Below are 114,907 nucleotides of genomic sequence, written 5' to 3' on the forward strand. Positions count from 1 at the left end.
CCGCATGCTCCACCTGGCCGAGGAGCCCGACGACGCCTTCCGCACCTACATGAGCCGGTACGCGCTGGAGCAGGCCACCCGGATGCACAGCCCCGACGTGGTGGCCAAGTTGGAGCGCACCTGGGTGAACAGGCGCCCGCCCGCCGCGTCCACGGGCGGGCGGCCCGAGCCCGCCCGGCAAGCGGCCGAACGGGCCTGAACGCCGGCCGCCCCACCGACCCGCACAGAAAGCGAGCCCTCCCGCGATGTCCGTCACCACCGAAGCGTCCGTGAACCGCGCCCGGCCGGCGCCGCACGGCCTGTTGCCGTCGGCCCTCCCGGTGCGGTTCGTCACCGAGGCGGGCACCGCGGCCGACGCACCGTCGGCGTACACCGAACCCTCGGACGAAAGACTGCGCGAGGCGTACCGGCAGATGGTCCTCGCGCGGCGCTTCGACCGGCAGGCGACCACGCTGACCAAGCAGGGGCGGCTCGCCGTCTACCCCTCCAGCCGAGGGCAGGAGGCATGCCAGGTCGCCGGAGTCCTCGCGCTGCGGCCGCAGGACTGGCTGTTCCCCACCTACCGCGACATCGCGGCCGTGGTGGCACGGGGAGTGGACCCCGTGGAGGCGCTGACCCTGATGCGCGGCGACCGGCACTGCGGCTACGACCCTCTGGCGAGCCGGGTGGCGCCGTTGTGCACCCCGCTGGCCACCCAGCTCCCGCACGCCGTCGGCATGGCGGACGCCTTACGACGCAAGGGCGAGGACGCCGTGGCGATGGCCTTCGTGGGTGACGGCGGAACGAGCGAGGGCGACTTCCACGAGGCGCTGAACTTCGCCGCCGTCTACGGCTCGCCGGTCGTCTTCCTCATCCAGAACAACCAGTACGCGATCTCCGTACCGCTCGCCGAGCAGACCGCGGCGGCGGCACTGGCGTACAAGGGCATCGGTTACGGAGTGCCGTCCGAACAGGTCGACGGCAACGACCTGGTGGCCGTGCTGTCGGTGCTGACCGCGGCCGTCGACCACGCCCGCTCCGGGCGCGGCCCCTTCCTCGTGGAGGCCCACACCTACCGCATGGACGGACACACCAACGCCGACGACCCCGGCCGCTACCGGGACGAGGAAGAGGTACGGCGCTGGGCCGCCGCCGACCCGGTCCACCGCCTGGAGGCATGGCTGCGCGGCAAGGGCGCCCTGACGCAGCAGGACGTCGACGCGGCGCACGCCGAGGCCGAGGCCCGCGCCGCGGACCTGCGCGCCCGGATGGGCATCGAGCAGGACCCGGACCCGCGCGAGCTGTTCGACCACGTCTACGCGCAGCCCACGCCCCAACTCCGGGAGCAGCGCGACCTTCTGGAGACCGAACTGAAGAGCGCGGAGGGCTGACATGGGCACGATGACGATGGCGCAGGCTCTCAACACCGCGCTGCGGGACGCCCTGCGGGAGGACGAGCGTGTCCTCGCCTTCGGAGAGGACGTCGGGCGTCTCGGCGGCGTCTTCCGTGTCACCGACGGGCTGCGGGCCGAGTTCGGCGAGCGGCGCTGCTTCGACACGCCGCTCGCCGAGTCGGGCCTGGTGGGGTACGCGGTCGGGCTGGCCATGGGCGGCTTCCGGCCGGTGGTGGAGCTGCAGTTCGACGCGTTCGCCTACCCGGCGTTCGAGCAGATCGCCTCGCACGTCGCGAAGATGCGCAACCGCACCCGGGGCCGGGTGGGGCTGCCGATGGTCATCCGCGTCCCCTACGGCGGCGGCATCGGCGGCGTCGAGCACCACAGCGACTCCAGCGAGGCGTACTACGCCCACACGCCCGGCCTGAAGGTCTTCACGCCGGCCACGGTCGAGGACGCCTACTGGCTGCTGCGCGACGCCGTGCACGACCCGGACCCCGTCGTCCTCCTGGAACCGAAGCGGCTGTACTGGTCCAAGGAATCGGCCGAGTTGGACGTGCGCGGCGCGGCGCTCGCCGGACGCGCGGTGGTCCGGCGCCCCGGGCGGGACGTCACGCTCGTCGCGTACGGCACCGCGGTCGCGGTCGCGCTCGACACGGCGCAGGAGGCGGCGCGGGAGGGCATCGACATCGAGGTGGTGGACCTGCGCACGCTGGTTCCGTTCGACGACGAGACGGTGGCGGCCTCGGTGCGGCGGACGGGGCGCTGTGTGGTCGTACAGGAGGCGCAGGGCTTCGCGAGCGCCGGTGCCGAGATCGCGGCGCGGGTGCAGGAGCGTTGCTTCCACTCGCTGGCGGCCCCGGTGCTGCGGGTCGCCGGATTCGACATCCCCTATCCGCCGCCGCGACTGGAGCACGCCTACCTGCCCGGCGTCGACCGGGTGCTGGACGCGGTCCACCGCCTCCAGTACGACGACGAGCCCGACACCCGCCACCTCGCGCGGGAGGCCTCATGACCGCCCCACCGCAGACCGGCGTCTTCCGGCTGCCCGACCTGGGCGAAGGGCTCACCGAGGCCGAGGTCGTCGCCTGGCGGGTCGCGCCCGGTGACCGCGTCGACACCGATCAGGTGGTCGTCGAGGTCGAGACGGTGAAGGCCGCCGTCGAAGTGCCGGTGCCCTACGCCGGCACCGTGCTGGAACTGCACGCCGACGTGGGCGCGGTGCTGGCAGTGGGCGCTCCGCTGATCTCCGTCGGGCCCACCGCGTCCGACGCGGTCCGCGTGGAGCCGCCGGCGCGGGAACCGTGCCGTACGGAGCGGGAGGAACCGCCGACCGCCGGCGGCAACGTCCTCGTCGGCTACGGAACGGACCGGACCCCCGCCGTACGCCGCCGACGCGGCCGCGAGACGCCGCCCCGTGCGCCGCGGAGCGAAGCCGCGCCGCTGGTGATCTCCCCACTCGTCCGCGCCCTCGCCCGCGAGCACGGCGTGGACCTGACCCGCCTCTCGCCGAGCGGGCCGCACGGAGTCATCCTGCGCCGTGACGTCGAGCAGGCCGTCGCCGCCCTCAACTCATCTGCCGCCAAGGACACTTCACCGCCGACAGCGCCCTCGGCCGAGGAGCGCGTCCCCCTGCGGGGGCTGCGGAGAGCCACGGCCGAGAAGCTGACCCGCAGCGGCGAGATCCCGCACGCCACCACATGGGTCGATGTGGACGCGACCGGCCTGCTCCAGGCCCGGGAGGACCTCCGGGGCGGCCGACTGGCCGCGCCTGTCGGCCTGATGGCGCTCCTGGCCCGCGTCTGTGTCGCCGGGCTGCGCAGGTTCCCGGAGCTCAACTCCACCGTGGACCTTCAGCGGGGCGACATCGTCCGCTACCGCGCCGTCCACCTGGGCTTCGCCGCCCAGACCGAACGCGGCCTGCTCGTCCCCGTCCTCCACGACGCCCACCGGATGACGACGGCCGAACTCGCCGACGGTATCGGCCGGTTGGTCGGGCTGGCGCGCTCCGGGAAGCTGCCGCCGCAAGCGCTGACCGGGGGCACGTTCACGCTCAACAACTACGGCGTGTTCGGTGTCGACGGCGCGAAGCCGCTCGTCAACCACCCCGAGGCCGCCCTCCTCGGCATCGGCCGCATCATCGACAGACCCTGGGTGGTCGACGGCCGGCTCGCTGTCCGAAAAGTGACCCAGCTGTCGCTCACCTTCGACCACCGGGTCTGCGACGGCTCGGTCGCCGGAGGGTTCCTGCGCTATGTCGCCGACCGCGTGGAGCGCCCCTCGCTGCTCCTGGCCGATCTCTGACCCGCCTGCGGCACGACGGCCCACCAGGCCGCTGTCGCCCTCCGGCCTCACACCCAAGAGGCCTTCCGACTAAAGGAGTTGACGATGGCTTCCGCGTTCCCACTGACGCGCACGGCCGATCCGCTGCCCGAGGACGAGCGCGCGGCCTTCATGGAGGCACCCGGATTCGGCCAGTACTTCACCGACCACATGGCCCGCGCGGTCTGGACCCCGGAGGCCGGCTGGCACGACCGCGGCGTGGGCCCCCTAGAACCCTTCTCCCTGCACCCGAGCGCCGCCGTGCTGCACTACGGCCAGGAGATCTTCGAGGGGCTGAAGGCCTACCGGCACGCGGACGGAAGCGTCTGGCTGTTCCGGCCCGAGAGCAACGCGCGCCGCTTCGGACGGTCCGCGGAGCGGTTGGGGCTGCCGCTCCTGCCCGAGGAGGACTTCCTGGCGAGCATCGAGGCACTGGTGCGCGCGGACGAGCCCTGGGTGCCGACGGCCGCGGACGAGAAGAGCCTGTACCTCAGGCCGTTCATGTTCGCCGCCGAGCCGTTCCTCGGGGTGCGTCCGGCGCGACGGGTCCAGTACGCCGTGATCGCCTGCCCGGCGCAGCCGTACTTCGCCTCGGGGGCGGCCGGTGTGACGCTGTGGGTGACCACGTCCTACACGCGCGCGGCGAAGGGCGGCACGGGCGCGGCCAAATGCGGGGGCAACTACGCGGCGACCATGGCCCCGCAGACGGAGGCGGAGCGCCAGGGCTGCGCGCAGGTCCTCTACCTGGACACCGAGGGTGAGCAGGGCTGCATCGCGGAGTCCGGGGCCATGAACCTGTTCCTGGTCACGTCCGGGGGCGAGCTGGTGACACCGGCGCTCGGCACCATCCTGGAAGGCGTCACCCGGGACACGGTCCTCGCGCTGGCGGGCGAGTTCGGCCTGACGCCGGTCGAGCGGGCCGTCACGTTCGAGGAACTGCGCGCCGGCGCGGCCGAGGGAACCGTCACGGAGGTCTTCGCGGCGGGCACGGCGGCCGTGCTCACCCCGGTCACCGGGATCAAGGGCGACGGATATGCGTTCAAGATAGGCACGGGCGAGCCCGGCAAAACGACGCTCGCACTCCGGGAGCGGGTGCTCGACATTCAGTACGGGCGTGTACAGGACCCCTATGGCTGGATGCAGCGGGTCTTGTGAACTACCCATAACCGCGGGAGAAGTTCATACGGCTGATGTGAATTAGATCACGCCTCCTTGATCTTGTTCCGGAGTGGAGGTATCCGCTTGAGTGCTGCGAGCGCTGATGCTGATTGGTGATAACGAACGTCAGTCGGTCAGGGGGGTGCACTTTCCGGCCACAAAGGCCAGTCGGCGTCGCATTTCTCATCGTCCGGAAAGAGCCGACGACCACGTCCCCGGCATCTTGCGCGTCCGGCTCGGTCTCTCCTTCGACATGCGGTTCGGCAACCGGCCTGCCCTTGCGGCAGCCGCATCAGAGAACAGGAAATGACACCGTGTCCAACCCTTTCGAAGACCCCGAAGGCAACTTCCGGGTGCTCGTCAACGACGAGGGCCAGCACTCTCTCTGGCCGGAGTTCGCGACCGTGCCCGAAGGATGGACGGTCGCATTCGGTCTCGCCGATCGAGCGGCCTGTATCGACTACGTGAACACCCACTGGGCCGACATGCGTCCGCGCAGTCTGGTCCGGCAAATGAGCACCCCGGCTGACTAGATCCAGCGGAAATCAGAGGCGCGGGTCGAATTAACTCTCTAAGGAGGAGCGGGTGCGCCCGGTAACGAGAACGGCGCCGCGTCCGGCGGCGGTTCCGATGTCTTTCGCACAAGCGCGTTTCTGGTTTCTCGGACAACTCGACGGGTCGAGCCATACGTACAACCTGCCGTTCGTGTGCCGCCTGCGGGGGAGCCTGGACATCGCGGCTCTGCGGGCCGCGGTGGGAGACGTCGTGGCGCGGCACGAGACGCTGCGGACCGTGCTCCGGGAGGTCGACGGGCAGCCGGTGCAGGTCGCTCTGCCCGCCGGGTCCGTGGTCGTCGACGAGGAGCGCTGCGACGAGGCCGGGTTGTCCGAGGCGCTGGACCGTGCGGTGGAGTACGTCTTCGACCTCGCGGAGGTCGCCCCGCTGCGGGTGCGCGTCGTCTCGGTGGGCGCGGACGACCACGTGCTCGTGATGCTGTTCCACCACGTCGGTTACGACGACTGGTCCGCGCGGCCGCTGACCCGCGATCTGGCCGAGGCGTACGCGGCCCGATCGGTGGGACAGGCGCCGAAGTGGGAGCCGCTGCCGGTGCAGTACGCCGACTACGCGCTGTGGCAGCGCGAGGTGCTGGGCGCGGAGGACGATCCCGAGTCGGTGGGCAGCCGGCAACTGGCCTTCTGGACCAAGTCGCTGGCCGGGCTTCCGGTGGAGCTTGACTACCCGAAGGACCGCCCCCGTCCCGCGGTGGCCTCCGGCCGACGCGACGGCTTCGTGCTCGACCTCGACGCCGAACTGCACGCCGCACTCGCCGAGTTGGCCCGATCGACCGGCACGACCCTGTCGATGGTGGCGCACGCGGCGCTGGCCACGGTCCTGACGCGGCTCGGTGCCGGCACGGACATCCCGATCGGCTCGCAGGTCGCCGGACGCGGCGATCGGGTCCTCGACGATCTCGTGGGCTGCTTCCTCAACACGGTGGTGCTGCGGATCGACACGTCGGGCGGTCCGACGTTCCGTGAGCTGCTGGCGCGGGTGCGGGAGACGAGCCTGGCCGCGTACGCGCACGAGGACGTGCCGTTCGAGCGGGTCGTCGAGGCGGTCAACCCGCCCCGCTCCGCCGGCCGCAACCCGCTCTTCCAGATCCTGCTCCGCGCCGATCACGACACCGCTACGGAACTCCGCCTGGACGGCGTCGAGGTGACGGAGCTCCACCACGGCCCGCAACTGGGCACGTTGGACCTCGCCGTACACCTGCGGGCCACGACCGACGCGCAGGGACGGCCCGGACCGGTGCGTGCCGAAGTGTCCTTCGCCGTCGACCTGTTCGACCCCGCCACGGCCCGCGCACTCGTCGACCGCGTCGTACGGGTACTCCGTGCGGTCGTGGCGGATCCCGGCCGGTCGATCGCCGACATCGGCATACTCGGCGCCGAGGAACGGGTCCGGCTGCTGCGACACGGAACCGGCCCCGAGCCGGACCCCACGGTCTTCGGTGAGCCGTCGCTCCAGGAGGCGTTCCGCCACCAGGCCGCCCGCACGCCGTCCGCCGTCGCCGTGCGCTGCGCCGGACGCAGCCTGACCTTCCGCGAGCTGGACGAGCGGTCCAACCGGCTGGCGAACCGGTTGATCGAGGCGGGCGTGGGACCCGAGAGCCCGGTCGCCACCCTGCTGAGCCGCACCGTGGACCTGGTCGTCGCGCTGCTGGCCATCGTCAAGGCGGGCGGCTTCTACGTCCCGCTGCATCACGCGTCCCCGAAGGACCGGATGGAGTGGGTGCTGGGCGAGTGCGGTGCCGGCGTCGTGCTCACCGACGCGGCCATGACCGCCCGCGGACTGCCCGCCGCCCACCGTGTCATCGCGGTCGACGACCCGGAGCTCGACGCCTGTCCGGCCACCGATCCGATGGTGGCCGGCCACCGGGAACAGCTCGCCTACGTGATGTACACCTCCGGCTCGACGGGCGAGCCGAAGGGCGTCGCCATCACCCACGACGACGTCTTCGAGCTGGTCGGCGACTCCATGTTCACCCCGGGCGACCACGACCGGGTACTGCTGCTCACGCCGTACGAGTTCGACCCGTCGACGTACTCGTTCTGGTTCCCGCTGCTGCACGGCGGGCGAGCCGTCATCGCGCCCGAGGCCGACCTGACGGTGGAACGGCTGGCCCGGGTGATGCAGCAGGAGCGGATCACCGGTGTGGACATCACCGCCGGTCTGTTCCGGGTCATGGCCGAGGAGTACCCGGAGTGCTTCGCCGACGTCCGCGTGGTGCTCACCGGCGGCGACGTCGTCTCCCCGGTCGCGGTCCGCCGGGCGCTCGAACACTGCCCGGGCCTCCTGGTCCGCGTCAACTACGGCCCGACCGAGACCACGCTCTTCGCCACGTCGTGGCCGTGGCGCACCGCCGCCGAGGTGCCCGCGCCCGTGCCCATCGGCATCCCGCTGGACGGCATGTACGCCTATGTCCTGGACGAGCGGCTGGAACTGGTGCCGCCCGGCGTGGTCGGCGACCTCTACCTCGCCGGCACCGGACTGGCCCGGGGCTACTTCCGGCGCGCGGACCTGACCGCCGAGCGCTTCGTCGCCGACCCCCACGGCCCGGCGGGGTCGCGGATGTACCACACCGGTGACCGCGTCCGATGGACCGCCGACGGCCTGCTGGACTTCGTCGGCCGCGCGGACGGGCAGGTCAAGATCCGCGGATTCCGCATCGAACTGCCCGAGATCGAGGCCGTCCTCGGCACCGCACCGGGCGTGCGTCAGGTCGCCGTCGTCGCGCGTGAGGACCAGCCCGGCGACAAGCGACTGGTGGCCTACCTCGTCGCCGACGACGACCTGGACCACGCCGCCGTCGACGAGCATGTCCGGCGAAAGCTGCCGGAGTACATGGTGCCGAGCGCCTTCGTCCTGCTCGAGCGGCTCCCCCTGACGCCGAACAACAAGGTCGACCACCGGGCGCTCCCCGTGCCCGAGATCGCCGGCGGCGGTGAGATCAGCCCGCCCCGGACACCGACCGAGGCCGTCCTGTGCGACCTCTTCACCGAACTGCTCGCGCTCGACCGGGCGGTCGGCATCGACGAGAACCTGTTCGAGCTGGGCGGCCACTCGCTGATGGCGACCCGGCTCGTCTCCCGGATCCGTGCCGCGTTCGGCTGCGAGCTGTCGCTGCGGACCGTGTTCGAGACGCCGACGCCTGCCGGACTCGCGGTGCGCGTCGACCAGGCGCCCGCGGCACGCCCCGCCCTGCTGCCCGCCGAGCGCCCGGAGCGCGTGCCGCTGTCCTCGGCCCAGCTTCGCCTGTGGTTCATCCACCGGCTGGAGTCGACCTCGGCCGCGTACTCGCTGCCGCTCGCCGTCCACCTCACCGGACGGCTGGACGCCGCGGCCCTGGAGGCCGCCCTGCGCGACGTGTTCGCCCGCCACGAGAATCTGCGCACCGTCTTCCCCGAACTCGACGGTCAGCCCTACCAGTTGGTGCTGCCCGTCGAGAAGGCCTTCCCCTCCCTTCCCGTGGAACAGGTCGACGACATCGACTGCGCGCTCCGGACGCACGCGGGCGCCCTCTTCGACCCGACCACCGAAGTGCCCCTGCGCGCCCACCTGCTGCGAGTCGCGCCGACGGAACACGTGCTGCTGCTCACCATGAACCACATCGGCAGCGACGGCTGGTCGATGCGCCCGCTGGCCCGGGACCTGGGGGTGGCGTACGCCGCGCGGCGGGCCGGGCAGGCCCCCGACTGGGAGTCCCTGCCGGTCCAGTACGCCGACTACACCCTCTGGCAACGGACCATGCTGGGAACCCAGGAGGTCCCGACCGCGCTCGCCGCCCGCCAGTTGGACTACTGGCGGCAGACGCTCGACGGCTGCGTGGACGAGCTGGACCTGCCCACGGACAACCCCCGCTCGGCGGTCGCCACCTACCGTGGCGGCCGGCTGCCCCTGGTGATCGACGCGGACACGCACCGGGCGATCGCCGCCCTCGCGCGCGCCACCGACACCACCGTGTTCATGGTGCTGCACGCGGCTCTCGCCACCCTGCTCCACCGGCTCGGCGCCGGCACCGACATCCCCATCGGCACGTCCCTGGCCGGCCGCACCGACGCCGCCCTGGACGATCTGATCGGATTCTTCGTCAACACCCTGGTGCTACGCACCGACCTCGGCGGCGACCCCACGTTCCGCGAACTCCTCGACCGGGTACGGCGGACCGACCTGGCCGCGTACGAGCACCAGGACGTGCCCTTCGAGTACGTCGTCGAGGCGCTGAACCCGAGCCGGTCGCTGGCGCGCAACCCGCTGTTCCAGGTGATGCTGGAAGTCAGCGTCGCGAACGACCGCTACCGCGTCGACCTGCCCGGACTCACCTCGCGGACCGAGGCGCTCGCCACCGAGAGCACCCCGTTCGACCTGCTGTTGACCTTCGACGAGCAGTACGGTGCCGACGGAACCCCGGCCGGCCTCACCGGCGCGGTCGAGTTCTCCGGCGACCTGTTCCACCCGGACACGGCCGGGCTGATCGGCGAGCGGTTCGCCGCCCTGCTGGGGCGTCTCGTCGCCGAGCCCGAGCAGAGCCTGTCCGCGGTCGACCTGTTCGTCGACGGCGAGCGTGAGCGGGTCCTGCGCTCCTGGAACGGCAGCCCCGTGGAGCTCCCGCCGCTGCAACTGCCCGAACTGTACGAACGGCAGGCGGCGCGGACACCGGACGCGCGGGCCGTGAGCGCCCCCGACGGTGAGCTGACGTACGCCGGGCTGAACGAGGAGGCCAACCGGCTCGCGCATCTGCTGCTGGCCCGGGGGATCGGCCCCGGCAGCTCCGTCGCGGTGGCGCTCACGCACAGCGCCCGCCTCATCGTCGCCTTCCTGGCCGTGATCAAGGCCGGGGCCGCGTACCTTCCCATCGACACCACGCACCCCGAGGACCGGATCAGGTTCGTCCTGGAGGACACCCGCCCGACGGTCGTGCTGACGACCGAGGCCGACGCCGGGTCGTACCCGGGAGAGGTGTGGGCGCTGGACGGCACCGGCCTGCGCGCCGAGCTCGACCGCGCGGCCACCCACGATCCGGTCGACGCCGACCGCCCGGCCCCGGTGACCTGGGAGACCCCCAACTACATCGTCTACACCTCGGGTTCGACAGGCCGGCCCAAGGGTGTCGTCCTCCCCTGCCGGGTGCTCATCAACGCCGTCGCTTGGAGCACCACGGTCGTGCCCGCCGAACCCGGCTCCCGGCTCGCCCCGTTCAGCGCGGTCGGTTTCGACATCTCCGAGTACGAGATGCTCGTGGCGCTGCTCACCGGCAAGGCACTCTGGGTCTCGGACGAGAACACCCGCCTCGACCTCGCCCGGTACGCCGCCTGGCTGGACCGGGAGAAGGTCACCGAGCTCAACGCACCCGACCTGGTCATCGCCACCGTCTACGACGAGGCCATCGAGCAGGGCCTGGCGATGGACGCCCTGCGCCATGTGACGCAGGGCGGCGAGGCCCTCCAACTGACGCCCCGGGTCAGGGAGTTCCACGCCACCCGGCCGTGGGTGACCCTGCATAACCACTACGGCCCGTCGGAGACCCATGTCGTCACCGGCCTGGCGCTGCCCGAGCGGGTCGCGGACTGGCCGGCCACGTCCTACCTCGGCGGACCGATCTGGAACACGCAGATCCATGTGCTGGACCCGCAGTTGCGCCCGGTGCCCGTCGGCGTCCCCGGCGAGCTCTACCTGGCCGGCGAGTGCCTGGCGCACGGCTACCACGACCGGCCCGACCTGACCGCGGCCCGCTTCGTCGCCAACCCCTTCGGCGCACCGGGCGCGCGCATGTACCGCAGCGGCGACATCGGCCGGTGGCGTGCCGACGGCAGCCTCGACTACCTCGGACGGGGCGACGACCAGGTCAAGATCCGCGGAATCCGGGTCGAGTTGGGCGAGCTCAACGCGGCGATCGCCGCCCATCCGGCCATCGCGCAGGCCGCGACCGTGCTCCGCGAGGACCGTCCCGGCGACAAGCGGCTCGTCGCCTACGTCATTACGGCACCGGGAGCGACGGCGCCCTCCCCGGCCGAACTGCGCCGGCACGTCGGCATGTCCGTACCCGAGGCCGTCATCCCCTCGGCGTTCGTCCCCCTTGCCTCCCTCCCGCTCAACGCCAACGGCAAACTCGACCGGCACACGCTGCCGGCTCCGGACTACACCGCGGTCACCGCAGAGAGCCGGCAACCGGCCAGTGTGCGCGAGGAGATCCTGTGCGGTCTCTTCGCGGAGGTGCTCGGGGTCGGCGCCGTCGGCGTCGACGACAGCTTCTTCACTCTGGGCGGCCACTCGCTGCTGGTCACCCGGCTCATCTCGCGGATCCGGGCCTCCCTGGGCCTGGAGGTCCCCGTGCGGCTCGTCTTCGAGGCCTCGACCCCGGCGGAGCTGGCCCGCAGGCTCGACAGCGCCGACCGCGCGCTGCCCGCGCTGACCGCGGGTGTGCGACCCGCCCATGTGCCGATGTCGTACGCGCAGCGGCGGCTGTGGTTCCTCAACCAATTGGAGGGGCCGAGCGCCACCTACAACCTGCCGGTGACCTACCGGATCAACGGACCGCTCGACGTGGACGCGCTGCAGGCGGCGCTGAACGATCTCGTGGAGCGCCACGAGAGCCTGCGCACCGTGCTGCGCGAGGTCGACCGGCAGCCGGTTCAGGAGGTGCTGGACGCCGCTCCGGTCGGCATGGAGCGGACCGGGTGCGCCGAGCACGAGCTCGACGAGACGATACGGCGGACCTTCGGGCACGCCTTCGACCTCTCGGGCGAACGGCCGGTCCGGGCCACGCTCATCGCCGTGGACGGCCGCGACGAACATGTACTGATCCTGCTGTTCCACCACGTGGTGGGCGACGGCTGGTCCATGCGACCGCTGGCCCGTGATCTGACCGAGGCGTACGCGGCGCGGTCGGCGGGACAAGCCCCGCAATGGGAGCCGTTGCCGGTGCAGTACGCGGACTACGCGCTGTGGCAGCGCGAGGTGTTGGGGGCGGAGGGCGATCCCGAGTCGGTGGTGAACCGGCAACTGGCCTTCTGGACGGAGAACTTGGCGGGTCTTCCGGCGGAGCTGGACTACCCGAAGGACCGCTCACGCCCCGCGGTCGCCTCCGGCCGGGGCGAGGCGTTCGTGGTCGACCTGGGCGCCGAACTGCACGCGGGGATGACCGAGTTGGCCCGCTCGACCGGCACCACCCTGTCGATGGTGGCGCACGCCGCGCTGGCCACGCTCCTGACCAGGCTCGGCGCCGGCACGGACATCCCGATCGGCACACCCGTCGCCGGACGCGTGGACGAGGCCCTGGACGGCCTCATCGGGTTCTTCTCCAACTCGCTGGTGATGCGGATCGACACGTCGGGAGACCCGACGTTCCGCGAACTGCTGACGCGGGTGCGCGAGACGAGCCTGGCCGCGTACGAGCACCAGCAGGTGCCGTTCGAGCGGGTCGTCGAGGCGCTGAACCCACCGCGCTCCGCGGGCCGCAACCCCCTGTTCCAGATCATGCAGCAGGTCAGCTTCGACGGCGACGCGGTGCCCGAACTGCCCGGCCTCGACGTCGAAGAGCTCTCCGCCCACCTCGACGCCGCACGGTTCGACATCTCGATCATGCTCCAGGCCCACACGGTGGACGGCCGGCCCGGCCCGATGGAGGCCATCGTCCGCTTCGCGGTGGACCTGTTCGACGTGCCGAGCGCCCGGCGGTTCTTCGACCGGCTGATACGGGTGCTGCACTCCGTCGTGGCCGACTCCGCCCGCCCGATCAGCGATGTCCGGATCCAGAGCGACGAGGAGCACGCACGGCTGGTCCGGCAGGGCACCGGTGCCGTACCGGAGACTGACGCGCCGGTGCGGCGCACACTGCCCCAGGCATTCCGGGAGCAGGCCGAGCGCACCCCCTCGGCGGTGGCCGTGCACGCCGCGGGGCGCGACGTGACGTACCGCGAACTGGACGAGCGGGCCAACCGGCTGGCACACCGGCTCATCGCGGCCGGTGCCGGTCCGGGGCAGCCGGTCGCGATGCTGCTGGAGCCGACCGTCGAGGCGGTCGTCGCCGCGCTCGCCATCCTGAAGGCCGGCTCCTCCTGCGTACCGCTGCGCCCGGCCCTGGAACCGGACCACGTGCGGCGGGCACTGAGCCGGTCCGGCGCCCGGGTACTGGTCGCCGACGAGACGACGGCCCCGCGGGCCCCTGAGGCCGTGGACAGCCTGATCCTGACCGATGGCGCCGACCTCACCGGGCTGCCCTCGACCGATCCCGGTATCGCCGTCGATGACGATCAACTCGTCTGCCTCCCCCTGCAGTTGGGCGACGAGTCGACGTACCTCGACGTCACCCATCGCGACGTCGTCAACGTGGTCGGCGACTCACTGTTCACCGAGGCGGAGCCCCGGCGGCTTCTCCTCGTCGCGCCGTACGGCTTCGATCCGGGCGCCCCGGGCCTCTGGTGTCCGTTGCTGCGCGGCGGGACCGTCGTCCTCGCCTGCCCCGAGGACATGGCCGCCGAGCAGCTCGGCTGGCTCGTCGAGGACGAGGAGGCCGACGCCGTCGACCTGCCCACGGGCTTGTTCGCCGCCGTGGCCCAGGACCGACCGGAGGCCCTCGCGGGCGTCGGCGAGGTCCTGGTGCGCGGCCGGACCCCCTCCACCGACGCCGTCCGGCGCGTCCTCGAGAGCTGCCCGGACATCCGGGTGCGGATCTGCTACGAGCCGGGCGGCCGCGCTCCGTTCATGACCTCGTACGCCTGGCATCGTGCGGAGGACGTACCGGACGGAGCGCCGATCGGGCGGCCGCGGGACGGCGTCGCGGCGTACGTCCTCGACGACGCCCTCGGCCTCGTGCCCGAGGGCGTGGTCGGAGACCTGTACCTGTCCGGGCCCCGCCTGCCCCGCGTCGGACTGGACGTCGGCGGCGCGGGCGCGGCCCGGTATGTGCCGGACCCGCGCGACCCGGGCGGCGCGCCGCTGTACCGCACCGGCGACCGAGCCCGCTGGACCCGTGACGGCCTACTGGAATACGTGGGCGGCCCGGGAACGGCGCAGATCGGCGGTCGGCCCGTCGACCTGCGGGAGATCGAGGCCGCGCTGGCGTCCTGCCCGGGCGTGGCCGAGATCGCGGTGACCGTCCACGGTCACCCCGGCGACGCCGAGCGGCTCGTGGCGTACGTCGTCGCCCATGAGGAAGCCGGGAAGGTCGACGAGGCCGCGCTGGAGGACCACGCGAGGCGGCTGCTGCCCGCGTCCCTGGTCCCCGATGCCGTGGTGGGCCTGGACGCGCTGCCGCGTACCGCGGAGGGCACGCTCGATCACGACCGGCTGCCCGCCCCGGCCCGCGCCGAGGCCCAAGCCGCCCGCCGCGCTCCGGCCGGCGCGCGGGAGGAGATCCTCGCCGGTCTCTTCGCCGAGGTCCTCGGGGTCAGCGCCGTCGGCGTCGACGACAACTTCTTCGACCTCGGCGGCCATTCGCTGCTCGCCACCCACCTCGTCTCCCTGATCCGGGCCGCCTTCGACTGCGAGATCGCGGTCGGCACGGTCTTCGAGGCGACCACGCCCGCCGCCCTCGCGCGTCACCTCGACGCCGCGAGCCGGGCCCGCGCGGCGTTGACCGCGCGGGAACGGCCGGCGGCGGTGCCGATGTCGTACGCGCAGCAACGCCTGTGGTTCCTCGACCAGTTCGAGGGGCCGAGCGCCACCTACAACCTGCCGTTCCTCTACCGCCTCGCGGGCCCGCTCGACGCCGACGCGCTCGCACTCGCCTTCACCGACGTCGTGACCCGGCACGAGGTCCTGCGGACCGTGCTGCGCGAGGAGGACGGCCGGCCGGTGCAGGTGGTACTGCCGCCCGTGCCGCAGACCCTGCACCGGTCGCACTGCGTGGAGGCGGAGCTGCCAACGGCCCTGCAACGGGTGGTTGAGCACGTGTTCGACCTGTCGGGTGCGCCGCCGGTCCGGGCCGACCTCATCGCACTCGACGGCACCGACGAGCATGTGCTGACCGTGATGTTCCATCACAGCGCCACGGACGGACTGTCGGCGCGGCCGTTCGGCCGGGACCTGGCCGAGGCCTATGCGGCGCGGTCCGCGGGACAGGCGCCGCGGTGGGAGCCGTTGCCGGTGCAGTACGCGGACTACGCGCTGTGGCAGCGCGAGGTGTTGGGCGCGGAGGGCGATCCCGAGTCGGTGGTGAACCGGCAACTGGCCTTCTGGACAAAGACCCTGGCGGGTCTTCCGGCGGAGCTGGACTACCCGAAGGACCGCCCGCGTCCCGCGGTGGCCTCGCAGCGCGGCGACGGCTTCGTGCTCGACCTGGACGCCGAACTGCACAGCGCAATGGCGGAGTTGGCCCGGTCGACCGGCACCACGCTGTCGATGGTGGCGCACGCGGCGCTGGCCACGGTCCTGACCCGGCTCGGTGCCGGCGCGGACATCCCGATCGGCACCGCGGTAGCCGGACGGGGGGACCAGGTCCTCGACGATCTCGTGGGCTGCTTCCTCAACACGGTGGTGCTGCGGATCGACACGTCGGGCGATCCGACGTTCCGTGAGCTGCTGACGCGGGTGCGGGAGACGAGCCTGGCCGCGTACGCGCACGAGGACGTGCCGTTCGAGCGGGTCGTCGAGGCCGTCAACCCGCCGCGCTCGGCGGGCCGCAATCCGCTCTTCCAGGTCATGCTCCAGGTCCTCTTCCACGGCGCGACCGCCCTGGAGCTGCCCGGGGTGCGGGCGGAACGGGTCACCGCGTTCCAGCAGCGCGAGAAGTTCGACCTGTCGCTGACCCTGTCCGCCGGCTTCACGGCGGACGGACAGCCCGGCCCCATCGAGGCGTTCGTCCGTTTCGCGGCCGACCTGTTCGACGCCGCGACCATCCGCACGCTCTTCGCGCGCATGGTGCGCGTGCTGGAGTCCGCCGCGGCCGACCCGGCCCGGCCCATCAGCGCGATCGACGTCCTCGACGCGGCGGAGCGCCGGCGGATCCTCACCGAATGGAACGACACCGCGACACTGGGCCCCACGCCGGACACCTCGGTGGCGCGGATGTTCGAGGCGCAGGTGGCGCGGACGCCCGACGCCGTGGCCGTCGTCTGCGACGGCGTGGAGCTGTCGTACGCCGAACTGGACGCCCGCGCCAACCGGTTGGCCCGCCGCATCCGCGACGAGGGAGCCGGACCGGAGTCGGTGGTGGGCCTCTGTCTGCCGCGCGGCCCGGAGATGGTGACGGCGATCCTGGCGACCTGGAAGGCGGGGGCCGGATATCTGCCGATCGACCCCGCCTACCCCGCCGAGCGGATCGCGTTCATGCTGGCCGACAGCCGTACGGCCCTGCTGGTCGGCACCCAGGCGGTGCTCGCGGAGCTGCCGACCGGGGGGACACCGGTGCTGGCACTGGACGATCCGGCCACGGCGACCGCCCTGGCGGCGACGGCGGCCGATTCCCCCGGGGTCGCCACGGCATCCGGCGGGCTGGCCTACGTGGTGTACACCTCCGGCTCGACGGGACGCCCCAAGGGCGTGGCGGTCACACACAACTCCCTGGTCAACTACCTCACTTCAGTCCCGGACCGGGTCGGGCTGGGGGAGCCGGGTGCCCGCTACGCGCTGCTGCAGCCACAGGTCACCGACCTGGGCAACACCGTGGTGTTCACCAGCCTCACCACGGGCGGCGCCCTGCACATCCTCGACGCGCACGCGGTCACCGACCCGGCGGCCGTGGCCGGTTATCTGGCCGACCACCGCATCGACCACGTCAAGATCGTCCCCTCTCACCTCGCGGCGCTCGCGGCCGCCTACGGAGTGCAGCCGCTGCTGCCGGCACGCTCGCTGATCCTCGGTGGCGAGGCCGCCGCGCCCGAGCTGGTGGGGACCCTGCTGGAGCCGGCGGGCGACTGCGCGGTGTTCAACCACTACGGCCCGACGGAGACCACGATCGGCGTGGCCACCGCGCGCCTGAGGGCGCAGCCGTCGGCCGGGGGAGCCGCCCCGATCGGCAGCCCGATCGCCCACACGCGCCTGTACGTGCTCGACGACTCCCTCAACCCGGTGCCGCCCGGCGTGACCGGAGAGCTGTACATCGCGGGCGAGGGGCTGGCGCGCGGGTACGTCGGGCGTCCCGACCTGACGGCGGAGCGCTTCGTGGCCTGCCCGTTCGAGACGGGACAGCGGATGTACCGGACCGGAGACCGCGCCTGGGCCATGGCGGACGGGCAGGTGGTCTTCGCCGGCCGTGCCGACGAACAGGTCAAGGTCCGCGGCTTCCGGATCGAGCCGGGGGAGGTGCGCGCCGCGCTGCTGGCCCACCCCGAGGTCGGGCAGGCGGCCGTGGTCGCCCGCGAGGACGCCTCCGGCGAGACCGCGCTGGTCGCCTATGTGGTACCCGACGGCGAGGCCCCGGCCGGCGACGCGGCGCTCGCGCCACTCGTCCGCACGTTCCTCGGCCGACGGCTGCCCGCGCACATGGTGCCGTCCTCCGTCGTCGTACTCGACCGGCTGCCCCTGACGGGCAACGGCAAGCTGGACCAGCGGGCCCTGCCCGATCCGGAGCACGCCACCGGGGCGGACTCCGGAGGCGAACCGGCCACCCTCCAGGAGAAGCTGATCTGCGAGCTGTTCGCCGAGGCCCTCGGCCTCGAACGGGTCGGTCTCGACGACAACTTCTTCGACCGGGGTGGCCACTCACTGCTCGCCACCCGGCTCACGACCCGGATGCGGGCCACCTTCGACACGGCGTTCTCGGTCCGCGCCGTCTTCGAGGCGCCGACGCCCCGGCAGCTCGCGCGCCACCTCGTCACGGACGGTCGCCGGCAGGCCTTCGACGTCGTGTATCCGATGCGGACGGAGGGCTCCGAACCACCCCTGTTCTGCCTGCACTCCGGCGGCGGTCTCAGCTGGGTGTACAGCGGACTGCTGCGCCACCTGGACCCGGAGATCCCGTTGTACGGAATCCAGTCGCCGGCCATGTCGGACACCGGGCGGCGCCCGGCGAGCGTGACCGAGGTGGCCCGGGAGTACGTCACGCACATGCGCACCCTCCAGCCCTCCGGGCCGTACCGGATGATCGGCTGGTCGCTGGGCGGCGTCATGGCGCACGAGGTGGCCGTACAGCTCCAGGAGGCCGGCGAGGAGGTGTCCCTGCTGTCGATCCTCGACACCAACATGGTGCTCGACGAGGACGCCATGGGCACCCCCTTGCCCGAGGAGTACCTGCGCTACGCACCGGGCGATCCGGCCGTCATGGCGCGGGAGATCGAGGAGCTGGCCGAAACCGTACCGACGCTGAAGCTGCTGCACGGCGACGAGCAGCGCCTGGCCCTCAGCGCCTACCGCTACCACCGCCAGATCCGCAGCCGCCATGTGCCGCGGGTCTTCCGGGGAGACGTCCTCTTCTTCCGGGCCACCGCGGACAAGAGCGAGATCATTCCGCCCGAGCGCACGTGGGGTCCGTATGTCGACGGGCGGTTCACGGAGATCCACATCGCGTGTGGGCACTATCAACTGCTGGCCATGGCACCGCTGGTGACGGTCGGCCCGGCCCTGTCCCGGCAGCCGCTGGGCACGATCGGCGAAGCGCTGAACAAGGCGCTCAGGGCGACGTGACGCACGGCCCCGGCCCCGCCCCAACTCCACTCACCAGTCTGGGAGCAGACATGACGCACAGCCCGTTCCACCGGCTCTGGACCGACCTCCGCCAGGACGAACCCGTGGACGTGACCATGGGCAGCCCGCTGCTGCGCCTGCACATGACCTCGGACGTCGACCCCGTTCTGCCCGAACAGATCGCACGGGCCCGAGGCGTGCTGAGGACGCGCGCCGACGTCCTCGACCGCGGCGCCGACCCCGCACCGGTGCACGACGCCCAACGAGAGGTGGTCGAGGCCTTCCTGGAGGGCCGGGCCGGCCACTTCCCCGAGGATCAGCTCCGTCCGCTGGAGGGTGCGGCGGCCTTCGCCGAGGAGGGCCGTGACATCTTCCTCGTCGTCAAGTTCATGGACGAGGCCCCGCACATCGACGCCACCTTCCGGTCGCTGCTGGGCCAGCAGGGCATCGACCTGGGCCGGGTGGTGATCGTCGCCGTCGACAACAACTCCACCGACGGGTCCGACGAGATCGTCAAGGACATCGCGGCGGCGAACGACGGACCGGTACGGATCGTCTACATCAACCAGGACCAGCCGGGCGCCGGCCACGCGGCACGCCTCGGCGTGGACCGCTGCATCGCCACGGTCCGCGCCATGTGCGCGCACGACGGCAGCTGGGAGCGGCTGCAGAACGCCGTCATCGCCGTGTCGGACGGCGACACCGTCTACCACCCCCACGTCCTGCGGGAGTTGGTGCGCGTCTTCGACGAAAGCCCCTCGGTGGACGCCGTCATGCCCTTCCTCACCTACAAACTCACGGCGGCGCTACGCCTGTTCGCCGACCACGTTCCGGTGCGGCCGGAGCTGCTGGAGCCGCACGCCGATCCGACGCGGGCGGTCGAGGTCCCCGTCGACCTCTCCGGGGAGCTGGCGTTCCAGGCCCTGCCCCGTCACGGCAGGCGACTCGTCGGGGACGTCATGCGCGTCCGCGTCGAGAGGGCCGAGGACGTCGATGTCCCGCTGTGCAACACCGACGAGCTCGGGCGGCGGTTCGGGGTGCTGCGCGATCCCGGCGGACGCGTCGCCTACGTGATGGAGGACCGTTCGCTCGTCCTGACCGACGCCCCGGTCTCCGGGGACGACGCCGCCCTGACGTTTCTGGAGAACGGCCTGATCAGGGAGGACGAGAAGTGGCGCTGGCATGCCGTGATCGGGCACGACATCTTCCTGACGTGGCTCTTCGCCGGCATGGGCGCCCCGGAGGAGATGATCTATCCGGACACGAGCGACGCCCTCAAGGCGATCCGGGTCTGGGCCTTCGCCATCGGCGGCCAGCACCAGCTGCGCAGGCCCGGACTGCGCATCGTGACCGGCAGCGACTACCAGTCCGGACGCGTGCTCCAGGCGACCGGCTGCACGGTCCGGCTGGCCTCGGCCGAGGCGTCCGCGCAGACCGAGACGGACCGCCTGATCAAGATGGTCCGGAACCTGCGGAAGAACCAGGCGGTCTTCTACGGCCAGACGCGGGACTCGATGATCGAGCGGGCGAGCGGCCTCTACGTCCACATGACCCGCATCCAGGGCGACATCGAGCACGAGGTGCGCGCCTACGGCGACGACGACTTCCGCCGGAACATCTTCCCCGAGCGCATCCTCTTCCCGCTGCGGTGGATGTTCCAGAACGCGGTCCGCTTCTACGCCCACGACGAGCCCGAGGCTCAGCGCCTCGTCCGTGAGCGCTTCCTGGAGGTGTTCTTCGGGGAGCGCGCGGCCGAGGTCGAGAAGAAGTGGTTCTGCGACGACGTGCTCGGGACCGTCCGGTCGGCGTCGCACGACGAACGCCCGGACCGGGCCGAGCGGGTGGCGGAGCAGATCATCGCGGAGAACTACGCGGACATCCTCTCCTGCTACCAGCGGACGCTGCGTGACTTCTTCCGCCACCAGCGGGTGCCCGAGGAGCGGTACGAGTGGCTGCTCAGCGACGTCGAGCGGTCGCGCAACGCCCTGCGGGAGGCTCCGCCGGAGGTCGACCCGGCGTCGGTGTGGGAGGGACGGGAATTCGTGATCGACGTCAACCGCGGCCAGGTCGTGGAGATGAGGTCGGGCGAGGAGGCGGCCGTATGAGGGTCGATCTCTGGGACGGTTCCGTGCCCCACGCGCTGAGCACGGACGACGTCATGCCCCATCTCGACGTCCATCTGCCGCCGCGCGAACACGCCACCGGCGCCGCGATGCTGGTGTTCCCCGGCGGTGCGTACACGTTCCTGTCCGAGAAGTCGGGTGTGCAGTACGCCCGTTGGCTGGCCACCGAGGGAATCGCCGCCGCCGTCGTGAACTTCCGCCTCGGATCGGCCGGCCATCGCCATCCGGCCCTGCTGGCCGACGCCTGGCAGGCGCTCGCCCTCATGCGGTCCCATGCCGGCGCGTGGGGCATCGACCCGGAGCGGATCGGCGTCATCGGGTCGTCGGCGGGCGCCCATCTCGGCGCGATGATGCTCACCGGATCTCCGCCCGACGGCTCCGCGGGCGCGCGTCCGGCACTGGGAGTGCTCTGCTATCCCGTCATCTCGATGAACGACCCGCTCGCGCACACCGAGACGCGGAAGAACTTCCTCGGGGACCACGCGGACGACGAGGAGTACCGGACACGGTTCTCCGCGGAACACCGCATCGACGAACGGGTGCCACCCTGCTTCGTCTGGCACACGCTCGACGACGAGGAAGTGACCGCGGACAACGCCACCACCTTCGCGCGCGCGATGCACGGTGCCGGAATCAGCTGCGAGCTGCACCTCTACCAGTCCGGCCCGCACGCCATCGGCCTGGCCAGGAACAGGGGCCTGCACTGGACCGCCGACTGCACCCGCTGGCTGCACGACAACGGATTCTGACCCCGCCCGACGGGTCGTCCGCTCACGAGGAACCACCCCTGGCACGCGGAAAGTTGGTTACTGTGGCATTCTCCGATTTCCAGTTCGAGATCTACCGCGACGGCCTGACCGGCCGGAAGCCGTCGCAGCCGGTGGACGTGGCCGGCCTGCAGGAGGCCGTGCGCAGGCGACTCGACGGCACCGCCTACTGGTACGTGGCGGGTTCCGCCGGCACCGGCGACACGGCCCGGGCCAACTGCGACGCGTTCGCCCGCCGGCGCATCGTCCCCAAGATGCTGTGCCCTACGAGCACCCGGGATCTGCGCACCGAGCTCTTCGGGAAGACCTACCCGGCACCGCTCGCGCTGGCCCCGGTCGGCGTCCAGTCCATCGTGCACCCGGAGGGCGACCTCGCCACCGCCCGCGCGGCCGCGTCCCTGGGCATCCCGATGACCCTGAGCACGGCCGGCTCCTACGCGATCGAGGAAGTCGCCAAGGCCGACGGCCCCCGCTGGTACCAGCTGTACTGGCCGCACGACGACGAGGTCACCCTGAGCCTGCTGGACCGGGCGCACAAGCACGGTTACGAAGCGCTCGTCGTCACCCTGGACACCTGGACGCTCGGCTGGCGCCCGCACGATCTGAACCGCGCCTACCTGCCGTTCCTGCGCGGCAACGGCCTCGCCACCCCGTTCTCCGACCCGGTCTTCCGCTCGCGGCTCGCCCGGCCCGTCGAGGACGACATCGAGGCGGCCATCGAGGCCTGGATCCCGATGTTCAACGGCCGGGCCCACACCTGGGACCAACTGTCGCTGCTCCGCGACAACTGGGACGGACCGATCGTGCTCAAGGGCATCCAGCACGTCGACGACGCCCTGCGCGCGGTCGACGCGGGCATGGACGGCGTCGTCGTCTCCAACCACGGCGGGCGTCAGATCGACGGCGCGATAGCGTCGTTGGACGCGCTGCCGGGGATCACGGAGGCGGTCGGCGACCGGCTCACCGTGCTGTTCGACTCCGGAGTGCGCAGCGGATCGGACGTGTTCAAGGCACTCGCCCTCGGGGCCCGTGCCGTGCTGCTCGGCCGCCCTTATCTCTGGGGCCTGGCGAACGGCGGAGAAGCGGGCGTCCGCGACGTGGTGCGCAGTATCCTCGCGGAGCTCGATCTGACCCTCGGCCTCGCGGGTTTCGAAACACCGGCGGAGCTCGACCCGACGGCGCTGGCAGGCGGATGACCATCCGCCCCGGCCCCGCGGCCCGCTGACGTCCGACCAGTACCTCACGCCACCATCCGGCGTCTGATCCACCCTGCAACCGCCGACGGCCACCTGGGTCCGAGGTGTTCCGGAGAGAGGACAACGATTCTGTGAACAGTCCAGTGCCCAGCGGAACCGAGGCTAAGGACGAGGAGGCGCCGAAGGGCCCCTGGCTGGTCCGGCGCGGTCTCGTCCCGAGATCACGCGCACAGCAGGTCCTCGCTCTGGCGACGTTCGTCAACATGATCGGCAGCGGCGTCTACATGGTCAGCGCCGCGCTGTACTTCACCCGCGTCGTCGGCCTGTCGTTGGCCGAGGTCGGCGTGGCCATGGGTGTCGCCGCGGGTGTCGGCCTCTTCTCCGGGGTTCCGGTCGGGCGCCTCGCCGACCGGAGGGGACCGCGTGAGGTCTATCTGTGGATGCTCGTCATCCAGGGCGTGGCCATGGGGCTGCTCGTCCTCGTGCACTCCTACTGGCTCGTGCTGGTGGCCCTGTGCCTGGGTGAGCTCGCGCGGTCCGCGGGCGGCGCCGCACGAGGCCCGCTCGTCCGCGGGATCGGCGGCTCCGAACTCACCCGCTACCGCGCCTACCTCCGCTCGGTGGCGAACCTCGCCGGCAGCTGCGCCGCCATCGCGGCGGGCTTCGCGGTGCAGTTCGACTCCCACTCCGCCTATGTGGCCCTGATCGTGGGCAACGCGCTGAGCTTCGTGGCCAGTGCCGCGATCATCGCCGCGCTTCCCTCGCTGGCGCCCATTCCCTCGCCGCCCAAGGCCAGCCGGTGGGAGGTCCTCAAGGACCGGCCGTTCGTCGCGGTCACGGTGATCGACGGCATCATGTCGATCCATCACCAGGTGCTGCTGTTCGCCCTGCCCCTGTGGATCGTCGGCCACACCGACGCCCCCCGCTGGCTGGTGGGCGCCTCCGCCCTGATCAACACCGCCCTGGTGGTGCTGCTCCAGGTCAGGGCCAGCCGCGAGGTCGACGACAGCGTCTCCGCGGCCCGGGCCATGCGCCGCTCGGGCCTCGCGTTCTTCGCCGGAATGGCGTCGATAGCCCTGGTCGCCGGTCTGCCCACGTGGGTCGCGCTCGTCGGGATCGTCTTCGGTATCTTCGTCCACACCGTCGGCGAACTGTGGCACACGGCGGGCTCGTTGGAGCTGCGGTTCTGCCTCGCTCCGGCGCACGCGCAGGGCCAGTACATGGGACTGTTCGGATTCGGCGCCGGGCTCGCGAACGTGGTCGCGCCGTCCCTCCTCGCCCTCTTCTGCATCACATGGGGAGTGACCGGCTGGCTGGTGCTCGGCGGCGTGTTCGTGGTCACCGGTCTCGTGACCCCGCCCGTCGTGCGGTGGGCGCAGCGGACGCGTCAGTTCGAGGACGTGGAGCAACTGTCGGAAGCGAGCTGACCCTCGCGGGATAGGCCGGGCCGTGCCGGAACCGCTCAGCGGATTCCGGCCGACCCGGCCGCACGCGGACGGCGGCGGTGAGGGGGGTACGGAGTGGGGTTGTGGATACGGCGGTCTCCCGCCGGGGCTCAGGAGCCGGTACGCGTGGTCTGCTTTCCGCACGCGGGCGGAGCCGCAGGCTACTACCACGCCCTTCTCGGGAATTCCCTGGCGGGCAGCGGCATGGCCGCGGTGCAGTATCCGGGCCGGCACGACAGGTTGGCGGAGCCGTGTCCCGGCAGTGTGCGGGAACTGGCGGAAGGCGTCCTTCCGGAGTTGCGTGAGCACGCCGCGGGCCGACCCCTCGTCCTCTTCGGGCACAGCATGGGGGCGCTGGTCGCCTTCGAAGCGGCGCACCTGCTGCGGGAGCAGGGGCTGACACCGGCGGCGCTGGTGGTGTCCGGTCAGCAGGCTCCGCACCATCCGGCATCGGCCGATGCCGAGGGGGTGGACCGGCTGAGCGACGAGGACCTCGTGGCACGGCTCGTACGGCTCGGGGGCACCGCGGCCGACGCGTTCAGCGACCCCGAGATGCTGGACCTCGTCCTGCCCGCGACGCGGGCCGACTTCCGTGCCGCGGCCGGCTACACCTACACGTCCCGGCCGCCGCTCCCGGTCCCCGTCACCGCGATCGTCGGCGACCGCGACTCCGGCGTGAGCGAGGCGGGGGCCGGATCGTGGTCCACCCACACGACGGCCGGCTTCGCGTTGCGTGTGCTGCCCGGTGGTCACTTCTACCTGGCCGAGGCCGCCAATACGCGGCAGGTCGTCGAGGCGATCCGGGCCGCGCTGCCGCCCGAGCCGCGGCGAGCCCCGGCCTCGGCCTGGTTCCGTCACGGGGCGCCGTAGAGGCCGCAGAGGTCGTAGAGCGTCACGGGACCTCGTAGAGGTCGTGCGGAACGAGGAACCTCACCGCGGATCCCTCTCAGCCGACCACCGCGGCGCGTACGCACAGGACGTCCGGCAGGTGGGTGGCCAACTGCCGCCAGCTGTCGCCGTCGTCGGCCGAGGCGAACACCTCGCCGTTGCGGTTGCCGAAGTACACACCCGCCGGGGCACCGCTCTCCGTGTCGTCCGTACAGAGCGCGTCGCGCAGCACCGTGCCGTAGTGGGCCTCGGTCGGCAGGCCCTGCGCCAGCGGCTCCCAGTTCTTGCCCGCGTCGCTCGTACGGAAGACCCGGCAGAGATGGTCGGCGGGTACGCGGTCGATATCGGCGTTGATCGGGAAGACGTACGCCGTGTCGGCGCGGTGCGGATGCGCCGCCGCCCCGAAGCCGAACGTCGACGGCAGACCGTCGCCGATGTCGGTCCAGTGCGCGCCCGCGTCGTCGCTGCGGTACACCCCCCAGTGGTTCTGCAGGTACAGCCGGTCCGGGTCGGCCGCGTCCTGGGCGATCTTGTGCACGCACTGGCCGAACTCCGGGTTCGGCTCCGGCTGGAACACCACCTGCACACCGGAGTTGGACGGCGTCCAGCTCGCGCCTCCGTCGGTGGTGCGGTACACCCCGGCCGCCGAGACGGCGACGGTCACCGCCTGCGGATCGCGCCGGTCGGTGACGATCGTGTGCAGTCCCTCACCGCCGCCGCCCGGAACCCACCGGGAGCGCGTGGGGTGTTCCCACAGCGGCCGGACGAGTTCGAAGCTCTCGCCACGGTCCGTCGAGCGGTACAGCGCGGCCGGTTCCGTGCCCGCGTACACCACGTCCGGTTCGGCGGCGGCCGGGTGCAGCTGCCAGACCCGCTCCAGCGAGGCGCCGGTGTCCTGGGGGAACTTGACCGCCGGCTGGGCCGGTTCGGTCCAGGTGCGGCCCAGGTCGTCGGAGTGGAACACCGACGGGCCCCAATGGGAGCTGTCGCCGCCGGCCAGCAGTCTCGGGGTGCTGCCACGGGTGTCGATGGCGACCGAGTAGATCGCCTGTGCGTTGAAGTAGGGACTCTCGTCGAACTCCCACGCGCCGCCTCGCCGGCGCCCGATGAACAGGCCCTTGCGGGTGCCCACGGCGAGCAGTACCTCGGTCATGCCGATCACCTCCAGGACGTCTTTGTCACAGGTAGTCCTCAGACACGGCCCAGTCTGCACCCCGGCACTGACAGTGCCCTTGAGAGTCGGCGTCGGTGCAGGTCAGCGGGGGCTCTTCGGCCTGTCGCGGCGTGGGTCGGCGATCGCGGCGAGCACGGACGTGAGCAACGAGGGGCCGTCCTTCGTATGAGAGGGCGGGCGGTCCCGCCCGTCCGTGTGCGCGTGAGGAGGATGCCGTTGAGGGCGTTCCGTGGTCCGAAAGTGTGGCTGTGGCGCTGGCGGCGCAACCCGCTCAAGCGCCGTGACGACGCTCTGGAAGCCTGGGTGGTGCTCGGTGCCTGGCTTCTCACCGTCGTGGCCGGGGTGCTCGCCGGTCTGACGGCGGCCCGGTCGGTCGAGCAGGGGCTGGCCCGGGAGCGCCTCACCTGGCGCCCGGTCGTGGCACGCGTCGCCCAGAAGGTGCCGGGTTCCGCCGCCCCCGACTCCATTGCCCCCAGGGGTGAGCGGGTGTGGGCGGAGGTGCGCTGGACCGTGGCCGACGGCTCCTCGCGCACCGGGCAGGTCCGGATCGCCCCCGGCAGCAGGGCCGGCACTCCGGTCACCGTCTGGACCGACCCCCGGGGCCGCCTCGTCAGCAGACCCGCCACCGCCTCGGAGGCCCGGCTCCACTCCGGCCTGGTCGGCGCTCTGGTCGGCGTGTGCGCCGCCGCCGTCCCCCTCGTCACCGGCTGCGCCCTGCGCGAGCGGCTGGAGCACCGCCGTATGGACGCGTGGGACGCGGAGTGGGCCCGGCTGGGGGCTCAAGGGGGCCGCACAGCCGGGTGAAGCGGGGCGACTCGCTCCATCCGTGAAGCGCGGCGGCAGATGACGGAGAGCGGTGCGTCCATGGGCCTATGGGAGGTCGGTGGCGCGTCCCGCCAACGGGACATGGGCCGACGCGCCGCCGACCACTTCACTCGACAGCAAGCGTCACGCCGTCGAGAGGGCCCCGCAACGCGCGAACGGCGGGGCCCGACGGCCGGGGTCAGTTGTGGTCCGGCAGCGCCCGCTCCAGGATCGCGTCGAGGTCGGCCCCGCCCGGCAGCGTGCCGAACGAGTGCCCCCAGTCGCCGCCCAGCCGGGTCGCGCAGAACGCGTCGGCGACCGCGGTCGGCGCGTACCGGACCAGGAGGGAGGCCTGGAGCGTCAGGGCCATCAGCTCCACCAGCCGTCGCGCGCCCGTCTGATCGGCCTCGGTCAACCGGTCCTTCAGCCGCGTCACGGCCGCGTCCAGCCGGGCGTCCGCACCCTGCGCCGCCGCGAGTTCGGCGAACAGGGCCTCCACGGTGGCGGGTTCGCGGCCGAGCGCGCGCAGCACGTCGAGCGCGTTGACGTTCCCCGAGCCCTCCCAGATCGACAGCAGGGGGGCCTCCCGGTAGTGGCGGGGCATGCCCGACTCCTCCACGTAGCCGTTGCCGCCCAGGCATTCCAGGGCCTCCGCGGTGAAGGCGGGGCCTCGCTTGGTGACCCAGTACTTGCCGACGGCGGTGGCGATCCGACGGAAGGTCTGCTCCCCGGCGTCCCCGCGCACCGCCCGGTCCGCAGCTCCGGCCAGTCGCAGCGTGAGCGTGGTGGCGGCCTCCGACTCCAGCGCCAGATCGGCGAGGACGTTGCGCATCAGCGGCTGGTCGACCAACCGGGCCCCGAACGCGCTGCGGTGGCGCGCGTGATGCCCCGCCTCGACGAGCGTCTTGCGCATCAGGGCCGCCGAGGACATCACGCAGTCCAGGCGGGTGCAGTTGACCATCTCGATGATGGTCTTCACACCCCGCCCCTCGGGACCGACCAGCCACGCGACCGTCCCGTCGAACTCCGGTTCGCAGGAGGCGTTGGACCGGTTGCCGAGCTTGTCCTTGAGCCGCTGGATGCGGAAGGTGTTGCGGCTGCCGTCGGGCAGGACGCGCGGCACCAGGAAGCACGACAGGCCGCCCGGGGCCTGGGCCAGTACCAGGAACACGTCGCACATCGGCGCCGACGTGAACCACTTGTGCCCGCGCAGCGTGTACACGCCCGGCTCGGTGGTGGGCGTGGCCGCGGTGGTGTTCGTCCGGACATCGGAGCCGCCCTGCTTCTCGGTCATGCCCATCCCGGCCAGCAGGCCGCGCTTCTCGGTGGGCACCCGCAGCCCGGGGTCGTACTCCCGGCTGGTCAGCAGCGGTTCGTAGACCTTCGCGAGCTCCGGCTGGGCGCGCAGCGCGGGTACGGCCGCGTACGTCATCGACGTCGGACAGCCGTGGCCGGCCTCCGTGTGCCCCCACACCAACCCGCCCGCGCTGCGGGCGACATGGGCGCCGGGACGGTCGTCCGCCCAGGGTGCGCCCGCGAGGCCCTCGGCGACCGCGGTCCGCATCAGGTGGTGCCAGCTCGGGTGGAAGTCGACCTCGTCGATCCGGTTGCCGTACCGGTCGTGGGTGCGCAGCTCCGGCTCGAAGCGGTTGGCCTGCTCGCCCCACTCCTGTGCCTCGGCGCTGCCGGCCCGCAGGCCGAGCCGCCGGATGCCGTCCTCCGCCCAGCCCGCGCCCTCCCGGAGCAGGCCCTCCATCAGGGCGGCGTCGGCCGACGCGTCGTACGGGGCGAGGGGCGGGGCCTGGTTGGTGACGTCGTGCGTGGCGTACTGCGGCTGCGGCTGTTCGGGCGCGGGTGTCGAGACCATACCGCCATGTTGCACTCTTCGTACGGCTGTAGCAATGATGCAACAAGAGGAGATGTGGAGAGCGCACGTACAGTCGTGGCCATGCGGATCAACGTGTCAGAGCAGCGCGGCGAGCTCGATCTGCGGCCGCTGTCCGCGCGGTCCGTCGTGTTGAGCCTGCTGCTGGGCAGCCATCCGCCGGAGCTTCCGGTGAAGGACCTCGTCCGGCTGGTGGAGCCCTTCGGCGTCGGCGGCTCCACCCTGCGGGCCGCGCTCAGCCGCATGGTGGCCGCCGGCGACCTGCGGCGCACGGACGCCGTCTACGGGCTCAGCGAGCGGCTGCTGGCCCGCCAGCGCCGCCAGGACGACGCGGTGCACCCCCGCACACGCGCGTGGGACGGCGACTGGGAGATGGTCGTGATCACGGCTACGGGCCGGGGTCCCGCCGAACGCGCCGAGCTGCGCGCCCGGTTGGCCGCCCTGCGGCTGGCCGAACTCCGCGAGGGCGTCTGGCTGCGGCCCGCCAACCTGAGCCGCCCGCTGCCACGGGACCTGGAACACGTGGCCCAGTCCTACACCGCTCGTCCCGACCGGCCGCCCCGCGAGCTGGCGGCCCACCTGTGGCCGCTGGACGGCTGGGCCGCCGCCGCGCGGTCCCTGCTCGCCCACGTGACCGGCACCGACTGCCCGGCCGACCGCCTCACCGCCTTCGCCGCGGTCGTACGGCACCTGCTCACGGACCCCGTCCTGCCCGCCGCGCTCCTGCCCGCCGACTGGCCGGGCGACGACTTGCGCGCCGCGTACGCCGCCTACCAGCGGGAGCTCACCGGTGCGGCGGGACGGCAGGGGCGGGGCGACTGACGCGGTGCTCGTGCCGCAGCGCCGCCCCGGTACGCCTCCGAGTGTCAGACGGACCGGAGGTACTGGTCCGGCACCCGCACCTCGTCGCCGAGCTCGCGCGCCGCATGGCGGGCCCACGACGGATTGCGCAGCAGCTCGCGCCCGAGCAGCACCGCGTCGGCCTCGCCGTTGGCCACGATCTTCTCCGCCTGCTCCGCGTCGGTGATCATGCCGACGGCGGCGACCGGCATCGGCGTCTCGGCCTTCACACGCGCGGCGAACGGGACCTGGTAGCCCGGGCCGGTCGGGATGCGGACGCCGGAGGCGTTGCCGCCGGTCGAGACGTCGAGGAGGTCGATGCCGCGGGCGTGCAGGTCGCCCGCGAAGCGCACGGTGTCGTCCGGGGTCCAGCCGCCCTCCTCTAGCCAGTCGGTCGCGGAGATGCGGAAGAACAGCGGCTTGTCGTCCGGCCACACCTCCCGTACGGCGTCGACGACCTCCAGGGCGAAGCGGGTGCGGTTCTCGTACGAGCCGCCGTAGGCGTCGGTGCGGTGGTTGGAGTGCGGGGAGAGGAACGAGTTGATCAGATAGCCGTGGGCGCCGTGGATCTCGGCGATCTCGAACCCGGCGTCGAGCGCGCGGCGCGCGGCGGCCACGAACTGGCCGACGATCTCCCGGATCTGATCCACCGTCAGCTCGTCCGGCACCGGGTGGCCGTCGGCGAACGCGACCGGGCTCGGTCCGAGCGGCTGCCAGCCGTGCGCCTCCGGGCCGACGGGCTCGCCGCCCTTCCAGGGGCGCTCGGTCGAGGACTTGCGGCCGCCGTGGGCGAGCTGGATCGCGGGCACCACGCCCTGGGCGACGAGGAAGCGCGTGATCCGGCGGAACGCCTCGACCTGGGTGTCGTTCCAGATGCCCAGGTCGTACGGCGAGATCCGGCCCTCGGGGGAGACCGCGGTGGCCTCGACGATGATCAGGCCGGTGCCGCCGGTCGCGCGCGCCCCGTAGTGGGCGAAGTGCCAGTCGTTCGGAGCGCCGGCCAGCGGGCCCTCCGGGGCGGCCGAGTACTGGCACATCGGAGGCATCCAGACCCGGTTGGGGATGGTCACTTCGCGCAGGTTGTACGGCTCGAAGAGCGCACTCACGGCGGACTCCAATCATCGTCAGGAGGTTCGCCGCCACGCGGCGGCGGTCGACTCGTACGGTAGACGTCGTAGTACGGGAGATGTCAAACTACGAGGAGTCTCGTACAATGGCGAGCCGACGACGAAGGTGAGCCGCCGTGACCAGGACCGCCGTGACCAGCCGCGAGCTTCCGCACCCCGAGCGCGACGAAATCCGCCTCGAGGGTGTGCTGCACGCGCTGTCCGACCCGCTGCGGCTGCAGATCGTGCGCGAGCTCGCCGCCGACGGCGGCGAGCTCTCCTGTTCGTACTTCGACCTGCCGGTCACCAAGTCGACGACCACCCACCACTTCCGGGTGCTGCGCGAGAGCGGGGTGATCCGGCAGGTCTACCGGGGCACGGCAAAGCTGAGCGGCCTGCGCAGGGACGATCTAGACGATCTCTTCCCGGGACTCCTCGACGTCCTCCTCGCCGCCGCCGACCGGCAGCGCGCCCGGCTCGCCGGCCGCGGCTGAACCGACCGTCGAGGCAAGGGGGTTGAACAGCAGGTTCAGCACGATGGCCGTCAGACAGCCCGCGCTGATACCGCTGTTCATCACCGTCTGGAACCAGTCCGGGAACTTCTCGTACACCGTGGGCACACCGACCGGCAGCATGCCGACGGCCACCGAGACGGCCACCACCGTCAGGTTGTTGTTGCCCTTGAAGTCGACCTGGGCCAGCGTCCGCAGTCCGCTCGCCGCGACCGTCCCGAACATCACCAGGCCCGCACCGCCCAGCACCGGCGCCGGAATCGCCGCCACCACCGCGCCCAGCTTGGGCAGCAGACCGAGCAGGACGAGGATGCCGCCGGCCGCGGCGACCACCCAGCGGCTGCGTACCCGGGTCATGCCGACGAGACCCACGTTCTGCGCGTACGCCGTGTACGGGAAGGTGTTGAACACACCGCCGAGGACCGTGGACAGGCCGTCGGCGCGCAGCCCGTCGGCCAAGGAGCGCGGTTCCGTTTTCCGCCCGGTCAGCTCGCCGACCGCGATCAGGTCACCCGTCGTCTCCGTCATGGTCACCAGCGCCACCACCAGCATCGACGCGATCGCCGAGGCGTGGAAGGCGGGCGCGCCGAAGTGGAACGGCGTGCTGATCCCGACCCAGTCGGCGTCCGCGACCCCGCCGAAGTCCGTGAACCCGAAGGGGACGGCCACCGCGAGCCCCACGGCGATGCCCACGAGCACCGCGATCCGGCTCAGGAACGCGGGCGCGAACCGCTGCACCCCGATCACCACCGCGAGCACGAAGGCCGCGAGCGCCAGATTCCGCGGCGCGCCGAAGTCCTTGGCGCCGACGCCGCCCGCCGCCCAGTTGGCCGCGACCGGCAGCAGGGAGACCCCGATGATCAGGATCACCGTGCCGGTGACCAGGGGCGGGAAGAAGCGCAGCAGCTTTCCGAAGACCGGCGCCAGCAGCATGATCGCGAGGCCCGCGACGATCACGGAGCCGTAGATCGCGGGCAGTCCGCCGTCCGTCGTACCGATGAGCACCATCGGGGACACCGCGGCGAACGTACACCCCTGCATGATCGGCAGCCGCGCACCGAACCAACGGCAGCCGACGCACTGGATGAGCGTGGCGACGCCGCACACCAGCAGATCGGCGGTGATCAGATACGCCAGCTGCGCGGGCGACAGCTTCATCGCACTGCCCACGATCAGCGGGACGGCGACGGCGCCTGCGTACATCGCGAGCACGTGCTGCAACCCGAAGACGGCCAACTGCCGGACGGGCGGCACCTCGTCGACGGGATGGACGGGGGCGGTGGTGGTCATGGGCACTCCAGGGGGCGGGGCGACGGCAAGGTCCGAACAGCGCGAGTCCGCAGGGATCACCTGCGCGAGGCTCCAAGGATCGACTGCACAACTGCACGCGACTGTAAGGGTCTTGAAAAACCTGCGAGTCGTCGACCTGTCTCGCTACGGCTTCGTCGTCCGTGCCGCCGTCAGCAGCGAGTCCCAGTCGGCCAGCTTGACCACGCCGCGACCGAGCCGCGCCCCGAGGTCCGCCTCCGCCCGCTCGATCGCCTGCCACCCCGTCCACTCGACCGGCTCGATCCCCGCGGCCCGCAGGGCCGTGACGGGATCCTCCGGTACGTCCTTCCGTGCGAGCTCGCGTGTGTCCTCGAGGAGTGACGTCACCGTCTCCTTGGCGCACGGCCGGTTGCTGCCGATGACGCCCGTCGGACCGCGCTTGATCCACCCGGCCACGTACTCGCCCGGGGACGCCGCACCGTCACGCAGGACGCGGCCCGCCGCGTTCGGCACCGTGCCGCTCGCCGCGTCGAACGGCAGCCCCTCCAGCGGTACGCCGCGATAACCCACCGACCGCAGGACCAACTGCGCCTCGACGTCATGGAATTCACCGGTGCCCGTCACACCGCCGTGTCCGTCCGGCGCCGTCCGCTCGAATCGCACGCCGCCGACCCGCCCGCCCTCGTCGAGGATCTCGACCGGCCGCAGGTAGAAGTCCAGCAGGATCCGGCGCTCCGCGTCGCTGGGCGTCCGGGCCGCCCACTCGCGCAGCACCTCCACGTTCCGGCGCCGGGGCGCGGGCAGCGCGGAGGGGTCGGCGTACGCCGGATCCATCGCCAACTCCGCCGGATCCACGATGACGTCGGTGTCGGGCAGGCTGCCCAGCTCGCGCAGCTCCTTCGTGGTGAAGCGGGCTTGCGAGGGGCCGCGCCGGCCCACCATGTGGACCTCGGACACCCCGCTCTGCGCCATCGCGCTCAGCGCCTCCTGCGGCATGTCGGTCGGACTCAGCTCCGCCGGACCGCGCACCAGCATCCGCGCCACGTCGACCGCGACGTTGCCCATGCCGATGACCACCGCCGACCCGACCCCGCGCAGGAATTTCTCGTCGACGGCATCGGGGTGCGCGCTGTACCAGGACACGAACTCGGTCGCCGACCAGCTGCCCGGAAGATCCTCGCCCGGGATGCCGAGGTGCCGGTCCGTGGCCGCCCCCACGCAGTACACGACCGCGTGGTACATGTCCCGCAGCCGGTCGACGGTCAGCGGACCACCGCCGGCGACCTCGACGCCGCCGAGGAACCGCACCCGGTCGTGCTCCAGGACCGTACGCAGATTCCCCTGGAGCGACTTGATCTTCTCGTGGTCCGGGGCCACGCCGTAACGCACCAGGCCGTACGGGCACGGCAGCCGGTCCAGGACGTCCACGAGCACGTCGGGATCCTGCTGGACCAGGTTCTGGGCGGTGTAGCACCCGCTCGGCCCGGAGCCGACGACGGCGACACGCAGCACGGCGGGACTCCTAACCCTGGGCGATCAGGGGAGGTCGCTGGTAGCTCCAGCATCGCACTGCGAGGGCCCTGCTGACAGGGTCCGGCGGAGTGACGTGGGTGCGTGTCCGCCCGAAGGGGATGTGATGATGCGGTTACGTTCCGTGTGTGCCAGAAGCGTCCTTTCTTGGTCTTTCCGGCCGCCGCGCGGAGGATGCCGCGGTGGTCGTCCGGCCCGCCTGGGAGGTGCGGGAGCTCGAGGGCGGCACGTCCGTCACGTCCTCCTGGTTCCAGGTGCGGCTGGCCTTTCCCGACGGCGCCCGGGTCGTCGCGCTCGCCGTGCTGTCCGAAGGGCGCGTCTCCATCGAGGACGTCAACGCCCGGCCAGCCCTCTCCCTCGCCGATCTGACGGTGCTGGCCGACTGGATCGAGGGACCGCTGTCCGAGGCGTGCGGGGTGCGGGCGGGGAGCGAGGGCGTGGGGGATCGGTGCGAGGTGGTCGGGGACGGCGAGGCAGCCGAGGGCGGCGCGGGACACGCTGACGACGGCGACCGTGATGATGCGCAGGGGTTCGGTGATGCGCAGAGGTGCGACGAAGGCGCCGAGCCCGCCGGGACGAGCCACTCCCGCGCGGCGTGGCCGCGGGGCGCCGAGGGACGGCGGCTCGTCGCGCAGGAGTATCGCGCCGCCCAGGAGGACGGCATCGACCCCGTCCTCGCGGTGATGTGTGCGACCGGATGCAGCCGCCGCAGGTCACTGAGGCTGATCTCCAAGGCGCGCGACGCCGGCTTCCTGGCGCCTCGTCACGCACGCCGGTGACCGGGCGCGCCCGGTGCGCTTGCGCCCACCGTCAGTCCGGACGCTGATCCGATCGCCGATCCGGCCGCCCATCCGTTTCCGGCCGCTCGTTCGTCGCGAAGAACCGCGAGAGGTCCTGCGCGCACGCCTCGTCATGCGTCTCGGAGTCAGGCGGTACGCCCATGTCCCAGTCGAGCCGGTAACGCTTGAACAACTCGGCCCGCAGCACCGGAACCGGCATCGCCACCCCCGGGATGAGCGCCGCGTACACCGCCCCCATCAGCAGCACGCGCAGCACGGGGTAGTCGGCCTCGACGTTCTGCGAGCCGTATCGGGCGACGGTGTCGCCGAGCAGCTCGGACAGGCGCCGCTGCTCCGGGCACTGCACGAAACCCTCGGCCTGGAGGAGCCCGGCCATGTGCTGCCGCATGAGCACGGGCTGGTCCCGGGCCAGCCCCAGGATCGCGTCGATGGCCCGGGCCAGCCGCTCCCTGCCGTCCTCCGTGCGCGGCTCGCGCTCCAGCGCCTCCTCCAGCGTGCGGTGCATCAGCCGGTGCACGGCGGACTGCACCAGCTGGCGCTTGCCGGGGAAGTAGTACGAGACCAGCCCACGCGCCGAACCCGCCCGGTCCGCGATGGCGCCCAGCGTCGTCGCCTCGAATCCACGCTCGCCGACCACCTCGACAGCGGCCTGCAGGAGCCGCTCGCGGGAACGTCGGCGCAACTCTTCATTGACCGAGGCGCTGCGCGGGGACATGCTGGAACTCCTGCGTTGACTGGTTGCCAGCCAACTATACTCAACGCGTCAGGGTCGGCCTTGGGGTCGGCCTGTTCAGAGCTGCCGTTCGTCTGGGGCGGCGCGGGGGAGCGCCTCAGACGAACGGCGTTTCCATGCCCGGAACTTGCGTCACGGCGGGACGTACTCCGTGGCGCGGCAAGCGAATCGAAGCCGGGTCAGCCTACGAGCCCCAGCACCGGCAGCAGCGCGTCCGGCCGTTCGTCCACCGGCAGGTGATCCACGAAGTGCACCCGGCAGCCCAGGGCCGCCGCCCCGCCGTCCGCGGGCCGGCTGTCACCGACCATCAGTACGTCCTTCGGATCGGCGCCGAGCGCCTCGCAGGCGAAGGAGAACAACCGCGGGTCGGGCTTCTGGATGCCGTGCTCGTACGACAGCACATAGGTGTCCACGTAGTCGTCGAGGCCGTGTTCGCGGAACACCGGGCGCAGGTCCCACCCGATGTTGCTCACCACGCCGACGCCGACACCGTGCTCGTGCAGTGTGTGCAGAACCTTGGCGGCATCGGGGTACGGCGACCAGGCCGCCGGGGTCATGTGCCGCTCGTACAGCGCGTCGTGCAGGCCCGGGTCGGGCAGCGGCACGCGGCGGGACAGACCGGTGTATGCCGTCCGGTGCAGCTCGGAGCTCTGGTCGCGCACCGCCCAGGCCTCGGCAAGCTCCTCGGGCACCTCGCTCGGCCACGCCCCGCCCGGCAGTGCCCCGGCCGCGTCCAGCGCCCGTGCCTTCTCGGTCAACTCCGCCTCGGACAAGGAGAGGGAGGTGTCGGCCAGCACGGCGCGCAGCCAGGACTCGGTGGACTCGACGCGGAAGAGCGTCCCGGAGAAGTCGAACAGTACGGCACTCATGCGCGGGACTGTATCGGTGCCGGTGCCCTGCCTCAGCCGGAGCCGCCCGCAGTGCAAGTCGCTTCAGGTGTACGTCATTTCATGCGGCGGTTCGGCGGACAGGTGCGGTCGGCTCAGCTCGCACGCGACAGTCCGTCATCGCGGGTGCGTCCGGTGGGCCAGGGGCGCCGCGCGGCTCAGCCCCCACTCGTACGTCACCACGGCCACCGCCACCACCAGCGCCCCGAGCAGCCACCCGCCGACCACGTCCGACGGCCAGTGCACGCCGAGCCACACCCGGGTCAGGCCGACCCCGGCCACGGAGACCACCGCCACGACGAGGGCCGTACGCCACAGGACGCGCCCGGCGCCCAGGTGGTGCAGGAGCCACAGCAGGAGGCCGCAGACGACCGTGGCGGTCATGGCATGACCCGAGGGGAAGGCGGCGTAGTGGGCGGAGTCGACGGGGTTCGGCCAGACCGGGCGGGGGCGGTCGACCGCGGCCTTGAGCGACTGCTGGAGCAGCGTGCCCAGCGCACAGGTCGCTGCCAGCCATACGGCCGTCCACCAGGCCGACCGGCGCCACACCAGCCACACGGCCGCCGCCGCTGCCACCAGGCGCATCGTCAACGGGTCCCAGACCCAGTCCGTCAGGATGCGGGCCGCATGCGTGAGGCCGTGGTCCTCGACCGCCCAGCGGTGCGTGGTGCCGGCGATGCTGCCGTCCAGGGACAGCAGCGGATGCCATCTGATCGCGACCAGCGTGAGGAGCAGCGCGGAGCACACCGTCAGAACGGCCGCGACGATGGCGGCGGCGCGGTGCTCGGGCGGGCGGGACGGGGCGTCGACGGAGGCGCGGGGCATGCCGTGATCCTCGCCCAACATCGAGGGGCGAGAAACGAAGCGGATACGGCGATTCACGACGACCGGACGCCTATCGCAGGGCTCGCAGCCCCGGCACGCATGCCACCAGCACCGGGATCACGGGCACCAGCGCGGCCGCCGCCGTCAGGCGCAGGCGGTGCATCGCGGGCAGCCGGTCCGGGGGAGTGAGCAAGCGGTGCACACGCTGCGGGACGTGGGCCTGCGGGGTGGGCCCCGGGCCGAACACGCCCCGGTCCTCGTTGAGTTCGACCAGGGCGAGCGCCGTGGTCAGCCGGCCGAAGCGGCGGGAGGCCGTGTCGTCGGCGGCCAACTCGACCAGCCGGTGCATCTCGTCGCGGAACGCGGCGAACACCGGCACCTGAGGGAAGCCGCCCGCCAGCGCCGCCGAGCAGTGCAGCAGCCAATCGTGCCGCGCCCGCGCGTGGCCCTGTTCGTGGGCGAGGAGGGCGTCCAGCCGCCGCCCCTTGAGGCGCTGCAACGCGGCCGTGGTGACGACGAGTTGAGGCGCGGCGCCGGACAGCCACCAGGCGTCCGGCCGCTCGCCCTCCAGTACGACCAGACGGCCGCTTCCGGGCTCCTCACCGGGCAACCGCGGGGCGCGCTCGAGGAGTTCGGCTCGTCGCAGGCGGCGCCGGTTCCGGGCCCGTACGACCTCCCGGACCAGCATCGCCGCGCTCCACAGCCCGCCGCACGCCAGAGCCACCGCGGTCGTCGCCGCCCAGCGGCTGGTCGTACCCAGGCCGTAGGCGTCCACGACCGCGCGCGGCGCCGGACCGAAGACGCGCCCGCGCACCGCCTCCCACGCCGCGGCCGCACTGAGCGTCATCGACAACGCGCAGCACAGCAGCACCGCCGCCACGACGCACTGCCACACCCACAGGGCGACCACGGGTTCCCGGTCCGGCCAGTCGGCCCGCGCGAGCAACCGAGGGGCGACGACAGCGGTCAGGGCGCCGAGCAGCAGCAGTGCCGCGGGGACCATCATGGCCAACACCATATGATCGGCCGCCCGTTCACGGGTACGGGGCGCCCTGCCGATGTGACGAAGCAAACGTTTCAGAGTGTGAGCAGCATGGCCACCATGCCGATCCCCATGGACAGCCGGCAGGCGCGCGCCAGCTCCGGACGGTCACCCCAGCCGAGGCCGGCGGCGCCGTCCGCGACGGCGTCGGGGACGAGACGCACCCCGGTCAGCAGCACATAGCCGGTGAAGTAGAGCAGCAACACCCCCGTCACCAGGGGCACTCCGGCCCCGCCGCCATGGGCGTGGTGACCGGAGCCGGGGGAGACGGCCATCACGACCGCCATGTAGACCATCGCCAAGGTTCCCACCAGGTGGTGCAGATGGTGCGGACTGCGCCGCACGGCCCAGACGGCGCGCAGCGCGGCCGCGCCGAACACGGCCGCATACAGCGGCCACGTCCACGACGGTGGCGTGAACACGGCCGCCGGCACGGCCATCGCGGCCATGCCGAAGCCCATGAGCGCGTCACCGCCGGCGGCGCGCCGCTGCTCCTCGACGCCGCTGCGCATCCGCAGCACGCAGTAGGCGCCGGTCGCCGCGCACAGCGCGACCAACAGCCAGCCGGGCGAAGCCGGTCCGTGCACGCGCATCTCCCCTCTCGACCATCCCGTCGACGGATGCGATGCCCGGGACATACGGCGCGCACACACGCGCAAGGGGGTACACAGGGAGCATTCGGCGGAGCATGGCAGCCTGATCGGCGCATGGTGCCGGTCCGCCCGGCCGCCCCCGGATCCCCTGGATCTTCTAGATCCCCGGCCGGTACCGCAGCGGATGATCGGCCGGGATCTCCACCAGGACGATCCGCGTCCCGTCCGGATCCGCGATCCACAGCTCGACCAGGCCCCACGGCTCCTTCACCGGCGGCCGTACGATCTCGACGCCCTTCGCGGTGAGCTCCTCGTGCGCTGCGGCCGCGTCCTCGACCTGCAGCCACAGCTGAAGGGCCGCGGACGGCGGGACGTCCGACCGCCCGGAGACCTCCAGGAAACCGCCGCCGAGGAAATACACGGTGCCCCGCTCCGGGCCCGTGCCGAACTCGCGGTAGACGGCGAGACCGAGCTGCTCGCCGTAGAAGGCGCGGGAGCGCTCGGGGTCGGTGGGGCGGAGCAGGGACCGGCTGCTGAGAACGTGCACCATGCATCCGCACCCTAGTGGGAGCGTTAACCTCGTCCGTGCCGAGCCGCGCCACAGATCGGAGCCCCCTGGCCATGGACACCGCCCCCACCGCACTGACCTTCCGCGACGCCGTCGACGCCGACGTGGACGTCCTGGTCGCGCTGATCGAGTCGGCGTACCGGGGAGAGGCCAGCCGGGCCGGATGGACCACGGAGGCGGACATCCTCCAGGGGCAGCGGATCGATCCCGAGGGCGTGCTGGAGGTCATCAAGTCGCCGGACAGCCGGCTGCTGACGGTGGAGCGCGACGGCCGGGTGGTCGCCTGCTGCCAGCTCGAACACCGAGGCGCGCACGCCTACTTCGGCATGTTCGCCGTCAGCCCCGCACTGCAGGGCGCGGGCCTGGGCAAGGTGGTCATAGCGGAGGCGGAGCGGCAGGCCCGCGAGACCTGGGGCGTCACCGAGATGCACATGACGGTGATCTCCGTGCGCGAGGACCTCATCGCCTGGTACGAGCGCCGCGGCTACCGCCGTACGGGACGGATGACACCCTTCCCGTACGGCGACGAGCGCTTCGGTATTCCGCAGCGCGACGACCTGCGGTTCGAGCTGCTGGTCAAGCCGCTCGCGTGAGGACCGCCGGCGTGACGCTCGGGCGGCCGCGGCCGGGCCTGTGCGGGTTCACGCCGTGAAGCGGCCGGTCCGCTTGATCTCCGGGTAGTCGGTCGTCGCGCCGTCCAGTTGCAGCGCCCGGACCAGCCTCAGGTGGTCCTGGGTGTTCACCACCCAGCCGATGATCCGCAGGTCCGCCTTGCGGGCGGACTCGACGACCTCCAGGGTGATCCGCCGGATGTTCAGGCATACGGTCGCGGCGCCGGCGGCGGTGGCGCGCTCCACGACGTCCGTTCCGTACCGGCTGGCGATGAGTGCCGTGCGGACGCCCGGCACCAGGCGGGCGATCTCGGCGATGGCCTCGTCGTGGAACGAGGACACCTCCACCCGCGAGACCAGGTCCCGTCGCTGCATCACCTCGGCGAGCGCGCGGGCCGCGGCCACGTCCTTGATCTCGGCCTGCAGCGGTGCCTTCACGGCGTCCAGGACCTCCTCGAAGACCGGGACTTGCTCGCCGCGGCCGGCGTCCAGCATGCGCAGCTCGGCCAGGGTCTTCTCGGCGATCGGGCCGCTGCCGTCGGTCGTGCGGTCCACCTCCGCGTCGTGCATGACGACGAGGGCACCGTCCTTGCTCAGGTGCAGATCGAGTTCGATGAGGTCGAGGCCGGCCTGCTGGGCGGCGGCGAAGGAACGGAGGGTGTTCTCGGGCTCGACGCCCATGACTCCGCGGTGACCGATGGTAAGGAAGTTCAAGGTTTCCACTCGCTTCCGTCGACGGCGGCGGGGGGTCCCCCGCCCGAGCGCAGCCGGGAGCGGGGGCGCGCGGACCGACGGACGGACGTCGCTGTCCACGCGGCAGAGTCGCAGCCTAATGGCCGGGTCTGCCGATGAACCCGCGCCTACACGGGGATTTGCTCTGACGGTAGCGACCGTACCTGGCCGGTACGCCTGTTGGCGGTCACCCGGGCGTGGGCGAGTCCTCCGGAGATTGACCGGCCGGATCCATGCGCTGCGGGCCCCGCTCCCAGAGGCTCCCGTCGCTCGGCCGCCGACGCCGAAGCGCGCGTCGTGACCGTGTCCGGCAGGAAAAAAAGCGGTGACCTGGCAGTGACACAGGACAATTTCCCGCTTCTCCTCTTGCTGAGAGAAAGCCCATATGCATACGGTGTTCTTACGCGAGGTTCTCCCGTGGAGGATGGGACATGACGGAAATTCTTGTGCAGCGGGGTGCGGGGGAGCAGGCTCCTTCCCTGGTCAGGGTGGTCGAGCATCCGGCGTGGCCCGTGCTCAAGGAGGCCGTGGAGCAGATCCGGCCATGGCAGTCCGAGGACGGGTCGATCGGCTTCGACGCCGAGGGCGCCCCGGACCGTGCCGACGCCGAAGAGGCCGTACGCCGGGTGATCGACGCGGTCGAGCAGCTGTCGCCGCTGCTCCCGCACGACGCCGCCTACCACGCGGCTCTCGTCACGGACCTGCGCCGCTGGGCCGTGGGCGGCTTCCAGGTGCCCGACTTCCTGGACTCGCTGCTCGCCTTCCAGCCCGCCGCGAGCCGCGCCGACGGCCAGCAGCACCTGGTCGTGTTCCCGATGTACACGCAGAACGGCAACCCCGACCGCAACCTCGAGGCGGTCGTGCTGCGCATGGTCTGGCCCGACTGGCTGGCCGAGCTGGAGCGCACGCGCTTCGACAACCCGCTGTTCTGCGGCATCACGTTCGAGGACTTCACGGCCGGTTACGACACCAACTCCGCCGTCCTCTTCCCCGAGACCATCGCCGTACGCCAGGCGCCGGAACGTTTCTCCTGGGGTGGCATCTTCTGCGACCGCGAGGCCGCCCGCTTCCGCCGGGTCACCGAGGCCGCCGTCGACATCCTGGGCCTCGAGCTGCCCGAGGACGTCGCCGCGATGGTCCACGACCAGAAGCGCTGCGAGGAGGCCTTCGTCCTGTGGGACATGGTCCACGACCGCACCCACAGCCACGGCGACCTGCCGTTCGACCCGTTCATGATCAAGCAGCGCCAGCCGTTCTGGATGTACGGCCTGGAGGAGCTGCGCTGCGACCTCACCGCCTTCAAGGAGGCCGTGAAGCTGGCGGCGGACGGCGTCCCGCAGGCCCGTGACGTGCAGTACGCGGTGCTCTTCGACCGCATGTTCCGCTTCCCGGTCACCGGCGAGCGCGTGCGCAACTACGACGGCCTCGGCGGCCAGTTGCTCTTCGCCTACCTGCACAAGCACGACGTCGTCCGCTGGACCGACAACAAGCTCTCCATCGACTGGGAGCGCGCCCCGCAGGTCACCAACCAGCTGTGCGGCGAGATCGAGAAGCTCTACCGCGACGGCATCGACCGCCCCAAGCTGGTGCACTGGTTCGCCGGGTACGAGCTCGTCGCCACCTACCTCGCCCCGCACCCGGGCTCGAAGTGGGCCAAGGGCCCCGACGCCCTGGACGTGACCCTGCCGCCGCGCAAACTCGTGGACGACGTGCTTCCGGACGAGTTTCCGCTGAGCATGTTCTATGAGGCGCTGTCCAAGAAGCTGAAGAATGTGATTGCGTCCACGAAGGGCATCACCGCGGACGGCACCGAGCGGGCCGCCGCGTGAAGGACAGCACGCTCGACACCGCGGACACGGACACGGCTCAGGAGGAGAACATGGGGAACGGCAACGGGGCGCTCAGCGGTGCCGTGATCGCGGTGGCCGGCGCGGGCGGACCCGCGGGCCGGGCGACGCTGCTCAGGCTGGCCGAGGCCGGGGCGACCGTTGTCGCGGCGGACAACGACCCCGAGCGGCTCTCGGAGGCCGTGGACGCGGCGCGCTACGCCTCCGGCGGCGCCACCGTCACCGGCGACACGGTGGACCTGCTCGACCTGCAGTCCACCCGCGACTGGGCCACCCACATCGAGAAGGACTTCGGCCGCGTCGACGGGCTCGTGCACCTGGTCGGAGGCTGGCGCGGCAGCGAGACCTTCACCAAGACCAGCCTCGACGACTGGGACTTCCTGGAGCTGCTGCTCGTCAAGACCGTGCAGCACACCTCCCTCGCCTTCCACGAGGCACTGCAGCGCAGTGAGCGCGGCCGGTACGTCCTGATCAGCGCCGCGGGCGCGAGCAAGCCCACCGCGAGCAACGCCGCGTACGCCGCCGCCAAGGCGGCCGCCGAGGTATGGACCCTGGCCCTGGCCGACTACTTCCGCAAGGCCGGTAGGGCCGAGGGCGCCGAGGGTCCGACCTCCGCGGCTGCGATCCTGGTGGTGAAGGCGTTGGTGCACGACGCGATGCGCGCCGAGCGGCCCAACGCGAAGTTCGCGGGCTTCACGGACGTCAAGGACCTGGCTGCGGCCATCGAAGACGTCTTCATGCAGCCCGCCGCCGAAGTGAACGGACAACGTCTGTGGCTGACCGAGAAGCCGTGAACCGTCCCAAGACCGACGCGCGGCGCCACCACGACCCGCAGGTCCGCGGTTTCGCCAGTGACAACTACGCCGGGGCGCACCCCGAGGTGCTCGCCGCCCTGGCCCTGGCCAACGGCGGCCACCAGGTCGCCTACGGCGAGGACGCCTACACGGAGAACCTCCAGCGGATCATCCGCAGCCACTTCGGCGCCACGGCGGAGGCCTTCCCGGTCTTCAACGGCACCGGTGCGAACGTCGTCGCGCTCCAGGCGGTCACCGACCGCTGGGGCGCGGTGATCTGCGCCGAGTCCGCGCACATCAACGTGGACGAGGGCGGCGCCCCCGAGCGCATGGCGGGCCTGAAGCTGCTCACCGTGCCCACGCCGGACGGCAAGCTCACCCCCGAGCTCATCGACCGGCAGGCATGGGGCTGGGAGGACGAGCACCGCGCCATGCCGCAGGCCGTCTCGATCGCCCAGAGCACGGAGCTCGGCACGCTGTACACGCCCGACGAGATCCACGCGATCTGCGAGCACGCCCACGCGCGCGGCATGAAGGTGCACGTGGACGGCTCCCGGATCTCCAACGCCGCCGCGTCGCTGGACGTCCCCATGCGGACGTTCACCAACGCGGTCGGCGTGGACATCCTCTCGCTGGGCGGGACGAAGAACGGCGCGGTCTTCGGCGAGGCGGTCGTCGTCCTCAACCAGGACGCCGTCCGTCGTATGAAGCACATACGCAAGATGTCCATGCAACTCGCCTCCAAGATGCGCTTCGTCTCCGTGCAGTTGGAGGCCCTGCTCGCCAAGGACCTCTGGCTGCGCAACGCCCGCCACGCCAACGAGATGGCGCAGCGCCTCGCGGAGGGCGTGCGCGCGGTGCACGGGGTGGAGATCCTCCAACCGGTCCAGGCCAACGGGGTGTTCGCCAAGCTCCCGCACGACGTGAGCGTGCGCCTGCAGCAGCGGTTCCGGTTCTACTTCTGGAACGAGGCCGCGGGCGAGGTCCGCTGGATGTGCTCCTTCGACACGACCGAGGAGGACGTGGACGCGTTCGTGGCGGCCCTGAAGGAGGAGATGGCGCGGTAGTACGGTGGGGGACCCTCCCCCACCACACCGTGAGGCCACGCCAGATGACTCTCCCGCTCACCGTGTCCGACGACGTGCGCGCCCTCGCACCCGGATTCACCTACGTCGCGATCGAGGCGCACGACCTGGTCAACGGAGCGAGCACCGAGGCGAGTTCGGCGGTGCTGGACGACGCGGCCCACCGTCTCGCCGTACGGCTGGACGGACGCGCACCGCACGAGGACCCGCACATGACGGCCTGGCGCGAGACGTACACGGCGTTCGGCTCCAAGCCGTCGCGGACCCGCAACTCGGCGGAGGCGCTGGCCAAGCGGGCGCTGTCAGGGGCCGGACTGCCCCGGATCAACGTGCTCGTCGACCTCTACAACGCCATCAGCGTCGCCCACTTGATCCCGGTCGGCGGTGAGGACCTCGACCGCATCCAGGGCGGCATGCGGCTCGTGCGGGCCGCCGGCGACGAGGACTTCGCGACCGTCGCCGGCGGCGAGGAGACCGTCGAACACCCCGACGCGGGCGAGGTGGTGTGGCGCGACGAGACGGGCGTGACCTGCCGCCGCTGGAACTGGCGCCAGGGTCCGCGCACCCGCCTCACCGAGCAGACGACCTGCGGCTTGTTCCTGCTGGAGAGCCTCGCGCCGATGCCGGTCGCCGAGGTCGAGGCGGCGGGCGCCGAACTCGCCGAGCTGCTGGAGAAGTTCAGCCCCGGCGCGCGGATCTCCGTGGGCGCCGCCCGGTAGGCGCGCGGCGCCGGAAGAGGCCGGCGTCAGCGCGCCTCGGCCGCGCGCAGCTCCTCCTGCGTCGGAGCCGTACCACCGAGGTGGGCCGGGAGCCACCAGGAGTCGGCGGCGTCCTTGGGACGGGCGGGGTAGGCGCGCTGGGCGGCCTCCAGGAGCTCCTGGACGGTCTCGCGCAGACGACGGGTGAGCGCGCCCGCGTACTGCTCGCGGGACGCCTCGATCGCCTCGCCGACGCGGACGGTGACCGGGGTGTGGCTGCGCTTGAAGTTGCGCGGCTGGCCCTTGGTCCACAGCCGCTGCGTGCCCCAGACCGCCATGGGGACGAGCGGCACACCCGCGTCCTGGGCGAGGCGCACGGCACCGGACTTGAAGCTCTTCAGCGTGAAGGACTGCGAGATCGTGGCCTCCGGGAACACCCCGACGACCTCGCCGGACCTGAGAGAGTCCAGCGCGTGCGCGTACGCCTTCTCGCCCTGCTTGCGGTCCACCGGGATGTGCTTCATGCCGCGCATCAGGGGACCGGAGATCTTGTGCCGGAAGACGGACTCCTTCGCCATGAAGCGCACCAGGCGCTTCTGCGGGAGGGCCGCCAGTCCGTTGAAGATGAAGTCCAGATAGCTGATGTGATTGCTCACCAGCACGGCGCCGCCGGAGCGCGGGATGTTCTCCGACCCCTTGACGTCGATCTTGAGGTCCCACGCCTTGAACAGCGTCAGGGCGAGACCGACGACGGGACGGTAGACCAGCTCTGCCATGGGCGGGGTGGGCCCTTCCTTGCTCTGCCTGGGAGGGGGATCCCGGCGGTAAGTTACGCAGCCGTAGGTTTACGGCGTCTCGCAGATCGTGCCGGAAGAACGAGCCGGGAGCCAGTCCTGACGCTCCGGGGCGGCGAGATCCTCGTCACGTCGGCCTATCGCCCCTTCGGTTCTGCCTATCGTTTCCCGGTCCGACGAAGTGTCTTCCCCCGGCCCGTCGAGCCCCCGCTACTCCCCGCTGACCGTGGCCCGGCGGATCAGCAGGAACATCTCGCACCCCAGGCAGTACCCGAACGCCGCGTTCAGGAAGGCGGCGGCGAGCGCGGCCCCGGTCGCCGCGAGTCCCAGCCAGTCCGGGCCCAGCGTGAACCCGACCAGCCCGAGTGCCGCGAAGACGAGCCCCACTGCCTGGGCGAACCGCGGCGGCTGCGGTGCCTCGAACTGGGTCGGCGGCCCGATCCGCGGCCGTACGAGCCTGCGGAACAGCCAGCCGTACGGCGACCGGTCCACGCCGCCGGCCGCGCCCATCGCGAACGCCAGGGTCTGCCAGGCCAGCAGCCACGCGCTTCCGGTGATCAGCACCGCCGCCAGCACGACCGTCGTCACGGCCGCCCCGAAGCGCGGCCCCCTCACATCAATGTCCATGAATCAAGCATTCCGCAGTGCAAGCCCGTCAGGGAGAGGGAATCTTTTCGGTCTTGTGAATGCTTGGACACGTGATGACCGGACTGATGGTGTGCGTGGCGGTGCTCGTGGCGGCGAGTGTCTACGGAGTGCTGCACAAGCGGCGGAGCGGGAGGGTGCGGGTGCGCGGGCGGGACGACGGCAAGCGGCTCGAGGCTACGGAACTCGGCGGTGAACTCGGCGCGCGGGCCACGCTCGTGCAGTTCTCCAGCGCCTTCTGCGCACCCTGCCGGGCGACCCGGCGCATCCTCGGCGAGGTCGCCGGGCAGGTCCCGGGCGTGACCCACGTCGAGATCGATGCCGAGGCCCACCTGGACCTCGTACGCCGGCTCGACATCCTCAAGACCCCCACCGTGCTGGTCCTCGACGCGGACGGCCGGGTGGTGCGGCGCGCCGCCGGACAGCCGCGCAAGGCCGATGTCATCGCGGCGCTGGGAGAGGCGATCTGACGGCCGGCCCGATCGATCCGATCAAGGTGAGTCATCTCCCACATCCCGGTACGCACTTGACTGTGCGCACCACCTATCGTCAGCCTGACCACATGCGTACGGAACTCCTTCTCTTCGCGCGGGTCCATGTCGACCTCGCTCGCACCGCGAGCGCGCGCTGTCCGGGCTGTTGAGCATCCACACTCCCGCTCGTCGCCTCCCGCAGAAGGACAACTCCATGACGGCCACGCCCGACCTCGGCACCCCCGGACTCGGCACATCCCAGCTCGCCTCCCCCGACCTGCTGCGCTCCGCCTTCCGGCGGCACGCGGCGGGCGTCGCGGTGATCACCGCCCGCGGCGCCTCCGGCCCGGTCGGCTTCACGGCCACGTCCCTCAGCTCCGTCTCCGCCGACCCCCCGCTGCTCTCCTTCGGCATCGGCACCGGTGCCTCCAGCTGGCCGGCGGTGGCGACGTCCGACCATGTCGGCGTGCACATACTCGGCGAGCACCAGCACGAGCTGGCCGCCACGTTCGCCCGCAGCGGCGCCGACCGCTTCGGTGCGCCGACGGCCTGGCGCGAGGGGCCCGAGGGCGTGCCCGTACTCGACGACGTCCTGGTCTGGCTGGTCTGCAGGATCGTGGAGCGGGTCCCTGCCGGCGACCACCGCATCGTGCTGGCCGAGGTCGTCCTGGGCGACCCCGCGGGCACCGGCAGGCCGCTGCTGTATCACCAGGGTCGGTTCAACGGCCTGCGGGATTGATCACTGCTTCCCGGACTGCGAAGCGGTCGAGTTCCGGTTACGCTGCGTTGCGAAGGTCACAGTTCAAAGCGCTTGCTTAGCGGGAATGAACTGGGTGTACTGACGAGTAATATTCCGTTGGGAGCGTGCGGACGCCCCGACAGGGATCGGCCGCTTGAGGCGCCTATGCTGCCTGCAAGAGGCAGCCCGGAAAAGACGATGCAGTAGGAGAGCCGGCGTGAGCTTGAGGATCGTTGTCACTGTGAAGTACGTGCCCGACGCCACTGGCGACCGGCACTTCGCCGATGACCTGACCGTCGACCGCGATGACGTGGACGGTCTGCTCTCCGAGCTGGACGAGTACGCGGTCGAGCAGGCCCTGCAGATCGCGGAGGACGCGGACGACGCCGAGGTCACCGTCCTGACCGTCGGCCCCGAGGACGCCAAGGACGCGCTGCGCAAGGCGCTGTCCATGGGCGCCGACAAGGCCATCCACGTCGAGGACGACGACCTGCACGGCACCGACATCATCGGTACGTCGCTGGTGCTGGCGAAGGCGATCGAGAAGGCCGGCTTCGACCTGGTCGTCTCCGGCATGGCGTCCACGGACGGCACCGCCGGTGTGGTCCCCGCCCTCCTCGCCGAGCGTCTGGGCGTTCCGCAGGTGACCCAGCTGTCCGAGGTCTCCGTCGAGGACGGCGTCGTCAAGGGCCGCCGGGACGGCGACGCTGCCTCGGAGCAGCTCGAGGCGGCCCTCCCGGCCGTCGTGTCGGTCACCGACCAGTCGGGCGAGGCGCGTTACCCGTCGTTCAAGGGCATCATGGCGGCCAAGAAGAAGCCGGTGGAGTCCTGGGACCTGTCCGACCTGGAGATCGAGGCGGAGGAGGTCGGCCTCGAGGGTGCCTGGACCAAGGTCGACTCCGCGGCCGAGCGCCCGGCCCGCACGGCCGGCACGATCGTCAAGGACGAGGGCGAGGGCGGCAAGCAGCTCGCTGAGTTCCTCGCGGGCCAGAAGTTCATCTAAGGCCCCGCAGTCGCTGACCGCCCCTCAACTTATCCACGCAGGAGTGCATTCCCATGGCTGAAGTCCTCGTCTATGTCGACCACGTGGACGGTGCCGTCCGCAAGCCCACCCTGGAGCTGCTGACCCTGGCCCGTCGTATCGGCGAGCCGGTCGCGGTCGCGCTGGGCAACGGTGCCGCCGACACCGCCGCCGCGCTGGCCGAGCACGGTGCGGTGAAGGTCCTCACGCACGACGCGTCCGAGTACGCCGACTACCTGGTCGTGCCGAAGGTGGACGCGCTGCAGGCCGCCTACGAGGCCGTGTCCCCGGCCGCCGTGCTGGTCCCGTCCTCCGCGGAGGGCAAGGAGATCGCCGCCCGTCTGGCGCTGCGCATCGGTTCCGGCATCATCACCGACGCCGTCGACCTGGAGGCCGGCGAGGAGGGCCCGGTGGCCACCCAGTCGGTGTTCGCCGCGTCCTTCACCACCAAGTCCCGTGTCGCCAAGGGCACGCCGGTCATCACGGTCAAGCCGAACAGCGCCGCCGTCGAGGCCGCCCCGGCCGCGGGCGCGGTCGAGCCCCTGTCCGTGTCCTTCTCCGACAAGGCGACCGGCACGAAGGTCACGGGTCGTACGGCGCGTGAGTCGACGGGCCGTCCGGAGCTGACCGAGGCCGCGATCGTCGTCTCCGGTGGCCGTGGCGTCAACGGCGCCGAAAACTTCCCGATCATCGAGGCGCTCGCCGACTCCCTCGGTGCGGCCGTCGGTGCCTCGCGTGCCGCGGTGGACGCGGGCTGGTACCCGCACACCAACCAGGTGGGCCAGACCGGCAAGTCGGTCTCGCCGCAGCTCTACATCGCCAACGGCATCTCGGGTGCCATTCAGCACCGGGCCGGCATGCAGACCTCGAAGACGATCGTGGCCGTCAACAAGGACCCTGAGGCCCCGATCTTCGACCTGGTCGACTACGGCGTCGTCGGCGACCTCTTCGACGTCGTCCCGCAGCTCACCGAGGAGATCAAGACCCGCAAGGGCTGAGTCTCCTCAAGGCGCCCGGACACCCGGGCAGCCCAGCCCCGGCCCCGTCGAGCTTCGGCTCGGCGGGGCCGGGGCTGTGTGGGACATCCTGACGCGTTGCCAGGGTGGTCTCGTGCGGACGATCCGATTCGCCCTGCTGGCTGTCGAGGATTGGCGGGATCTGCGGGTGAGCGCCGACAAGATCAGGTCCGCCGAAAACGGCCCCGGTGTCGATGGGCTCACCTGCTGAGGTGTCGAGTGTTCCCGGGCGCGGTCGGTCCCCGTGTCACCACGCGTGGTCGCCGGGGGCGGCACCGCCCTCCAGTAAAGGGCGATGTTGGCCGGCTGCGGACCCGCAAGCACGCGCCCCATATCCGGGCAAACAACTGATGCTCTGCATATGACATATGGGACATGCGTGGCACCATGGGATATGTGGCTTTTGGCGCTGAAGACAGGCGCGAGAGGAGTTGAACCATGATCGCCAAGCTGCTCGGCAAGCTGTCCTTCACCCGCCACTACGGTGCGTACGGCGCCCACGAATGGGATGCCTACGCCGGCGACTGGGGCTGACCGAACTGCCGACGGGCGCCCCCGGGCGCTCGCCGGCTCCCAGCCACGCTGCCGACGATATCGGCCTGGACAGGTACGAGAGCCAGGGACGATCTCATGGGCCGAATGAATGAGCCGCCGCGGCTGCCCGATGGCAGCTTCGCGGCCTGGAGCCGCGACCGGCTCGCACTGGCGCGCCGTGGCGCTGAGGAGTGCGGGGACGTCTGGCAGCTGGAGCCGGGTGTCTACGTAGCCGCTACGGCCGGGCCGTGTGAAGCCGTTCTGCGTCGCGCGCAGGACTTCCCCAAGGCACCCGCGCCTCTCTTCCCGCCACCGAAGCGGTCGAGCGGAGCACCGACACCTGAGGAGCGTGCATACGCTCACGCCGCCCGTATGCGCGGACTGCGCCCGCAGGCGGTTGCGGAACGGATCGGTGAGATTGCGCCCGGGACCGCTCGGTTTGCCGACCAGTGGCCCACGGGCCAGGACGTCGAGATTCTGCCCCCGGTCCGGCAGGCCCTGGCAGAGGTCGGCGTGCGCTACCTCTTCTCCGAAGACGCTCCCACCCTGCTGCCCTTTGCCTCACAGCTCTTCCTGGCCCGGGAGGCGCTCGTACGCCCCTCGCGCTGGGTATGGCCGCGCTGGATCCCCACACCGGCACGGCGGTTCCGCACACGGCAGCAAGTCGCCTTCACCGACGCTCTGCGGCCCATCGTCGGCCGGCGCCGTTCATCGGGCCGGCTCGGTGACGACATGCTGGGACAGATGCTCCGGCCCTCCTCCCGCCATGGACTGCTGCCGGAAGAGGCCATCCTCGACACGCTCCCCGGAATCACCCTCGCAACCTTCGAGACACCTACCCGGGCAGCCGGATGGATCCTGCTCCACCTGGCTCGGCACCCCCAGGCAGCGGGCCGCGTCGCGGCCGAAGCCGCCTTGCTGCCCGCGGACCCGGCCGTGACGACCAGCACCCACCTCGACAGCCTGCAATACACCCAGGCACTGGTGAACGAGGTGCTTCGGCTGTACCCCCCGAGCTGGCTACTGACCCGGCGCGCCACGCGACAGACCCAACTCGCCGACTACACCATCGACGCCGGGTCCACCGTTCTCGTCTGCCCCTACACTGCTCACCGCGACGCACGGGAATATTCCGAGCCGGACGAGTTCCAGCCCGAGCGCTGGCTCGATGATTCGGGCTCGCCGGCGAAACGCGGGGTCTTCCTCTCCTTCGGTACCGGACCGCACGGCTGCGAGGGAGCCGCTCTGGCCATGGCGATGCTGACCCTCCTGACTGCGCAGACCGCCCGCCGCTACCACTTGAGCGAGCCGCCCGGACCGGAACCCGGCTACCAGGTCACCACCCTCGAAGGTCTCGCAACGGTCGGCTTGCGCCTGCGTGCCACCTCGCGTAGCTGAGGGCAGTTCTGCCTTGAGTGACAGGAAGCCTCCACCCGCGAACAGTGAACGTTGATCAGGTCCGAGTGCCGTTCCGCGCCCGCTTGGATGACCGGCTCATGGTTCGCTCATCGTGTGTCGCTGGTCGAACTCGTCGGCGAGCATGCGCATCATGACGAGGTCGTGGTGCCGGCCGGCGAAGAAAACGTGTTCCCGCAAGCGCCCTTCCTCGGTGAAGCCGAGCCGACGAAAGAGCGCCAGCGATGCCTCGTTGTGGGCGAAGATCGCTGCCAGGCATTTGTGATAGCGCCGCTCGGCGAACATGAAGCGCAGCAGCAGCACTACGGCTTCTGCCGCGTAGCCCTTGCGCCGGTGGTCAGCGCCGATCATGACATCAATCTCGAACCAGCCTGAACGACGGCCGGTGCGATGTGAGCCGACTGTGCCAACCAGCTCTCCCGTGGCCGTCGTTTCGACTGCCAACAGGAAGCGGTCGTCATCGCACTTGGCAAGGGCTTGCTCCTTCGCCCAGGCACGGTAGCTCTCGGCGGACCGCGGTAGATCCAGCCGGCTCCCTGGCCGCCCGTCATCGTCGGCGAAACGCGTGAACGCTGTCCAGTCGTCGGGCTCGATCGCGCGTAGGCGTACCCGTCTACCAGTCCAGGACGATGCCATGCCCTATTCGATCACGCTGCAGTGCGCGCGAGGCCGAGAGGCACGCCGAGGCAGATGTCGCCCGCCGCGCTCTGTCTCAAGATCGAGCAGTTGTCGCTTCTGGACGTTCCGATCCTCCCCAGGGGCAGTGTTGACCGGCGGGAAGGCCCACGGATAGCTTCGTTCAACGGATTGTTGATTTTGTGGGGTGGACGCGCGGAGGGTGTGCGATGGGGCACGGTCAGGACCACGGCAGGAGTCGGCCGGTGAAGGTGGCGACGAGCCTCGCGGGTGCCGTCACCGAGCAGATCAGCGCCTCCCTCGCCCCGGTCGACGCCGAGTTGGAGCGCCGCTACCCCGGCGACCCCGGCACCCGTCAGCCCGTGCACACCGTCTACGTCCCCGGCGACGTCTTCGCCGCTGACACCGTGCGCTCCTGGGGAGGCCAGGCCCTCGCCGTCCTGGACGAACACGCCCCGGACGCCTCGGCCTTCGCCGCCGTCCTCGGTCTCTCCGACGACCTCGCCGAGCCGGTCCACGCGCGCGTACGCGACAAGTTGGCGCGCGAGCCGATCGAGGACCTGCGGGTCGACTTCGAGGACGGCTACGGCCCCCGCCCGGACGCGGAGGAGGACGAGGCGGCCGCCCGCGCGGCCCGGCTGATCGCCGAGGCGTATGCGGCCGGTACGGCGGCTCCGTACATGGGCATCCGCATGAAGTGCCTGGAGGCCGCGGTACGCGACCGGGGCATCCGCACCCTCGACATCCTCCTGACCGGCCTGATGGAGGCCGGCGGTCTGCCCGAGGGCCTCGTGCTGACCCTGCCGAAGGTGACGTACCCCGAACAGGTCGCCGCCATGGCCCGCCTGTTGGGGGCCTTCGAGAAGACGCACGGGCTGGAGGCCGGGCGGATCGGGTTCGAGATCCAGATCGAGACCAGCCAGGCCATCCTCGCCGCCGACGGCACGGCCACCGTCGCGCGCATGATCCAGGCCGCCGAGGGCCGGGCCACGGGGCTGCACTACGGAACCTTCGACTACAGCGCCTGCCTCGGCGTCTCCGCCGCCTACCAGGCGAGCGACCACCCGGCCGCCGACCATGCCAAGGCGGTCATGCAGGTCGCGGCGGCGGGTACCGGCGTACGGCTGTCGGACGGCTCCACCAACGTCCTGCCGGTCGGTCCGACCCGACAGGTCCACGACGCCTGGCGACTGCATTACGGGCTCACACGACGGGCGTTGGCCCGCGCCTACTACCAGGGCTGGGACATGCACCCCGGCCACCTGCCCACCCGGTACGCGGCCGTCTTCGCCTTCTACCGCGAGGGCTTCGAGCAGGCGGCCACCCGCCTCGCCCGTTACATCGAGCGGGCCGCCGGTGACGTCATGGACGAGCCTGCCACCGCCAAGGCCCTCAGCGGTTATCTGCTGCGCGGCCTGGACTGCGGCGCCCTCGACCTCGCGGAGGTGGCAGGACTCACCGGGCTGACCCGCGCCGAACTGGAGGGCTTCGCCGGAGTGCGACGGCGGTCCGGTCCGGCAGCCGCAGGCCGCCGCTAGCCAGGTAGCCGGACGGTCCTGTGGTAGCCGGGCCGAGAGAGGGCGTAATCACGCGTCCATTCCCGGCCGCCCGGCCCGCGGATCACGGACGTAGCGTTCAAGGCCGGACGCCGTCACCCAGTCCTGCTCGGCGAACAGTCGGGTGCCCCGCTCGCACAACTCCGCGTCCGCGCGGGCCCGTGCGCAGAACTCCTCCGGTGTCGTACCGAACAAGCTCCTCAACCTGGTTGACTCCCGCAGCAGTTGGGTGAGCAGTGCCCGCTCGCCCGGGTGCTCGCGGGGCGTGACGGTGTCGTCGTGCAGGATCCCGTGCCGGTTGACGTAGGCGTACGCGCCGGGAAGCGTGGTGCCGTCGGCCAGTTCGATCCGTACGTCCGGTGCTGGCAGCCATGCACGGTCGTAGTGTCCGGCCGGTACCGGCACCCCCTCGCTGGCGTCCACGAGGGTGAGCTGGCGCGCGTCCAGCCAGATCAGGAACAACTCCCTTACTGAGTACGGCGCTTCGAAGGGGGACGCCGAGACGTATCCCATGCGGCTGACATGCGCGGAGACGCCGACACCGACTCCCGTTACGGTGGCCTTCACCATCGGGACCGGTGAGGTGACCCCGAACCCGACCATTTTGTGGCGCAGTTGGCCCGGGCAGGCGTTGGATCCGACCGCGAGGACGGGCACGCGGTCCTCGTACACCAATTGCTCGAGCGGCAGCATCCGGTCCCCGTGGAGGAGCCCGGAGTCGGCGGGCCACGCGCCCGGATAACTCAGCGGATGTTCGCGCGGTGCCTCCGCGAGGCCCAGTTCCTCCAGCGTGCGACCGGTCATGCGCGGCTCAGTCCACCGGCGGCAGCTCGCCCGAGCCGCGGGTGATCAGCCGGGTCGGCAACTCGAGCCGCTCCGAGGAGGGAAGGGTGCCGTCGAGCCGGCGGAAGAGCCGCTCGGCGGCGGTACGGCCGAGAGCGGCCGCGTCCTGGGCGACGACCGTGACGCCCGGCCGCAGCAGGTCGGCGAGCTCGAAGTCGTCGAAGCCGACGAGGGCGACCTGGCGCGACAACTCAGCCAGGACCCGGACCACGGTGACCGTCACGCGGTTGTTGCCCGCGAAGACCGCGGTGACGGGGCTGGGACCGGACAGCATCTCCTGCGCCGCCCGGCGCACCCGCTCCGGGTCGGTGGCCCCCAGCGACATCCACGCGTCCTCGACGGGTATCCCCGCCTCCGCCATGGCCGTCCGGTAGCCGCGCAGACGCTCGGCCGCGGTGTGGATTCGGGGCATGTCGCCGATGAACCCGATCCGGCTGTGGCCATGGGCGATCAGATGGGCGACGCCGTCGCGGGCGCCGCCGTGGTTGTCGGACAGGACGACATCCGCGTCGATCCGCCCGGCCGGCCGGTCCACGAACACGGTCGCGACGCCCGCCCTGATCTCCGGCTCCAGATACCGGTGGTCGTCCCCGGCCGGGATCACCACCAGGCCGTCCACGCGCCGCGCGCACAGCGCCAGCGCCAACTCCTGCTCGCGGTCCGGGTCTTCAGCGCTGGAGCCGTTGATCAGCAGGGCGCCATGGGCCCGGGCGACCTCCTCCACCGCGCGGCTGAGCGGCCCGTAGAACGGGTCCGCGAGATCCTCCAGCACCAGCCCGATGCTCGCCGTACGGCCCTTGCGCAGCACCCGCGCGCTGTCGTTGCGGCGGAAGCCGAGGGCGTCGATGGCCTCCTGGACCCGGCGCTCCGTGTCCGGGGTGACGCCGGGCTCGCCGTTGACCACACGGGAGACCGTCTTCAGACCCACTCCGGCACGTGCCGCCACGTCCTTCATGGTGGGACGACTGCCATAACGCGTCCCGGGGTGACGGTCCGTGGGGCGATCGGCGCGGTGGGTGGTCTCGGGCACGATGCGGTGTCCTGTCCTGTCGTCCACGGGGGCGCGTCGGCCCATGGGGTCGTATGCGGTATGAGGATGTGGCATCGAGCATAGAGCCTGGACAACGTTGTCAGATGCGGGGGAGACTGTCCACCGCAATCACCGGCCATCGCCCCCACCGCGAGACCGGCCTGCGCTGTCGTCCGGCACCGCCGCTGCTGCGCGTACGGACGACTGGTTGTCGCTTCGTTCCTTAGCTGTTCCTCTGTTCCTCTTGCTTGACGGGGAGATCTGACTCTGATGCACACCGACTTCGTGGCGGCGCTCGACATCGGCGGTACCAAGATCGCCGGGGCGTTGGTCGACGGCCACGGACGGATTCAGGCGCGGGCGCAGCGCGCTACACCGGCGCAGGAGGACGGTGAGACCGTCATGCGCGCCGTGACGGACGTGCTCGGCGACCTGGCCAAGTCGCCGCTGTGGGGACGCGCGGGCTCCATCGGCATCGGCAGCGCAGGCCCGGTGGACGCGTCGACGGGCACCGTGAGCCCGGTGAACGTACCGGGCTGGCGCGACTTCCCACTGGTGGAGCGGGTGCGCGCGACCACCGGGGGCCTTCCCGTCGAGCTGATCGGCGACGGCGTCGCGATCACGGCCGCCGAACACTGGCAGGGTGCCGCCCGCGGACACGACAACGCACTGTGCATGGTGGTCTCGACGGGCGTCGGCGGCGGCCTCGTCCTGAACGGGCGACTGCATCCCGGCCCGACGGGCAACGCGGGTCACATCGGCCACATCAGCGTCGACCTGGACGGCGACCCGTGCCCGTGCGGCTCCCGCGGCTGCGTGGAACGCATCGCCAGCGGCCCCAACATCGCCCGCCGCGCGCTGGAGAACGGCTGGCGCCCCGCCCTCGACGGCGACACCTCCGCCGCCGCGGTCGCCGCCGCCGCCCGCACCGGCGACCCCATCGCCGTGGCCTCCTTCGAACGTGCCGCGCGGGCACTGGCCGCCGGAATCGCCGCCACCGCGACTCTCGTCGAGATCGACATCGCGGTGATCGGCGGGGGAGTGGCCAAGGCCGGAGACGTACTCTTCACCCCGCTGCGCTGCGCTCTCGCCGACTACGCGACCCTGTCGTTCGTACGACACCTGACCGTGGCCCCGGCCCGGATGGGCACCGACGCGGGCCTGGTGGGAGCTGCTGCTGCGGCGTTGGCGGGGATGCGGGGCGCGGCGGGGGCGGGAGTCTGAGACAGCAGTCCAGGTGGTCCAGGCAACCCAGGTAGCCCTGGGGTGGCCGTGGTCCGGCTTCTGCCGGGGATACGGGGGAGCCGGCCCCTGGGCCGATCATGCTCCGGGGCGTTTGACGTCAGGCGGATTCGGGTGGACGAGCGACGGAGCGTGCGTGGTTCGACACCCGCCGACGCGTCGACGCCCTGGGGGCCGGCCTACGCGGTAACCGCTCCGCGCCTTCACAACCGCCCCACCGACCAGGCCAGTGCCGCTGCAGGATCCTGCCCCGGTCATCAGGACTCCGCCGATCGCATGTGCACCCGCACCGCCGGCCCCTGCAACGGCGTCGCTTCGGCTTCTCGATCATCATCACGACAACGCTCGGCGCCATGATGAGCACTGCCCCGAGCATGAGCCAGGCCGGCCGACGAAAAGCCCCATAATGGCCGCGACCAGTCCCACCAAGAAGCCGATGTGCGCCCAGAAGTCAGGCACACTCAGCTGCCGCTCGCTCATGTCGTCGTCCCTCTCCGAGGCGCCCGCTCCCCACGGGCAAGCGCAGCATCAGGGGTCACCGCGCCTCGGTCAAGGCTCCGATTGTTGAGCTTCACGAGGCCAGAGGCGCCCGCGTTCGTTTCCCCGACTCAGGCCGCACTCACATAGGCGATATTCCAACTGGTGCTCAGAAAACGGAACTTGACCTGTCCATTGAGGCTTCAACAACCTTGTTGATCACCTATCTCCACCGAGCCCGTCTCCGCGCCGGTGCGGAAGCGCCACCTTCCCCGAGAGGGGCCACCGGCCATCACTGCCGTCCGCCGCCGGAACGGAACCGCCGTGACCAGAGGCCCTTCCGTCAAGGCGTCCGAGAAACACGACCGCATCTGCTACCAGCCCACCGGATCGCCACCGTCCGCAACGCGTCCCCCGAACAGAGCACCCCCCTTCGTTACGGAAGCCGTTGGGCCAGTAGAAGGAGTTGAGGCAGCGAGACCGCCAAGGGTGTTACGGACCGTCAGTTGCCTTTTCCCTGCTCGCAGCACGATTGAGAGCTGGGACAGGGCCGGTGCCCTGGCCCTTCCCGATATCGATGGCCCATACAAGGGAGAGTTACGGATATATCCGCGCTTTGTAACACGAATCCTTTCGTTGATCTGGCGTCGCCGTGAAGGGCCACAGTGTGGGCCCTCGGCAGAGAGCCGAGAATTTCGGATGGCACATCCGGCTCCGACCAGGGTCGGTGTGCACGAACGTGAGGTGACAGATTCATGTCTGTTTCTCGTACGGCGGTCCGCCTGATTGCCACCTTTGTGGCTTCGGGCGCTCTCGTCGGCGCGGCCGCCCTGCCGGCACTGGCCGCCGGCCATGACGGCGACAACGGGAGGAGTTACTCGCACAGCAGCTGGGGCGACGACGACGACCGCGACGGTCGATTCGGCGACTGGGACCGGGGCTGGCACCGGGACCGGGACCGGGACTGGGACCGGGGCTGGCATCGGGGCTGGCCCCGGAACCACGGCTGGCACCACGGCTGGTACGGCCACCGGCACTGGGACCGGGGCTGGCACGGCCACCGCTAGTCCACCCTTGGGGGCCGTGATGTGACGCGGAGGCCGACCACACCTCTGCCTCCGTCGTCATAGTCGGGCACGGCCGCTACACCACCGGAGGGTCGAAGACCGTTCATTGCGGGCTTCGGCCCTCCGACCACGTGTGGCCCGCCGGCTGGCCACTCTGAGCATTCCAGTTGGCCGGCCCAACAAACCGTTGCTGGTCAGCAGTTGATGGGAGGGTTGCCAGAAGCGACTAGGCAGAAGTCCGACCCGAGTCCGCCGTCGACGGTGCCGGCGTTCGGGCCGACGAAGATGAAGTCGCTGTCGGCGGCGCCGAGGATCCTGCCGGTCGCCGTGGTACCGGCGTTGGCCGTGATGGAGTCGCTGCCGGGGCCGCCGTCGACGGTGCCGGCAACGGTGCCGTTGATGACGATGTAGTCGCTCCCGCCCAAGCCGTTGACGCTATCGCCCACGGCAAGGGCGCCGCAGCTGATGTAGTCGGGGCCGGCAGTGCCAGTGACAGTCGTACCGGCCGCGGGACGGCCGTTGACCGTACATGAAGTCAGGGCCTGTGCAGGCGTCGCGGTCAGGGCGAGGGGAGCGGCCACGAGGGTGGCGGCGCAGAGCGTACGCATCGCGTGTCTGATCATGTAATGAGTGGTTCATGATGACTTCATGATCGCAATTCTGTACCACCAGTGACTCTACCGTCCGGGGTAGTTTGCTGCCCAGACAGCCCACAGGGGCTGACGGTCGGATCTGTTCGCAGCGTGTCAGCATCTCGTCGTCGAACACCCCGCGCCGGTACGTCACGAAGACCACCTGCACATGCATCATCGATCTACACATTTGTCATATTTTTCTGGTTCTGCTTATCCGCGAGGTCAATCGCCGTAGTGTCTTGATCATGCAGCTCCGCTACAACTTTCGGGCCTACCCGGATGCCTCCCAGCGCGGTGCGCTGGCGCGGGCGTTCGGGTGCGCGCGGGTGGTGTGGAACGACTGCCTGCGTGACCGTAAGGAAGCACACGCGGCGGGGCTGCCGTACGTGAAGTCGGCGGAGTTGTCCCGGCTTCGCATCACCCAGGCCAAGCGCACCGAGGAACGGGCCTGGCTCGCGGACGTGTCGGCGGTCGTCCTGCAGCAGTCTCTGCGGGACCTGGACACCGCCTACAAGAACTTCTTCGACAGGCTGGTGCAAGGCGCCGCCGAACAACTCCCCTTCGCCGCCGACAGCTTCGACCTGGTGTTCTGCGACTTCGGTGGGCTCAGCTGGGCGCCCCCGCACCTGGCCGTCCCGCAGGCCGCACGCGTCCTGGGCCGAGGCGGGCGCCTGGTGTTCAACGTCGCCAGCCCATGGTTCGAAGCTTGCTACGACGAAGCCGCCAGCCGCGTGACCACGACGCTGCAGCAGGACTACTTCGGGCTGAACACCATCGCCGAAGACGACGGCGCGACCAGCTATCAGCTCACCTACGGCGACTGGGTCAAGGTCCTGCGCGGCGCGGGTCTCATCATCGACGACCTCATCGAGCCGCGGCCCGAACCCGGAACACTCAACGGCTACAACGAAACCGACCCACCCGACTGGGCACACCGCTGGCCGGCGGAACTGCTCTGGGTAACCCACAAACCGTAAGTTCCGCCGCGCCGAGACGTGAAGGCACCCTCTCGCCGGACAGGCCCTAGAGGTGACACCCGGCATGCGGGCAAGCCGCAGTTGCAGGCCGCTCGCGCGTGGATGGGAGGGCACCCCCGGCGGTTCTGTCGCAAACTCAACTGGAGGGCGTGACCGGGGACCACAGGCCGAGCCACTGCTCGGCGCCCCAGGCCTCGAACCGCTCTACCTCAGTGAACCCCAGCTTCGCCGCGAGACGCATCGAGCCGACGTTGGCGGTCTGGGTGGTGAGCACCACCGGCTCGCCGGGAAGCGCGCCGGCGAGCCAGCCGAGTGCCGCCGCGCACGCCTCGGCGGCGTACCCGAATCCCCACACCCGCGGCAGGAACAGGTAGCCGAGATCGGCCTTCCCCGCGGCAGCCGGGCGATGGTGCCCCGTTGTTCTCCTGAGCAGGATCTGGCCGATCATCAACCCGTCGAGATCAACGACGAAGTTCCCGGGCCACCGCTCGGGCGCCCCGGGCATCTCCCGCTCAAGCTCGTCACGCGGTCGGGGGCCGCCGAGGTAGGCGTGCACCTCTGGCGAGGCGAGCAGCTCGATGAATGCCGCACGGTCCCGGGTCTCGGGCTCACGGAGCACGAGCCTCTCGGTCCTAATCGGCTCAGGCGGCCAAGCCACGGGTCCCAGATCTTCCATCCGCGCACGCTAACAGGTGGTCAGACCATGGGAGTTCACGAAGTCAGACAGAGTCGTCGCACAGAAGGTCTTGGACTTCCTCACCGACAAGCGTTGCTGACAGTCGGCCACGTCCGCCCGCAGGTCGAAGCGACGGCATGCCTCGCATCGGCCGCCGAGTGCAGGGCACAACTGTCCTCGTACCTGAATCAGCTGGATAAGCCTGGAGGCGACCTGCGCACGTGGGGTCCTCGCCGGCGCACCAGGTCACTGTCATCGAGGTGGACCGCCCCGGCGGGGTCGCCGGGCCGTCCGCAGCGCGACTCTGCAACTGCCCTCAGCTGCCGAGTCAACCGTTGCCCTGCTCGATGTCCAGATGGATCGGACCCCGAAGAACGGGGCTTCGCCGGTACGGTGGTGGGTCGGTGACCAGACTGGGGCGGTCGAGGCGGCTTACCAGTTCGGTCAGCGCGATCTGGGTCTCCCGCCGGGCCAGCGGGCCGCCGAAGCACAGGTGGATGCCGCTGCCGAACCCCAGGTGCTGGTTGTCACGCCGATCCGGGTCGAAGCGGTCGGGGTCGTGGAAGCGCTTCGGATCGCGGCTGCCTGAGGCCAACATGAGCATGATCTGCGAACCCTTGGGGATGACGGTGTCGCCGACGGCGATGTCGCTGTACGCCACTCGCCAGGGAATGATGTGCACGGGGGGCTCGTAGCGCAGCAGTTCCTCGACCAGCGGCACGACCAGGTCCGGGTCGTCGCGCAGTCGCTGCAGCACGTGCGGGTGGCGCAGCAGCGTCAGCATGCCGTTGGTGATGAGGTTGACGGTGGTCTCGTGGCCGGCGATGAGCAGCAGTTTGGCGGTGGCGACGATTTCGGCGTCGGTCATCCGGCCGTCTGGCCCGTCGTCATCGTTGGCCAGCCGGCCCAACAGATCGTCGCCCGGCCGATCATGGCGCTGTTCCACGAGCTCGCCGAGGTTCTGGCGCAAGTCCTTGCGGGCCCGTACGCCCTTGTCCAGTTTCTCCTTCGGGTCGGTCTTGGGGTCGTAGTCGATCGCGTTCATGATGTCGTTCACCCAGAGGTGGAACCTCGGCTCGTCCTCGCGTGGCACGCCGAGCAAGTGACAGACAACGGTTACGGGGAACAGGAGGGCGAAATCGTCGACGACGTCGATCCGCTCCTTGCACGCGAAATCGTCGATCAGGCTGCTGACGGTGGCGGTCAGGTCGCCTTCCATGCCGGTCACCAGTCCCGGGGTATGAGGGGGGCCGAAGTGACGCATCGCCATACGCCGCAGGCGATCGTGCTCGGGCTGGTCCATCTTGATGAACGCCGGCGTGACCCCTTCCTCGACTGAGGGCATCGGGCGCGACAGATTGCGCACGTCGGCACTCAGATGCGGGTCATTCAGTACGTCCGTGATCTCACGATAGGTACTGATGACGTAGCTGCCGTCCTCCTGCCGAGCCACCGGCGTCCTGCGCAGCTCGGCATACAGCGGGTACGGGTCGGGCCGGGAGGAGTAGTCGAAGATCCGTTGCAGCGTGCCGGGCGTCTCGGTCGTGGTCACCCGGCGTTCCTCCTGCTGATGCTGGTGCACGGCCGTGACGCGGCGCTCACCCGGGTCATGGCCTGTGACGAGCACGGTGGCGCCCTGAGCGAGCAGGGCGGGGCCGGGGAGGTCGACGGGCACCGGTTTCATGTCGGCCGGCTGGTCCGGCGTGGGGCAGGAGGGCGGGAAAGGTGCGGCCGCCTCGATCAACCGTCGGTAGTGGTCAAGCCACTTGCCGTTGTCGAAGCTCACGGCAGCCGTGACGCGGCCCCGATAGCCGTATGCGGTGACGAAGCGGTGGTCGTCCAGCGATCCCTGGGTGACGACGACCTCGTCGGCGAAGGTCGGCACGCCGACGGACTTGATGTTGACGCCGAACTGGATCGACCAGAACAGCGGGATGGACAGGTGGGCCCAGCTGTCGTCCTGATCGCTGACCATGTTGTGGGCTGCGACCTCTGCCTGCTCCACGGCGTTGGCCCAGTGCTCCAGTGAGATGAGCCGGTATTCGTAGATGGGGTTCGGGCAACGTGCCACGTCTCCCGCGGCGAAGACGTCGTCGGTGACGCGGCCATTGATGTCGAGGGCGCGGCAGCCCGTGTCGCAGGTGATTCCCCACACGCCCGCCGCCAGTCCCGACTCCCGCAGCCACTCGGTGTTGCGGATGCCTCCGAGTGCCACCACCGCCACATCGGCGTCGACCGTACTGCCGTCGTCGAAGTGAGCACGGCGAAACCGTCCCTGCGTGTCTCCCTCGAGTCGGGCGACTCTGACACCGCAACGCAGGTCGACGCCGTGAGCGCGCTGCATGTCCGCCGCAACCGCACCGATCACGGCACCGAGCGCCCCGACCAGCGGGGCCGCCGCGAGTTCGGCGACGGTCACCGGGATGTCCCGTTCGCGGCAGATGGAGGCGATCTCGGAACCGTTGAATCCCGCACCGATGACCAGAACGCGGGAAGGCCCGGCGGCGAGGGCTCGCTGCAGGCTCTCGGCGTGCTCGCGCGTACGCACCACGAACACCCCGTCCAGGGCCGCCTCGGACTCGACGAACCACGGCCGGGCCCGCACCCCGGTGGAGATCAACACCCGGTCGAAGGGAACTTCGCGTCCGTCGGCGAGTCGTACGTGGTTCGTCGCAAGGTCCAGCCCGCTGGCTGGCACGCCCAGCAGCCACTCCGCGTCGATGCCACGACGGCGGGGCAAAGCGGTGCCCCCGGCCGGCACCCACCCGGTCAGTACTTGCTTGGACAGGGGAGGCCGGTCGTAGGGCTCGCCCAGTTCGTCACCGATCATGGTCAACGAGCCGGTGAACCCTTCGTCGCGCAGCGCCTCCGCGGCACGCAGCCCCGCCAGTGACGCCCCGACGATCACGATGCGGCCATCGCGCTTGAACGCCCGCAGAGTGTCGGCGCTGGTCATGACGGGGACGCCTCCACCGGGGCGTCCCGTCCCTCCAGCCGGTCGACCAGAATCGCCTGGACCGGACAGGCCGCTGCGGCGTGTAGCACCTGGTCGCGCTGGGCGTCGTCGGGGTTCGGGTCGTACATGAGCGCTTCCTCACCGTGCATCCGGAACGCCTCCGGAGCCAGGAACGCGCACTGTGCATGCCCTTCACATCGGGAAAGATCAACGACAACTTTCATCCCGACCTCCACAGGGAGCTGCGGTCACCCGGCGGCCGGCACGGCGCCGTCGCCGAAGGCGGCAACGTCCTGTGTTGCCATCACGGAGGCGGATGAACCGCACCGGATGCGGCCAGGCCCTCCTGTTGGACGAGGGGCGGGCACCGCCGATGGGGGTGCGCCCGCAATGAGCGCGCCGCCCCCTTGGTCACCAGCGGCGACTACCACCCACGCACGATGATCACGACGGGTCCGTCGTCGAATCGGTGGTCGAAGCGATCGTGGTCGAATCGGTGACCGAAGCCGAACCCGTCGTGGTCGAATCCGTGGTCGAAGCCGAACCCGCCGTGGTCGAAGCGATCGTGGCCGAAGCAGCGCCAGTCGTCGCCGAAGCACTGGCTGGTGATCACATGGGTGTGCACGGTTGGAGCTGCTGCAGCCGTGCCGGCCGCGGCGATCGCAGCGCCGCCAGCCATCAGAATGGAGGCTGACGTCGCGACGAGACGCCTAGCGCCTTTTACTCGCATGATGAATGCACTCTTCTTATGCCGCGTCGGCCCGTGTGGCCGGGCCGACGCTGTCGTGGCGGCACTGAACGGATGACCGTGACTACAAGGGAGCGGCACGGTCGTGGACGTCGCCCCGCGCGTATGAGGACCACGTCTCGCACCCGAGATCCTCGCTGCACGGGACCAGCCGACCAGGGACGTACCGCTGGTTGCGGCTGCATTTTGGGTACGTAAGCGCCGCTCTTTTGGATTGCCGTTTCAACAGAAACCGTGTGGCACGGTGCGTCGGAATGCCGTCAGAGAATCAGCGTGACAGCGGCACCGATACGGGCGAGTCCGATGGCACGGGAGATGGATGCCTGACCTTCTCGGCCGGGTAGCGCACGCCGGCGGTCAACCGAGCTGGTCGGCGATACGTGGAGCGCAACCGAGCGGCGCACCATACGAGTGCCCGGTCAGGTGGTCATGCACTGCGGTCAGGTGTTGTGGGCGCGCCTAGTAAGAACTGCTCGACGGCCGCGTACCGCGAATCCGTCCGGATCACGTACAGGGCTGGACCAGCTGGTCACCTCACCCGTGGAGGGCGTGATTCGCGTCAGGAATGTGCCTCCGCGGCTGCTGCCGGAGTACCAGACCAGCCATGTCCTGTCCTCCTCGATGGCGGCGGTGCAGCCTTCCAAGGGCGTATCGGGGAGGCGGCCTTCCGGGGCCCACACGGCATGGCCGTCTGTGCTCCAGCCAGCAAGCCCGGCTGCCGACTCCGGATGGCCTCCGTAGATGCCTTCGTCACCGTAGGCCGTCCAGATCGATCCGTTTTGATCGGTCACCAGGACAGGGATGTCATCGCCGACGCAGAAGGTTCTCTCCTGCTTGCCCTCCAAAGAGCAGACCAGGGCGTTTGGCTCCCATGAGCCCGATTCCTCCCTGCTCGTGCGACCACTCACTATCAGGAGCCGGGAGTCAGGGAGAAGAGCGATGTGACTGGGCCGGACATGAAGATCCTTGATGATTCGGCGTTGGACTGACCCCTCGGCTCGACGGATGACCAGCACGCCGTCAAAGGGGACCTCCGGCCTTCACCCCACCCAGCCCTTGACATAGCGGTTTCGGCGGAGCTGACGCCGATGGACGAGCAGCACAGCAAGTTCCCCTGTAGGGCCGACAGTCCACCACAGAGGACGTTGCCCTGCCCAGAGATCAGCAAACGGCAGCTTCCACACCCTCTGCACCTCGATGGCTGCCGACACCGCATCCCCCGCTCTTGCGCAAGCCCTGCTACCGATGAGAGAGGAGTGTATTGATGCCGCAGCCAGTCACCGAGACGGCGACAGCCAGAGACAGCCATGCCGAGGCACGCGGTGTCAAGCATCAGGTGAAGCCACGCGTCAATCGTTCGGTGGGTCAGGCCGCCGAGCGGTGCCGTGATCAATCCTCACAGTCGTTCGTAGAGTGGCGCGCTCCACCTGGACGCCATGAACCACGCCTGCTCCACGGTGTGTGGGTCGACGGCGTACGGGATGGGAGCAGGGGTGAGTGGAGGCTGATGAAAGGCCGAGTGCTCCACCACGGCCGCGGTATGAAAGAGCCCCGGAAAATATTGGTGAGTCATTGCCTGCACGGGGTTATCCTGCCTCGTTCTGAACAGGCCAGGGAGGTCCCCCACCATGAGCAGCACCACGTCGTCCTTTCCCGAGCGGATCGAGCTCTCGGGGGAGGGGCTCGTCCTCCGCGACTGGACGGAGGCGGACCTGGTCGCGATGCCGGAGCTGTTTGACCACCCCGACATCGCGTACTGGACACCGATGGTCTCCCCCTTCGACGAAGCGGCGGCCCGCGCGCGGTTGGACCGGGACCGGCAACTGCGGGCGGACGGCACGACAATCCTGCTCGCCATCACCGTCGACGGCGGCGCGCCGCTCGGTGAGGTGATGCTGCGGCGCGCCTCCGAGGGCATGGAGCTCGGCTACGCGATCGGCCCAGCGCACCGCGGCCAGGGGCTGGCGGCGCGGGCGGTGCGGGTGATGGTCGCGTACGCCTTCGAGCACCTGGGCGCGAGGCAGGTGATCCTGGAGCTGGAGGCCGAGAACGCTGCCAGCGTCGCCGTGGCCACCAAGGCGGGCTTCAGACTGCTCGACGTGCCGCTCATCACGGGTGAGGAGAAGGGGCGACCCTACGCCCTGCAGACGTGGGGTCTTAACCGCCCTTGACCCGCTGCCTCCACAGGCTGTCAAGGGGGACAGTGGCGGCTGACATCAATGGCTGACACCGACAGGCACGGACAACAGCGGTCGAGGCCGAACCTCGGCGCACAGCAAGGCCAGGTACAGGCAGGGGTAGCCTGCGTCGGCGGCCTCGCGTGATCGACCGGATAAGGATGAGACCAGGCCGCAAAGCCGCGTAGTGCCAGCCTCGGTCGACGGACGGCGCCAAGCTGACTGGATGGCGTTTCTTGGAAATTACTCACCGACAGCGCCAACCGTGCTTGGGCCAAGCAGGTGAAAAGAGCAAAGCCCGGTGCCGGGCTGAAGAGTAACCCTCCGGACTATCGGGGAAACGCCGTCCACCACGGGTCAGCAGCCGCGAGCCACGCAGGATCGAGTTAAGGGCCGCGAACGACACCTCGCCGAGGAAACCCTTCGGTTGATCGTTTGAGTGCTAGGTTCCTCGCAGTGCTATTTGGCAGTCGCGTCGACGTCAATAGTTGGCCGTCGCGGCTTTCATTCAGAGGACGGTGCGTATGACGCTACGGCGTTCTTTGGTTCTGGCTGTGGTGGGGACAGCAGCAGCGTCTGTTGCTGTTCCGGGCACGGCATCCGCGGCGGCTCCGGTTTCACGGACCTTGACAAGCTGTAATGGTGCGCAGTTGCAGCAGGCGGTCGCGCAGGTGAACAGTAATTCTGGCGGCGGCTCCGTCAAACTGAAGCGAGGCTGCACCTACAGACTCACCCAAGCCGACCCTGCAGGCACGCCAAATGGCTTTACGCAGATCACTAATAGTAGCGGCGTTACGATCCAGGGAAACGGCGCTACCATCAAGCGAGACAGTGCATCGAAGTTCCGGTTCTTTGAGGTGCTCTCGGGCGGTGTTCTCACTCTCGACCACGTCACCCTGACGAACGGTCACGCCGCCTCCCCGGCAAACGCTGCGGTCGGGGGGGCCGTCTGGCTTCATGGCGGACAGGTAACGATCAGCCGGAGCTGTCTGAAACGCAACACGGCCGACCTTGAAGGCGGAGCTCTCGACAATGACAGCAGTCTGATGACCGTCACGGACAGCACCGTGGAAGACAATTCGGTCGTTCACCGCGCGACTAGTCCTTTCGGTGCTTTTGGCGGGGGCTTGGCTTCGGCAGCAGGCGCCACTACCGTCTTCAACAACAGCTCCATCACCAAGAACACCGTCGTTTCCAAGGGAGCCGACCGGAGCGCCGGGGGCGGCATCGAGGTGGATTTGAGCACCGTGAGGTTGAACCGCTCCCTTGTGAGCCACAATCGGGTCACTGGGCCCGATGCGCGTGGTGGCGGAATCGTCAGCCAGAACGGCAGCCTGGCCACTCTGGACCACACCAAGGTGATCGACAACAAGGTAACTGGTTCAGTCGCTGCTCTTGGCGGTGGCATCTACAACGACTCCACACTGGAACTGACCGACAGTCCGGTTGGTGCCGACTCTCAGGGAAATTCCGCCAAGGGCGACGGGGGACCAGGGCAGGGTGGTGGAATTTTCAACGGCGGCATCGGTACTGCCACACTGACGCGGAGCCCGGTTCAATTCAATCGCGCTTCGGGAACGCCCGGAGATGGCGGTGGCATTTTCAACAGCTCGGCTCCCGGTAATGTGACACTGACGGATAGCCCGGTTCGCAAGAACAGGCCCAGTGACTGCGTCAACGTCATCGGCTGCTGATGTGCCAGCAGCCACCACGAGTGCACCTGGCCGGTCATGCACCAGCATCGCCGGCGCACTCGCCGCCAGACCCGAGCCCGCGCCAGCCACTACCGCACCCGTCCGCCATCGGAAGTTTCAACGATCCAGGGTGAGGCTCTGACATCAACGGGTGACATCAACACCGTCGGACGAGGGCGTGCGCGAGCGTCCTCGTCCGGTCGCATTGGCGCCAGGCCGCACCGCCAAGACGAACCATCAACCGAACTCCTCATTCGGTGCTCACGCACGAGCGCTCTCCCGGGTCGTCCCTGGCGGTCGTTCAGACCGGGCCGCGAGCGGATCTCGGCCTACGGACGGGGCGGTCATGAACGCACGTGAACGCCCCTGCATGTAGCCCTGGTCCCCACCACCACAGTTGGAAAGCGTGTTGGCCGGGGAGGGATGAGGGGGTGGGGTCTGAGCCCTGCAACATAGTCCCGAGGTGGCTCCCGGGGACCCTTGCGCCCACCCCCCTTGACCGCGGACCTCGAAGGTTCTCTGACCGGTCTCATTCCACCAGGCAAGCCGGCAAGGCGCACTGACAGAGTGTCGTCGACAACCCCCTCGGCGACCAGGAAGTCTGCCAGCTTGGTCGGACTCCACGTCGAAAAGGGCAGGTCGTGCTCGGTCGGCTTGGACTTCGCGATCTTCTTGATGTCGCGCCGCTCGGACAGGGTGAAGGTCCTCGGCCGGTCGCCCTTGTACTTGGGATACAGGGAGTCGAAGCCGTCGGTAATGAAGTTGTGGATCACATCCCGGACTCGGTCGTCGCTGGTGAACGTCACTTCGGCGATCTTCGGTGCTGGCATGCCCTGCGCGGACAGCAGGACCGTCTGGACCCGTCGCCAGGTCACCACCGACCCGGTGCCTCTGCGAATGATGCGAAGCAGCCGACGGCCCTCCTCGTCATCAATATCGCGCACACGTAATCGCTCCGCCGTCCGGACAGGGTGGCCATCACGGACCGCCGGCACCTTCACTCCCTGACGCCATGCTCGGCAGCGGATGCCGCCCCCGTGACCGTCCAGATCCCCGTGCCCCACAGGCAGAGTGCAGAGATGAGGCCCACGACGAGGCGAACGGTCTTGTCCGGGCCGTTCGTGAGCCACACGGCCATGCCCGATGCTCCGGCCGCGATCAACAGAGCCGCTGGCACCCGCAGCCGGGGCTGCTTGAACACCGCTGCGAGCGGAAGGAAGTGGAGCCCAACGACCATCGCGACCAGCGGGGGAATGAGCACTGGCAATGCGGCGCGAGCGCACACCACGGCGATGACGACGATCAGCAGCCACTGGATACCGTTGATCTGATTGAACCGCCGACGCCGGTCGGCGGGGAATGACTCCCCTGCTGTCGACGAAGGCAGAAAACGGCGCGCGGCGAGCATCAGCCCCAACGTGACGGCGCAGCCGACCACGACCTCGACCAGCCGTGCCAAGCCGTCGAATGCACTCGTGGCCAGCAGCCACCAGCCGAGCCCGAACAGCGCGAGGAACCCCACCCCTGACTTGAACATGATCGGCACCCTAGGCGGAAGAGCAGCCCGCCGACGAGAGGCTTCTCAAGTTGGCGCGCGCCTCGCGAACCGGCGACCTCACGAGGATGTCTGGGGCCATGACGCCGGTCGACCCGGAGGTCGCCCACACCTGGCGGCGGACGCTGACCAGCCAGGGGCAGGTACGGGTCGACCGTCTGGCGGACGAGGTCGGCTGGAGCCGCAAGCGCCTGTCGGTCCGGTTCCGGTCCCAGCTCGGTATCGCCCCCAAACGCGCCGCCCGGCTGGTGCGGTTCGACCATGCGGCTCACCTCCTCGCGGCGGGTCACGCCGCCGCCGGCGTTGCCGCCGAGAGCGGCTACGTCGATCAGTCCCACCTCCACCGCGAGGTCAAGGCGTTCACCGGGCTCACACCCACGGCCGTGGCCGTCGCACCGTGGCTCGCGATCGACGACGTCGCGTGGCCGACTCGTCGCCGACCCGGAGGATTCTCATCGCCAACCGGAGGAGTGTGTTGATCGCGGGCCTGGAACCAACCTAATCCGTAGTTAAGGGCGTTCCGATGGAGCGGGTGCTTCTCGGGAATACCGGACCATGGTCCACAGCTCGAAAGCTTGCGTGACTCGCGCGCCGTCTTGCAGTTGAACCGGTCATGAAGAAGCGCAGCATGCTCGCCATCGCCTCCCTCGCCACCGGGTTCGTCGTCGCCGCGATGACGCCGTCTCACGGTGCGGACAGGGACGTAGTCGGGGATCTCAACGTGTCGGACACGCTCGGCACGGTCGATCACACGGTCAGCCAGGACAGTTTCGCCGTCGAGGACAACGCGCTGGGGCAGGAGTAGGGCCGCGGCCCGGTTTCCTACGGTGCCGGTGTCCTCCGACGGAGGACACCGGCACCCGTCTGTGGGCCTCAACTGCGGCTGGTTTCCGTGGCACTGTGGAGCGGGCAAGCCACAGGGGGCCAACAGAAGAGGGGGAAACGTGATCGTCTGGATGAACGGTGCGTCCGGTGCCGGCAAGACGACCACCGCACGGGAACTGATCGAACTGATCCCGAACAGCACGCTCTTCGACCCCGAGGACGTCGGCGCGGCGCTCGCGCACCTGCTGCCGCCCAAACACCTGGCCGAGGTCAGTGACGTCCAGGACCTGCCGATCTGGCGACGGCTCGTGATCGACACCGCTGCCGCGCTGCTCGCCGAGCTCGGCGGGACCCTGGTGGTCCCCATGACCCTGCTGCGCCAGGAGTACCGCGATGAGATCTTCGGCGGTCTCGCCGCCCGCCGAATTCCCGTCCGGCACGTCCTGATCGCCCCGGCGGAAACGATCCTGCGCGAGCGGACAGCCGGGCGGGAGGGCCCGCCCGACCTGCCCGACGGCCGTACGCGGGTGCGGCAGTGGGCGTACGACCACATCGAGCGGTATCGCGCGGCCCTGGCCTCCTGGCTCACCGCCGACGCCTATGCGGTCGACTCCGGTGCGCTCACCCCGTACGAGACCGCGGTGCGCATCGCCGAGGCCGTCGGGAGCGGGGCCGTGCCCGTCTGCGACATCGTGCAGACGCCGGAGCCCACCGCCGAGACCGTCGCCGCCGGGGTGCTCCTCTTCGACGAGCGGGATCGGGTGCTGCTGGTCGACCCCACCTACAAGGCCGGCTGGGAGTTCCCCGGCGGTGTCGTCGAGCCCGGCGAGGCCCCGGCCCGCGCCGGCATGCGCGAGGTCGCAGAGGAGACCGGGATACGGCTGAACGACGTACCGCGGCTGCTCGTCGTGGACTGGGAGCCGCCCGCGCCGCCCGGCTTCGGCGGGCTGCGGCTGCTGTTCGACGGCGGGCGCCTCGATTCCGCCGACGCCCGGTCGCTGGTGCTGCCGGGGCCCGAGCTGCGCGACTGGCGCTTCGTCACCGAGCAGGAGGCCGCCGCGCTGCTGCCGCCCGTGCGCTACGAGCGGCTGCGGCGGGCTCTGCGGGCGCGTGAACGCGGGGCCGCGCTGTATCTGGAGGGCGGTGTTCCCGTCGGCTGACGGGCAGTCCGGTTTCCGTTGCAGCCTGTAGCAGCGGTGCGTCCGTGATGGTGGCATGCGGTGTGCGACGCCTGCCGGTATTTCCCCGGCGCGTTTCCCACCGGGCACTTTGCGTGGACTTTAACGTTCCTGGGGGAACGTGAGGGTGAATTGTCGCCGTCCCGGTATGAACACGAACCTGAAGAAGGTACAGAAGCGCTCTACCGTCAATGCGCAGCTCAGTTTCCTCGCGGCCGTCGGCCGCCTTGACGGGCCGGCCGTCCGCCGGTCGAAGGAGGGACATGCGCGCGCAATCATCCACCCTCACAAGGGGATTCACGCTGGCCGCCGGGCTCACTCTGGTCCTCGTCGCCTGCAGCGGCGGTGGCGGCGGGAGCGGCAGCTCCGGCAAGGGCAGCTCGGCCGGTCTCACGGCCTGCTCGACCCAGGGCAAGGCCAACACCTGCAACTCCGGCCCCACCAAGGCCGGCGGAACGTTCACCTACGTGCTGGAGAAGAACATCCAGCAGTGGAACGTGCATGACGTCAACGGCAACACCTTCGAGAACGCCGAGGCGTTGGAGGTGGTCCTTCCTCAGGTCTTCGTGCCCCGCCCGGACTTCACCGTCGGCCTCGACACCAACGTGGTGACCTCGGCGGCGCAGACGAGCAGCAGCCCGCAGACCCTCGTCTACAAGATCAACCCGAAGGCGTCGTGGAACGACGGGACGCCGATCAGCGCCGACGACTTCGTCTACTACTGGCGCACCAACAACGGCAAGGACTGCCCGCCGCCCCCGGCCAGCGACTCCACCCAGACCAAGGGGTGCCTGCCGCAGTCCACCGCCGGATACGACCGCGTCAAGTCCGTCACGCCCTCCGACGGCGGCAAGACCGTCACCGTCGTGATGTCCAAGCCGTACTCCGACTGGAAGTCGCTCTTCGGCGGCGGCTATCCGCTCTATCCGGCCCACGTCGCCGAGAAGCTCTCCGGCGCCAAGACCGGCGACGCCGCCCATATGACGACCACTCAGATGACTCAGGGGTGGCAGTACTTCCAGAAGAACCCGCCCAGCAAGTACGCGACGGCGGGGCCGTACAAGATGCAGCAGTGGGCCGACAACGACCACGCCACCTACGTCCCCGACCCCAAGTGGTGGGGCCCGAAGAAGGCGTCGCTGCAGCGGCTCATCTTCAAGGTCATCACGGATGCCACGCAGGAGCCCATCGCGCTGCGCAACAACGAGGTGCAGGGCATCTATCCGCAGCCCGAGGTGGACCTCGTCAAGCAGGTCAAGGAGATCCCGGACGTCACCTACGGCATCGCCAACGGGCTCACCTGGGAGCACTTCGACCTCAACCTGCACAACCCGGTGCTCGGCAAGTACACCGCGTTGCGCAGGGCGATGTTCACGGCGATCAGTATCAAGGACATCCTGGCCAAGACCGTCGGGCAGTTCGATCCGGGCGTGAAGCCGCTCGGCAGCCACAACTTCGTGCCGGGGCAGGCGGGTTACCAGGACGTGGTCACCTCGACCGGGCAGGGTTCGGGTGATCTGGCGAAGGCGAAGAAGTACCTGTCCGACGCCAAGTTCACCGGAATCGGCAAGGCGCTGAAGACCCCGGACGGCAAGGCGGTCGGGCCCTTCAACTGCCGTTACACCACCGGCAATCAGATCCGGCAGAGCGAGTGCCAGATCCTGCAGAGCGACCTGGGAAATCTGGGCGTCAAGGTCACCATCAAGCCGATCGGCGCCGCCGACCTCGGCACGGTGCTGGCCGGGCACCAGTACGACATCATCGTCTTCGCCTGGGTCGCCGCGCCGTTCCCGACCTCGAGCGCCCAGCAGAACTGGTCCACCGGAGGCGGCGGCAACTACGGCGGCTACAGCGACAAGCAGGCCGACGCGCTGATCAACCAGGCGGTCGGCGAGACCGACCAGGCGAAGGCCGCCCAACTCCTCAACCAGGCCGACAAGATCATGGTGGACGCCGCCTACGTCCTCCCGCTCTACCAGAAGCCGACGTTCCTCGCCGTGCAGAAGCGGTTCGTGAACATGCGGAACAACGCGACGCTCGTCGGTCCTCCTTACAACACCGGCGAGTGGGGCCTCAAGAAGTAGTAGCAGCAGCCCCGTTCGCCATCAGCGCCGTGCCCGGCCCCGGCGACCCCGGGACCGGGCCGGCCAACCCCCCCACGGGACCCGGCCACCTCCGAGAGAAGACCGCATGCTCGCCTACACCGTGCGCCGCATCCTCGTCTCCGTCCCCGTCCTGATCGCCTCGACGTTCGTCGTCTTCCTGGTCGTCGTCAACTCGGGCGATCCGGTCGCCAACTTCGCCACCTCACGGCAGCCCGCCCCGAGCAAGGCCGCCATCGCCGCGTTCGCCCGGCACATCCACGCCGACCAGTCGGCCGTGCAGCGCTACTGGAACTGGATCACCGGGGTACTGCACGGCGACTTCGGGCCCTCCGTGCAGGACAACCTCGACATCGGGCACGACCTGTTCACCCGCCTCAGGGTGACCGTCACCCTGGTCGCCGCCGCGATGTTCATCGCCCTGGTCATGGCCGTGGTGTTCGGGGTGTTCAGCGCGATCCGCCAGTACAGCGCCGCCGACTACACCATCACCTTCCTCGGCTTCCTGTTCCTCGCCATGCCGGTGTTCTGGTTCGCCGTGCTGCTCAAGCAGGGCGGCATCTGGTTCAACGAGGAGACCGGCAGCCAGTTCCTCGGCACGATCGGCGAGAAGTCGCCGTACCTCGAAGTCGACACCCCCTGGAACGAGTTCACCGACCGCGTCGGCCACCTCGTGCTGCCCACCATCACCCTCGCCCTGGTCTCCTTCGCCGCCTGGACCCGCTACACCCGGGCCTCGATGCTGGAGGTGCTGAACAGCGACTACGTGCGGCTCGCCCGCGCCAAGGGGCTGCGCCGCGGGCGGGTCATGACCCGGCACGCCCTGCGTACCGCACTCATCCCGCTCGCCACGGTCACCGCGCTCGACATCGCGATCATCCTGGGCGGCGCGGTGGTCACGGAGACGATCTTCCAGTGGCACGGCCTGGGCGAGATGCTCGTCCAGGCGGCGACGACCGTCGACGTCTACCGGACCATGGCCTGGCTGCTGCTCTCCGCCGTCATCGTCATCGGCTTCAACCTCGTCGCCGACCTCCTCTACGCCGTACTCGACCCGAGGATCCGCTATGACTGACATCCAGGCGGCCGACCGACCCGCCCGTGTCGAGCACGAGTTCACGGTACGGCAGCGCAGCCAGACCCAGCTGATCCTGCGCCGCTTCCTGCGCCACCGGGCCGCGATGATCAGCCTCGTCGTGTTCGTGCTGATCGTGCTGTGGGCGTTCGTCGGCCCATACCTGTGGCACTACTCGTACGAGAAGTTCACCCCCGACAACTCCCAACCCCCGTCCTGGAAGCACCCGTTCGGCACCAACTCCTCCGGGTACGACGCCTACGCCCAGGTCATGCGCGGCACCCAGACCTCGCTGAAGATCGCCATCCTGATCGCGTTCGGCTCCACCCTGGTCGGCGCGGTGTGGGGCGCCATCGCCGGCTTCTACCGGGGATTCGTCGACGCGGTGATGATGCGCATCGCCGATCTCGTGCTGACGCTGCCACTGCTCGCGATCGCCCTGGTCATCTCCTCGCGCAGCGGCGGCTCCTGGTACTGGATCGCCCTCGTCATCGCAGGGCTCACCTGGGCGTACGTGTCCCGGGTGGTGCGCTCCAGCGTCCTGTCGCTGCGTGAGAAGGAGTTCGTGGAGGCGGCGCGGGCGCTCGGCGCCTCGGACGCACGGATCATCTTCCGGCACCTGCTGCCCAACGCGCTCGGCCCGATCATCGTGGGCGCCACGATCCTGGTCGCCACCGGCATCCTCATCGAGACCGCCCTGTCCTTCCTCGGCTTCGGCGTCCAACCACCCGACACCTCCCTCGGGTTGCTGGTCGCCCAGGCACAGACGGCGGTCGACACCCGGCCCTGGCTCTTCTACATCCCCGGCGCGTTCATCATCGCGATCGCCCTGACGATCAACTTCATCGGCGACGGGCTGCGCGACGCCTTCGATCCCCGGCAGCAAAGGGTGCGACAGTGACGGTCACCAGCAAGGGCGAAGAGTCCGGCGCGGTCCTCGAAGTGGAGGACCTGAGCGTGGAGTTCCCCACGGACGACGGGATCGTACGGGCCGTACGCGGCGTCGGCTACCGGCTGGAACCCAGGGAGTCGCTCGGCATCGTCGGCGAGTCCGGGTCCGGCAAGTCCGTGACCGCCCTCGCCGTGATGGGGCTGCTGCCGGGCTCGGCCCGGGTGCGCGGCTCGGTGCGGTTCGAGGGGACGGAGCTGCTCGGGCTGTCCGACGCAAGGCTGTCGGACCTGCGGGGCAGCGGTATCGCGATGATCTTCCAGGACCCGATGACCTCACTCAACCCGGTCTACACCGTCGGCTACCAGATCACCGAGACGCTGGTGCGCCACCAGCCCGGTCTCAAGGCCCGCGCCGCCCGTGCGCGGGCCGCCGAACTGCTGGGCATCGTCGGCATCCCCAGCCCCGAGCGGCGCGTCGACAGCTATCCGCACGAGATGTCCGGCGGGATGCGCCAGCGCGTCGTCATCGCCATCGCGATGGCCAACGACCCGGACGTGATCATCGCCGACGAGCCGACCACCGCGCTCGACGTCACCGTGCAGGCGCAGATCCTCGACGCGCTGCAGACCGCCCGCGCCGAGACCGGCGCCGCGCTCGTCCTGATCACCCACGACCTGGGCGTGGTCGCCGGCCACACGGACCGGGTCGCGGTGATGTACGCGGGACGGATCGTGGAGACGGGATCGGTCGAGGACATCTTCTACACCCCGCGCATGCCCTACACCCTCGGCCTGCTCGGCTCGCTGCCCCGCCTCGACCGCGAGGAGGAACGCCTGACCCCGATCACCGGCTCCCCGCCCTCGCTGCTCAACCTGCCCCCGGGCTGCCCGTTCGCCCCCCGCTGCCCGATGCGCCGTGAGCCGTGCGACGCCTCGGAGCCCGCTCCGCGGCGCACGGGCTCCGACACCCATCTCAGCGCCTGCCACTTCGCCGACGAACTCGTGGACACCGGCGCCGGCGAGGTCTTCGACGCGGTCGGCGCGGACGCCGCGGCGCTCGCCCGGTTCGCCGACACCGTCAATGCCCCCGAGGAGGACTCCGTATGAACGCCCCCGCGGCCCTCGGCTCCACCCCGCTCGCGCCGCTGCCCGGCCAGGGTGGCTCCGGAGAGCCCGTCCTCCAGGTCCGCGACCTCGTCAAGCACTTCCCGGTGCTGTCGCGCGGCGTCGTCCGCCGCCGGGTCGACGACGTGCACGCGGTGTGCGGGGTCTCCTTCGACCTGTACGAGAACGAGACGCTGGGCCTGGTCGGCGAGTCCGGCTCGGGCAAGACGACCATCGCCCGGACGGTGCTCAACCTGGAGAGTGCCACCTCGGGACGGGTGTCCTACCGAGGCCGCGAGCTGACCCGTCTGAGCCGACGTCGGATGCGGCCGCTGCGTCGCGAGTTGCAGATCGTCTTCCAGGACCCGTACGCCTCCCTGGACCCGCGGATCTCCGTGCACGAGATCGTGGCGGAGCCGCTGCGGATCCACGGCCGCTACGGCCCCGACGCCGGGGACGAGGTGCGCGAGCTGCTGCGACTGGTCGGCCTCAACCCCGAGCACGGCAACCGCTTCGCGCACGAGTTCTCCGGCGGCCAGCGCCAACGCATCGGCATCGCACGGGCGTTGGCACTGCGCCCCAGGGTGGTGGTGCTCGACGAGCCGGTCTCGGCGCTGGACGTGTCGATCCAGGCGGGCATCCTCAACCTGCTCATGGACCTGCAGAGCGAACTGGGCCTGTCCTTCCTGTTCGTGGCGCACGACCTGTCGGTGATGCGGCACGTCGCGGACCGGGTGGCGGTGATGTACCTGGGGCGCCTGGTCGAGATCGCCCCGGCCCGCCTGCTGTTCGCTCGCCCGGCACACCCGTACACCCAGGCTCTGGTCTCGGCGATCCCGCTCCCCGACCCGCGCAAGGAGCGGGCCCGCAAGCGGATCATCGTGCAGGGCGACGTGCCGAGCCCGGTACGCCCACCGAGCGGCTGCCGCTTCCGCACCCGCTGCCCCAAGTTCGCCGACCAGTTGACGCAGAGCGAGCGGGCCGCGTGCGTGGAGGAGGTGCCCGCACTGGTCGACCGGGGCGGCGGCCGCCCGGTCGCCTGCCACTACGCGGAGGGTGTGGAGTTGCTGTAGGGGTACGGCGTCGTACGGCTCTCCCGCTCGAACCGTCGGCTGAACGCGTCCATGGTCACGGCGAGCGGTGCGTGCCGGGTCAGCAGCGCGGCCGCGGCCCGGGGGATTCCCTCGGGCCGTGTGCCGTCGGCGCAGGCGCGGACGAAGGCCGCCCGCTCCTCGCCGCGGTACCCGTACAGGGCGGTGACGAGCCAGATCACCAGGTAGTAGGCCGTGTAGACGCGGTCGTAGCTCCGGTGCCGCTCGAAGAAGCCGTACTCGTCCGGGGCGAGCCGGAACCGGGAGCTGAGCGCGAGCCCGTAGTCGGTGAGGTAGAGCTGTCGGCCGTCGGTGAGGATGTTCCCGAAGTGGGCGTCCAGGTGCAGGAGTTCACGGCCGTGGAGAAAGTCCACGAGCGTCTTCAGGCCTCGGGCGGCCCGGGTGCAGGCGGCGTCCGCCGCGTCGGTGCGCAGCCGGGCGTCGAGCCAGTCGTGCAGCGTGTACGGGAACCACTCCAGGAACAGTGTCAGGCTCGCGGAGGCCGTCCGCAGGGCCTCGATGCGCTCGCGCAGCCGGTCGGTGCCGCCCCAGTAGGCGACGGCCCGTTCCACGTCGGCCAGTTCGTCCGGCAGCGCGGCAGGTGAGCTCGGCAGCACGCGCCAGTGGTGCAGCAGCGGGAAGGCGGGGCAGTGCCCGGCCAGCACCCAGTTCGTGGTCATGGTGTGCGCGGCCAGCTCCCGCCACGCGCCGAACCCCGGGCTGCCGACGGCGCCGATGCCGTAGTGGCAGAAGGGCGGCAGCCCGAACAGGTTCGCCGTGGAGCGCACGTGGGCGGGTCGCCGTTCCAGGTCGGTGAGCGGTACCCGCTTCACGAAGACCTGTCGGCCGGCGACCGTGATCCGGGTGGCTCTTCCGCCGATGCCCGCGCCCAACGGCGCGCCCGCCGCGACCAGTTCGGCGAGCTCGCGGTCACCGAGGCGGTCGAGGGCGGTGGCGAGGTCGGTGTGGGCGGAGAGGCGCGCGGAGAGGGGCATGGTGCGATGGTCAGCGCTGGACCCCGTACGAGTCCGCCGCTTTGCGCAGGACCGCCGAAGCCCGTGCGGTCACCGGATCGCCGTGGCCGAAACAGGCCACGTCCGCGTCGAGGTCGGCCAACCGGTGGAAGGACGCGACGGCCGCGGCGCGGTCGAGGTTGAACATGCCGAGCATCACCGCTCCCGTGGCGGGTGCCGCGGCCACCGCGTCCCCGGTGAACAGCACGCCGTGCTCCGGAAGGTGGAGCGCGATGCTGCCGTGGGTGTGGCCGGGGGCGTGGACGACGCGGGCGCCGCCGCCGAAGCCGAGGACCTCGCCGTCGGACAGTTCGGTGACCCGGTCGGGGCGGGTCGGCTTCCCGGGCGGGAGCCGCCGCACCGCCTCCGCGTGGATCGGCAGCTCCCACTCCTCCAAGACCGGTGCCGGGGCCGGGACTTCACCCCTGACCACAGGAGCGTCCAGGCCGTGCGCCAGCACCTCGGCGCCGCTCAGCGCGGCGAACTCGCCCGCGCCGCCCGCGTGGTCCTCGTGGAAGTGGGTGAGCACGATCCGCCGTACGTCCGACCGCGCCCGCCCGAGGGCCGTGAGCGCAGCGGCGATCGTCCGGCCCGAGCCGATCGGCCCGGCGTCGATCAGGGTCGACTCGTCGCCGTCGGCCCAGAGATAGGCCTGTCCGACCGGGAAGCGCAGCAGGTGCAGTCGAGGGAGGATCTCGATGGCGTCCATCCGCCGACCGTAGGGCGGGCCCCCGCCCGTGGGCGAGGGCCCTTCGCCGGGAGCCGAGGGGTTCAGCTCGCGGCGTAGTTGCGCAGGAACATCGCCTCCGCCACCGACAGGCGCTCCAGTTCCTCGGGGGAGACGCTCTCGTTGACGGCGTGGATCTGCGCCTCCGGCTCGCTCAGGCCGATCAGCAGGATCTCCGCCTGCGGGTAGAGGCCGGCAAGGGTGTTGCACAGCGGGATGGAGCCGCCCTGGCCGGCGTACTGCATCGTCTCGCCCGGGTAGGCGACCGCCATCGCGTCGGCCATCGCCTGGTACGCCGGGCTGCTGGTGTCGGCGCGGAAGGCCTGGCCCTGGCCGACCTGCTCGGTGCGCACCTGCGCGCCCCACGGGGTGTGCGCCTCCAGGTGGGCCTGGAGCAGCTTGGTCGCCTCGGCCGCGTCCACGCCCGGCGGCACCCGCAGGCTGACCTTGGCGCGGGCGCTCGCCTGCACGGACGGGGTGGCGCCGACGACCGGCGGGCAGTCGATGCCGATGACCGTGACGGCGGGGCGGGACCAGATGCGGTCGGCGACCGAACCGTCGCCGATCAGCTCGACACCGTCCAGCACCTTGGCGTCGGCGCGGAACCGGTCCTGCGTGTACTCCAGGCCCTCCCACCGGGTCTCGGCGGCGAGGCCGTCGATGGTGGTCGAACCGTCCTCGGCGCGCAGCGAGTCCAGGACGCGGATCAGCGCCGCCAGGGCGTCTGGGGCGGCGCCGCCGAACTGGCCCGAGTGGAGGTTGCCCTCGAGGGTGTCGACCTGGACGTGGACCAGGGTCATGCCGCGCAGGGTGGTGGTCACGGTCGGGAGGCCGACGCGGAAGTTGCCCGCGTCGCCGATGACGATGGTGTCGGCCGCGAGCAGCTCGGGGTGTTGCTCGGCGTAGCGCTCCAGGCCGCCGGTGCCCTGCTCCTCCGAGCCCTCGGCGATCACCTTGACGTTGACCGGGACCCCGCCGTTCGCCTTCAGTGCGCGCAGGGCGAGCAGGTGCATGATCACGCCGCCCTTGCAGTCGGCGGCGCCGCGGCCGTACCAGCGGCCGTCGCGCTCGGTCAGCTCGAACGGCGGGGTGGTCCAGGCGGCCTCGTCCAGCGGCGGCTGCACGTCGTAGTGGGCGTAGAGCAGCACCGTCTTGGCGCCCTCCGGGCCGGGCAGGTAGCCGTACACCGACTGCGTGCCGTCGGGGGTGTCGAGCAGGGCCACGTCCTGGAATCCCTCGGTGCGCAGCGCGTCGGCGACCCAGTTCGCGGCGCCCTCGCTCTCGCTCCGGGGGAACTGGTCGAAGTCCGCCACCGACTTGAAGGCCACCAGTTCGGTGAGCTCCGCCTTCGCCCGGGGCATCAGCGAGGCGACGGTCTCGGCGACCGGATTCGACGACATGGGCACGCTCCTTGTGGGTGCGACGTTGTGATGATGTTGTCCTTGTGAGTACACCGATCCTCCCACAGTGGCCTGCGGGGACGTCGGTCGTAGGATGCGGGGGACAGATGCGGCAGACGGCGTGATGGGAGCAGCGGACCATCGTGAGCGGTGAGAACTCTTCGGCGGGCGACGAACAGCGGGTGTGGGACGTCGTGGTGGTGGGCGCGGGACCCGCGGGGGCCTCGGCCGCCTATGCGGCGGCGGTCACGGGACGACGCGTGCTGTTGCTGGAGAAAGCCGAGCTGCCCCGCTACAAGACGTGCGGCGGCGGCATCATCGGACCGTCCCGCGATGCGCTGCCGCCGGGCTTCGAGCTGCCCTTCCGGGACCGGGTGCACGCGGTCACCTTCTCCCTCAACGGGCGCTTCACCCGCACCCGACGCTCGCGGCAGATGCTGTTCGGGCTGATCAACCGGCCCGAGTTCGACCAGCGGCTGGTGGAGCACGCGCAGAAGGCGGGCGCCGAGCTGCGCACGGGCGTGACGGTGTCGCGGGTCGAGCAGCACGGGTCGGCGGTGCCGGACCGGCGCACGGTCGCCGTGGTGCTGCAGGGCGGGGAGACGATCCTCGCCCGGGCGGTGGTCGGCGCCGACGGCAGCGCCAGCCGCATAGGAGCGCACGTCGGGGTCAAGCTGGACCAGGTCGACCTGGGCCTGGAGGCGGAGATCCCGGTGCCGGACACGGTGGCCGAGGACTGGGCGGGACGGGTCCTCATCGACTGGGGTCCGATGCCCGGCAGTTACGGCTGGGTCTTCCCCAAGGGCGACACCCTGACGGTCGGCGTGATCTCGGCCCGGGGCGAAGGCGCCGCCACCAAGCGGTACTTGGAGGACTTCGTCGCCCGGCTCGGGCTCGCCGGCTTCGAACCGAGCGTCTCCTCGGGCCACTTGACCCGCTGCCGGGCCGACGACTCCCCGCTGTCCCGCGGGCGGGTCCTGGTCTGCGGCGACGCGGCCGGGCTGCTGGAGCCGTGGACCCGCGAGGGCATCTCTTTCGCGCTGCGCTCGGGCCGGCTCGCCGGAGAGTGGGCGGTGCGGATCGCCGAGGCGCACGACGCCGTGGACACCCGGCGCCAGGCCCTGAACTACGCGTTCGCGATCAAGGCGGGGCTCGGCGCGGAGATGGGCGTCGGCAAGCGGATGCTCGGGGTGTTCGAGCGCCGGCCCGGTCTGTTCCACGCGGCCCTCACCACGTTCCCGCCGTCCTGGAAGGCCTTCAAGGGCATCACCCAGGGCTCGGCCTCCCTGGCGGATCTCGTGCGCACCCATCCGATGGCCGACCGCGCCCTGATGGCACTGGACCGGCGGCAGGACGCCCCCGCGGAGGCCTCCGACGCCGCCGGGTCCGCCGAATCCGAGGAGGACGCGGTCAGTTCGTGACCGTGATCCGGAAGACCGGGTGGTCCGGGGCGATGCGGCGCAGCTCGTCGTCGGTGGAGTCGGGGCCGACTCCGTCGAAGAAGACGCCTACCTCGGCCTTCCAGCGCTTGAGGTAGGCGCGCAGCAGCGGCGTCTTGTCGTCGTCGGCGACCTCGGTGGCGGCGAACACGTCCACGTTCTTGCCCAGGCGCAGCTCGCCGCCGCCGGCCGCACGCATGTTGTGCGTCCACTGGACATGGCCGCGCGGGGCGAGCAGATACTGCTGTCCGTCCACGGTCAGCAGGTTCACGGGGGTGGTCCGCCACTCGCCGCTCTTGCGGCCCCGGACCGCAAGCACCCGGGAGCCCCACACGCTGAGGCCGCGGCGGGTCAGCCAGGCCACCGCCCGGTTGAAGACGTTGACGGTGAACCAACCGGGCTTCTGCACGTGTGCGGACATGGCTACTTCCTCCTGGAAGCGGACTGTGGGAGAGCGGTGCTCTCGCTTGAGATCAGTGTGGGGGGATCGGCACACCAAAGCAAGAGCGGTGCTCTCTTTTTTGTGCGGCGCTCCGCTTTGTGGGCAGTGCTCTGCCTCCGTGGCACACTGCTCGGTATGAGCACCGCACAGGGCGCCCGCGCGCGAGCCAGGATCGAAGTGACCGCGGCGATCAAGGACGAGGCACGCAGACAGCTCGCCGCGGAAGGCGCCGCCAAGCTCTCCCTACGGGCCGTGGCCCGTGAGCTCGGCATGGTCTCCTCCGCCCTGTACCGCTACTTCGCCAGCCGCGACGACCTGCTGACCGCGCTCATCATCGAGGCGTACGACTCGCTCGGCGAGGCCGCGGAAGCCGCGCGCGACGCGGCCGCCGACGCCGCTCCCGTACCGCGCTGGACGGCCGTGTGCGAGGCGGTGCGCGCCTGGGCGCTCGACCGTCCGCACGAGTACGCGCTGATCTACGGCTCGCCCGTGCCGGGCTACTCGGCCCCGGAGGCGACCGTCCCGGCCGCGTCCCGCGTGGGCCACGTCTTCCTGGGCATCGTCCGCGACGCCCACCAGGGCCCCGGCCTCGCCGAGCTCGCCCTCCCCGCCGTCCTGCGCTCCGAGGCCGAGCGGATGGCCGCCGACCTCGGCGCGGACCTGCCGCCCGAGGCGGTGACCGCGCTCGTCGCGGCCTGGGCCCAGCTGTTCGGGCTGGTGAGCTTCGAGCTGTTCGGCCAATTCCACCGGGTGGTGGAGGACAGGGAGGAGTTCTTCCGGCACGCGGCGACCGGACTCGCGCACGGGGTGGGGCTGCGGTAGCCGTGCCGTCGTACTCCCTGGGAAGTACGTGTGATCACGTCGCCCGGCTGACGCCCGGCCGCGTCGGCTGCGTCTAGCGTGGCCGTCATGGAAGAGCAGCGTGCGCGTGGGCACGGTCCGTCCCAGTGGTGGCGGTACGGGCCCCCGTGGTGGAACCGCCCGGACGACACCGAGCCGCAGTGCGCCCGCTGGCCGTGGCGCTCCACCCTGCTGATCACCGCCTTCGTCCTGGTCGGCTCGAACTTCTCCGCGCGCGGGCAGTTCCACCGCGAGCCTCTGGACAGCTACGCGCGCGTGCTGCTGTTCGTCGCCTCGGCCCTGCTGCTGTGGCGACAGCGGTATCCGGTGTTCGTGGCGTTCGGTACGAGCACGGTCGCCCTGGTCTACCTCGCCGCCGGCTACCCGTACGGGCCGGTCTTCCTGACCGTCGCCGTCGCCTGCTTCAGTGCCGTCGTCGCCGGTCACCGCCGGGCCGCCTGGGCGTCCGTCGGCCTGCTGTGGGCCGGGCACCTGCTGGTCACGCTCTGGCTGTACCGCTGGCTTCCACCGCCGGGGGACGAGCGCGCGAGCCTCTACCAGGAGATCGTCATCGCCACCTGGGTCGTGGCCGTCGTGGCGTTGTCGGAACTGGCCCGGGTGCGGCGTGAGCAGTGGGTCCGCGAGCGCGCCGACCGGGCTCAGGCCGCCCGCCGGCGTGCGGACGAGGAGCGGCTGCGGATCGCCCGCGAACTGCACGACGTCCTCGCGCACAGCATCTCCGTCATCAACGTGCAGGCGGGCGTCGGCCTCGCGCTGCTGGACACCGACCGCGAGCAGGCACGCGCGGCGCTCGCCACCATCAAGGACGCCAGCAAGGAGGCGCTCGGGGAGGTGCGTCAGGTGCTGGACACGCTGCGCGCCCCCGGCGCCGCGCCCCGCGCCCCCGCGCCCGGTCTGGACCGGCTGCCGGAACTGGTGGAGCAGGCGGCGGGTGCGGGCCTGACGGTCGAGGTCGAGGGTGATCCGCCCCGCCTGGCACCGGGCGCCGACCTTGCCGCCTTCCGAATCGTTCAGGAGGCCCTGACCAATGTCGTACGGCACTCGGGATCGCGGCACGCGCGCGTGCACCTGGAGCGCGACGCCGACGCGCTGCGGCTGCGCGTCGACGACGACGGGCCCGCGACCGGCGCCGACGCGGGCGGCAGTGGGAACGGCCTGGCCGGCATGCGGGAGCGGGCCGCCGCACTCGGTGGCACGATCGAGGCGGGCCCGCGTCCCGGCGGCGGCTTCCGGGTGCTGGCCGTCCTGCCGTTGAAGGCGAAGACCAAGGTGGAGGAGGGCGACGACCGGTGATCCGTGTACTGCTCGCCGACGACCAGTCGCTGGTGCGGGCCGGTTTCAAGGCGCTGCTCGATGCCCAGCCGGACATCGAGGTGGCCGGTGAGGCGGCCGACGGCGAGGAAGCGCTGGGCATGGTGCGCGAACTGCGCCCGGACGTCGTCCTGATGGACATCCGCATGCCCCTCCTCGACGGCCTGGCCGCGACCCGCCGGATCACCGGGGCGGAGGAGCTGACCGACGTCAAGGTGGTCATGCTCACCACCTTCGAACTCGACGAGTACGTCTTCGAGGCGATCCGCTCGGGCGCTTCCGGCTTCCTGGTCAAGGACACCGAGCCCGACGAACTCCTGCGCGCCGTACGGGCGGTGGTCGAGGGAGACGCACTGCTGTCGCCGGGCGTGACCCGCCGCCTCATCGCCGAGTTCGCCGCTCGCTCGAAGGAACCCGCGGCCGCCGGCGCCCTCACCCGGCTCACCGAGCGGGAACGGGAGGTGATGGCGCTGGTCGGCATCGGCCTCTCCAACGAGGAGATCGCCCGCCGGCTGGTCGTCAGCCCCCTCACCGCGAAGACCCACGTGAGCCGCACGATGGTGAAACTGGGCGCCCGCGACCGCGCCCAACTCGTGGTCCTGGCCTATGAGTCGGGGCTGGTGCGACCAGGCTGGCTGGGCTGAGGCCGTGCCAGCCGCATGCGCGTGCGCCCGGCGGGACCGTCAGCTCCCGCCGGGCGCACGCTCGGAGGCGTCCCCCTCGCTTCTCTAGTCGCGGGCCATCACGAGCTCCGCGTCCGCCTCCTCCACGGCGGACCTCGCGACGACGATCGATGGCTGCGTACGCTGGCTACGCAGCCCGGTGAGCGAGATGAGCAGGCCGGCCACGGCGACGGCCGTGGCGACGGCGAAGCCGGGACGGTAGCTGTCGAGCACGGCCTGCGGGGTCGGGTGGGTCGGGGCGCCCGCGGTGGCCACGGCCGTCACGACCGCCAGGAAGATCGCGCCGCCCACCTGCACCGAGGTGTTGAGCAGCCCGGAGACCATGCCCTGCTCGTGGTCCTCGACCCCATTGGTGGCCTGGATGTTGAGGGAGGGGAAGACCAGCGCGCAGGCCGCGCCGATCAGCAGCATCGACGGCAGGATGACGGCCGTGTACACCGGGTCGAGGTCGACGCGCAGGAACAGTGCGTACCCGACGACCATCAGCGCGAAGCCCACCGCGATCAGCCGCGGGGTGCCGAACCGGTCGACGATCGAGCCGACCTTCGTCGAGGACACCGCCACCAGCGCACCCGCGGGCAGGAAGGCAAGCGCGGTGTGCAGCGCCGACCAGCCGAGCAGCGACTGCATGTACAGCGTGGTCAGGAACTGGAAGCCGACGTACGACCCGAAGAACGCCACCGCGCAGAGCTGCGCGCGGAGTTGGGAGCCCGAGCGCAGCACGCCGAGGCGGACCAGCGGGCCCGGCGAGCGCCGCTCGACCCGGACGAAGACGGTCAGCAGCGCGGCGACGGCGAGGAACGACAGCAGCGTGCGGGCCGAGCCCCAGCCGGCCTGGGGTGCCTGGACCACGGTGAAGACGAGCAGCAGCATCGACGCGGTGCCGATGACGGCGCCCGGGATGTCGTAGCCGTTGTGGTCCTTCTCGCGTGCGCTGCGCGGCAGCAGCCGCAGCCCGGCGATGAGCGCGATCAGGGCGATGGGCGCGGGCAGCAGCATGGTGAGGCGCCAACTGGCCTCGGTGAGCAGCCCGGACAGCACCAGCCCCATGGAGAAGCCGGTGGCCGCGCAGGTGGTGTAGATGGACAGGGCGCGGTTGCGCAGCGGGCCCTGCGCGAAGGTCGTGGTGATGATCGACAGGCCCGCGGGCGCGGTGAACGCCGCGCTCAGGCCCTTGACGAAGCGGCTGGCGATCAGGAGCGGGCCCGAGTCGACGAGCCCGCCGAGCAGCGAGGCGAGGGCGAAGACTCCGAGGGCGATCAGGAACACCTGGCGCCGGCCGAGCAGGTCGGCGGTGCGGCCGCCGAGGAGCAGCAGTCCGCCGTATCCCAGGATGTAGCCGCTGACGATCCATTGCAGCGTCGACGTGGACAGGTGGAGGTCGGCTCCGATGGACGGCAGCGCGACGCCGACCATCGACACATCGAGCGCGTCCAGGAACATCGCGGCGCAGAGCACGAGCAGCGTGCCCCACAGCCGGGGCGTCCAGCGTCCCTCGGACGCGGGCGTGGTGAGCGGAGAGGTCATGCCGAGAACACTACATGCGTATGCATCGAATGCAAGAGCATTTAATTCGGGTGCAACAAATTCGCTTCTCTGCTACGGTCCGTTCATGGCGGCGGAACAGGCCGAGCAGGCACTCGTGAAGCAGTGGCGCGACATCCTGGCGCTGCATGCCCGTACCCAGTGCGAACTCGACCGTGCACTGCATCAACACGGCCTGTGCGCCAGCGACTTCGAGGTGCTCGACGTGCTCTCCGCGGGCTCCGCCGCGCACGGTGGCCGCGCCTATCGGGCGCAGGAGATCGCCGACCGGGTCCACCTCAGCCAGAGCGCGCTGTCGCGCCTGGTCGCTCGCCTGGAGAAGGACGCCCTGGTCGAGCGCACCATGTGCGCGGAGGACCGGCGGGGCGTACGTGTGGCGCTCACGGCGAAGGGGCGCGCGCTGCACGGCGAGGTGCGGCCGGTGCAGCGCGCGGTGCTGGCCCGGATGTTGACCGACTGACATCTGTCGTGTCCTCCGGGGATGGCCCCCGGCCATACCTACGCCCGGCCGCCGCCCTGCGCATCGCCGCGCCGTAGCACGTCGCACCGCTCCTCACGGCCGCCGTCGCCTGCCATGCTGTCGGTCCCGCACTGTCGGTTCCGCCCTGTCTCAGGAGGCCCTTCATGTCCGAGCCGTCCGTCCTCATGTCCCTGGTGTCCGGATTGCGGAGCGGGGCGATCGAGGTCGTCGACCTCACGGCGCCGCTGTCGTCGTCGACACCGGTGCTCCAGTTGCCGCCCGAGTTCGGTCAGACGGCCGTGTTCGAACTGGAGGAGATCAGCAGGTACGACGACCGGGGACCGGCCTGGTACTGGAACAACTTTCGCAGCGGCGAGCACACCGGCACCCACTTCGACGCCCCGAACCACTGGGTGACCGGCAAGGACCTCGCCGATGTGGCGTCCGTGCCGGTCGGCCGGCTGGTCGCGCCGGCGGCCGTGCTGGACTTCACCGCCGAGGCGCAGGCCGACCCCGACTTCCTCGTCGAGGTGGAGCACATCAAGGCGTGGGAGGCCGAGAACGGGCCGTTGCCCGACGGCGGTTGGCTGCTGGTGCGCACCGGCTGGGACGCCCGCTCGCGCTCGCAGGAGGAGATCCTGAACGCGGACGACAGCGGCCCGCACACCCCGGGCCTGTCCGCGGAATGTGCGCGCTGGGTGGCGCAGGAGTCGCCGGTGATCGGTCTCGGGGTGGAGACGGTGGGCACGGATGCCGGCGGCGCGTACGCCTTCGACCCCGCCTTCCCCTGCCACTCCTACCTCATGGGCAGCGACAAGTACGGGCTGACCCAGTTGCAGAACCTGGCGCGGCTGCCCGCGACCGGCTGCGTCGTCGTCGCGGGACCGCTGCCCATCGTCGCGGGCTCCGGGGCTCCCGCGCGCGTGCTCGCCCTGGTCGAGCGCGGATGAAGGTCGCGGAGGCCGTCGGACGTGCGCTGTCCGCGTCCGGGATCGGCCAGGTCTTCGGCGTGGTCGGATCGGGCAACTTCCATCTGACCAACGCCATGGTCGCCGCCGGTTCCCGCTTCGTCGCCGCCCGCCACGAGGGCGGCGCGGCGACGATGGCCGACGCGTACGCGCGCATGAGCGGCGCGCCGGCCGCGGTGAGCGTCCATCAGGGGCCCGGTCTCACCAACGCCCTCACCGGGATCGCCGAGGCGGCCAAGAGCCGTACGCCACTGCTGGTGCTGGCGGCCGAGGTGACCGAGCCGCGCTCCAACTTCTATGTCGACCAAGAGGCGTTGGCGCATGCCGTGGGGGCCGTCCCGGTGCGGATCACCTCGGCCCGGGACGCGGTGGGGCAGGCCTGCGAGGCGGTACGGCGAGCCGTGCACGAGCGGCGCACCGTCGTGCTCAACCTCCCCTTGCAGGTGCAGGCGCTCGACCTGCCCGACACAGGGCGCACGCCGGTCACACCGCCCCCGGAGCGTGCGCCGGTCGAGCCGGCCGCCGAGGACGTCGCGGCTCTGGCGCGGGTGCTCGACCGGGCGCGACGGCCGGTCTTCGTGGCGGGCCGGGGAGCCCGCACGCCGGGTGGCCGGACTGCCCTGGAGGCGCTCGCCGAGCGCAACGGCGCCCTGCTCGCGACGTCCGCCGTGGCACGCGGCCTGTTCCACGGGAACCCGTGGTCGCTCGACGTGTCCGGCGGCTTCGCGTCGCCCCTGGCGGCCGAGTTGATCCGGGACGCGGACGTGATCGTAGGTTGGGGCTGCGCGCTGAACATGTGGACGATGCGGCACGGCCGGCTGATCGGAGCCGGCACGACCGTGGTGCAGGTCGACGACGACGCGTCGGCGCTCGGCGCGCACCGGGAGGTGCACCTCGGGGTCACCGGCGACGTGGAGGTCACGGCACGACATGTGCTCGCGCACGGCGGGCGGGAGCGGCCACGGCAGGCCTACCGGACCGCCGACGTCGGCGCGGCCGTCGCCGCACGTGTGCGCTGGCGCGATGTGCCCTACGAGGACACGAGCACCCGCGAGCGCATCGACCCGCGCACGCTGAGCATCGCGCTCGACGACATCCTCCCCGCGAACCGGGTGATCGGCGTGGACTCCGGCAATTTCATGGGGTATCCGAGCATGTACCTGTCGGTGCCGGACGAGAACGGCTTCTGCTTCACCCAGGCGTTCCAGTCCACCGGCCTGGGGCTGGCGACGGCGATCGGAGCCGCGCTCGCGCTGCCGGACCGGCTCGCGGTCGCCGCGCTCGGGGACGGGGGCGGCCTGATGGGCGCCGCGGAACTCGAGACGGTGTGCCGGCTCGGGCTGCCGATGGTGGTCGTCGTGTACAACGACGACGCCTATGGAGCGGAGGTGCACCACTTCGGGCCCGACGGACATCCGCTCGGGACGGTCGAGTTCCCGCCGACGGACATCGCGTCCGTGGGCCGGGGCTACGGCTTCGAAGCAGTGACCGTGCGCACCCGCGCGGATCTGACGGCCGTGGCGGAGTGGGTCGCCGCTCCCCGGTCCGCGCCCCTGCTCATCGACGCCAAGGTGGTCGGCGACCGTGGGGCGTGGTGGCTGGAGGAGGCGTTCCGCGGCCACTGAGGGGCGGGGCATGGCCCGTTGGGCGCCGAGACGCCCAACAGGCCGTATTCACTGAAGAGTTGACCCCGTACGTCAGGAAGACGTGTCGAGGTCCACCGCGAGGTCCTCGGTCTCGGTCCAGAACCGGGCGTCCGCGTCCTGGAGCCGAGAGGCGGCGTGCCTCATGTGGCGGCGGGCCGCGGCATACGCCGCCTCGGCGTCGCCGGCCTCGATGGCGGCCAGGATGGCGTGGTGCTCCTGCCGTACCGCTTCGATGAAGTCGCCGCGTCGCGCCTCGTTCGCGCGGGTGACACGGATCCCGCTGCGCGCGACCTCGCCGAGGTAGCGCACCGTCGAGACCAGGACCGCGTTCCCGGTCGCCTCGGCGATGGACCGGTGGAAGGCGAGATCCTCCTCCACACCGTCGCCGCCGGACGTGACCGCCGCGTCGATCGCGTCCAGGGCCTGGCGCATCCGCCCGACGGCGTCCGGCGTGGCACGCGTGGCCGCGAGGGCGGCCGCCTCGCCCTCCAGGGCGGAGCGGACCTCCACGATCTGCAGCACCTTGTAGCGGGTGACCGCGGACTCGGCCTCCAGGTCGAGCGGCCGTGCGCGCCGCGGCAGCACGAACACGCCGCGGCCCTGCCGCGGTTCGACCAGACCGGCGTTGCGCAGCCGCGAGACGGCCTCACGGACGACCGTGCGGCTGACGCCCAGCTGCTTGACCAGCTCAACCTCGGTCGGGAGTCTGTCGCCCTCGGCCAGTCGCCCGGACTCGATCTCCTCCGCGAGGATCGCGGCGACCCGGTCCGTGAGCCGTACGGGACCGCTCACCTTGGAAAACATGGTCTTCAGTCTATCGGCCCGCGGTCGGCTGTTCCGCGGTGAGCGGAGTGCCGGTCGCGACCGCCTCGGCGTGGTCGGCGATGTAGTCCCGTACGACCGACTCGAAGCTCGGGTCGGCCTCCAGACCGAGGGCCGCGGCACGCGCGTTGTCGAAGGCCGCGGGCCAAGAGCCCACGATGGCCTCGACCTTCGGGTCCGGGGCGATCGTGACCAGGTCGGCGACGGCGTCGCCCGCCACCCGCCGCAGCGTGTCCAGCATCTCGGCGACCGAGACCGTCAGCGCGGGAAGGTTGACCGGGATCGCGCCGTCGAGCCGGCCCGGCCCGGTGCCGCGGTCGAGCTCCGCGATCCGCAGGATGCCCTCGACCGTGCGCCGCGGCGAGGCCAGGGCCACCCGCAGGCCGGGGTCGACCGGGCAGACGGCCTTCAGGCCCGCGAGGGGCTCGCGGACGATGCCGGACAGGAAGCCGGAAGCGGCCGCGTTCGGCTTGCCCGGGCGGACCGACACGGTCATCAGACGGGCCACACGCCCGTCGACGAAGCCGTGGCGAGTGTAGTCGGCGACCAGCTGTTCGCAGACGAACTTCTGAATGCCGTAGCTCGACTTCGGCGTGGGCAGTGTCGCCTCGCTGACCACCGACGGCAGCGGGAGCGCGGGGTCGGAGCCGTACACGGCGACGCTGCTGGAGAAGATCACGCGCGGCACCGGGCCGCCGGCCGCGGACTGGGCGCGAGCGGCTTCGAGCAGCGCGCGGGTCGTGTCCAGGTTGGCGCCCATGCCGAGGTCGAAGTCGGCCTCGCACTCGGCCGAGACCGCGGAGGCGAGGTGGATCACCGCGTCCACCGGCTGCGCGAACAGCTCGTCGAGACGGTCGGCGAGGTCGCCCTGCACCACGTCCACGAGCGGGTCGCCCGCCACCGGCGCGTCGGACGGCACGAAACGGTCGGCGAGGACCAGCCGGTCGATCGGCGCACCACGGAACGTCCGCGTCTGAAGCAGCCGTTCGGCGACCTGCCGGCCCAGGAAGCCGAAGCCTCCGGTGATGACGATCCTCATGCCTGTACTCCTCGGTAGTCGTGTCGCCAGCCGAGGCCTTCGCTCGTGCCGGCACGGGGGCGGTATTCGCAGCCGATCCACCCGTCGAAGCCCAACTCGTCGATGAAGCCGAAGAGGTGACGGATGTTCAGTTCGCCCCCGTCGGGTTCGTGACGGTCGGGCACGCCTGCGATCTGCAGATGGCCGACGCGGCCCGTCGGCAGGTCGCGGCGCAGGGTCGTGGTGAGGTCGCCCTCGACGATCTGGCAGTGGTAGAGGTCGAGTTGGACCTTGAGGTTCGGGGCGCCGACCTCGCGTACGACGGCGTGCGCCTCGGCCTGCCGGGTCAGGAAGTAGCCCGGCATGTCACGGCCGTTGATCGGCTCGATGAGGATGTCGACGCCCGCCGCGGCGGCCCGCTCCGCGGCCCGGGCGAGGTTGGCGACGTAGGTGTCGCGGTACCGGGCACGCTCCGCGGACGGCACGCCCTGCGGCACCAGCCCGGCCATCACGTGCACCCGCGGGCAGTCCAGCGCCGCGGCGTACTCCAGGGCCTGCTCGATCCCGGAGCGCGTCTCCGCCTCGCGGCCGGGCAGCGCGGCGATCCCGCGCTCACCCGAGTCCCAGGCGCCGGGCGGGGCGTTGAACAGCACCTGCCGCAGGCCGTGGCCGTCGAGCCGACGGCGCAGCTCGGCGGCGTCGTACTCGTACGGGAAGAGGTACTCGACGGCGTCGAAGCCGTCCGCCGAGGCCGCGGCGAAGCGGTCGAGGAAGGGGTGCTCCGTGTACATCATGGACAGGTTCGCTGCGAACCTCGGCATGGTGACTCCTGTAACTCCTGTGGGTGCAGCGGGACCGGAGCCGCACCTCCGGTCCCGCTGCGGACGCCGGTCAGCGGTTGACGACGTCCTTCTTGGTGGCGAGTACGGCAGCGGCGCCGATGACGAGGCTGAGCGCCAGGACATACATCGGGATGGCCGCCGAACCGGTGCTGTCCTTCAGCGCACCGATCATGTACGGGCTGACGAAACCGGCCAGGTTGCCCACCGAGTTGATGACGGCGAGGCCGGCCGCGGCCGCGGTGCCGCCGAGGAAGGCGGTGGGCAGCGACCAGAACAGCGGGGCGCAGGTCAGCACGCCGGCCGCGGCGCAGGACAGCGCGATCAGGGACAGCGGGGTCGAGCCGGACCAGGAGGCGGCCAGCGAGAAGCCGACGGCGCCCATGAGGCTCGGTATGACCAGGTGCCAGCGGCGCTCACGACGCTTGTCGGACGAGCGGCCGAACAGGTTCATCGCGACGAGGGCCGCCAGGAACGGCACGGCGCTGAGGACACCGATCGCGAAGTTGCCCTTGATGCCGGTGGACTCCACGAAGGTGGGCATCCAGAACGTCAGCGCGTACTGGCCCATGATGAAGCAGAAGTAGATGAAGCACATCAGCCACACCTTGGGCTCGCGGAATGCGTCCCAGACCTTGCCGTGCACCGTCTGGTGCGTGGCGTCCTCGGCGAGCGCCCGCTCGACGACGTCCTTCTCCTCGTCGGTGAGCCACTTTGCGTCGCGGACGCCGTTGTCGAGGTAGAACAGCGTGATCACGCCGACGATGAGCGCGGGGATCGCCTCGAGCAGGTACATCCACTGCCAGCCCTGCCAGCCGCCCACCTTGTGGAACGCGTCCAGGATCCAGCCGGAGAGCGGGTTGCCGAAGATGCCCGCCACGGGGATGGCCGACATGAACAGCGCGATGACGCGGGCGCGGCGCTGCGAGGGGAACCAGTACGTGCAGTACAGGATGATGCCGGGGTAGAACCCCGCCTCGGCGGCGCCGAGGAGGAACCGGACCGCGTAGAACGTCGCCTCGTTGGTGATGAACACGGATGCCGCCGAGACCACCCCCCAGCTGATCATGATCCGGGCGATCCAGGTGCGGGCGCCGACGCGCTGCAGGATCAGGTTCGAGGGGACTTCGAAGATGAAGTAGCCGATGAAGAACAGACCGGCACCGAGGCCGAACGCCGCCTCGCTGAAACCGAGGTCGCTCGACATCTGCAGCTTGGCGAATCCGACGTTGACGCGGTCCAGGTAGGAGACGACGTAACAGAGGATGAGGAAGGGGACGATGTGCCGTACGACCTTGCGGAAGACGGCGTTCTCACGGGTGAGGTCGACTTCGGTGGCGACCACGGGGATGGACATGACGAATCCTTCGAGCGGCTCGGGGACGGATTCTCCGGGACGGTTCAGAGAAGGGCCGCTCCGACGGGCGGAGCAGGTTCTCCGAAGGGTTCTGACAGGGTGGAGCGGATCACCACGCCGCGCCGAACACGGAGCGCAGTTCGGCGAGGGCGGGTGCGGGGAGTGGCTCGGGCCGACGGTCGGTCAGAAGCCACAGGCGTGCCGTCTCCTCCAGTTCTTCGAGGACGGCGAGGGCCGCGGCCGCGTCGGGACCCCACACCACGGGGCCCAGCCGGTCCAGCAGCACGGCCCTGATCGGGGTACCGGCCGCCGCCCGTTCGGCGATGCGGTCGGTCACCAGGTCGGCCACGCGCGGGTCGCCGGGCCGGTGGTAGGGGATGAGCGGGACGTGACCGACCTTCATCACGTAGTACGGCGTGATGGGCGGCAGGACGTCGTCCTGGCTCCACACGCCGGACAGGGTGAGCCCGACCAGGTGCGTGGAGTGGGTGTGGACGACGAACCGGGCCGTCGGATCGGCGGCGTAGATCCGTCGGTGGAGCGTCAGCGTCTTGCTGGCGCGGTCGCCCGCGACCTGCTCGCCGCCGGCGTCGACCAGCGCGAGACGGTCGGCCTCGAGGAAGCCGAGGGCGGCGTCGGTCGGCGTGATCAGATGGCCGTCGCCGACCCGGGCGCTGATGTTGCCGGCGCTGGCGTGGACGTAACCGCGCGAGAAGAGGCTCGTGCCCACGCGGACGATCTCGCGGCGCGCCTCGTCGACGGCCGCGTCGTGTGCGGTGGCGGCTTCGAACTCGGTCACGAGGCTTCCTCGTCGAGCAGCGCGAGCGCGGCGGAGAAGAAGTCGGGGCCGCCGAAGTTGCCCGACTTGAGGGTGATGTGGAGCGTCTCCCCGTCGGACAGCGTCGCCGCGCACCACGGCACACCGGGGTCGATCTGCGGTCCGATCCGCAGTCCGGTGATGCCGAGCGCCTGGACGACCGCGCCCGAGGTCTCGCCGCCGGCGACGACCAACTGCCGTACACCGCGCTCCACAAGACCCCGCGCGACGCGGGCCAGGGTCTGCTCCACGAGCTCACCGGCCTCGGCGGCGCCGAGCTCGCCCTGCACGGTCCGTACGGTGTCGGGCGACTCGGTGGAGTAGATCAGGACCGGACCGTCGGCCAGGTGCCCCTCGGCGAACGCCAGGGCCTCGCCCGCCACGTCCTCGCCCGCCGCGATGCGCAGCGGGTCCACGCTGAACGCGGGGCGGCCGGTGCGCAGGAACTCCCGCACCTGACCGTTCGTGGCGACGGAGACCGAACCGGAGACGATCGCCTGATGACCACCGGGCGCGGGCAGTCGAGCGGCGGCGGCAGACGGCTTGAACCCCCAGTTCGCGGGCAGACCGATCGCCAGGCCCGAGCCGGCGGTCACCACGGGCAGTCCCGCGACCGCCTCGCCCAGCCGCACGAGGTCGTCGTTGGAGACGGCGTCGACGACGGCGATCCCCGTACCTGCCGCACGCAACTCCTCGATCCGGGCCCGGATCGCGTCGGCACCGGCCGCGACGACCGTGTGGTCGATGAGGCCGACCGGTCGTCTCGTCTGCGCACCGAGGACGGAGACCAGGTTGGAGTCGGTCATCGGCGTGAGCGGGTGGTGGCGCATGCCGCTGTCGCTCAACAGCACGTCGCCGACGAAGAGATGGCCCTTGAAGACCGTGCGTCCGTTGTCGGGGAACGCCGGGGTCGCGAGGGTGAAGTCGGTGTCCAGCGCGTCCATCAGGGCCTCGGCGACCGGACCGATGTTGCCGACGGGCGTCGAGTCGAAGGTCGAGCAGTACTTGAAGTAGATCTGCTCGGCGCCCATGGACGTGAGCCAGGCCAGCGCCCGCAGCGACGCGTCGACGGCGTCGGCGGCCGGCACGGTCCGTGACTTGAGCGCGATGACCACCGCGTCCGCGTCCCGCGCCTGCTGTTCGGCGATCCGGTCGCCGTCCGACGGTACGTCGATCAGCTGGACCACGCGCATGCCCGCGCGCACCAGGTTGTTCGCCAGGTCCGTGGCACCGGTGAAGTCGTCGGCGATGCAGCCGAGTCGGATACCCATGTCAGCCCTCCTCCGGCTTCGGCAGGTCGATTCCCGGGAAAATCTTGATCACCGCGCTGTCGTCCTCGGTCCCCAGACCGGACGCCGACGCCTGAAGGAACATCTGGTGGGCGGTGGCGGCGAGGGGCAGCGGAAAGCGCTCCGGCCGGGCGGAGTCGAGCACGATCCCCAGGTCCTTGACGAAGATGTCGACCGCGGACAGGGGCGTGTAGTCACCGGCGAGCACATGCGCCATGCGGTTCTCGAACATCCAGGAGTTGCCCGCGCTGTGCGTGATGACGTCGTAGAGCGCCTCGGCCGGAACGCCCGCCTTGATGCCCAGCGCCATCGCCTCGGCCGCCGCGGCGATGTGCACGCCCGCCAGCAGTTGGTTGACGACCTTGACCTTCGAACCGAGCCCGGCGCTCTCGCCGAGGCGGTAGACCGTGCTGCTCATGGCGTCGAGCACCGGATCGGCGAGCGCGTAGGCCGCGGCGGAGCCCGACGTCATCATGGTCAGCTCGCCCGTCGCCGCACGCGCCGCGCCGCCGGAGATCGGCGCGTCGAGGTAGAGCACGCCCAACTCGGCCAGGCGGCCCTCGAGTTCGGCGGACCAACCGGGGTCGACCGTGGAGCACATCACGAAGACGGCACCCGGACGCAGCCGCTCCGCGGCCCCGCCGTCACCGAACAGCACCGACTCGACCTGCGCCGCGTTGACGACCACACCGACCAGGACGTCCACCGCTGCCGCCAGTTCGCCGACGGAGGCGAACGCCGTGCCGCCGTCCCGGGCGAAGTCGGCGGCCACCTGCGACCGCAGGTCGTGGACCCCGACGTCGTAGCCCGCCTCCCGCAGGCTGCGGGCCATGCCGAGCCCCATGGCCCCGAGCCCGACGACCCCCACCCGCGGCAGGGCAGAGCTGTCCTGGTCGATCATGCGCAACATCCTTGTCTCGCTGTGCCGTCCGGTGGGGTGCGACCGGCTCGTGGTCGCACCACCTGTCGGTAGGCGGTCGGGTCATATGATGACCTGAGGACGCACGTAAAAAACAGGGTGACGTCCGTCACACGGCAACGGACGTGGGTTTCAGGTCGGTCAATGCTTGCCCACGCGCTGGTTGCCGGAGGGTGAGCACGCCATGATGGCGTCATGACGTCGGCGTCGCGCGCGCTCGCGCAACTGGCGACCTGGCCCGACCTGAGACGGGCCGTACCGAGCTGCGGTCAGGGGCACGCGCTCAGCTCGGCGCAGGGGGAGATCGTCCACTTCCATTCGGACCGGGACGTCGACCTGCATCTGACGGACCGCGCCATCCGGCGCTTCGCCCGCGACTTCGCGGGCTCCGGGGCGATCCGTGTCGTGCCCGGCTCGCCGTGGGTGACGATACGTCTCGACGCCGCGAGCGACGTCGACCTCCTCATGACCCTGGTGAGCGTCGCCCTGCAGGCCCAGCAGGCGTGGCCCGACCCGGCCGGCCGCCCCGACCCCGGCTGCAACGACCAACGGGGCGCGGGGTTCGTGCGGGCGGACCCCGAGGGGCTCTGAGCCCGCGCCGGCATCGGCGCGGCACCGCGTCGTCACACGGCGACGACCCGGATCCCCGCCTCTTCGAACCGGCGCACGGTGTCCGCCGGCGCCGCGGTGTCCGTGACGAGCGTGTCCACCAGCTCGGCCGCGCAGATCCGGGCGAACGCCCGTCGGCCCAGCTTGCCGGAGTCGGCGGCGACGACCACCCGCTCGGCGCGTTCGCACAGCAGCCGGTTGACCGCGGCCTCCGCCTCGTCGCGTGCCGCCGCGCCGTGCGCGGCATCGAAGGCGACCACCCCGAGCACCGCCACGTCCAGCGTGATCTGACCGAGCACACCGTCCGCGAGCGGCCCGACGAGCTCGTACGATTGCGGGCGCGCGACCCCGCCGGTCACCACGATCTTGAACTGAGGCCGTACGGCGAGTTCGCCGGCGATGTTGAGCGCATTGGTGACCACGGTCAACGCCGGTGCGCCGGAAGCGAGATCGCCGCGCACGGCCAGGGCGCGGGCCACCTCCGTGGTGGTCGTCCCGCCGGTCAGGCCCACCACCTGGCCGGGTGCGACGAGGTCCGCCACCGCCTGGGCGACGCGCTGCTTCTCGGAGGCGCGCCGGGCGGTCTTGTAGCGCAGCGGCAGCTCGTACGACACACCGTGCACCATCGCGCCACCCCGGGTGCGCACCAGCATCTGCTGCTCGGCGAGCCGGTCGAAGTCCCGGCGGATCGTCGCGGCCGAGACGGCCAGTCGGTCGGCGGCCTCCTCGACCTCCAGGCGTCCGCGCTCGACGAGCAGTTCCAGCAGCGCCTGCCAGCGGGCCTCGCGCGACATCGGCGGCCTCCGTTCCCTCGGTCGTTCCGCGACCCCGACGGCCTTCGCCGGGGTGCAGATGCTTGCTTGTGCTCGAAAGCCGGTTATACCTTGCAGGAAAAATCATCAGGGCAGTGGCGGCATGACCCCTATCGAGGACGAAATGAGCCATATCGAGGATGAGTTGAACAGCCAGCCCGACTGTTGGACGCGGGCGGCGGCGCAGGCCGCGCACTCCGGCGGGACCCTGCCGGAGCCGGGGGAGCGGGTGGCGATCGTCGGGTGCGGCACGTCGTACTTCATGGCACAGGCGGCCGCGGTCCTGCGGGAGAGCGCGGGACAGGGTGAGACCGACGCCTTCGCCGCGTCCGAGTTCCCGCACGGGCGCTCGTACGACCGTGTCGTCGCCCTCACCCGCTCCGGTACCACTACCGAAGTACTCGATCTGCTCGGCCAGTTGAGGGGAGGCGCGCGCACCACCGCCGTCACGGCCGATCCGGACACACCCGTGATGACGACGGCGGACGACATCGTGGTGCTGGACTTCGCGGACGAACGATCCGTCGTCCAGACCAGATTCGCCACCAGCGCCCTCACCCTGCTCCGCGCCCACCTGGGCCTGCACACGGAGGCCGCGGTCGCCGACGTCCGCACCGCCCTCTCAACTCCCCTTCCGGGCGGGCTCGTCGACTGCGATCAGTGGACCTTCCTCGGCCGCGGCTGGACCGTCGGGCTCGCGAGCGAGGCCGGGCTGAAGATGCGCGAGGCGTCACTGTCCTGGACCGAGGCCTACCCGGCGATGGAGTACCGGCACGGCCCCATCAGCGTCACCACCCGGTCCACCGCCACCTGGATGTTCGGCGAGGCGCCGGACGGGCTCGCCGAACAGGTGCGGGACACGGGGGCGTTGTGGATCGAGGGCACCCTCGACCCGCTCGCGGAACTGGTCCGCGCCCAGCGTCTCGCGGTGGCCGTCGCCGCGCGCCGGGGACTCGACCCGGACCGCCCGCGCCACCTCACGCGCTCGGTGATCCTCACGCCCTGACCGACACCACGACGGACACCCTGACAGACGCGATTCAGCCCCCAGGAAGGAAACGTCGTGCCCCTCGCACGCACCGGCGAGCTGGTCACCCGCGCCGCCGAAGGGCGCTCCGCCGTCGCCGCGTTCAACATCATCACCCTGGAACACGTCGAGGCCGTCATCGCGGGCGCGGAGTCGGCCGGCGCGCCCGTCGTCCTCCAAGTCAGCGAGAACGCGGTCAAGTTCCGCCAGGGGCGGCTGCTCCCGCTGGCCCGCGCCGCCACGGCGGCGGCCGAACGGGCCTCCGTGCCCGTGGCGTTGCACCTCGACCACGTACAGAGCGACGACCTGCTGCGCCAGGCGCCCGACGCCGGGTTCAGCTCCGTGATGTACGACGCGGCCCGCCTGCCGTATGCCGAGAACCTCGCCGCGACCCGCGCAGCCGTCGCCTGGACACACGCCCGAGGCCTGTGGATCGAGGCGGAGTTGGGGCAGATCGGCGGGAAGGACGGCAAGCCTCCGCTGGACGCCCACGCGCCCGGCGCCCGTACCGATCCCGACGAGGCCCGCGCCTTCGTCACCGACACCGGCGTCGACGCGCTGGCCGTCGCCGTCGGCAGTGTGCACGCCATGACCACCCGCACCGCCGCCCTCGACCAGGATCTCCTCAAGCGGCTGTCCGCCACCCTGTCCGTACCGCTCGTCCTGCACGGCTCCTCCGGCGTGCCGGACGACGGACTGGTCGAGGCGGTCGCGGGCGGCATCGCCAAGGTCAACGTCGGCACCGCGCTCAACAAGGCGATGACCGGTGCGGTCAGGGATTTTCTCGCCGCCCATCCGGAGGCCGTGGACTCACGCCCGTACCTGCGTGCGGGGCGGGAGGCGATGGTACGGGAGGTGGAGCGGCTCATCGGGGTCGTCGCGGGACCCGGCTCCGATCGCCGCTGAGGGCACCGGTGTCAGTGGTGCCGGGTAGTTTGCCGCAGCATGAGTATGTGGATCTACTTCCAGGCGCTGGCCCCCTCCGAACTGCCCGCGGAGGCGGCGGACTTCGAGGCCCTCTTCGACGTGGAGTTCGACGAGCTGCGCCGACGGGTCCGGGCAGGTGATGCGGTGTGGCTGGAGCACGACTTCTTCCCGCTGAACGAGCTCTACCGGACCCCGTCGCAGTCGGCCGGCGACGGGGAGTTCGCCGTCTTCGGCGGGAGACACATACCGGACCCCGGCGGCGGCCCGGGCCATGTGGCGCTCGACCCGCCGGACGTGGCGCGCGCGGCGGCGTATCTGGAGGGGGTGTCGTTCCCGGACCTGTGGGAGGAGTGGCGGCAACAGCCCTCGTCCCGGCTCGGTGAGCCGCCGCGCGAGCACCTGGCCCGGGACCACGAGGAGCTACGGGTCTTTTACGGCAGGGCGGCGGAGCGGGGCTGGGCGGTGGCCAGGTACTTCTCCTTCTGACCACCGCTCCCGTGGTGCAGGGCAGCGGACGTCAGTCCTTCTTGACGGCCTTCAGCACCACGAACTTCGGGTCCCCGGCGACGAGTTCGCAGTTGCCGAACAGGCGCCGAAGCTTCACGTGGTAGCCCAGATGACGGTTGCCGATCACCCACAGCTCGCCACCCGGCCGCAGCGCGCGCCGCGCCCCGGTGAACATCCGCCACGCGGTGGCGTCGCTGGTCGCCAGGTGGGAGTGGAACGGCGGATTGTTGAGGACGACGTCCACGCTCTCCGGCGCCACTCCGGCCAGCCCGTCCCCGACCCGGAACTCCGCGTGGCCCGGCACGCCGTTCGCCTTGTACGTCGCCTCCGCCGACGCCACGGCCTGGAACGACTCGTCCACGAACAGCACCTCGGCCTCGTGATTGTCCAGCGCCACCGCCGTACCGACGACACCGTTGCCGCACCCCAGGTCGACGATCCGGCGTGCCCCCCGGCTGTCGGGCAGGTGCCCGAGGAAGAACCGGGTGCCGATGTCGAGCCGGTCGGCGCAGAACACGCCTGCGTGGTTGACGACGGTGTGCCCGGACACCGGTCCGACGCCGTCCGGGAGCGCGTAGCTGTACGGCCACGGGTTGGCGGGGCGTTCCAGCGAGGCGTCCGGGGTGCAGAAGATCAGCCGGGCCTTCTGCCGGGCGAGCGAGGTCCGGGTCGGGCCGAGGACGCGCTCGAAGAGCTGAAGCGTCGAGGTGTGGATCTCCTTCACCATGCCGGTGCCGATGACGGCCGTGCCCTCGTGCACGGCCGGGGCCAGCCGCAGCAGCTGGTCCTCCAGCAGCGCCAGGCTCTTCGGCACCCGTACCAGCAGGACGTCCACGCACTCGGGCGGCGCGTCCTGCGTCGTGAGCAGGCGTACGGCACCGGGCTCGACGCCGGCCCGCGCGAGGTTCGCCCGCGTCGCCTCCTGGCTGAGGAACGAGTCGGTGATCTGCACGGGCCGGTGCTCCGCCAGCGCCGTGGCCAGCGCGCCCCAGCGGTCCCCGACGATCGCGACCGTGCCGGTCAGCGGGACCCGCTCCTCCGCTAGGTGCCGCAGGAGGTAGGCGTCGGAGGCGTCCCAGGCGCGCAGCCGGTCACGCGAATCCTCGGGGAAGCGGGACAGCTCGAGCTCGCCCCACGGAGTCGTCATACGCTCGTTCATCGTGCGTCCAGGCTAGCGGAGCCCCAGCTCAGGGCCGCTCGGGCGGGCCTTCGGGCACGATGGAGCCCATGGACGCCGAACTGTTCCCCAGGGCGCGCGCCGAGATCGCCCCCGGCGCCGTGCACCTGCCGGACTGGCTGGACCCGGACGCGCAGCGCGAGCTGCTGGCGGCCTGCCGGGACTGGGCGCGTCCCCCGGCCGGCCTGCGCACGGTCCGCACGCCCGGCGGCGGCACCATGACCGCGCGCCAGGTGTGCCTGGGCTGGCACTGGTACCCGTACGCCTACGCCCGCACGGTCGTCGACGGCGACGGGGCGCCGGTCAAGACCTTCCCGGCGTGGCTGGGCGAGCTGGGGCGCCGCGCGGTGGCCGAGGCGCTCGGACCGCGGGGCCGCACACCGGCGCCGTACGAAGCAAGCGGAACACCGCAGTCGTACGCCTACGACATCGCGCTGATCAACTTCTACGACGGCGACGCCCGCATGGGCATGCACCGCGACAGCGACGAGAAGTCACCGGCGCCCGTGGTGTCGCTGAGCCTCGGCGACACCTGCGTCTTCCGCTTCGGCAACACCCGGACGCGGGCGAGGCCTTACACGGACGTCGAGCTGCGCAGCGGTGACCTGTTCGTCTTCGGCGGGGACTCCCGGCTCGCGTACCACGGGGTGCCGCGGGTGTACCCGGGCACGGCGCCGCCCGCGCTCGGGCTGGCCGGGCGCCTGAACGTCACCCTGCGCGTGAGTGGCTTCCCGGTGACCGAGCCGGTCGTGTAGCCCACGGATCATGGGAGACTCACCCTCATGAGCGGCAAGGCGGAACCCCGGACGACGGGGGAAGGCACCACCTCGAGAACGCGGTTGGACCGGGGGCGCGGCGCGCTCGGACCCGCGTTGGAGCTCATCCACACCGGACGTGCACCCACGCGTGCCGTGCTCACCGCCGAACTGGGCGTGACCCGGGCGACGGCCGGCGCGGTCGCAGCCGAGCTGGAGGCGCTGGGCCTGATCCGCGTCGACGCCCGGCCCGGGGCCGCGGCCGGCTCTCAAGGGCGTCCCTCGCACCGGCTCACCGTCGCCGAGGACGGGCCGGTCGCCCTCGCCGCGCAGGTGCACGCCGACGGTTTCCGGGCGGCGCTGGTGGGCCTGGGCGGCCGGATCGTGGCGACGGCACCGGGCTGCGAGACGGTCGACGCCGACCCCGCCAAGGTGCTCGGCTCCGTCGTGGAGGCGGGCGCCGACCTCCTGCGGACGACGGGACGCCGCTGCGTCGGCGCGGGACTCGCCGTACCGTCGGCCGTCGCCGACCCCGACGGCCTGGCCCTCAACCCGCTGCATCTGGCGTGGCCCGTGGGCGCGCCGGTCCGCCGGATCTTCGCCGAGTGCCTGCGCGCGGCCGGGATCCCCGGTCAGGCCTTCGCGGCCAACGACGTCAACCTGGCCGCGCTCGCCGAGCACCGCCACGGCGCGGGGCGCGGCGCCCGGGACCTGCTGTGCGTGGCCACGGGACACCGGGGCGTCGGCGGCGCGCTGGTCCTGGACGGGCGCCTGCACACGGGCAGTTCGGGCCTGGCGCTGGAAGTCGGCCACCTCACGGTGAACCCCCAGGGCCGTCCCTGCCACTGCGGCAGCCGCGGCTGCCTGGACGTCGAGGCCGACCCGCTGGCCCTGCTGGTCGAGGCGGGCCGCGACCCGGGCCCCGAGATGTCCCTGCTCCAGCAGGCCGACGACCTGCTGCGCAACCACTACGCCGACCCGGCCGTCCGCACCGCGGCCGAGACCCTGATCGACCGCCTCGGCCTCGGCCTCGCCGGACTGGTCAACATCCTCAACCCCGACCGCGTCATCCTCGGCGGCCTCCACCGCACCCTCTTCGAGGCCGCCCCCGACCGCCTCCGTGCGGTCGTCGCCGCCCGCAGCCTGTGGGGCCAGAGCGGCGGAGTTCCCCTCCTCGCCTGCACCCTCGACCACAACAGCCTGGTCGGCGCCGCGGAGTTGGCCTGGCAGCCGGTACTGGACGATCCGCTGGGGTCGCTCGCTCCTCAGCCGTGATGCCGCACGGAGACTCCCGGGCGTGACCGCCCTGCACGGCCGCGGCGCTCTCCTCGCCGTCGAGCCGGAAGCCTTCGCCTGCCCTTTGCCGGTGCCACCCGTAGGTACACATCCCGCTGCCCTTCCACTGTTCGGAGGCCACCTCCGGGAGGATCCGCGCGCCGCCCGCGTACTCCCCGGGAGGTACGCCCACTGCCGCTGGCCGTACGACGACCCGGACCCCTCCGTGGGGCCAGTCTCGAAGCATCACCGAAAGGCAGCACAAGACGCTTCCGCAGAGGGAGACGAAAGGAGCTGAACCGAGATGCAGACCTTGGCGAACTGGGACGGTGGCCCCGGACCGTGGATCCTGTTCTTCCCGCTGGTCTGGGCGGCCGTCGTGGCCGGCGCCGTGACCGTCCTGCGCCGCACGGTCTGGCGAGGCCGCGGCGCACCGTGGCGGACGATGAACGCGACGGACACGGCACGCCCGGCGGGCGACTCGCCGATCGCGATCCTCGGCCGGCGCTTCGCGGGCGGCGAGATCGAGGAGGACGAGTACTGGCGCCGGCTCTCCGTCCTGGACGAGCAGTTCGGCCGGACGGCGGGGAAGGGCGGTGCGGCATGACCACGGAGGCCACCGGGACCACGGAGAACGACGAGGCGACCGGGACCGCGGCGCGGATCGCCGCTCGGGTCGTCGGCGCCGTCAAGGTGTACGGCCGCGGCGACACCGCCGTACGCGCCCTGGACGGCGTGGACGTGGACTTCCCCGCCGGACGCTTCACGGCGATCATGGGCCCTTCCGGCTCCGGCAAGTCCACCCTGATGCACTGCGCGGCCGGCCTCGACACGCTCACTTCGGGCGCCGCCTACATCGGCGACACCGACCTGGGCTCCCTCGACGACCGGCGCCTGACCCTGCTGCGCCGCGACCGGGTCGGCTTCGTGTTCCAGGCGTTCAACCTGGTGCCGACGCTGACGGTCGCCGAGAACATCACGCTGCCGCTGGACCTGGCCGGCGGCAGGGGCGACCCCGAGTGGATCGACGCGCTCGTCGAGGTCGTCGGGCTGCGCGACCGGCTGCACCACCGCCCCTCCGAACTCTCCGGCGGCCAGCAGCAACGCGTCGCCGTGGCCCGGGCGTTCGCCGGGCGCCCGGACGTCGTCTTCGCCGACGAGCCGACCGGCAACCTCGACTCCCGCTCCGGCGGCGAGGTCCTCGGGCTCCTCGGCAGCGCCGTACGGCAGACGGGGCGCACGGTCGTCATGGTCACCCACGATCCCGTCGCCGCCGCCCACGCCGACGAGGTGGTCTTCCTCGCGGACGGGCGCCTGGTCGACCGGATCGCATCCCCGACCGCGAACTCGGTCCTGGACCGTATGAAGGCCTTCGAGGTGCGGTCATGAACGCCGCGCTGCGCCTGAGCCTGTCCTCGCTGCGCGCCCACAAGCGGCGCTTCGCCGGTACGTTCTTCGCGGTGTTCCTCGGTGTGGCCTTCCTGGCCGGAACCATGGTCATGGGCGACACGCTGCGCGCGAGCTTCGACTCCATGTTCGGCGAGGCGACCAGCGGCACGGACGCCGTCGTGCGCAGCACCGACGTCATCACCACACCGGGGGAGGCGCTGGGAGTACGGCAGCCGGTCGACACGGCGCTGGTCAGCACCCTTCAGCGGGTCCCGGGCGTTGCTGCCGTCGCCCCCACCATCCAGGGCGCGGGCCAACTCGTCGGCGCCGACGGCAAGCCCGTCGGCGGCCAGGGCCCGCCCACCCTCGCCGGCAACTGGATCACCGACCCGCAGCTCAACCCGTACCGGCTCGCCGAGGGCCGCGCCCCGGCGAAGTCCGGCGAGGTCGTCGTCAACCGCGGTGCCGCCGAGAAGGCCGGCCTGAAGATCGGCGACACGACCACGCTGCGCACGCCCGCCCCCGTGAAGGTGACCGTCGTCGGCCTCGCGACCTTCGGCGGCGCGGACGGCATGGGACAGGTGACCTTCACCGGTATGACGCAGGCCGACGCCGAGAAGTACCTCACCGCCCGGCCCGGCCAGGCGGCGAGCATCCAGCTGCGGGCCGCGTCGGGCGTCGGTGAGAAGGAACTGGTCGACCGGCTGACTCCCGTGCTGCCCAAGGGAGTCGAGGCCATCACCGGTCAGGAGTCGGCGCAGGAGAACACCGACATGATCTCCAGCCAGTTCTTGAGCATCTTCACCACCTTCCTGCTGGTGTTCTCCGGCGTCGCCCTGCTGGTCGCGACCTTCTCCATCCACAACACCTTCGCCATCGTGGTGGCCCAACGCACCCGCGAGAACGCCCTGTTGCGCGCCCTCGGCGCCTCCCGCCGCCAGGTGACCGCGTCGACCCTCGTCGAGGCGTCCGTCGTGGCGGTGGCCGCGTCGGCCGCCGGACTCGCGGGCGGCGTCGGGATCGCCGCCGGGCTGCAGGCGCTGTTCCCGGCCATCGGATTCCCCTTCCCCGACGGCGACTTGGTGATCAAGGCGCTGTCGATGGCCGTACCGCTGGCGGTCGGCATCGCCGTCTGCGTCGGCTCCGCACTGCTGCCCGCCGCACGCGCAGGACGCACCGCCCCGCTGGCCGCGCTGCGCGAGACCTCCGTCGACGCCTCGGGCGCCTCCCGCGTCCGCGCCGTCACCGGGATGGGGCTCGCGGCGCTCGCGGTCGCGGTGGCGCTCACCGGCGTCCTGGTCACACCGTCCGTATGGCTGGCGGGACTTGGTGCCTTCCTGGCACTGGTCGCGTTCGTCGTCCTGGGCCCGGTCGCCTCCTCCGGCGCCGTACGGATGCTCGGCAGCCCGCTCGACCGGTTGCGGGGCGTGACCGGCGGACTCGCCCGGCGCAACGCCCTGCGCAGCCCCAAGCGGACGGCCGCCACCGCGAGCGCGCTGATGATCGGCGTGGCCGTGGTCTCGCTGTTCACGGTGTTCGGGGCCTCGCTCAAGGCCACCATGGACCAGACCGTGTCGCGCTCCTTCGCGGGCGACGTCGCCGTCAGCACCCCGTCGTTCGGCGCGGGCGGCAGCGGGCTCAGCCCCGCGCTGGCCCCAGCCCTCCAGCGGCTGCCGGAGGTGGACACCGCGGTCGGACTCGGCCACGGCGTCGCCCAGGTCGACGGCAGCGGACGGGCGTTGACCGTCACCGACCCGGCCGCGCTCGCCCGCACCTTCGACCTCGGCACGGTCCAGGGCTCGCTGCGCGACCTCGGCACCGACGGCATCGCGATCACGAAGAAGGAGGCCGACCGGCAGCACCTCACCACCGGCGACACCGCCCGGCTCACCTTCACCGACGGCAAGAAGCAGGACTTCACCGTCCGCGCGGTCTACGGCCAGTCCGAACTCGCCGGCGACTACGTCATCACGCGCGCCGCCTGGGCGCCGCACCGCACCCAGGACTCGGACACCCTGGTCGCCGTCTCCTTCCGGTCCGGTGTGGACACGGCCGCGGGCAAGGCCGCCGTCGAGAAGGTGGCCGCGCGGTACGGCGACCCGCAGGTGCAGACCCGCGACGACTATGCGCAGTCCTCGGCCGGCGGCATCGACATGATGCTCACGCTGGTCTACGCGCTGCTCGCCCTCGCGGTGCTCATCGCCCTGCTCGGCATCGCCAACACGCTGACCCTCGCCCTGCACGAGCGCACCCGCGAACTGGGCCTGCTCAGGGCCGTCGGCCAGACCCGGTCCCAACTGCGGGCCATGGTCCGCTGGGAGTCGGTCCTGGTCGCGGCCTTCGGCACGGTCGGCGGCCTCGGCCTCGGCGCCTTCCTCGGCTGGGTCTTGGTGAAGGCCTCGGACGGTGCGAGCGACAGCGCCTTCGCCTTCGCGATCCCGCCCGGGCGACTCGCGGTGGTCGCCCTGGTGGGCCTCGCGGCCGGAGCCCTCGCGGGGCTGCGCCCGGCCAGGCGGGCGGCCCGCCTGGACATCCTGCGGGCCATCGCCACCGAGTGAGCCGACGTGAGGCAGCGGCACCCGGTGAGTGCGGGGACACGCTCACCGGGTGCCGCGACGGCGGGCGCCGCCGTCGGGCGTACGACATGAGTGAGCGTCAGTACGGGTAGGTCACCGCCCGGTCAGCCGACAACGGCCGACCGGGCGGGAGCATGTGCGGGAGCGGGCGCGCGGGGCGCGGGATCGAGCTCCACGAACAGGGGCGCGGGCTTCTGGGCCGCACGGCGCGGCGGACGGGCCGATCGCGACTTCGCCTCGGAGGCGGCGGGCAGCGTGAACCACACGACCTTGCCGTTGTCGCCGTCGGGTCGCACGCCCCAGCTCTCGCTCACCGCGGCCACGATCGCGAGGCCGCGGCCACAGGTGTCCAGCGGGGCGACGCCGACCGCTTCATCGGCGTCCGCCACCACCGGGAGGCGTGGATCGTGGTCGCGTACCGAGACGGTGAGCCGGTCGAGCAGCAGCTCTATCTCGACGGTGCACGACTTGTCGGGCCGGGCGTGCTGGTGGACGTTGGTGAGCAATTCCGTCACACCGAGCGCGGCCCGGTCGATCAACGGGTCCAGATGCCAGTAGCGCAACTGCGCAGATACGATTCTGCGGACTTGGCCGATCCGCGAGGGAAGGGCCTGAAGCTCCACGGTGCAGTGCCTGCTTGGATGACTGATCACGACTGCGACTCCCCGACGTGAGGTCCGGAAGAACACGGAGAACGGATCCAGCAGGATGGCATGCGTCCCAGCACCCGCCTGCTGTCATGGCCGGCTGGCTGGTTCGCAGCGTTATCGCCGGTAAACCCAGAGTGACGTACGACCAGCGTGACCCAGCGCATGCGGTCCCGCAAGTCGCCGACTGCCCCACCGGTAACCGACCGTACGGCGGTACCGCTCAACCGCGGCGCCCCGCCGCCCTGCGCACCGCCTCGATGAACCGGCGGGCCGCGGGCGGGCCGGGCGCGCCCGGAGCGGGATCGTGCTCGCCCAGTGTGAGCAGATACCGCGTGCCGTTGACGTCGGCCAGGGCCCGGTCGTCCGGGGCGAACCAGGGCCTCGACGCACGCACCGCCCGGATCGGCGCGCTGTCGATCTCGCTTCCGTAACTGGTGAGCAACTCCAGCCTGCCGTCGTTGATCCGGACCTGCCCGGCCCGGGTGAGCGAACGCAGCCGCTTCCCGATCCGTACGCCCGTGGCCCTGAACTCCGGCTCCGTCATCCTGTCCCGCCCCCTCGCGTGTGCGCCGGCGCCGGACCGGGACGTCGCGTGGGCGGCGGTCCGGCGTGATGCGAATGGTGTCGTCTGTCGTCCCCGTGTCCCAACGGGTGGCCCCGCTCGAAAGGTTCGCCCCGTCCGGTGCAGTCTGCCCCCGAGCGCCACCCGGCACCAGTACGCACGGCCCGCTCGCCGGATGCGTCCGGAGCGCGCGCGTGCCTGCGCCCCCAACGCCCCCCGAGCTCTGCCCCAGGCGGATCTTTGGGACGCTCAAAGGTGTGTTTATGCAGGTGAGAAGCGTGCGCAAGGTGTCTATCCTCAAAGCGGCGGCCATGCCAGGCGCCGTCGGCGTCCAGCGTGGCGCGAAGCAGAAGGAGCCCCGCCGTGAGCACCACCCCGCACACCCGGACCGGCGCCACCCTCGACGCCGACCACACCGACCCCGGCTACCGCGGCTGGCTCAAAGAAGCCGTCCGCAAGGTCCAGGCCGACGCCAACCGCTCGGCCGACACACATCTCCTGCGCTTCCCGCTCCCCGAACACTGGGGCATCGACCTGTATCTGAAGGACGAGTCGACCCACCCGACCGGAAGCCTCAAGCACCGGCTCGCCCGCTCCCTCTTCCTCTACGGCCTCTGCAATGGCTGGATCCGGCCGGACCGCCCGGTGATCGAGGCGTCCAGCGGGTCGACGGCGGTCTCCGAGGCGTACTTCGCGAAGCTGATCGGCGTGCCCTTCATCGCGGTCATGCCGCGCACGACGAGCGCCGAGAAGTGCCGCCTGATCGAATTCCACGGCGGGCAGTGCCACTTCGTGGACGACTCACGCAAGATGTACGAGGAGGCCGCCCGCCTCGCGGCCGAGACCGGCGGACACTACATGGACCAGTTCACCTACGCCGAGCGGGCCACCGACTGGCGCGGCAACAACAACATCGCCGAATCCATGTTCCGCCAGCTGGAGTTGGAGCGGTTTCCGGAGCCCGCGTGGATCGTCGCCACCGCGGGCACGGGCGGCACGTCCGCGACCATCGCGCGCTACGTCCACTACATGCAGTACGACACCCGTATCTGCGTCGCCGATCCGGAGAACTCCTGCTTCTTCGAGGGCTGGACCACCGGCGATCCGGACGTCACCTGCGACCACGGCTCGCGCATCGAGGGCATCGGGCGCCCGCGCATGGAGCCGAGCTTCGTGCCGGGCGCCATCGACCGCATGATGAAGGTCCCGGACGCGGCCACCGTCGCCGCCGTACGCGCTCTGGAACAGGCCATCGGCCGCAAGGCGGGCGGTTCGACGGGCACCGGCCTGTGGGGCGCCCTGAAGATCATCGCCGAGATGGTGGCCGAGGGCCGCACGGGAAGCGTGGTCACCCTGCTGTGCGACCCCGGGGACCGCTACCTCGACAAGTACTACTCCGACTCGTGGCTGGAGGAGCAGGGCCTGGACATCGGGCCGTACGCGGCCGCCATCGACTCGCTCCTGGCGACGGGCGTGTGGCCGGACTGAGACCGTCGGACGTCCTTCTCACTGGACGTCAGACGTCGGCGCCGTCCTCGGGCTCGCCCGCCACCACCAGCCGCCGCAGATGCTCGGAGATCTCCGCCCGCGCCTCGGCGGGCAGGCCCGTGTCGGTCACCAGCGTGTCGACCTGATCCAGCGTGGCGAACGAACTCAGGCCCACCGTCCCCCACTTGGTGTGGTCGGCGACCACCACGACCCGCCGCGCCGACTGCACCAGCCGCCGGTTGGTCTCGGCCTCGGCGAGGTTCGGCGTAGACAGGCCGGCCTCGACCGATATCCCGTGCACGCCGAGGAACAGCAGGTCGAAGTGGAGCGCCGCGATGGCCTGGTCGGCCACCGGCCCCACCAGTGAGTCGGACGGGGTGCGCACCCCGCCGGTCAGCACCACCGTGGCCGCGCCCTGCCGCTGCCCCGAGATGCGCTGCGCGGAGTGGAAGACGTCCGCGACCCGCACCGAGTTCGTCACCACGGTCAGGTCGGGCACCTCCAGGAGCTGGTGTGCGAGCGCATAGGTCGTCGTACCGCCCGACAGGGCGATCGCCGTACCGGGCGTGACCAACTGGGCGGCGGCGCGCGCGATGTCCTCCTTGGCGCTCAGCTCCAGCGCCGACTTGGCCTCGAAGCCCGGCTCGTGCGTGCTCGCCTCGACCACCGGCACCGCGCCGCCGTGCACCTTCTCCAGCACGCCCTGGCGGGCCAGCGCGTCCAGGTCGCGGCGCACGGTCATGTCCGACACCCCGAGCTTGCGGGTCAGTTCGTTGACCCGTACCCCGCCACGGCGCCGGACCTCGTCGAGGATCAGGGCGCGGCGCTGCTCCGCGAGGAGGTTCTGATTCTCGCTCACGTACGCTCCGGTCCTTTCGCCTCAAACCGTCCGACACACCCGTCGTCCCCGCTCCGACCAGCGCGTTCTGCCCGGCTCCGGTGCGCGGGCGTCCCATCTTTTCACGGCTCGGACCCGGTTGCGCCACCACCCGTCCGCCCGCGCGCACGCCCTTCGGACACCCTGCGCCCCGCCGGATGCCACCCGGGCCGGCTGCCAGAAGTGCCACCCGGATCGGGGAGATTCCGTGACGAGAGGTGTACGCACAGCGAGAGGGGAGAATCCTGGTGGCCGCACGCACAGATGTCGTCGCCGAATCACGGGGGATGTGCGAGAAAAGTGGAACGTGCGCAGGAAGAGGCCGCGGCGGCCCAGACGGACAGCAGCTCCGACCGGGCCGGCGAAACCGAGATCGACCTGGAACTCCTGGTCCACGGCGTGGGTGGCACCACACCGGAGAAGATGCTCGACGATCCGCGCACGGTGCGGATCACCGGCGACGACACGGCAGCCGTCTTCCGGCGCGCCGAGGACGTCGACGCGGAGGCCAGACCCGAGGACTACCGGGGCCGGCCGGTGCCCGAGGCGTACGTCTGGTGCAACCTCACCTCCGGCAACAGCACCCGCGCCCTGTGGCTGTTGCTGCTGCCCTTCATGGTGGTCAACCTCGCCCACTGGATGCGCCCCATCGCACCCGGCCGGAAGACCACGGCGCGGTTGTACGGGCTGCTGGTGCGGCTCGCGGGGCTCACCCTGACGGTGCTGCTGGTGGCGGCGGCCTGCGAGGTCGCCCTGGACCTCACGGCCTGGCAGTGCGCGGGCGTCGGCGCCTGCGCCCGGCGGCACTCCTGGCTGGGCTTCCTCTCGCCCGCCGTCTCCGGCGACGGCTGGTGGAGCCTGCCCGGGCGCCGCCTCGCCCTGGCCGCCCTGCTGCCCACGGCACTCACCGGCCTGCTCTGGTACCTCTCGCACCGCACCTGGAGCACCTACGAGTCCCACCAGCCGATGGACCGCGACCCCCGGCCCGACGACCACACCGCCCACACCTCGCTGGGCAGCCCCGGTTTCTGGTACGGGCGCCGGCTGGTGGCCTGGCTGAGCGCCGCCCACACCGCGGCCGGACTGCTGACGGTCACGGCGGCGCTCATCGCCCCGACGGCTCGCTTCGACCGGCAGCCGGGCGGCTCCGCGACACTGGACCTGCTCGGCTGGCTGCTGGGCGCGGCGCTGTGTGCCGCGGCCGCCTTCGTTGTGTGGGTGGTCTGCCGCCGGGGCCGCACCGAGAACCGGCTCGACCGGGAGCTCGACGCACACCTCGTACGCCGACTGCCGCTCGGCGCCCTCGCGTTGCTGCTGCTCACGCTGCTGTACGCCGGCTGGTCGCGGCCGGGCTGGCACTCGGCCGGCCGGCTCGCGGGGGACGCCACCTTCGGCTGCCTCGCCCTGGCCCAGGGCGTGCTGGTCATCACCCTCGGCGTGGTCGCCCACACCCTGCACCGCGCCCAGGCCAGAACTCCCGGCCCCGCTCCGGCCGGAGACGCATCCCTCGCGCCGCGCTCCGCGATGCGCGGACTCGGCGGACCCGCGGTCGCCCTGCTGGCCTGCGCCCTCGGCGGCGTGTTCTCGGGTGGCGTCGCCCAGCGCGTCGCCGACTGGCTGGACGGCACCCACGCCTCCATTCCCGGTCCGCCCGTGCTGCTGACCTGGCAGGCCTCGATCATCCCGCCCTTCCTCGTGGCCCTGCTCGCGCTGATCGGCTGGCTGTCCTGGCGGACCTGGCAACTCAGCCGCGCCGAGCAGCGCAGCGTGGAACGCGACTACCACGCCGAGCCCGGGGAGCCCACCCGCACGCGCC

Annotated in this window: 98 protein-coding genes and 4 pseudogenes (2 of these 102 only partly in view); 59 read left to right on the forward strand and 43 right to left on the reverse strand. The window is 71.1% G+C overall.

Annotated features, from left to right (window positions below):
• From ABZ910_RS15175 to ABZ910_RS15230, 12 genes are all read left to right on the forward strand, one after another.
• On the forward strand, window positions 1-199 hold the final stretch of the coding sequence (locus ABZ910_RS15175; protein ID WP_361364005.1) for an enoyl-CoA hydratase/isomerase family protein. It extends 1,235 nt beyond the left edge of the window; 199 of the gene's 1,434 nt are visible here — the last part of the coding sequence; its start codon lies beyond the left edge, outside the window; the stop codon is at window positions 197-199.
• 46 nt (window positions 200-245) lie between these two features.
• Complete coding sequence (pdhA, locus tag ABZ910_RS15180; RefSeq protein WP_361364008.1) at window positions 246-1,370, forward strand: pyruvate dehydrogenase (acetyl-transferring) E1 component subunit alpha; 1,125 nt, start codon at window positions 246-248, stop codon at window positions 1,368-1,370.
• Window position 1,371: 1 nt separating this feature from the next.
• Window positions 1,372-2,388 (forward strand): alpha-ketoacid dehydrogenase subunit beta, encoded by a 1,017-nt coding sequence (locus ABZ910_RS15185; RefSeq protein WP_361364011.1) that lies wholly within the window; start codon window positions 1,372-1,374, stop codon window positions 2,386-2,388.
• A complete protein-coding gene (locus ABZ910_RS15190) occupies window positions 2,385-3,677 on the forward strand; it encodes a dihydrolipoamide acetyltransferase family protein (protein ID WP_361364013.1) in 1,293 nt (430 codons plus the stop codon). The genes ABZ910_RS15185 and ABZ910_RS15190 overlap by 4 nt, the downstream gene beginning before the upstream one ends.
• Window positions 3,678-3,761: 84 nt before the next feature.
• The gene (locus tag ABZ910_RS15195; RefSeq protein WP_361364016.1) at window positions 3,762-4,850 is read left to right on the forward strand and encodes a branched-chain amino acid aminotransferase; all 1,089 of its coding nucleotides are present in this window, start codon (window positions 3,762-3,764) and stop codon (window positions 4,848-4,850) included.
• A 317-nt stretch (window positions 4,851-5,167) separates the two neighbouring features.
• A complete protein-coding gene (locus ABZ910_RS15200) occupies window positions 5,168-5,386 on the forward strand; it encodes an MbtH family protein (protein WP_361364018.1) in 219 nt (72 codons plus the stop codon).
• A 97-nt stretch (window positions 5,387-5,483) separates the two neighbouring features.
• Window positions 5,484-18,977, forward strand: a complete 13,494-nt coding sequence (locus tag ABZ910_RS15205; RefSeq protein ID WP_361364020.1) for an amino acid adenylation domain-containing protein — start codon at window positions 5,484-5,486, stop codon at window positions 18,975-18,977.
• Window positions 18,978-19,027: 50 nt separating this feature from the next.
• Window positions 19,028-21,082 carry a glycosyltransferase family A protein gene (locus ABZ910_RS15210; RefSeq protein WP_361364023.1) on the forward strand — a complete coding sequence of 685 codons (2,055 nt, stop codon included), beginning with the start codon at window positions 19,028-19,030 and terminating at the stop codon, window positions 21,080-21,082.
• A complete protein-coding gene (locus tag ABZ910_RS15215) occupies window positions 21,079-21,849 on the forward strand; it encodes an alpha/beta hydrolase (protein ID WP_361364025.1) in 771 nt (256 codons plus the stop codon). Before ABZ910_RS15210 ends, ABZ910_RS15215 begins: the two co-directional genes overlap by 4 nt.
• A 62-nt stretch (window positions 21,850-21,911) precedes the next feature.
• Complete coding sequence (locus ABZ910_RS15220; protein ID WP_361364028.1) at window positions 21,912-23,063, forward strand: lactate 2-monooxygenase; 1,152 nt, start codon at window positions 21,912-21,914, stop codon at window positions 23,061-23,063.
• A gap of 131 nt (window positions 23,064-23,194) precedes the next feature.
• A complete protein-coding gene (locus ABZ910_RS15225) occupies window positions 23,195-24,490 on the forward strand; it encodes an MFS transporter (RefSeq protein ID WP_361364031.1) in 1,296 nt (431 codons plus the stop codon).
• A 144-nt stretch (window positions 24,491-24,634) separates the two neighbouring features.
• Entirely contained in the window at window positions 24,635-25,378 is a 744-nt protein-coding gene (locus tag ABZ910_RS15230; protein ID WP_361364034.1) for an alpha/beta fold hydrolase, read from the forward strand.
• 76 nt (window positions 25,379-25,454) lie between these two features.
• Here the strand turns inward: ABZ910_RS15230 and ABZ910_RS15235 are convergent, their stop codons facing one another.
• Window positions 25,455-26,549, reverse strand: a complete 1,095-nt coding sequence (locus ABZ910_RS15235) for an exo-alpha-sialidase (protein WP_361364037.1) — start codon at window positions 26,547-26,549, stop codon at window positions 25,455-25,457.
• Window positions 26,550-26,780: 231 nt separating this feature from the next.
• Here ABZ910_RS15235 and ABZ910_RS15240 point away from each other — a divergent pair, with 231 nt between their 5' ends.
• Window positions 26,781-27,374 (forward strand): hypothetical protein, encoded by a 594-nt coding sequence (locus tag ABZ910_RS15240; RefSeq protein ID WP_361364040.1) that lies wholly within the window; start codon window positions 26,781-26,783, stop codon window positions 27,372-27,374.
• 199 nt (window positions 27,375-27,573) lie between these two features.
• Here ABZ910_RS15240 and ABZ910_RS15245 read toward each other — a convergent pair whose 3' ends face one another.
• Complete coding sequence (locus ABZ910_RS15245) at window positions 27,574-29,241, reverse strand: acyl-CoA dehydrogenase family protein (RefSeq protein ID WP_361364043.1); 1,668 nt, start codon at window positions 29,239-29,241, stop codon at window positions 27,574-27,576.
• A gap of 81 nt (window positions 29,242-29,322) precedes the next feature.
• Between ABZ910_RS15245 and ABZ910_RS15250 the strand changes: the two genes are divergently transcribed.
• On the forward strand, window positions 29,323-30,081 hold the full coding sequence (locus ABZ910_RS15250; protein ID WP_361364045.1) for a PaaX family transcriptional regulator C-terminal domain-containing protein: 759 nt from the start codon (window positions 29,323-29,325) through the stop codon (window positions 30,079-30,081).
• Between the two features lie 44 nt (window positions 30,082-30,125).
• On the opposite strand, the gene ABZ910_RS15255 is transcribed toward ABZ910_RS15250, so the two are convergent.
• Window positions 30,126-31,205, reverse strand: a complete 1,080-nt coding sequence (locus ABZ910_RS15255; RefSeq protein WP_361364048.1) for an NADH:flavin oxidoreductase/NADH oxidase — start codon at window positions 31,203-31,205, stop codon at window positions 30,126-30,128.
• A gap of 137 nt (window positions 31,206-31,342) precedes the next feature.
• On the opposite strand from ABZ910_RS15255, the gene ABZ910_RS15260 reads away from it, so the two are divergent.
• The gene (locus ABZ910_RS15260; RefSeq protein ID WP_361364051.1) at window positions 31,343-31,699 is read left to right on the forward strand and encodes a helix-turn-helix transcriptional regulator; all 357 of its coding nucleotides are present in this window, start codon (window positions 31,343-31,345) and stop codon (window positions 31,697-31,699) included.
• Here the strand turns inward: ABZ910_RS15260 and ABZ910_RS15265 are convergent.
• Both ABZ910_RS15265 and ABZ910_RS15270 read right to left on the reverse strand, forming a co-directional pair.
• Window positions 31,616-33,007: a nucleobase:cation symporter-2 family protein gene (locus ABZ910_RS15265; RefSeq protein WP_361364054.1), complete on the reverse strand. Its 1,392-nt coding sequence runs from the start codon at window positions 33,005-33,007 to the stop codon at window positions 31,616-31,618. The two genes, ABZ910_RS15260 and ABZ910_RS15265, sit on opposite strands and share 84 nt — an antisense overlap.
• 144 nt (window positions 33,008-33,151) lie before the next feature.
• Entirely contained in the window at window positions 33,152-34,498 is a 1,347-nt protein-coding gene (locus tag ABZ910_RS15270; protein WP_361364057.1) for an FAD-dependent oxidoreductase, read from the reverse strand.
• A 200-nt stretch (window positions 34,499-34,698) separates the two neighbouring features.
• Between ABZ910_RS15270 and ABZ910_RS15275 the strand changes: the two genes are divergently transcribed.
• Window positions 34,699-35,295, forward strand: coding sequence for a DUF6214 family protein (locus ABZ910_RS15275; protein ID WP_361364060.1), 597 nt, complete (start codon window positions 34,699-34,701; stop codon window positions 35,293-35,295).
• Between the two features lie 31 nt (window positions 35,296-35,326).
• On the opposite strand, the gene ABZ910_RS15280 is transcribed toward ABZ910_RS15275, so the two are convergent.
• The 6 genes from ABZ910_RS15280 to ABZ910_RS15305 form a co-directional block, all read right to left on the reverse strand.
• Entirely contained in the window at window positions 35,327-36,031 is a 705-nt protein-coding gene (locus ABZ910_RS15280) for a helix-turn-helix domain-containing protein (RefSeq protein WP_361364063.1), read from the reverse strand.
• 197 nt (window positions 36,032-36,228) lie between these two features.
• A complete protein-coding gene (locus tag ABZ910_RS15285) occupies window positions 36,229-36,918 on the reverse strand; it encodes an HAD-IA family hydrolase (protein ID WP_361364066.1) in 690 nt (229 codons plus the stop codon).
• Between the two features lie 135 nt (window positions 36,919-37,053).
• A complete protein-coding gene (locus ABZ910_RS15290; protein ID WP_361364069.1) occupies window positions 37,054-37,761 on the reverse strand; it encodes a phosphatase PAP2 family protein in 708 nt (235 codons plus the stop codon).
• A gap of 70 nt (window positions 37,762-37,831) precedes the next feature.
• Window positions 37,832-38,767, reverse strand: coding sequence for a M56 family metallopeptidase (locus ABZ910_RS15295; RefSeq protein WP_361364072.1), 936 nt, complete (start codon window positions 38,765-38,767; stop codon window positions 37,832-37,834).
• Between the two features lie 71 nt (window positions 38,768-38,838).
• Window positions 38,839-39,390, reverse strand: coding sequence for a DUF5134 domain-containing protein (locus tag ABZ910_RS15300; protein WP_361364075.1), 552 nt, complete (start codon window positions 39,388-39,390; stop codon window positions 38,839-38,841).
• Between the two features lie 163 nt (window positions 39,391-39,553).
• Complete coding sequence (locus tag ABZ910_RS15305) at window positions 39,554-39,946, reverse strand: VOC family protein (RefSeq protein WP_361364077.1); 393 nt, start codon at window positions 39,944-39,946, stop codon at window positions 39,554-39,556.
• Between the two features lie 71 nt (window positions 39,947-40,017).
• Here ABZ910_RS15305 and ABZ910_RS15310 point away from each other — a divergent pair, with 71 nt between their 5' ends.
• On the forward strand, window positions 40,018-40,557 hold the full coding sequence (locus ABZ910_RS15310; protein WP_361364080.1) for a GNAT family N-acetyltransferase: 540 nt from the start codon (window positions 40,018-40,020) through the stop codon (window positions 40,555-40,557).
• Window positions 40,558-40,605: 48 nt separating this feature from the next.
• Here the strand turns inward: ABZ910_RS15310 and ABZ910_RS15315 are convergent, their stop codons facing one another.
• On the reverse strand, window positions 40,606-41,289 hold the full coding sequence (locus ABZ910_RS15315) for a glycerophosphodiester phosphodiesterase family protein (RefSeq protein ID WP_361364083.1): 684 nt from the start codon (window positions 41,287-41,289) through the stop codon (window positions 40,606-40,608).
• A 449-nt stretch (window positions 41,290-41,738) separates the two neighbouring features.
• On the opposite strand from ABZ910_RS15315, the gene ABZ910_RS15320 reads away from it, so the two are divergent.
• Genes ABZ910_RS15320 through ABZ910_RS15335 form a run of 4 tightly spaced genes read left to right on the forward strand, consistent with a single transcriptional unit; the run spans window position 41,739 to window position 45,752 of the window.
• The gene (locus ABZ910_RS15320) at window positions 41,739-43,136 is read left to right on the forward strand and encodes a DUF6421 family protein (RefSeq protein ID WP_361364086.1); all 1,398 of its coding nucleotides are present in this window, start codon (window positions 41,739-41,741) and stop codon (window positions 43,134-43,136) included.
• A 50-nt stretch (window positions 43,137-43,186) separates the two neighbouring features.
• Window positions 43,187-43,948, forward strand: coding sequence for an SDR family oxidoreductase (locus ABZ910_RS15325; protein WP_361364344.1), 762 nt, complete (start codon window positions 43,187-43,189; stop codon window positions 43,946-43,948).
• Entirely contained in the window at window positions 43,945-45,015 is a 1,071-nt protein-coding gene (locus ABZ910_RS15330; protein WP_361364088.1) for a low specificity L-threonine aldolase, read from the forward strand. The genes ABZ910_RS15325 and ABZ910_RS15330 overlap by 4 nt, the downstream gene beginning before the upstream one ends.
• A 44-nt stretch (window positions 45,016-45,059) precedes the next feature.
• Window positions 45,060-45,752 (forward strand): phenylalanine--tRNA ligase beta subunit-related protein, encoded by a 693-nt coding sequence (locus ABZ910_RS15335; protein WP_361364091.1) that lies wholly within the window; start codon window positions 45,060-45,062, stop codon window positions 45,750-45,752.
• A gap of 26 nt (window positions 45,753-45,778) precedes the next feature.
• Here ABZ910_RS15335 and ABZ910_RS15340 read toward each other — a convergent pair whose 3' ends face one another.
• Both ABZ910_RS15340 and ABZ910_RS15345 read right to left on the reverse strand, forming a co-directional pair.
• Window positions 45,779-46,507 carry a lysophospholipid acyltransferase family protein gene (locus ABZ910_RS15340; protein WP_361364094.1) on the reverse strand — a complete coding sequence of 243 codons (729 nt, stop codon included), beginning with the start codon at window positions 46,505-46,507 and terminating at the stop codon, window positions 45,779-45,781.
• A 228-nt stretch (window positions 46,508-46,735) separates the two neighbouring features.
• Entirely contained in the window at window positions 46,736-47,152 is a 417-nt protein-coding gene (locus ABZ910_RS15345) for a DUF4395 domain-containing protein (RefSeq protein ID WP_361364096.1), read from the reverse strand.
• 74 nt (window positions 47,153-47,226) lie between these two features.
• On the opposite strand from ABZ910_RS15345, the gene ABZ910_RS15350 reads away from it, so the two are divergent.
• The 5 genes from ABZ910_RS15350 to ABZ910_RS15370 all read left to right on the forward strand — a co-directional run bounded on the left by ABZ910_RS15350 (window position 47,227) and on the right by ABZ910_RS15370 (window position 52,351).
• Window positions 47,227-47,640 (forward strand): thioredoxin family protein, encoded by a 414-nt coding sequence (locus ABZ910_RS15350; RefSeq protein WP_361364347.1) that lies wholly within the window; start codon window positions 47,227-47,229, stop codon window positions 47,638-47,640.
• Between the two features lie 217 nt (window positions 47,641-47,857).
• Window positions 47,858-48,382, forward strand: coding sequence for a flavin reductase family protein (locus tag ABZ910_RS15355; protein WP_361364099.1), 525 nt, complete (start codon window positions 47,858-47,860; stop codon window positions 48,380-48,382).
• 217 nt (window positions 48,383-48,599) lie between these two features.
• Window positions 48,600-49,385 carry an electron transfer flavoprotein subunit beta/FixA family protein gene (locus ABZ910_RS15360; RefSeq protein ID WP_361364101.1) on the forward strand — a complete coding sequence of 262 codons (786 nt, stop codon included), beginning with the start codon at window positions 48,600-48,602 and terminating at the stop codon, window positions 49,383-49,385.
• Window positions 49,386-49,438: 53 nt separating this feature from the next.
• On the forward strand, window positions 49,439-50,401 hold the full coding sequence (locus ABZ910_RS15365; protein WP_361364104.1) for an electron transfer flavoprotein subunit alpha/FixB family protein: 963 nt from the start codon (window positions 49,439-49,441) through the stop codon (window positions 50,399-50,401).
• Window positions 50,402-51,325: 924 nt separating this feature from the next.
• Window positions 51,326-52,351: a cytochrome P450 gene (locus tag ABZ910_RS15370; RefSeq protein ID WP_361364107.1), complete on the forward strand. Its 1,026-nt coding sequence runs from the start codon at window positions 51,326-51,328 to the stop codon at window positions 52,349-52,351.
• A 96-nt stretch (window positions 52,352-52,447) separates the two neighbouring features.
• Here the strand turns inward: ABZ910_RS15370 and ABZ910_RS15375 are convergent, their stop codons facing one another.
• Window positions 52,448-53,005 carry a GNAT family protein gene (locus tag ABZ910_RS15375; RefSeq protein ID WP_361364109.1) on the reverse strand — a complete coding sequence of 186 codons (558 nt, stop codon included), beginning with the start codon at window positions 53,003-53,005 and terminating at the stop codon, window positions 52,448-52,450.
• Window positions 53,006-53,250: 245 nt separating this feature from the next.
• Here ABZ910_RS15375 and ABZ910_RS15380 point away from each other — a divergent pair, with 245 nt between their 5' ends.
• Window positions 53,251-54,543: an aldolase/citrate lyase family protein gene (locus ABZ910_RS15380; protein ID WP_361364112.1), complete on the forward strand. Its 1,293-nt coding sequence runs from the start codon at window positions 53,251-53,253 to the stop codon at window positions 54,541-54,543.
• 48 nt (window positions 54,544-54,591) lie between these two features.
• Here the strand turns inward: ABZ910_RS15380 and ABZ910_RS15385 are convergent, their stop codons facing one another.
• Together ABZ910_RS15385 and ABZ910_RS15390 are read right to left on the reverse strand one after the other, a co-directional pair.
• Window positions 54,592-55,365 (reverse strand): hypothetical protein, encoded by a 774-nt coding sequence (locus tag ABZ910_RS15385; protein WP_361364115.1) that lies wholly within the window; start codon window positions 55,363-55,365, stop codon window positions 54,592-54,594.
• Window positions 55,366-55,372: 7 nt separating this feature from the next.
• Complete coding sequence (locus tag ABZ910_RS15390; protein WP_361364349.1) at window positions 55,373-56,479, reverse strand: LacI family DNA-binding transcriptional regulator; 1,107 nt, start codon at window positions 56,477-56,479, stop codon at window positions 55,373-55,375.
• A 225-nt stretch (window positions 56,480-56,704) separates the two neighbouring features.
• On the opposite strand from ABZ910_RS15390, the gene ABZ910_RS15395 reads away from it, so the two are divergent.
• Both ABZ910_RS15395 and ABZ910_RS15400 read left to right on the forward strand, forming a co-directional pair.
• A complete protein-coding gene (locus ABZ910_RS15395; RefSeq protein ID WP_361364118.1) occupies window positions 56,705-57,658 on the forward strand; it encodes an ROK family protein in 954 nt (317 codons plus the stop codon).
• Window positions 57,659-58,908: 1,250 nt separating this feature from the next.
• The gene (locus ABZ910_RS15400; RefSeq protein ID WP_361364121.1) at window positions 58,909-59,220 is read left to right on the forward strand and encodes a hypothetical protein; all 312 of its coding nucleotides are present in this window, start codon (window positions 58,909-58,911) and stop codon (window positions 59,218-59,220) included.
• Between the two features lie 194 nt (window positions 59,221-59,414).
• Here ABZ910_RS15400 and ABZ910_RS15405 read toward each other — a convergent pair whose 3' ends face one another.
• Window positions 59,415-59,828, reverse strand: a complete 414-nt coding sequence (locus ABZ910_RS15405) for a hypothetical protein (RefSeq protein WP_361364124.1) — start codon at window positions 59,826-59,828, stop codon at window positions 59,415-59,417.
• 121 nt (window positions 59,829-59,949) lie between these two features.
• Window positions 59,950-60,042: pseudogene (locus tag ABZ910_RS15410) on the reverse strand (IS200/IS605 family transposase); the annotation flags it as partial.
• A gap of 58 nt (window positions 60,043-60,100) precedes the next feature.
• Between ABZ910_RS15410 and ABZ910_RS15415 the strand changes: the two are divergent.
• Window positions 60,101-60,832, forward strand: coding sequence for a helix-turn-helix domain-containing protein (locus ABZ910_RS15415; protein WP_361364126.1), 732 nt, complete (start codon window positions 60,101-60,103; stop codon window positions 60,830-60,832).
• Between the two features lie 136 nt (window positions 60,833-60,968).
• Here ABZ910_RS15415 and ABZ910_RS15420 read toward each other — a convergent pair whose 3' ends face one another.
• From ABZ910_RS15420 to ABZ910_RS15435, 4 genes and pseudogenes are all read right to left on the reverse strand, one after another.
• Window positions 60,969-61,508, reverse strand: coding sequence for a GNAT family N-acetyltransferase (locus ABZ910_RS15420; protein ID WP_361364129.1), 540 nt, complete (start codon window positions 61,506-61,508; stop codon window positions 60,969-60,971).
• Between the two features lie 328 nt (window positions 61,509-61,836).
• Window positions 61,837-62,853, reverse strand: a complete 1,017-nt coding sequence (locus ABZ910_RS15425) for a cytochrome P450 (protein ID WP_361364352.1) — start codon at window positions 62,851-62,853, stop codon at window positions 61,837-61,839.
• A gap of 240 nt (window positions 62,854-63,093) precedes the next feature.
• Window positions 63,094-64,464 (reverse strand): annotated as a pseudogene (locus tag ABZ910_RS15430) (FAD-dependent oxidoreductase); the annotation flags it as partial.
• Window positions 64,461-64,688, reverse strand: a complete 228-nt coding sequence (locus tag ABZ910_RS15435) for a ferredoxin (RefSeq protein WP_361364132.1) — start codon at window positions 64,686-64,688, stop codon at window positions 64,461-64,463. The gene ABZ910_RS15435 and the pseudogene ABZ910_RS15430, both read right to left, overlap by 4 nt.
• Before the next feature lie 245 nt (window positions 64,689-64,933).
• Here ABZ910_RS15435 and ABZ910_RS15440 point away from each other — a divergent pair, with 245 nt between their 5' ends.
• Window positions 64,934-65,158 carry a hypothetical protein gene (locus ABZ910_RS15440; RefSeq protein WP_361364135.1) on the forward strand — a complete coding sequence of 75 codons (225 nt, stop codon included), beginning with the start codon at window positions 64,934-64,936 and terminating at the stop codon, window positions 65,156-65,158.
• 494 nt (window positions 65,159-65,652) lie between these two features.
• Here the strand turns inward: ABZ910_RS15440 and ABZ910_RS15445 are convergent, their stop codons facing one another.
• A complete protein-coding gene (locus ABZ910_RS15445; protein ID WP_361364138.1) occupies window positions 65,653-66,057 on the reverse strand; it encodes a hypothetical protein in 405 nt (134 codons plus the stop codon).
• Window positions 66,058-66,840: 783 nt separating this feature from the next.
• Between ABZ910_RS15445 and ABZ910_RS15450 the strand changes: the two genes are divergently transcribed.
• Window positions 66,841-67,383 carry a GNAT family N-acetyltransferase gene (locus ABZ910_RS15450; RefSeq protein ID WP_361364141.1) on the forward strand — a complete coding sequence of 181 codons (543 nt, stop codon included), beginning with the start codon at window positions 66,841-66,843 and terminating at the stop codon, window positions 67,381-67,383.
• A gap of 530 nt (window positions 67,384-67,913) precedes the next feature.
• Window positions 67,914-69,083 (forward strand): hypothetical protein, encoded by a 1,170-nt coding sequence (locus ABZ910_RS15455; RefSeq protein WP_361364143.1) that lies wholly within the window; start codon window positions 67,914-67,916, stop codon window positions 69,081-69,083.
• Window positions 69,084-69,652: 569 nt separating this feature from the next.
• Here ABZ910_RS15455 and ABZ910_RS15460 read toward each other — a convergent pair.
• Together ABZ910_RS15460 and ABZ910_RS15465 are read right to left on the reverse strand one after the other, a co-directional pair.
• Window positions 69,653-70,078 (reverse strand): annotated as a pseudogene (locus ABZ910_RS15460) (helix-turn-helix domain-containing protein); the annotation flags it as partial.
• 2 nt (window positions 70,079-70,080) lie between these two features.
• On the reverse strand, window positions 70,081-70,620 hold the full coding sequence (locus tag ABZ910_RS15465; RefSeq protein WP_361364146.1) for a hypothetical protein: 540 nt from the start codon (window positions 70,618-70,620) through the stop codon (window positions 70,081-70,083).
• A gap of 104 nt (window positions 70,621-70,724) precedes the next feature.
• Here ABZ910_RS15465 and ABZ910_RS15470 point away from each other — a divergent pair.
• The 8 genes and pseudogenes from ABZ910_RS15470 to ABZ910_RS15505 form a co-directional block, all read left to right on the forward strand.
• Window positions 70,725-71,117: pseudogene (locus tag ABZ910_RS15470) on the forward strand (helix-turn-helix domain-containing protein); the annotation flags it as partial.
• A 134-nt stretch (window positions 71,118-71,251) separates the two neighbouring features.
• Window positions 71,252-71,443, forward strand: a complete 192-nt coding sequence (locus tag ABZ910_RS15475) for a hypothetical protein (RefSeq protein WP_361364149.1) — start codon at window positions 71,252-71,254, stop codon at window positions 71,441-71,443.
• 139 nt (window positions 71,444-71,582) lie between these two features.
• Entirely contained in the window at window positions 71,583-72,623 is a 1,041-nt protein-coding gene (locus ABZ910_RS15480) for an NUDIX domain-containing protein (RefSeq protein ID WP_361364152.1), read from the forward strand.
• A 281-nt stretch (window positions 72,624-72,904) separates the two neighbouring features.
• The gene (locus ABZ910_RS15485; RefSeq protein WP_361364155.1) at window positions 72,905-74,725 is read left to right on the forward strand and encodes an ABC transporter family substrate-binding protein; all 1,821 of its coding nucleotides are present in this window, start codon (window positions 72,905-72,907) and stop codon (window positions 74,723-74,725) included.
• Window positions 74,726-74,831: 106 nt separating this feature from the next.
• A complete protein-coding gene (locus tag ABZ910_RS15490) occupies window positions 74,832-75,818 on the forward strand; it encodes an ABC transporter permease (protein WP_361364158.1) in 987 nt (328 codons plus the stop codon).
• A complete protein-coding gene (locus ABZ910_RS15495) occupies window positions 75,811-76,719 on the forward strand; it encodes an ABC transporter permease (protein ID WP_361364161.1) in 909 nt (302 codons plus the stop codon). Before ABZ910_RS15490 ends, ABZ910_RS15495 begins: the two co-directional genes overlap by 8 nt.
• Window positions 76,716-77,816: an ABC transporter ATP-binding protein gene (locus tag ABZ910_RS15500; RefSeq protein ID WP_361364164.1), complete on the forward strand. Its 1,101-nt coding sequence runs from the start codon at window positions 76,716-76,718 to the stop codon at window positions 77,814-77,816. The genes ABZ910_RS15495 and ABZ910_RS15500 overlap by 4 nt, the downstream gene beginning before the upstream one ends.
• Window positions 77,813-78,886: an oligopeptide/dipeptide ABC transporter ATP-binding protein gene (locus tag ABZ910_RS15505; RefSeq protein ID WP_361364167.1), complete on the forward strand. Its 1,074-nt coding sequence runs from the start codon at window positions 77,813-77,815 to the stop codon at window positions 78,884-78,886. The genes ABZ910_RS15500 and ABZ910_RS15505 overlap by 4 nt, the downstream gene beginning before the upstream one ends.
• On the opposite strand, the gene ABZ910_RS15510 is transcribed toward ABZ910_RS15505, so the two are convergent.
• The 3 genes from ABZ910_RS15510 to ABZ910_RS15520 form a co-directional block, all read right to left on the reverse strand.
• Window positions 78,859-79,899 carry a protein kinase family protein gene (locus ABZ910_RS15510; protein ID WP_361364170.1) on the reverse strand — a complete coding sequence of 347 codons (1,041 nt, stop codon included), beginning with the start codon at window positions 79,897-79,899 and terminating at the stop codon, window positions 78,859-78,861. The genes ABZ910_RS15505 and ABZ910_RS15510 overlap by 28 nt on opposite strands.
• Before the next feature lie 10 nt (window positions 79,900-79,909).
• Window positions 79,910-80,626 (reverse strand): MBL fold metallo-hydrolase, encoded by a 717-nt coding sequence (locus tag ABZ910_RS15515; protein WP_361364173.1) that lies wholly within the window; start codon window positions 80,624-80,626, stop codon window positions 79,910-79,912.
• 62 nt (window positions 80,627-80,688) lie between these two features.
• Entirely contained in the window at window positions 80,689-82,044 is a 1,356-nt protein-coding gene (locus tag ABZ910_RS15520) for a dipeptidase (RefSeq protein WP_361364176.1), read from the reverse strand.
• Window positions 82,045-82,187: 143 nt separating this feature from the next.
• Here ABZ910_RS15520 and ABZ910_RS15525 point away from each other — a divergent pair, with 143 nt between their 5' ends.
• Window positions 82,188-83,465 (forward strand): geranylgeranyl reductase family protein, encoded by a 1,278-nt coding sequence (locus tag ABZ910_RS15525; RefSeq protein ID WP_361364179.1) that lies wholly within the window; start codon window positions 82,188-82,190, stop codon window positions 83,463-83,465.
• Here the strand turns inward: ABZ910_RS15525 and ABZ910_RS15530 are convergent.
• A complete protein-coding gene (locus tag ABZ910_RS15530; protein ID WP_361364182.1) occupies window positions 83,455-83,904 on the reverse strand; it encodes a nitroreductase family deazaflavin-dependent oxidoreductase in 450 nt (149 codons plus the stop codon). The genes ABZ910_RS15525 and ABZ910_RS15530 overlap by 11 nt on opposite strands.
• 156 nt (window positions 83,905-84,060) lie before the next feature.
• Here ABZ910_RS15530 and ABZ910_RS15535 point away from each other — a divergent pair, with 156 nt between their 5' ends.
• From ABZ910_RS15535 to ABZ910_RS15545, 3 genes are all read left to right on the forward strand, one after another.
• Window positions 84,061-84,747 (forward strand): TetR/AcrR family transcriptional regulator, encoded by a 687-nt coding sequence (locus ABZ910_RS15535; RefSeq protein WP_361364185.1) that lies wholly within the window; start codon window positions 84,061-84,063, stop codon window positions 84,745-84,747.
• Between the two features lie 87 nt (window positions 84,748-84,834).
• A complete protein-coding gene (locus ABZ910_RS15540) occupies window positions 84,835-86,079 on the forward strand; it encodes a sensor histidine kinase (protein WP_361364188.1) in 1,245 nt (414 codons plus the stop codon).
• Window positions 86,076-86,741 (forward strand): response regulator transcription factor, encoded by a 666-nt coding sequence (locus ABZ910_RS15545; protein ID WP_361364191.1) that lies wholly within the window; start codon window positions 86,076-86,078, stop codon window positions 86,739-86,741. The genes ABZ910_RS15540 and ABZ910_RS15545 overlap by 4 nt, the downstream gene beginning before the upstream one ends.
• 84 nt (window positions 86,742-86,825) lie before the next feature.
• On the opposite strand, the gene ABZ910_RS15550 is transcribed toward ABZ910_RS15545, so the two are convergent.
• The gene (locus tag ABZ910_RS15550; RefSeq protein ID WP_361364193.1) at window positions 86,826-88,307 is read right to left on the reverse strand and encodes an MFS transporter; all 1,482 of its coding nucleotides are present in this window, start codon (window positions 88,305-88,307) and stop codon (window positions 86,826-86,828) included.
• 85 nt (window positions 88,308-88,392) lie between these two features.
• On the opposite strand from ABZ910_RS15550, the gene ABZ910_RS15555 reads away from it, so the two are divergent.
• The 3 genes from ABZ910_RS15555 to ABZ910_RS15565 all read left to right on the forward strand — a co-directional run bounded on the left by ABZ910_RS15555 (window position 88,393) and on the right by ABZ910_RS15565 (window position 91,378).
• Window positions 88,393-88,785, forward strand: a complete 393-nt coding sequence (locus tag ABZ910_RS15555) for a MarR family transcriptional regulator (RefSeq protein WP_361364196.1) — start codon at window positions 88,393-88,395, stop codon at window positions 88,783-88,785.
• A gap of 164 nt (window positions 88,786-88,949) precedes the next feature.
• On the forward strand, window positions 88,950-89,735 hold the full coding sequence (locus ABZ910_RS15560; RefSeq protein ID WP_361364198.1) for a cyclase family protein: 786 nt from the start codon (window positions 88,950-88,952) through the stop codon (window positions 89,733-89,735).
• Complete coding sequence (locus ABZ910_RS15565; RefSeq protein ID WP_361364201.1) at window positions 89,732-91,378, forward strand: thiamine pyrophosphate-binding protein; 1,647 nt, start codon at window positions 89,732-89,734, stop codon at window positions 91,376-91,378. The genes ABZ910_RS15560 and ABZ910_RS15565 overlap by 4 nt, the downstream gene beginning before the upstream one ends.
• A gap of 72 nt (window positions 91,379-91,450) precedes the next feature.
• On the opposite strand, the gene ABZ910_RS15570 is transcribed toward ABZ910_RS15565, so the two are convergent.
• The 7 genes from ABZ910_RS15570 to ltnD all read right to left on the reverse strand — a co-directional run bounded on the left by ABZ910_RS15570 (window position 91,451) and on the right by ltnD (window position 98,442).
• Window positions 91,451-92,203 carry an FCD domain-containing protein gene (locus ABZ910_RS15570; protein ID WP_361364204.1) on the reverse strand — a complete coding sequence of 251 codons (753 nt, stop codon included), beginning with the start codon at window positions 92,201-92,203 and terminating at the stop codon, window positions 91,451-91,453.
• Between the two features lie 10 nt (window positions 92,204-92,213).
• Complete coding sequence (denD, locus tag ABZ910_RS15575) at window positions 92,214-93,260, reverse strand: D-erythronate dehydrogenase (RefSeq protein WP_361364207.1); 1,047 nt, start codon at window positions 93,258-93,260, stop codon at window positions 92,214-92,216.
• Complete coding sequence (gene otnI, locus ABZ910_RS15580) at window positions 93,257-94,060, reverse strand: 2-oxo-tetronate isomerase (protein ID WP_361364210.1); 804 nt, start codon at window positions 94,058-94,060, stop codon at window positions 93,257-93,259. The genes denD and otnI overlap by 4 nt, the downstream gene beginning before the upstream one ends.
• Before the next feature lie 70 nt (window positions 94,061-94,130).
• Complete coding sequence (locus tag ABZ910_RS15585) at window positions 94,131-95,435, reverse strand: MFS transporter (RefSeq protein WP_361364213.1); 1,305 nt, start codon at window positions 95,433-95,435, stop codon at window positions 94,131-94,133.
• Between the two features lie 109 nt (window positions 95,436-95,544).
• A complete protein-coding gene (locus tag ABZ910_RS15590) occupies window positions 95,545-96,234 on the reverse strand; it encodes an aldolase (protein WP_361364215.1) in 690 nt (229 codons plus the stop codon).
• Entirely contained in the window at window positions 96,231-97,523 is a 1,293-nt protein-coding gene (gene otnK, locus ABZ910_RS15595) for a 3-oxo-tetronate kinase (protein WP_361364218.1), read from the reverse strand. The genes ABZ910_RS15590 and otnK overlap by 4 nt, the downstream gene beginning before the upstream one ends.
• Before the next feature lies 1 nt (window position 97,524).
• A complete protein-coding gene (gene ltnD / locus ABZ910_RS15600) occupies window positions 97,525-98,442 on the reverse strand; it encodes an L-threonate dehydrogenase (RefSeq protein WP_361364221.1) in 918 nt (305 codons plus the stop codon).
• Between the two features lie 213 nt (window positions 98,443-98,655).
• On the opposite strand from ltnD, the gene ABZ910_RS15605 reads away from it, so the two are divergent.
• The gene (locus ABZ910_RS15605; RefSeq protein ID WP_361364223.1) at window positions 98,656-99,051 is read left to right on the forward strand and encodes a luciferase family protein; all 396 of its coding nucleotides are present in this window, start codon (window positions 98,656-98,658) and stop codon (window positions 99,049-99,051) included.
• A gap of 32 nt (window positions 99,052-99,083) precedes the next feature.
• Here the strand turns inward: ABZ910_RS15605 and ABZ910_RS15610 are convergent, their stop codons facing one another.
• Window positions 99,084-99,863: a DeoR/GlpR family DNA-binding transcription regulator gene (locus ABZ910_RS15610; protein ID WP_361364225.1), complete on the reverse strand. Its 780-nt coding sequence runs from the start codon at window positions 99,861-99,863 to the stop codon at window positions 99,084-99,086.
• A 142-nt stretch (window positions 99,864-100,005) separates the two neighbouring features.
• On the opposite strand from ABZ910_RS15610, the gene ABZ910_RS15615 reads away from it, so the two are divergent.
• Genes ABZ910_RS15615 through ABZ910_RS15625 form a run of 3 tightly spaced genes read left to right on the forward strand, consistent with a single transcriptional unit; the run spans window position 100,006 to window position 102,321 of the window.
• Entirely contained in the window at window positions 100,006-100,887 is an 882-nt protein-coding gene (locus tag ABZ910_RS15615; RefSeq protein WP_361364228.1) for an SIS domain-containing protein, read from the forward strand.
• A 57-nt stretch (window positions 100,888-100,944) separates the two neighbouring features.
• Complete coding sequence (locus tag ABZ910_RS15620) at window positions 100,945-101,814, forward strand: class II fructose-bisphosphate aldolase (RefSeq protein ID WP_361364231.1); 870 nt, start codon at window positions 100,945-100,947, stop codon at window positions 101,812-101,814.
• 39 nt (window positions 101,815-101,853) lie between these two features.
• A complete protein-coding gene (locus ABZ910_RS15625; protein WP_361364234.1) occupies window positions 101,854-102,321 on the forward strand; it encodes a DUF1877 family protein in 468 nt (155 codons plus the stop codon).
• Between the two features lie 31 nt (window positions 102,322-102,352).
• On the opposite strand, the gene ABZ910_RS15630 is transcribed toward ABZ910_RS15625, so the two are convergent.
• Complete coding sequence (locus tag ABZ910_RS15630) at window positions 102,353-103,489, reverse strand: methyltransferase (RefSeq protein WP_361364355.1); 1,137 nt, start codon at window positions 103,487-103,489, stop codon at window positions 102,353-102,355.
• Window positions 103,490-103,569: 80 nt separating this feature from the next.
• Between ABZ910_RS15630 and ABZ910_RS15635 the strand changes: the two genes are divergently transcribed.
• From ABZ910_RS15635 to ABZ910_RS15655, 5 genes are all read left to right on the forward strand, one after another.
• The gene (locus tag ABZ910_RS15635; protein ID WP_361364237.1) at window positions 103,570-104,274 is read left to right on the forward strand and encodes an alpha-ketoglutarate-dependent dioxygenase AlkB; all 705 of its coding nucleotides are present in this window, start codon (window positions 103,570-103,572) and stop codon (window positions 104,272-104,274) included.
• 27 nt (window positions 104,275-104,301) lie between these two features.
• A complete protein-coding gene (locus ABZ910_RS15640) occupies window positions 104,302-105,549 on the forward strand; it encodes an ROK family protein (RefSeq protein WP_361364240.1) in 1,248 nt (415 codons plus the stop codon).
• 304 nt (window positions 105,550-105,853) lie between these two features.
• On the forward strand, window positions 105,854-106,156 hold the full coding sequence (locus ABZ910_RS15645) for an SHOCT domain-containing protein (RefSeq protein ID WP_361364243.1): 303 nt from the start codon (window positions 105,854-105,856) through the stop codon (window positions 106,154-106,156).
• Window positions 106,153-106,938 carry an ABC transporter ATP-binding protein gene (locus tag ABZ910_RS15650; RefSeq protein ID WP_361364245.1) on the forward strand — a complete coding sequence of 262 codons (786 nt, stop codon included), beginning with the start codon at window positions 106,153-106,155 and terminating at the stop codon, window positions 106,936-106,938. Before ABZ910_RS15645 ends, ABZ910_RS15650 begins: the two co-directional genes overlap by 4 nt.
• Entirely contained in the window at window positions 106,935-109,496 is a 2,562-nt protein-coding gene (locus tag ABZ910_RS15655; protein WP_361364248.1) for an FtsX-like permease family protein, read from the forward strand. Before ABZ910_RS15650 ends, ABZ910_RS15655 begins: the two co-directional genes overlap by 4 nt.
• 122 nt (window positions 109,497-109,618) lie before the next feature.
• Here ABZ910_RS15655 and ABZ910_RS15660 read toward each other — a convergent pair whose 3' ends face one another.
• A complete protein-coding gene (locus ABZ910_RS15660; RefSeq protein ID WP_361364251.1) occupies window positions 109,619-110,167 on the reverse strand; it encodes an ATP-binding protein in 549 nt (182 codons plus the stop codon).
• Between the two features lie 217 nt (window positions 110,168-110,384).
• Window positions 110,385-110,708: a hypothetical protein gene (locus ABZ910_RS15665; RefSeq protein ID WP_361364254.1), complete on the reverse strand. Its 324-nt coding sequence runs from the start codon at window positions 110,706-110,708 to the stop codon at window positions 110,385-110,387.
• 381 nt (window positions 110,709-111,089) lie between these two features.
• On the opposite strand from ABZ910_RS15665, the gene ABZ910_RS15670 reads away from it, so the two are divergent.
• The gene (locus tag ABZ910_RS15670; protein ID WP_361364257.1) at window positions 111,090-112,214 is read left to right on the forward strand and encodes a PLP-dependent cysteine synthase family protein; all 1,125 of its coding nucleotides are present in this window, start codon (window positions 111,090-111,092) and stop codon (window positions 112,212-112,214) included.
• 28 nt (window positions 112,215-112,242) lie between these two features.
• Here ABZ910_RS15670 and ABZ910_RS15675 read toward each other — a convergent pair whose 3' ends face one another.
• On the reverse strand, window positions 112,243-113,073 hold the full coding sequence (locus tag ABZ910_RS15675) for a DeoR/GlpR family DNA-binding transcription regulator (protein ID WP_361364260.1): 831 nt from the start codon (window positions 113,071-113,073) through the stop codon (window positions 112,243-112,245).
• A 318-nt stretch (window positions 113,074-113,391) separates the two neighbouring features.
• On the opposite strand from ABZ910_RS15675, the gene ABZ910_RS15680 reads away from it, so the two are divergent.
• Window positions 113,392-114,907: the 5' portion of a hypothetical protein gene (locus ABZ910_RS15680; RefSeq protein ID WP_361364264.1), read on the forward strand. The gene runs 851 nt beyond the window's last position; only the first 1,516 of its 2,367 coding nucleotides appear in the window; its start codon is at window positions 113,392-113,394; its stop codon lies beyond the right edge, outside the window.

This window comes from Streptomyces sp. NPDC046805 (assembly GCF_040645355.1).
Taxonomy (GTDB): Bacteria; Actinomycetota; Actinomycetes; order Streptomycetales; family Streptomycetaceae; genus Streptomyces.

Coding starts and splice junctions, on each gene's coding strand:
- ABZ910_RS15375 (WP_361364109.1), bottom strand. CDS start 53,005: ATGGCATCGTCCTGGACTGGTAGACGGGTACGCCTACGCGCGATCGAG.
- ABZ910_RS15420 (WP_361364129.1), bottom strand. CDS start 61,508: ATGGAAGATCTGGGACCCGTGGCTTGGCCGCCTGAGCCGATTAGGACC.
- ABZ910_RS15195 (WP_361364016.1), top strand. CDS start 3,762: ATGGCTTCCGCGTTCCCACTGACGCGCACGGCCGATCCGCTGCCCGAG.
- ABZ910_RS15320 (WP_361364086.1), top strand. CDS start 41,739: ATGACGGAAATTCTTGTGCAGCGGGGTGCGGGGGAGCAGGCTCCTTCC.
- ABZ910_RS15585 (WP_361364213.1), bottom strand. CDS start 95,435: ATGTCCATCCCCGTGGTCGCCACCGAAGTCGACCTCACCCGTGAGAAC.
- ABZ910_RS15235 (WP_361364037.1), bottom strand. CDS start 26,549: ATGACCGAGGTACTGCTCGCCGTGGGCACCCGCAAGGGCCTGTTCATC.
- ABZ910_RS15305 (WP_361364077.1), bottom strand. CDS start 39,946: ATGGTGCACGTTCTCAGCAGCCGGTCCCTGCTCCGCCCCACCGACCCC.
- ABZ910_RS15605 (WP_361364223.1), top strand. CDS start 98,656: ATGACGTCGGCGTCGCGCGCGCTCGCGCAACTGGCGACCTGGCCCGAC.
- ABZ910_RS15395 (WP_361364118.1), top strand. CDS start 56,705: ATGCACACCGACTTCGTGGCGGCGCTCGACATCGGCGGTACCAAGATC.
- ABZ910_RS15285 (WP_361364066.1), bottom strand. CDS start 36,918: ATGAGTGCCGTACTGTTCGACTTCTCCGGGACGCTCTTCCGCGTCGAG.
- ABZ910_RS15185 (WP_361364011.1), top strand. CDS start 1,372: ATGGGCACGATGACGATGGCGCAGGCTCTCAACACCGCGCTGCGGGAC.
- ABZ910_RS15190 (WP_361364013.1), top strand. CDS start 2,385: ATGACCGCCCCACCGCAGACCGGCGTCTTCCGGCTGCCCGACCTGGGC.
- ABZ910_RS15515 (WP_361364173.1), bottom strand. CDS start 80,626: ATGGACGCCATCGAGATCCTCCCTCGACTGCACCTGCTGCGCTTCCCG.
- ABZ910_RS15355 (WP_361364099.1), top strand. CDS start 47,858: ATGACGGCCACGCCCGACCTCGGCACCCCCGGACTCGGCACATCCCAG.
- ABZ910_RS15400 (WP_361364121.1), top strand. CDS start 58,909: ATGTCTGTTTCTCGTACGGCGGTCCGCCTGATTGCCACCTTTGTGGCT.
- ABZ910_RS15390 (WP_361364349.1), bottom strand. CDS start 56,479: ATGGGCCGACGCGCCCCCGTGGACGACAGGACAGGACACCGCATCGTG.
- ABZ910_RS15450 (WP_361364141.1), top strand. CDS start 66,841: ATGAGCAGCACCACGTCGTCCTTTCCCGAGCGGATCGAGCTCTCGGGG.
- ABZ910_RS15630 (WP_361364355.1), bottom strand. CDS start 103,489: ATGACGACTCCGTGGGGCGAGCTCGAGCTGTCCCGCTTCCCCGAGGAT.
- ABZ910_RS15565 (WP_361364201.1), top strand. CDS start 89,732: ATGAAGGTCGCGGAGGCCGTCGGACGTGCGCTGTCCGCGTCCGGGATC.
- ABZ910_RS15645 (WP_361364243.1), top strand. CDS start 105,854: ATGCAGACCTTGGCGAACTGGGACGGTGGCCCCGGACCGTGGATCCTG.
- ABZ910_RS15640 (WP_361364240.1), top strand. CDS start 104,302: ATGAGCGGCAAGGCGGAACCCCGGACGACGGGGGAAGGCACCACCTCG.
- ABZ910_RS15530 (WP_361364182.1), bottom strand. CDS start 83,904: ATGTCCGCACACGTGCAGAAGCCCGGTTGGTTCACCGTCAACGTCTTC.
- ABZ910_RS15635 (WP_361364237.1), top strand. CDS start 103,570: ATGGACGCCGAACTGTTCCCCAGGGCGCGCGCCGAGATCGCCCCCGGC.
- ABZ910_RS15340 (WP_361364094.1), bottom strand. CDS start 46,507: ATGGCAGAGCTGGTCTACCGTCCCGTCGTCGGTCTCGCCCTGACGCTG.
- ABZ910_RS15495 (WP_361364161.1), top strand. CDS start 75,811: ATGACTGACATCCAGGCGGCCGACCGACCCGCCCGTGTCGAGCACGAG.
- ABZ910_RS15310 (WP_361364080.1), top strand. CDS start 40,018: ATGGACACCGCCCCCACCGCACTGACCTTCCGCGACGCCGTCGACGCC.
- ABZ910_RS15415 (WP_361364126.1), top strand. CDS start 60,101: ATGCAGCTCCGCTACAACTTTCGGGCCTACCCGGATGCCTCCCAGCGC.
- ABZ910_RS15485 (WP_361364155.1), top strand. CDS start 72,905: ATGCGCGCGCAATCATCCACCCTCACAAGGGGATTCACGCTGGCCGCC.
- otnI (WP_361364210.1), bottom strand. CDS start 94,060: ATGCCGAGGTTCGCAGCGAACCTGTCCATGATGTACACGGAGCACCCC.
- ABZ910_RS15650 (WP_361364245.1), top strand. CDS start 106,153: ATGACCACGGAGGCCACCGGGACCACGGAGAACGACGAGGCGACCGGG.
- ABZ910_RS15615 (WP_361364228.1), top strand. CDS start 100,006: ATGAGCCATATCGAGGATGAGTTGAACAGCCAGCCCGACTGTTGGACG.
- ABZ910_RS15365 (WP_361364104.1), top strand. CDS start 49,439: ATGGCTGAAGTCCTCGTCTATGTCGACCACGTGGACGGTGCCGTCCGC.
- ABZ910_RS15350 (WP_361364347.1), top strand. CDS start 47,227: ATGACCGGACTGATGGTGTGCGTGGCGGTGCTCGTGGCGGCGAGTGTC.
- ABZ910_RS15655 (WP_361364248.1), top strand. CDS start 106,935: ATGAACGCCGCGCTGCGCCTGAGCCTGTCCTCGCTGCGCGCCCACAAG.
- ABZ910_RS15520 (WP_361364176.1), bottom strand. CDS start 82,044: ATGTCGTCGAATCCGGTCGCCGAGACCGTCGCCTCGCTGATGCCCCGG.
- otnK (WP_361364218.1), bottom strand. CDS start 97,523: ATGGGTATCCGACTCGGCTGCATCGCCGACGACTTCACCGGTGCCACG.
- ABZ910_RS15290 (WP_361364069.1), bottom strand. CDS start 37,761: ATGCCCCGCGCCTCCGTCGACGCCCCGTCCCGCCCGCCCGAGCACCGC.
- ABZ910_RS15295 (WP_361364072.1), bottom strand. CDS start 38,767: ATGATGGTCCCCGCGGCACTGCTGCTGCTCGGCGCCCTGACCGCTGTC.
- ABZ910_RS15205 (WP_361364020.1), top strand. CDS start 5,484: ATGTCTTTCGCACAAGCGCGTTTCTGGTTTCTCGGACAACTCGACGGG.
- ABZ910_RS15250 (WP_361364045.1), top strand. CDS start 29,323: ATGCGGATCAACGTGTCAGAGCAGCGCGGCGAGCTCGATCTGCGGCCG.
- ABZ910_RS15370 (WP_361364107.1), top strand. CDS start 51,326: ATGCGCGGACTGCGCCCGCAGGCGGTTGCGGAACGGATCGGTGAGATT.
- ABZ910_RS15625 (WP_361364234.1), top strand. CDS start 101,854: ATGAGTATGTGGATCTACTTCCAGGCGCTGGCCCCCTCCGAACTGCCC.
- ABZ910_RS15505 (WP_361364167.1), top strand. CDS start 77,813: ATGAACGCCCCCGCGGCCCTCGGCTCCACCCCGCTCGCGCCGCTGCCC.
- ABZ910_RS15475 (WP_361364149.1), top strand. CDS start 71,252: ATGAAGAAGCGCAGCATGCTCGCCATCGCCTCCCTCGCCACCGGGTTC.
- ABZ910_RS15265 (WP_361364054.1), bottom strand. CDS start 33,007: ATGACCACCACCGCCCCCGTCCATCCCGTCGACGAGGTGCCGCCCGTC.
- ABZ910_RS15560 (WP_361364198.1), top strand. CDS start 88,950: ATGTCCGAGCCGTCCGTCCTCATGTCCCTGGTGTCCGGATTGCGGAGC.
- ABZ910_RS15335 (WP_361364091.1), top strand. CDS start 45,060: ATGACTCTCCCGCTCACCGTGTCCGACGACGTGCGCGCCCTCGCACCC.
- ltnD (WP_361364221.1), bottom strand. CDS start 98,442: ATGATCGACCAGGACAGCTCTGCCCTGCCGCGGGTGGGGGTCGTCGGG.
- ABZ910_RS15280 (WP_361364063.1), bottom strand. CDS start 36,031: ATGTCCCCGCGCAGCGCCTCGGTCAATGAAGAGTTGCGCCGACGTTCC.
- ABZ910_RS15665 (WP_361364254.1), bottom strand. CDS start 110,708: ATGACGGAGCCGGAGTTCAGGGCCACGGGCGTACGGATCGGGAAGCGG.
- ABZ910_RS15385 (WP_361364115.1), bottom strand. CDS start 55,365: ATGACCGGTCGCACGCTGGAGGAACTGGGCCTCGCGGAGGCACCGCGC.
- ABZ910_RS15425 (WP_361364352.1), bottom strand. CDS start 62,853: ATGCCCTCAGTCGAGGAAGGGGTCACGCCGGCGTTCATCAAGATGGAC.
- ABZ910_RS15555 (WP_361364196.1), top strand. CDS start 88,393: ATGGCGGCGGAACAGGCCGAGCAGGCACTCGTGAAGCAGTGGCGCGAC.
- ABZ910_RS15435 (WP_361364132.1), bottom strand. CDS start 64,688: ATGAAAGTTGTCGTTGATCTTTCCCGATGTGAAGGGCATGCACAGTGC.
- ABZ910_RS15345 (WP_361364096.1), bottom strand. CDS start 47,152: ATGGACATTGATGTGAGGGGGCCGCGCTTCGGGGCGGCCGTGACGACG.
- ABZ910_RS15210 (WP_361364023.1), top strand. CDS start 19,028: ATGACGCACAGCCCGTTCCACCGGCTCTGGACCGACCTCCGCCAGGAC.
- ABZ910_RS15535 (WP_361364185.1), top strand. CDS start 84,061: ATGAGCACCGCACAGGGCGCCCGCGCGCGAGCCAGGATCGAAGTGACC.
- ABZ910_RS15405 (WP_361364124.1), bottom strand. CDS start 59,828: ATGCGTACGCTCTGCGCCGCCACCCTCGTGGCCGCTCCCCTCGCCCTG.
- ABZ910_RS15610 (WP_361364225.1), bottom strand. CDS start 99,863: ATGTCGCGCGAGGCCCGCTGGCAGGCGCTGCTGGAACTGCTCGTCGAG.
- ABZ910_RS15490 (WP_361364158.1), top strand. CDS start 74,832: ATGCTCGCCTACACCGTGCGCCGCATCCTCGTCTCCGTCCCCGTCCTG.
- ABZ910_RS15215 (WP_361364025.1), top strand. CDS start 21,079: ATGAGGGTCGATCTCTGGGACGGTTCCGTGCCCCACGCGCTGAGCACG.
- ABZ910_RS15540 (WP_361364188.1), top strand. CDS start 84,835: ATGGAAGAGCAGCGTGCGCGTGGGCACGGTCCGTCCCAGTGGTGGCGG.
- ABZ910_RS15510 (WP_361364170.1), bottom strand. CDS start 79,899: ATGCCCCTCTCCGCGCGCCTCTCCGCCCACACCGACCTCGCCACCGCC.
- ABZ910_RS15550 (WP_361364193.1), bottom strand. CDS start 88,307: ATGACCTCTCCGCTCACCACGCCCGCGTCCGAGGGACGCTGGACGCCC.
- ABZ910_RS15240 (WP_361364040.1), top strand. CDS start 26,781: ATGCCGTTGAGGGCGTTCCGTGGTCCGAAAGTGTGGCTGTGGCGCTGG.
- ABZ910_RS15570 (WP_361364204.1), bottom strand. CDS start 92,203: ATGTTTTCCAAGGTGAGCGGTCCCGTACGGCTCACGGACCGGGTCGCC.
- ABZ910_RS15325 (WP_361364344.1), top strand. CDS start 43,187: ATGGGGAACGGCAACGGGGCGCTCAGCGGTGCCGTGATCGCGGTGGCC.
- ABZ910_RS15455 (WP_361364143.1), top strand. CDS start 67,914: ATGACGCTACGGCGTTCTTTGGTTCTGGCTGTGGTGGGGACAGCAGCA.
- ABZ910_RS15465 (WP_361364146.1), bottom strand. CDS start 70,620: ATGTTCAAGTCAGGGGTGGGGTTCCTCGCGCTGTTCGGGCTCGGCTGG.
- pdhA (WP_361364008.1), top strand. CDS start 246: ATGTCCGTCACCACCGAAGCGTCCGTGAACCGCGCCCGGCCGGCGCCG.
- denD (WP_361364207.1), bottom strand. CDS start 93,260: ATGAGGATCGTCATCACCGGAGGCTTCGGCTTCCTGGGCCGGCAGGTC.
- ABZ910_RS15245 (WP_361364043.1), bottom strand. CDS start 29,241: ATGGTCTCGACACCCGCGCCCGAACAGCCGCAGCCGCAGTACGCCACG.